The sequence below is a fragment of the Modestobacter sp. VKM Ac-2979 genome, assembly GCF_026967995.1.
Lineage (GTDB): Bacteria > Actinomycetota > Actinomycetes > Mycobacteriales > Geodermatophilaceae > Modestobacter.
The window spans coordinates 166,997-282,339 of record NZ_JAPVBO010000003.1 but is presented as its reverse complement, the minus strand read 5'-3'; the positions used below and the strand labels follow the sequence as shown (position 1 = coordinate 282,339).

99 protein-coding genes and 2 pseudogenes (1 of these 101 cut by a window edge) are annotated in these 115,343 nt (G+C 72.2%); 44 read left to right on the top strand and 57 right to left on the bottom strand.

Annotated features, from left to right (window positions below):
• Window positions 1–223 precede the first annotated feature (223 nt).
• The 4 genes from O2W15_RS10170 to O2W15_RS10155 all read right to left on the bottom strand — a co-directional run bounded on the left by O2W15_RS10170 (window position 224) and on the right by O2W15_RS10155 (window position 6,150).
• Complete coding sequence (locus O2W15_RS10170; protein WP_269179333.1) at window positions 224–937, bottom strand: hypothetical protein; 714 nt, start codon at window positions 935–937, stop codon at window positions 224–226.
• A 426-nt stretch (window positions 938–1,363) separates the two neighbouring features.
• Complete coding sequence (locus O2W15_RS10165; protein WP_269179332.1) at window positions 1,364–3,082, bottom strand: GTPase domain-containing protein; 1,719 nt, start codon at window positions 3,080–3,082, stop codon at window positions 1,364–1,366.
• Window positions 3,079–5,154 carry a GTPase gene (locus O2W15_RS10160; RefSeq protein WP_269179331.1) on the bottom strand — a complete coding sequence of 692 codons (2,076 nt, stop codon included), beginning with the start codon at window positions 5,152–5,154 and terminating at the stop codon, window positions 3,079–3,081. Before O2W15_RS10160 ends, O2W15_RS10165 begins: the two co-directional genes overlap by 4 nt.
• Window positions 5,155–5,472: 318 nt before the next feature.
• Complete coding sequence (locus O2W15_RS10155; RefSeq protein ID WP_269179330.1) at window positions 5,473–6,150, bottom strand: hypothetical protein; 678 nt, start codon at window positions 6,148–6,150, stop codon at window positions 5,473–5,475.
• A 79-nt stretch (window positions 6,151–6,229) separates the two neighbouring features.
• On the opposite strand from O2W15_RS10155, the gene O2W15_RS10150 reads away from it, so the two are divergent.
• Both O2W15_RS10150 and O2W15_RS10145 read left to right on the top strand, forming a co-directional pair.
• Window positions 6,230–7,393: a PGN_0703 family putative restriction endonuclease gene (locus O2W15_RS10150; RefSeq protein WP_269179329.1), complete on the top strand. Its 1,164-nt coding sequence runs from the start codon at window positions 6,230–6,232 to the stop codon at window positions 7,391–7,393.
• A gap of 86 nt (window positions 7,394–7,479) precedes the next feature.
• Window positions 7,480–8,721 (top strand): hypothetical protein, encoded by a 1,242-nt coding sequence (locus O2W15_RS10145; RefSeq protein WP_269179328.1) that lies wholly within the window; start codon window positions 7,480–7,482, stop codon window positions 8,719–8,721.
• Between the two features lie 84 nt (window positions 8,722–8,805).
• On the opposite strand, the gene O2W15_RS10140 is transcribed toward O2W15_RS10145, so the two are convergent.
• The gene (locus O2W15_RS10140) at window positions 8,806–9,801 is read right to left on the bottom strand and encodes a PIN domain-containing protein (RefSeq protein ID WP_269179327.1); all 996 of its coding nucleotides are present in this window, start codon (window positions 9,799–9,801) and stop codon (window positions 8,806–8,808) included.
• Between the two features lie 31 nt (window positions 9,802–9,832).
• Between O2W15_RS10140 and O2W15_RS10135 the strand changes: the two genes are divergently transcribed.
• The 3 genes from O2W15_RS10135 to O2W15_RS10125 all read left to right on the top strand — a co-directional run bounded on the left by O2W15_RS10135 (window position 9,833) and on the right by O2W15_RS10125 (window position 12,275).
• On the top strand, window positions 9,833–10,054 hold the full coding sequence (locus O2W15_RS10135; RefSeq protein WP_269179326.1) for a hypothetical protein: 222 nt from the start codon (window positions 9,833–9,835) through the stop codon (window positions 10,052–10,054).
• 1,600 nt (window positions 10,055–11,654) lie between these two features.
• Window positions 11,655–11,897, top strand: coding sequence for a hypothetical protein (locus O2W15_RS10130; protein ID WP_269179325.1), 243 nt, complete (start codon window positions 11,655–11,657; stop codon window positions 11,895–11,897).
• Window positions 11,898–12,098: 201 nt separating this feature from the next.
• Window positions 12,099–12,275, top strand: coding sequence for a hypothetical protein (locus O2W15_RS10125; protein WP_269179324.1), 177 nt, complete (start codon window positions 12,099–12,101; stop codon window positions 12,273–12,275).
• A gap of 41 nt (window positions 12,276–12,316) precedes the next feature.
• Here O2W15_RS10125 and O2W15_RS10120 read toward each other — a convergent pair whose 3' ends face one another.
• The 6 genes from O2W15_RS10120 to fabG all read right to left on the bottom strand — a co-directional run bounded on the left by O2W15_RS10120 (window position 12,317) and on the right by fabG (window position 23,862).
• The gene (locus tag O2W15_RS10120) at window positions 12,317–13,126 is read right to left on the bottom strand and encodes an alpha/beta fold hydrolase (RefSeq protein ID WP_269179323.1); all 810 of its coding nucleotides are present in this window, start codon (window positions 13,124–13,126) and stop codon (window positions 12,317–12,319) included.
• A gap of 143 nt (window positions 13,127–13,269) precedes the next feature.
• Window positions 13,270–14,139 (bottom strand): collagen-like protein, encoded by an 870-nt coding sequence (locus O2W15_RS10115; protein WP_269179322.1) that lies wholly within the window; start codon window positions 14,137–14,139, stop codon window positions 13,270–13,272.
• Between the two features lie 388 nt (window positions 14,140–14,527).
• Window positions 14,528–15,400: an alpha/beta fold hydrolase gene (locus tag O2W15_RS10110; protein WP_269179321.1), complete on the bottom strand. Its 873-nt coding sequence runs from the start codon at window positions 15,398–15,400 to the stop codon at window positions 14,528–14,530.
• A 52-nt stretch (window positions 15,401–15,452) separates the two neighbouring features.
• Window positions 15,453–17,411 carry a 3-oxoacyl-ACP synthase III family protein gene (locus tag O2W15_RS10105; RefSeq protein ID WP_269179320.1) on the bottom strand — a complete coding sequence of 653 codons (1,959 nt, stop codon included), beginning with the start codon at window positions 17,409–17,411 and terminating at the stop codon, window positions 15,453–15,455.
• Window positions 17,408–22,972 (bottom strand): ATP-binding protein, encoded by a 5,565-nt coding sequence (locus O2W15_RS10100; protein ID WP_269179319.1) that lies wholly within the window; start codon window positions 22,970–22,972, stop codon window positions 17,408–17,410. The genes O2W15_RS10105 and O2W15_RS10100 overlap by 4 nt, the downstream gene beginning before the upstream one ends.
• Window positions 22,973–23,046: 74 nt before the next feature.
• Entirely contained in the window at window positions 23,047–23,862 is an 816-nt protein-coding gene (gene fabG, locus O2W15_RS10095; RefSeq protein ID WP_269163098.1) for a 3-oxoacyl-ACP reductase FabG, read from the bottom strand.
• A gap of 228 nt (window positions 23,863–24,090) precedes the next feature.
• Here fabG and phaZ point away from each other — a divergent pair, with 228 nt between their 5' ends.
• The gene (phaZ, locus tag O2W15_RS10090) at window positions 24,091–25,332 is read left to right on the top strand and encodes a polyhydroxyalkanoate depolymerase (protein ID WP_269179318.1); all 1,242 of its coding nucleotides are present in this window, start codon (window positions 24,091–24,093) and stop codon (window positions 25,330–25,332) included.
• A 241-nt stretch (window positions 25,333–25,573) separates the two neighbouring features.
• On the opposite strand, the gene O2W15_RS10085 is transcribed toward phaZ, so the two are convergent.
• The 5 genes from O2W15_RS10085 to O2W15_RS10065 form a co-directional block, all read right to left on the bottom strand.
• The gene (locus O2W15_RS10085) at window positions 25,574–26,797 is read right to left on the bottom strand and encodes an alpha-hydroxy acid oxidase (RefSeq protein ID WP_269179317.1); all 1,224 of its coding nucleotides are present in this window, start codon (window positions 26,795–26,797) and stop codon (window positions 25,574–25,576) included.
• 112 nt (window positions 26,798–26,909) lie between these two features.
• Complete coding sequence (locus O2W15_RS10080; RefSeq protein ID WP_269163101.1) at window positions 26,910–27,632, bottom strand: ABC transporter ATP-binding protein; 723 nt, start codon at window positions 27,630–27,632, stop codon at window positions 26,910–26,912.
• Window positions 27,629–29,446, bottom strand: coding sequence for a branched-chain amino acid ABC transporter ATP-binding protein/permease (locus O2W15_RS10075; protein ID WP_269179316.1), 1,818 nt, complete (start codon window positions 29,444–29,446; stop codon window positions 27,629–27,631). The genes O2W15_RS10080 and O2W15_RS10075 overlap by 4 nt, the downstream gene beginning before the upstream one ends.
• On the bottom strand, window positions 29,446–30,321 hold the full coding sequence (locus O2W15_RS10070) for a branched-chain amino acid ABC transporter permease (protein ID WP_269163103.1): 876 nt from the start codon (window positions 30,319–30,321) through the stop codon (window positions 29,446–29,448). The genes O2W15_RS10075 and O2W15_RS10070 overlap by 1 nt, the downstream gene beginning before the upstream one ends.
• Window positions 30,322–30,457: 136 nt before the next feature.
• Window positions 30,458–31,633, bottom strand: coding sequence for an ABC transporter substrate-binding protein (locus O2W15_RS10065; protein WP_269163104.1), 1,176 nt, complete (start codon window positions 31,631–31,633; stop codon window positions 30,458–30,460).
• Window positions 31,634–31,838: 205 nt separating this feature from the next.
• Here O2W15_RS10065 and O2W15_RS10060 point away from each other — a divergent pair, with 205 nt between their 5' ends.
• Entirely contained in the window at window positions 31,839–31,970 is a 132-nt protein-coding gene (locus O2W15_RS10060; protein WP_269179315.1) for a type II toxin-antitoxin system RelE family toxin, read from the top strand.
• 178 nt (window positions 31,971–32,148) lie between these two features.
• Here the strand turns inward: O2W15_RS10060 and O2W15_RS10055 are convergent, their stop codons facing one another.
• From O2W15_RS10055 to O2W15_RS23990, 5 genes and pseudogenes are all read right to left on the bottom strand, one after another.
• Window positions 32,149–32,274: a hypothetical protein gene (locus tag O2W15_RS10055; RefSeq protein WP_269179314.1), complete on the bottom strand. Its 126-nt coding sequence runs from the start codon at window positions 32,272–32,274 to the stop codon at window positions 32,149–32,151.
• A gap of 9 nt (window positions 32,275–32,283) precedes the next feature.
• Window positions 32,284–34,125 (bottom strand): potassium channel family protein, encoded by a 1,842-nt coding sequence (locus tag O2W15_RS10050; protein WP_269179313.1) that lies wholly within the window; start codon window positions 34,123–34,125, stop codon window positions 32,284–32,286.
• A 12-nt stretch (window positions 34,126–34,137) separates the two neighbouring features.
• Complete coding sequence (locus O2W15_RS10045) at window positions 34,138–34,524, bottom strand: DUF6394 family protein (protein ID WP_269163108.1); 387 nt, start codon at window positions 34,522–34,524, stop codon at window positions 34,138–34,140.
• Between the two features lie 180 nt (window positions 34,525–34,704).
• Window positions 34,705–34,956 carry a nucleotide disphospho-sugar-binding domain-containing protein gene (locus O2W15_RS23995; protein ID WP_442928875.1) on the bottom strand — a complete coding sequence of 84 codons (252 nt, stop codon included), beginning with the start codon at window positions 34,954–34,956 and terminating at the stop codon, window positions 34,705–34,707.
• 262 nt (window positions 34,957–35,218) lie between these two features.
• Window positions 35,219–35,797 (bottom strand): annotated as a pseudogene (locus O2W15_RS23990) (hypothetical protein); the annotation flags it as partial.
• Between the two features lie 350 nt (window positions 35,798–36,147).
• Between O2W15_RS23990 and O2W15_RS10035 the strand changes: the two are divergent.
• The 3 genes from O2W15_RS10035 to O2W15_RS10025 all read left to right on the top strand — a co-directional run bounded on the left by O2W15_RS10035 (window position 36,148) and on the right by O2W15_RS10025 (window position 38,373).
• The gene (locus O2W15_RS10035; protein ID WP_269179311.1) at window positions 36,148–36,303 is read left to right on the top strand and encodes a hypothetical protein; all 156 of its coding nucleotides are present in this window, start codon (window positions 36,148–36,150) and stop codon (window positions 36,301–36,303) included.
• Between the two features lie 32 nt (window positions 36,304–36,335).
• Complete coding sequence (locus tag O2W15_RS10030) at window positions 36,336–37,190, top strand: hypothetical protein (RefSeq protein WP_269179310.1); 855 nt, start codon at window positions 36,336–36,338, stop codon at window positions 37,188–37,190.
• A 511-nt stretch (window positions 37,191–37,701) separates the two neighbouring features.
• Complete coding sequence (locus O2W15_RS10025) at window positions 37,702–38,373, top strand: NADPH-dependent F420 reductase (protein ID WP_269179309.1); 672 nt, start codon at window positions 37,702–37,704, stop codon at window positions 38,371–38,373.
• Window positions 38,374–38,653: 280 nt separating this feature from the next.
• Here O2W15_RS10025 and O2W15_RS10020 read toward each other — a convergent pair whose 3' ends face one another.
• Window positions 38,654–40,804, bottom strand: a complete 2,151-nt coding sequence (locus tag O2W15_RS10020) for an MMPL family transporter (protein WP_269179308.1) — start codon at window positions 40,802–40,804, stop codon at window positions 38,654–38,656.
• 316 nt (window positions 40,805–41,120) lie between these two features.
• Here O2W15_RS10020 and O2W15_RS10015 point away from each other — a divergent pair, with 316 nt between their 5' ends.
• The 5 genes from O2W15_RS10015 to O2W15_RS09995 all read left to right on the top strand — a co-directional run bounded on the left by O2W15_RS10015 (window position 41,121) and on the right by O2W15_RS09995 (window position 45,041).
• Complete coding sequence (locus O2W15_RS10015) at window positions 41,121–42,116, top strand: sensor histidine kinase (RefSeq protein ID WP_269179307.1); 996 nt, start codon at window positions 41,121–41,123, stop codon at window positions 42,114–42,116.
• Window positions 42,113–42,775 (top strand): response regulator, encoded by a 663-nt coding sequence (locus tag O2W15_RS10010; protein WP_269179306.1) that lies wholly within the window; start codon window positions 42,113–42,115, stop codon window positions 42,773–42,775. The genes O2W15_RS10015 and O2W15_RS10010 overlap by 4 nt, the downstream gene beginning before the upstream one ends.
• A gap of 199 nt (window positions 42,776–42,974) precedes the next feature.
• Window positions 42,975–43,961 (top strand): NAD(P)-dependent alcohol dehydrogenase, encoded by a 987-nt coding sequence (locus O2W15_RS10005; protein WP_269179305.1) that lies wholly within the window; start codon window positions 42,975–42,977, stop codon window positions 43,959–43,961.
• Between the two features lie 300 nt (window positions 43,962–44,261).
• Window positions 44,262–44,759, top strand: a complete 498-nt coding sequence (locus O2W15_RS10000) for a hypothetical protein (RefSeq protein ID WP_269163110.1) — start codon at window positions 44,262–44,264, stop codon at window positions 44,757–44,759.
• A gap of 105 nt (window positions 44,760–44,864) precedes the next feature.
• A complete protein-coding gene (locus O2W15_RS09995; protein ID WP_269163111.1) occupies window positions 44,865–45,041 on the top strand; it encodes a hypothetical protein in 177 nt (58 codons plus the stop codon).
• A 743-nt stretch (window positions 45,042–45,784) separates the two neighbouring features.
• On the opposite strand, the gene O2W15_RS09990 is transcribed toward O2W15_RS09995, so the two are convergent.
• Window positions 45,785–46,444, bottom strand: coding sequence for a CPBP family intramembrane glutamic endopeptidase (locus O2W15_RS09990; RefSeq protein WP_269179304.1), 660 nt, complete (start codon window positions 46,442–46,444; stop codon window positions 45,785–45,787).
• Window positions 46,445–46,503: 59 nt separating this feature from the next.
• Between O2W15_RS09990 and O2W15_RS09985 the strand changes: the two genes are divergently transcribed.
• Together O2W15_RS09985 and O2W15_RS09980 are read left to right on the top strand one after the other, a co-directional pair.
• Window positions 46,504–46,890: a hypothetical protein gene (locus tag O2W15_RS09985; protein WP_269179303.1), complete on the top strand. Its 387-nt coding sequence runs from the start codon at window positions 46,504–46,506 to the stop codon at window positions 46,888–46,890.
• Window positions 46,887–47,087, top strand: coding sequence for a DUF6186 family protein (locus O2W15_RS09980; RefSeq protein ID WP_269179302.1), 201 nt, complete (start codon window positions 46,887–46,889; stop codon window positions 47,085–47,087). Before O2W15_RS09985 ends, O2W15_RS09980 begins: the two co-directional genes overlap by 4 nt.
• 98 nt (window positions 47,088–47,185) lie before the next feature.
• Here O2W15_RS09980 and O2W15_RS09975 read toward each other — a convergent pair whose 3' ends face one another.
• Window positions 47,186–48,142 (bottom strand): GlxA family transcriptional regulator, encoded by a 957-nt coding sequence (locus tag O2W15_RS09975; RefSeq protein WP_269179301.1) that lies wholly within the window; start codon window positions 48,140–48,142, stop codon window positions 47,186–47,188.
• 107 nt (window positions 48,143–48,249) lie between these two features.
• Here O2W15_RS09975 and O2W15_RS09970 point away from each other — a divergent pair, with 107 nt between their 5' ends.
• Entirely contained in the window at window positions 48,250–48,891 is a 642-nt protein-coding gene (locus O2W15_RS09970) for an isochorismatase family protein (RefSeq protein ID WP_269179300.1), read from the top strand.
• A 60-nt stretch (window positions 48,892–48,951) separates the two neighbouring features.
• Here O2W15_RS09970 and O2W15_RS09965 read toward each other — a convergent pair whose 3' ends face one another.
• Window positions 48,952–49,824 (bottom strand): alpha/beta fold hydrolase, encoded by an 873-nt coding sequence (locus tag O2W15_RS09965; protein ID WP_269179299.1) that lies wholly within the window; start codon window positions 49,822–49,824, stop codon window positions 48,952–48,954.
• Window positions 49,825–50,013: 189 nt separating this feature from the next.
• Between O2W15_RS09965 and O2W15_RS09960 the strand changes: the two genes are divergently transcribed.
• Window positions 50,014–51,405, top strand: coding sequence for a WS/DGAT/MGAT family O-acyltransferase (locus tag O2W15_RS09960; RefSeq protein WP_269163118.1), 1,392 nt, complete (start codon window positions 50,014–50,016; stop codon window positions 51,403–51,405).
• Window positions 51,406–51,461: 56 nt separating this feature from the next.
• Entirely contained in the window at window positions 51,462–52,508 is a 1,047-nt protein-coding gene (locus O2W15_RS09955; protein ID WP_269179298.1) for an NAD-dependent epimerase/dehydratase family protein, read from the top strand.
• Window positions 52,509–52,533: 25 nt separating this feature from the next.
• Here the strand turns inward: O2W15_RS09955 and O2W15_RS09950 are convergent, their stop codons facing one another.
• Window positions 52,534–53,472: an alpha/beta fold hydrolase gene (locus O2W15_RS09950; protein ID WP_269179297.1), complete on the bottom strand. Its 939-nt coding sequence runs from the start codon at window positions 53,470–53,472 to the stop codon at window positions 52,534–52,536.
• A 176-nt stretch (window positions 53,473–53,648) separates the two neighbouring features.
• Here O2W15_RS09950 and O2W15_RS09945 point away from each other — a divergent pair, with 176 nt between their 5' ends.
• Together O2W15_RS09945 and O2W15_RS09940 are read left to right on the top strand one after the other, a co-directional pair.
• Window positions 53,649–54,455 carry an alpha/beta hydrolase gene (locus tag O2W15_RS09945; RefSeq protein WP_269179296.1) on the top strand — a complete coding sequence of 269 codons (807 nt, stop codon included), beginning with the start codon at window positions 53,649–53,651 and terminating at the stop codon, window positions 54,453–54,455.
• A gap of 64 nt (window positions 54,456–54,519) precedes the next feature.
• On the top strand, window positions 54,520–55,416 hold the full coding sequence (locus O2W15_RS09940) for an alpha/beta fold hydrolase (protein WP_269179295.1): 897 nt from the start codon (window positions 54,520–54,522) through the stop codon (window positions 55,414–55,416).
• A 3-nt stretch (window positions 55,417–55,419) separates the two neighbouring features.
• Here O2W15_RS09940 and O2W15_RS09935 read toward each other — a convergent pair whose 3' ends face one another.
• Complete coding sequence (locus tag O2W15_RS09935; protein ID WP_269179294.1) at window positions 55,420–56,190, bottom strand: SDR family NAD(P)-dependent oxidoreductase; 771 nt, start codon at window positions 56,188–56,190, stop codon at window positions 55,420–55,422.
• Window positions 56,191–56,334: 144 nt separating this feature from the next.
• On the opposite strand from O2W15_RS09935, the gene O2W15_RS09930 reads away from it, so the two are divergent.
• From O2W15_RS09930 to O2W15_RS09915, 4 genes are read left to right on the top strand one after another with little or no spacing between them, the layout of a single operon-like run.
• On the top strand, window positions 56,335–57,840 hold the full coding sequence (locus O2W15_RS09930) for a long-chain-fatty-acid--CoA ligase (RefSeq protein ID WP_269179293.1): 1,506 nt from the start codon (window positions 56,335–56,337) through the stop codon (window positions 57,838–57,840).
• On the top strand, window positions 57,837–58,265 hold the full coding sequence (locus tag O2W15_RS09925) for a hypothetical protein (protein ID WP_269179292.1): 429 nt from the start codon (window positions 57,837–57,839) through the stop codon (window positions 58,263–58,265). The genes O2W15_RS09930 and O2W15_RS09925 overlap by 4 nt, the downstream gene beginning before the upstream one ends.
• The gene (locus O2W15_RS09920) at window positions 58,186–59,310 is read left to right on the top strand and encodes an alpha/beta fold hydrolase (protein WP_269179291.1); all 1,125 of its coding nucleotides are present in this window, start codon (window positions 58,186–58,188) and stop codon (window positions 59,308–59,310) included. The genes O2W15_RS09925 and O2W15_RS09920 overlap by 80 nt, the downstream gene beginning before the upstream one ends.
• Window positions 59,307–59,891, top strand: coding sequence for a GNAT family N-acetyltransferase (locus O2W15_RS09915; RefSeq protein ID WP_269163127.1), 585 nt, complete (start codon window positions 59,307–59,309; stop codon window positions 59,889–59,891). Before O2W15_RS09920 ends, O2W15_RS09915 begins: the two co-directional genes overlap by 4 nt.
• Window positions 59,892–60,003: 112 nt before the next feature.
• On the opposite strand, the gene purU is transcribed toward O2W15_RS09915, so the two are convergent.
• Complete coding sequence (gene purU / locus O2W15_RS09910; RefSeq protein WP_269179290.1) at window positions 60,004–60,852, bottom strand: formyltetrahydrofolate deformylase; 849 nt, start codon at window positions 60,850–60,852, stop codon at window positions 60,004–60,006.
• A 10-nt stretch (window positions 60,853–60,862) separates the two neighbouring features.
• Window positions 60,863–62,236, bottom strand: a complete 1,374-nt coding sequence (locus O2W15_RS09905) for an L-serine ammonia-lyase (protein WP_269179289.1) — start codon at window positions 62,234–62,236, stop codon at window positions 60,863–60,865.
• 134 nt (window positions 62,237–62,370) lie between these two features.
• Here O2W15_RS09905 and O2W15_RS09900 point away from each other — a divergent pair, with 134 nt between their 5' ends.
• The gene (locus O2W15_RS09900) at window positions 62,371–63,039 is read left to right on the top strand and encodes a GntR family transcriptional regulator (RefSeq protein ID WP_269163130.1); all 669 of its coding nucleotides are present in this window, start codon (window positions 62,371–62,373) and stop codon (window positions 63,037–63,039) included.
• A 21-nt stretch (window positions 63,040–63,060) separates the two neighbouring features.
• On the opposite strand, the gene folP is transcribed toward O2W15_RS09900, so the two are convergent.
• The 7 genes from folP to glyA all read right to left on the bottom strand — a co-directional run bounded on the left by folP (window position 63,061) and on the right by glyA (window position 72,857).
• A complete protein-coding gene (gene folP, locus O2W15_RS09895) occupies window positions 63,061–63,843 on the bottom strand; it encodes a dihydropteroate synthase (protein WP_269179288.1) in 783 nt (260 codons plus the stop codon).
• Window positions 63,844–63,999: 156 nt separating this feature from the next.
• Entirely contained in the window at window positions 64,000–66,468 is a 2,469-nt protein-coding gene (locus O2W15_RS09890; RefSeq protein ID WP_269179287.1) for a GcvT family protein, read from the bottom strand.
• A 52-nt stretch (window positions 66,469–66,520) separates the two neighbouring features.
• A complete protein-coding gene (locus tag O2W15_RS09885; protein ID WP_269179286.1) occupies window positions 66,521–67,096 on the bottom strand; it encodes a sarcosine oxidase subunit gamma in 576 nt (191 codons plus the stop codon).
• Window positions 67,089–69,959, bottom strand: a complete 2,871-nt coding sequence (locus O2W15_RS09880) for a 2Fe-2S iron-sulfur cluster-binding protein (RefSeq protein WP_269179285.1) — start codon at window positions 69,957–69,959, stop codon at window positions 67,089–67,091. The genes O2W15_RS09885 and O2W15_RS09880 overlap by 8 nt, the downstream gene beginning before the upstream one ends.
• Window positions 69,956–70,267: a sarcosine oxidase subunit delta gene (locus O2W15_RS09875; protein ID WP_269179284.1), complete on the bottom strand. Its 312-nt coding sequence runs from the start codon at window positions 70,265–70,267 to the stop codon at window positions 69,956–69,958. Before O2W15_RS09875 ends, O2W15_RS09880 begins: the two co-directional genes overlap by 4 nt.
• Before the next feature lie 14 nt (window positions 70,268–70,281).
• Window positions 70,282–71,532 (bottom strand): sarcosine oxidase subunit beta family protein, encoded by a 1,251-nt coding sequence (locus O2W15_RS09870; protein ID WP_269163136.1) that lies wholly within the window; start codon window positions 71,530–71,532, stop codon window positions 70,282–70,284.
• The gene (gene glyA, locus O2W15_RS09865) at window positions 71,529–72,857 is read right to left on the bottom strand and encodes a serine hydroxymethyltransferase (RefSeq protein ID WP_269179283.1); all 1,329 of its coding nucleotides are present in this window, start codon (window positions 72,855–72,857) and stop codon (window positions 71,529–71,531) included. Before glyA ends, O2W15_RS09870 begins: the two co-directional genes overlap by 4 nt.
• Before the next feature lie 195 nt (window positions 72,858–73,052).
• On the opposite strand from glyA, the gene O2W15_RS09860 reads away from it, so the two are divergent.
• Window positions 73,053–74,144: an S-(hydroxymethyl)mycothiol dehydrogenase gene (locus tag O2W15_RS09860; protein WP_269179282.1), complete on the top strand. Its 1,092-nt coding sequence runs from the start codon at window positions 73,053–73,055 to the stop codon at window positions 74,142–74,144.
• Window positions 74,145–74,203: 59 nt separating this feature from the next.
• On the opposite strand, the gene O2W15_RS09855 is transcribed toward O2W15_RS09860, so the two are convergent.
• Window positions 74,204–75,325, bottom strand: coding sequence for an aromatic ring-hydroxylating oxygenase subunit alpha (locus tag O2W15_RS09855; RefSeq protein ID WP_269179281.1), 1,122 nt, complete (start codon window positions 75,323–75,325; stop codon window positions 74,204–74,206).
• 290 nt (window positions 75,326–75,615) lie between these two features.
• The gene (locus O2W15_RS09850; RefSeq protein ID WP_269179280.1) at window positions 75,616–76,416 is read right to left on the bottom strand and encodes an IclR family transcriptional regulator; all 801 of its coding nucleotides are present in this window, start codon (window positions 76,414–76,416) and stop codon (window positions 75,616–75,618) included.
• 130 nt (window positions 76,417–76,546) lie between these two features.
• Here O2W15_RS09850 and O2W15_RS09845 point away from each other — a divergent pair, with 130 nt between their 5' ends.
• The 4 genes from O2W15_RS09845 (at window position 76,547) to O2W15_RS23985 (ending at window position 80,388) form a co-directional block, all read left to right on the top strand.
• Entirely contained in the window at window positions 76,547–76,867 is a 321-nt protein-coding gene (locus O2W15_RS09845; RefSeq protein WP_269163141.1) for a bifunctional 3-phenylpropionate/cinnamic acid dioxygenase ferredoxin subunit, read from the top strand.
• Window positions 76,864–78,036, top strand: a complete 1,173-nt coding sequence (locus O2W15_RS09840) for an NAD(P)/FAD-dependent oxidoreductase (RefSeq protein WP_269179279.1) — start codon at window positions 76,864–76,866, stop codon at window positions 78,034–78,036. The genes O2W15_RS09845 and O2W15_RS09840 overlap by 4 nt, the downstream gene beginning before the upstream one ends.
• Before the next feature lie 197 nt (window positions 78,037–78,233).
• The gene (locus O2W15_RS09835) at window positions 78,234–79,967 is read left to right on the top strand and encodes a BCCT family transporter (protein WP_269179278.1); all 1,734 of its coding nucleotides are present in this window, start codon (window positions 78,234–78,236) and stop codon (window positions 79,965–79,967) included.
• Window positions 79,968–80,100: 133 nt separating this feature from the next.
• On the top strand, window positions 80,101–80,388 hold the full coding sequence (locus tag O2W15_RS23985) for a transposase (protein WP_442928874.1): 288 nt from the start codon (window positions 80,101–80,103) through the stop codon (window positions 80,386–80,388).
• A 438-nt stretch (window positions 80,389–80,826) separates the two neighbouring features.
• On the opposite strand, the gene O2W15_RS09825 is transcribed toward O2W15_RS23985, so the two are convergent.
• From O2W15_RS09825 to O2W15_RS09800, 6 genes are all read right to left on the bottom strand, one after another.
• The gene (locus tag O2W15_RS09825) at window positions 80,827–82,332 is read right to left on the bottom strand and encodes a hypothetical protein (RefSeq protein WP_269179277.1); all 1,506 of its coding nucleotides are present in this window, start codon (window positions 82,330–82,332) and stop codon (window positions 80,827–80,829) included.
• A gap of 425 nt (window positions 82,333–82,757) precedes the next feature.
• Window positions 82,758–84,149 carry a DUF2252 domain-containing protein gene (locus tag O2W15_RS09820; protein WP_269179276.1) on the bottom strand — a complete coding sequence of 464 codons (1,392 nt, stop codon included), beginning with the start codon at window positions 84,147–84,149 and terminating at the stop codon, window positions 82,758–82,760.
• Window positions 84,150–84,282: 133 nt separating this feature from the next.
• Complete coding sequence (locus O2W15_RS09815) at window positions 84,283–84,804, bottom strand: hypothetical protein (protein ID WP_269179275.1); 522 nt, start codon at window positions 84,802–84,804, stop codon at window positions 84,283–84,285.
• A 10-nt stretch (window positions 84,805–84,814) separates the two neighbouring features.
• Window positions 84,815–85,615 carry a tyrosinase family protein gene (locus tag O2W15_RS09810; RefSeq protein WP_269179274.1) on the bottom strand — a complete coding sequence of 267 codons (801 nt, stop codon included), beginning with the start codon at window positions 85,613–85,615 and terminating at the stop codon, window positions 84,815–84,817.
• Between the two features lie 173 nt (window positions 85,616–85,788).
• A complete protein-coding gene (locus tag O2W15_RS09805; protein WP_269179599.1) occupies window positions 85,789–86,079 on the bottom strand; it encodes a hypothetical protein in 291 nt (96 codons plus the stop codon).
• Between the two features lie 138 nt (window positions 86,080–86,217).
• Window positions 86,218–88,152 carry an acyl-CoA dehydrogenase family protein gene (locus tag O2W15_RS09800; protein WP_269179273.1) on the bottom strand — a complete coding sequence of 645 codons (1,935 nt, stop codon included), beginning with the start codon at window positions 88,150–88,152 and terminating at the stop codon, window positions 86,218–86,220.
• 123 nt (window positions 88,153–88,275) lie between these two features.
• Between O2W15_RS09800 and O2W15_RS09795 the strand changes: the two genes are divergently transcribed.
• The 5 genes from O2W15_RS09795 (at window position 88,276) to O2W15_RS09775 (ending at window position 92,996) form a co-directional block, all read left to right on the top strand.
• A complete protein-coding gene (locus O2W15_RS09795; protein WP_269179272.1) occupies window positions 88,276–89,556 on the top strand; it encodes a glycerophosphodiester phosphodiesterase in 1,281 nt (426 codons plus the stop codon).
• The gene (locus O2W15_RS09790) at window positions 89,553–89,726 is read left to right on the top strand and encodes a hypothetical protein (RefSeq protein WP_269179271.1); all 174 of its coding nucleotides are present in this window, start codon (window positions 89,553–89,555) and stop codon (window positions 89,724–89,726) included. Before O2W15_RS09795 ends, O2W15_RS09790 begins: the two co-directional genes overlap by 4 nt.
• Window positions 89,727–89,940: 214 nt before the next feature.
• Entirely contained in the window at window positions 89,941–90,939 is a 999-nt protein-coding gene (locus tag O2W15_RS09785) for a YihY/virulence factor BrkB family protein (RefSeq protein ID WP_442928873.1), read from the top strand.
• A gap of 149 nt (window positions 90,940–91,088) precedes the next feature.
• On the top strand, window positions 91,089–92,057 hold the full coding sequence (locus O2W15_RS09780) for an asparaginase (protein WP_269179269.1): 969 nt from the start codon (window positions 91,089–91,091) through the stop codon (window positions 92,055–92,057).
• A gap of 48 nt (window positions 92,058–92,105) precedes the next feature.
• Window positions 92,106–92,996, top strand: a complete 891-nt coding sequence (locus O2W15_RS09775; RefSeq protein ID WP_269163152.1) for a polysaccharide deacetylase family protein — start codon at window positions 92,106–92,108, stop codon at window positions 92,994–92,996.
• Between the two features lie 232 nt (window positions 92,997–93,228).
• On the opposite strand, the gene O2W15_RS09770 is transcribed toward O2W15_RS09775, so the two are convergent.
• Complete coding sequence (locus O2W15_RS09770; protein WP_269179268.1) at window positions 93,229–94,590, bottom strand: acyltransferase family protein; 1,362 nt, start codon at window positions 94,588–94,590, stop codon at window positions 93,229–93,231.
• Between the two features lie 431 nt (window positions 94,591–95,021).
• On the opposite strand from O2W15_RS09770, the gene O2W15_RS09765 reads away from it, so the two are divergent.
• Together O2W15_RS09765 and O2W15_RS09760 are read left to right on the top strand one after the other, a co-directional pair.
• The gene (locus tag O2W15_RS09765) at window positions 95,022–95,795 is read left to right on the top strand and encodes a TPM domain-containing protein (RefSeq protein ID WP_269179267.1); all 774 of its coding nucleotides are present in this window, start codon (window positions 95,022–95,024) and stop codon (window positions 95,793–95,795) included.
• A gap of 301 nt (window positions 95,796–96,096) precedes the next feature.
• Window positions 96,097–97,059: a helix-turn-helix domain-containing protein gene (locus O2W15_RS09760; protein WP_269179266.1), complete on the top strand. Its 963-nt coding sequence runs from the start codon at window positions 96,097–96,099 to the stop codon at window positions 97,057–97,059.
• 6 nt (window positions 97,060–97,065) lie between these two features.
• Here O2W15_RS09760 and O2W15_RS09755 read toward each other — a convergent pair whose 3' ends face one another.
• Entirely contained in the window at window positions 97,066–98,082 is a 1,017-nt protein-coding gene (locus O2W15_RS09755; RefSeq protein ID WP_269179265.1) for a helix-turn-helix domain-containing protein, read from the bottom strand.
• A gap of 369 nt (window positions 98,083–98,451) precedes the next feature.
• On the opposite strand from O2W15_RS09755, the gene O2W15_RS09750 reads away from it, so the two are divergent.
• Window positions 98,452–100,326 (top strand): amidohydrolase, encoded by a 1,875-nt coding sequence (locus O2W15_RS09750; protein WP_269179264.1) that lies wholly within the window; start codon window positions 98,452–98,454, stop codon window positions 100,324–100,326.
• A 66-nt stretch (window positions 100,327–100,392) separates the two neighbouring features.
• On the opposite strand, the gene O2W15_RS09745 is transcribed toward O2W15_RS09750, so the two are convergent.
• On the bottom strand, window positions 100,393–101,367 hold the full coding sequence (locus tag O2W15_RS09745; protein WP_269179263.1) for a helix-turn-helix transcriptional regulator: 975 nt from the start codon (window positions 101,365–101,367) through the stop codon (window positions 100,393–100,395).
• 189 nt (window positions 101,368–101,556) lie between these two features.
• Here O2W15_RS09745 and O2W15_RS09740 point away from each other — a divergent pair, with 189 nt between their 5' ends.
• Window positions 101,557–103,455 carry an amidohydrolase gene (locus O2W15_RS09740; RefSeq protein ID WP_269179262.1) on the top strand — a complete coding sequence of 633 codons (1,899 nt, stop codon included), beginning with the start codon at window positions 101,557–101,559 and terminating at the stop codon, window positions 103,453–103,455.
• A 61-nt stretch (window positions 103,456–103,516) separates the two neighbouring features.
• Here the strand turns inward: O2W15_RS09740 and O2W15_RS09735 are convergent, their stop codons facing one another.
• The 3 genes and pseudogenes from O2W15_RS09735 to O2W15_RS23980 form a co-directional block, all read right to left on the bottom strand.
• Window positions 103,517–104,995 carry an APC family permease gene (locus O2W15_RS09735; RefSeq protein WP_269179261.1) on the bottom strand — a complete coding sequence of 493 codons (1,479 nt, stop codon included), beginning with the start codon at window positions 104,993–104,995 and terminating at the stop codon, window positions 103,517–103,519.
• A 207-nt stretch (window positions 104,996–105,202) separates the two neighbouring features.
• Window positions 105,203–105,658 (bottom strand): class I SAM-dependent methyltransferase, encoded by a 456-nt coding sequence (locus O2W15_RS09730; RefSeq protein ID WP_269163161.1) that lies wholly within the window; start codon window positions 105,656–105,658, stop codon window positions 105,203–105,205.
• Between the two features lie 29 nt (window positions 105,659–105,687).
• Window positions 105,688–105,825: pseudogene (locus O2W15_RS23980) on the bottom strand (hypothetical protein); the annotation flags it as partial.
• A gap of 44 nt (window positions 105,826–105,869) precedes the next feature.
• Here O2W15_RS23980 and O2W15_RS09725 point away from each other — a divergent pair.
• Window positions 105,870–106,169, top strand: a complete 300-nt coding sequence (locus O2W15_RS09725) for a hypothetical protein (RefSeq protein ID WP_269179260.1) — start codon at window positions 105,870–105,872, stop codon at window positions 106,167–106,169.
• On the top strand, window positions 106,166–106,684 hold the full coding sequence (locus O2W15_RS09720; protein WP_269163163.1) for a DinB family protein: 519 nt from the start codon (window positions 106,166–106,168) through the stop codon (window positions 106,682–106,684). The genes O2W15_RS09725 and O2W15_RS09720 overlap by 4 nt, the downstream gene beginning before the upstream one ends.
• A gap of 332 nt (window positions 106,685–107,016) precedes the next feature.
• Here the strand turns inward: O2W15_RS09720 and O2W15_RS09715 are convergent, their stop codons facing one another.
• From O2W15_RS09715 to O2W15_RS09705, 3 genes are all read right to left on the bottom strand, one after another.
• Complete coding sequence (locus tag O2W15_RS09715; RefSeq protein ID WP_269179259.1) at window positions 107,017–108,354, bottom strand: PP2C family protein-serine/threonine phosphatase; 1,338 nt, start codon at window positions 108,352–108,354, stop codon at window positions 107,017–107,019.
• Window positions 108,355–108,512: 158 nt separating this feature from the next.
• Window positions 108,513–109,421, bottom strand: a complete 909-nt coding sequence (locus O2W15_RS09710) for an NAD-dependent epimerase/dehydratase family protein (RefSeq protein WP_269179258.1) — start codon at window positions 109,419–109,421, stop codon at window positions 108,513–108,515.
• 92 nt (window positions 109,422–109,513) lie between these two features.
• Window positions 109,514–110,110: a universal stress protein gene (locus O2W15_RS09705; RefSeq protein ID WP_269179257.1), complete on the bottom strand. Its 597-nt coding sequence runs from the start codon at window positions 110,108–110,110 to the stop codon at window positions 109,514–109,516.
• A gap of 349 nt (window positions 110,111–110,459) precedes the next feature.
• Between O2W15_RS09705 and heR the strand changes: the two genes are divergently transcribed.
• Window positions 110,460–111,251: a heliorhodopsin HeR gene (gene heR, locus O2W15_RS09700; protein ID WP_269179256.1), complete on the top strand. Its 792-nt coding sequence runs from the start codon at window positions 110,460–110,462 to the stop codon at window positions 111,249–111,251.
• 45 nt (window positions 111,252–111,296) lie between these two features.
• Here heR and O2W15_RS09695 read toward each other — a convergent pair whose 3' ends face one another.
• From O2W15_RS09695 to O2W15_RS09680, 4 genes are all read right to left on the bottom strand, one after another.
• Window positions 111,297–111,449: a hypothetical protein gene (locus O2W15_RS09695; protein WP_269179255.1), complete on the bottom strand. Its 153-nt coding sequence runs from the start codon at window positions 111,447–111,449 to the stop codon at window positions 111,297–111,299.
• Between the two features lie 35 nt (window positions 111,450–111,484).
• Window positions 111,485–113,344, bottom strand: coding sequence for a gamma-glutamyltransferase (gene ggt, locus O2W15_RS09690; protein ID WP_269179254.1), 1,860 nt, complete (start codon window positions 113,342–113,344; stop codon window positions 111,485–111,487).
• A gap of 141 nt (window positions 113,345–113,485) precedes the next feature.
• Entirely contained in the window at window positions 113,486–114,136 is a 651-nt protein-coding gene (locus tag O2W15_RS09685; RefSeq protein ID WP_269179253.1) for a response regulator, read from the bottom strand.
• Window positions 114,133–115,343, bottom strand: partial view of a sensor histidine kinase gene (locus O2W15_RS09680; protein WP_269179252.1) — the 3' portion only. The gene runs 70 nt beyond the window's last position; only the last 1,211 of its 1,281 coding nucleotides appear in the window; the start codon falls outside the window, past its right edge; its stop codon occupies window positions 114,133–114,135. Before O2W15_RS09680 ends, O2W15_RS09685 begins: the two co-directional genes overlap by 4 nt.

Sequence of the window (115,343 nt, the reverse complement as noted above, 5' to 3'; positions counted from 1 at the left end):
ACCTACGGGCCGCGCCAGGATGGATAGGGCCCGGACGACATGGCTGCGCACCCCTGCGAGGCCAGGGACGCGTCGCCTGAGGCCACCAGCACACCTCGCGGTGGTCCTCACCGGGACCGCAGGCGTACGCGGACGTACCGTGTCGCCCCTCGGGCACAGTTTGAAAGCCCCGGCGGTCACCGACCGCGGGGCCTCGGCCGGCTGGTCGCGATCTTCTCGACTGTCAATCTCGTCGGCGCGCCACAGACCCAACCCGGGCTGATCCTCCCGCCGAGGTCGCCGACGAGGACACGGACACCGACCAAGAGGCTTCCACCAGCCCGCTAGTAGCTGCCATGAGGTTGGCCAGGTACGTCTGGGTCTTCGTTTCGCCGAGCCTGGGCATGACCCAGCAGGACTGGCCGTCGCATATACCGACGTCGTACCAATAGCCGGTGCCGCGCGACGGGAACTGGCGCTCGAAGGCCGCCTGGACGGTCTCCCCGTCGGCCGGTTGCACGGCCAGCCAGCGCTTGGGCGCCGTGGCGGCCCGAATGGCGTCCGCCGGCACGCCCGCTGCCCACAGACCGGTCACCATCGACTTGATCGCGGTCTGCTTGCTGAGACCCTGTCCGGCGGTGCCGGCCACGACGATGTCGTACTTCGTGTAGTCGCGCTCGCCGAGAGCAGCCGCCTTCTCCTCCTCCTTGCGACGCTGCTGGATCTGGAAGTCGACCGCCTCAGGCAGCGGGATGATCTGTTGAACGTCGATCAGCTTCTCCGTGCCGAGCTGGTACGGGACGAGTCGCACGCAGGCGATCTCGAGCCGGTACTGCTGCGTCAGCCACAGAACGGTGCTGGTGATCTCGGTGCTGAAGTCCGCAGACGCCAGGATGATGCGCACCCGGTCAGAGAGCTGACGGTCCTCGTCGTGCTCACTGCCCGTCCACTGCTCCACCTCTCTCCCTAGCGACGTCCTCATCCACGTCGTTGTGGTGGGCGTAGACGCCCACCAACTGGTCCCAGGTCATCGTGGAGACCATGGCCGCGTATCGCAGGGCCTGGAGATCCATATGCCCCCGTCGGCCGTTCGCTTCAGCTCGATGACGACGAGCTGCCCCGTCCGGTCCACGGCCAACAGATCGATGCGACGCTGCGAGCCGTCGAACGCCCCGTACTCCTCGGCCACAAACATGAGGTCCTCGCCGAGGATGTCCAGGCGGCCGCGCAGTAGCCGCTAGAGATCCTGCCGCTCCTTCAACTCTGCAAGCGCGAACGTCGTCTTCGGAACCGGATGGAGGGCGTCATCGGTGACACGGAACAACACCATGCCCGAATGGTGCCCCACGTCCCACCAAGCTCGGGCTCACAGCAGCAGGACCCGCTACTCGCGGCGCGGAGAAAAGGCGGCAACTGCCTCGCTCGCCCCTTGCTGGACGGAGCTGAGCCGCTCGCGGAGCTCGCTCCGCGCCGCCCGAGCGCCGTGGATCGATCGCGCGACTACATCAATGCGTTGGAACTCTGGCTTGAATACGTCGTCCAAGTTTTTCCGAACTGCAGACAGTGCGCTGGCCACGATGCCGTCGGCCTGGGCCAAGACCTCCTGAGAGAGGTTCCGACGGCGCTCGGCACGCGCGCGCTCGGCCTGCACGGCAGCACGCTCGTCGGCGACGATTGTGTACGCCTCCACACCGATAGCGATGACGGCGCCTCCCACCTTGGCCGCCCTGCCGATGTTGTTCGCGGTCTTGACCGCTTCCCAGGGCTTGAACTTCTTGCCGAACGCATGCCCGACCTTGAGCACGACGGCGTGGCCGTTACTCCCTGATGCGGCCTTGATGCCGTTCCCGGCTCCCCAGAAGGTGTTGAACTTCTCCAAGTAGGTCGTGAGGTCGCCGGCCCAGCTTGGGGCCGGAGTCGACGGCGCCCTGCCCGGGACGACGGCGACCTCGCGTCCGTCGAAGCCGGTGGGCTCCACGGCGCCGATGTGGAGGGCGACGCGACCGTACGGCGAAGCTTCGATCTCGAGGACCTCAGAGGCCAGGTCGTCGAACTGGACCTCGAGCACCTGTCGCACTGCGCTCTCGAAGCGCTCGAACGCGGCGCCGAGGCCGGCGTTCAGGCTCCCCACGAGGACTTCGAGCGCAGAATCCGAGAGATCCCCGCCCTGTTCCTCGCGTTCAACACCGTCGGCGAAGACCGCGGCTGCTCGCACGGCGTCTGCCCGGAACTGCGCAGCCCGTGCCTCCAGCAGGCTGTCGAGATGGACGCGCTTCTTGGACAGTGCGGAGCGCTGACGGGCCAGGACGGCCAGCGCAGCCTGCTCGTCGGGGTCGTCCGTGAGGTACGCGGACGCCTCGAGTGCCAGAGCAAGCAACAGCTGCAGGGGCTGAGCCAAGCGGCCCATATGGCCCTGTTCGGCCGCAAAGCTGTTGATCGTGGCGGCGACCCTCGACAAACCCGAAGCCTCGATGAAGGCAGTGGCATCGGCCGGTGCGGTGTGTGCGAGGTCGAGGCCATCGAGGTAGTAATGAGCGTCGCACTCGACCCAAGGCACCGGGTCGAAGGGGCCCAAGGCTTGCTGGATCGCCGCCTCCCGGTGGCCAGGCGCAGCGTCCATCGTCCCTGCCTTGGTTATGACGATGATCGTCTGCCGAGACTTTCCGAGACGTCCCAGCACATCGCGCAGGTGAGCCACGAGCGTGTCGTCGAAAAGCTCGACCGGTACGGCAAACAGAACGAGGTCCGCTGCTTGGAGCGCCTGCTCTGCGCGCTCGTCGTGCTGGGGGCGTCCAGCGTGGACACCGGGCGTGTCGACGAGCCGAACATCCCCGTCCCAGTCGTATTCGGCAACCGCGTCGGTCGTGACTCCAGAACCTATGGGGATGTTGAACCTGCGGTCAGTCAGGGCTTCGATGAGCGTCGACTTGCCGCTGCTGTGGTACCCGGTGAACACCAGCAGCGGAGTTGAGTGCGCCTCGACGGACAACCGGTCGAGCAACGGCCGTGCCACCGCTGGGTCGAGATCGGCGAGCACACCGCGAAGGTCATGGCCCAACCTCCGTGCCGCCGCCGTGGACTCCTTGAACAGGTTGACGGTCATGGATGGTTCGCCCTCTGGGTCGTCTGGATGTGGATGCGCCTGTCGACGTGAGCAGTCAACCCGTCCGCCCACGCTTCGGTGATGGCTGTCGGCAGGTCTGCGTCGACGACCAGGATGGCGGACGCTTCGTCAGCCTTGCCGAGCCGCACGGGGGCGTCGACGAGGCCGAGCGCGTAAGGCAGCGCACTGACGGACTCGCCGCCGGGATCGCACATCCTGCCCCCGGCGAGCGTCTCGCCGAGATCGGGCGGGAAGAGCCACGCCTCCCCGAACGCGGCATCGTCGAATTCGGCCAGGAAGCAGACCCCTGGGACTCGCGTTGCCCGCACCACCGAGCGCGCGAGCCGTTCCCTGCGATCGATGCGCAGCAGCGCCGACGTCGTGACCCGATCCAAATCCTTCACCGCTGAGTGCAAGCGGGCGCTGCATGACACCCAGCGCGAGGCGAGCCGCTCGATGGATTCGCAGTGCCCGTCGCTGCGGACGCGCTCATGCAGCAGGTTGGCCCGCACCTCATCGAGTTGCGTCTTGATGGCCTTCTCGTATTCCTGCGTGAACTGGTCGAGGATTGGCCCCACCTGTTTCGCCACTTCCTCGCGCCGCTTTCGCAGGACGCCGTCCTTGCCGAGGAACATGAGGTCGGCGAAAGACTTGACGTGCTGTGCGGCCAATCCTGCGATGCCGCCAACGACGAGACCAATGCCGGAAGTGACGATCGCGCCTGGTCCGGTAGCCAGGCCAAGCGCGCCGCCGATCTGGGCACCCAGCCAAGCGCCGCCGGCGAGACCTAATGCGGAGCCGGCAACGCCCACGCCGGCCTTCGCGAGGCGGTTGCCCCACACGGCGTCGAAGCCGGCCAGGTCACGCAGTGCGAAGCGGTCCGGCGGGACCGCTGTCCACTCGGCCTCGGCGTCCTGAATCGCGGCGCTGACATCACGGGCAAGGGTCGTCAGGCGCTCCTCCAGGGACGTCGTCAACTCCTTCTGCAAGGCGGCGACCTCGTCGGCCCAGTGGGACTGGATCTCCTGGCCGAAGTCGGTCACGCTCAGGTGCCAATCTCGACGTCCCCCCACGGCCGAGTGAACGTCCGCCGCCATGGCCTCCCCGGTGGCACGCACGAGGCGGTTCAGCCGAGCATGGACGTCTCGCGTCATCTCCCGGTCGCGTGCCGCTCGAGAGCGGAGTCGAGCGGCGCCGAGATTCAGCGCCAGAGCCAGCCCTTCGGCCGAATGCCGCTGTCCGTCGACGACACGTAGAGCGCGGCGAGCCTCGCTGTGAACCTCGTGCTCACGGAGCAGGACTTCCGTGAGGTCTCCGATGCGACTGGCCGCGAAGAGCTCATGGTCAACATCGGAGGCTGCGGCCGCTGCAGCCGCGAGGGCATGAACATGAACGACGGCGAGGGGTTCAACCCCGGAGAAGGCCAGGTGACGCTTGATCTCGTCGAGAAGGCCCTCGCGACCGCCGAACACCCGCTGTGGGAACTTCAGGAGGTTCAAGCGCCCAACGCCTGCGAGCGACTGACGGCAGTTGACGACGACGATGATCGGCTTGCCGATCACTCCCAGAAGCTTGAGCGCCGAAGCGGATTCCTCCTGGATGGAGTCGCTGCTGTTGATCCAGACGACGACGTCAGCGGAAAGCGCCGCTTCAAGCGCGATCTCGGTGTCGTCGGCTCCACAGTGCGCACCAACGCCCGGTGTGTCGACGAGCTCGATGTTCTGGCATGCAGACGCGATGGCGCCGAAGGTGTCCCGGGAGAAGCGCTGACGACCATCGCCGATGCGCCCGGAGTGAGAACCGGTCAGGGCAGACAGGACGGAGGACTTGCCGGCCATCGTGCGCCCCATCAAGACGACACGCATCGGCGCGTTCAGGTCGTGGACGTGTTGAGACCGTCCAGTGCCCGAGGTGCGTACCGGGGACAGCCACTCATCGTCGAGCCACGACATGCCCCCGACGTCTGCGAGCGCGTCCCGACGCGTCTCGTCGATCAGCGTCTCGACCCCCGCTGCGCCGTCCACCAAGGCCGGCCAGGGATCGGGGGCTTCGGGTTCGTCGCCGAACAGCACCCGGAGCGCGAAAGGCCGCCACTGATGCCGAGGAGGGCCACCGCGCTCGGACACAGCTCAGATACTTACGCACTGCACCGACAGCAGCGCGCAACGGCGCCGTGAGGTTCTTGTAGACGCCGCGAAGCTGATCGCTGCCCGGCCCGGCCCGGTGGCACGGAGGCACGCCACTCCCCCACCAGGACAGCCGTCGGTGGGACGGTCTCAGACCGCGGCGCCAAGTCCGCCCTCGATCACCGCGAGAGGTACAACCGCCGACCGCGGTTCAGTGCCTGACGCACGGACGTCAGAATCGCCCTCAGCCTGGCGATTGCCGTACTAGGAACCGCCGGGTGCCCCCAGCGGCGGGCCACACGCGACAACCTCGATCGCCAGCCAACGGAAGGTCCCGTACGGCCCCTCAATGCTCTTGCTGTAGTCCTGCCACTCGACCGAGTAGGTGCCGCTCAGGGTGCGGGTGTTCGCGGGATACATGTCCTTGGCCCAGCGAAGGGTCCCCGAAAGCGTCCTTCCGTCGTTGATGTGGAACTCGCGGTCGTTGCTGGCGAGGCGCTTGGAAGGCAGCCAGAGGTTGGGATCGTTCGTCAGCATGACTGCGAAGCCGTTCTCGGCCAGCCCCGCCCGACAGAACTGCTCCAGCCTGGCAATGTCAAAGACGAAATTTCGCCGGGCCAAGTCAGTGGCCGCGTGGTGGCGCAAGACGAACTTTTCGCCGGTCACGGCATCCGTACCGGTCCAGCCCCGCGTGAAGTACTTGAGTTCGACGGCTGTCCGCGCGTCAGGACGTCGGCACATGAGGTCCAGGTACTGAGAACCCTTGATGCCTTCAACGTGCCGCAGCGGCAACTCCAACCGGATCTGTACGTCGGGATCGAGGTTTTGGACTGCTTGCGCGAAGGCGAGCTGAAAGTCCGCCTCGGAGTGGAAGACCGGCCTCGTGCGAGCCAGTTCTGCCATGACTGAAGCGACTGCGACGCTGCCGGCGATCTCGGTCATGCCGGGAGGATCGCATGGCCTCGGCTCACGCCCCTCGACAGCTCGAAACTGTCGGTGGCCACCCGTAGCGTTCTCGGCGATGACTTACACGCGACAGGAACGGGCCCGGGCGATCGCCTGGAAGAAGCGGACCGATAGTCTCCCGCCGGAGGCGAAGTTGTCGGCCCCTTATGTCGGGAAGAGTGGGGTCCCGAACGGCACGGCGCACGAATTCTGCCTGCCTCCCGGCCACGAGAAGCTGAATCTTCTCGCAGACGTCCGTACCCAGGCGCTGACGTTGTTCGCCGAGCTGGGTGTCCCATGGCATGCCGGGGTGGAAGGGGGGCCGAGCAACCACCTGCTGTCCTCACAGGTGCAGTGCGTCAACGCCCTGGCGCGGATGACGACGGATTCCGAGCGCATCGACCGAGCCTTCGGCGACCTACTCGACATCGGTGAGGTGCTCGAGATCGAGCCCGGCCGACACCTCACGTTCGAGTACATCGGCCCCACCGACTACTTCGGGGAGGCGCCGGGGCGGCAGCGGGTGCGCGGCTCGCAGTGCACCAGCGTCGATGCGGCCTTCCTGCACGTCGCGCGGGACGGCGTACGTGAGCTCGTCTTGGTGGAGTGGAAGTACACGGAGTCCTACAGCGCACGCTCTGAAGATCCGCGGAAGGACGCCGTGCGTGCCGCTCGCTATGGGCCAGCGCTGGCGGACACCGCCGGGCCCGTCCGGGGTGATCTGCTGCCGCTCGACCGCCTGTTCGACGAGCCGCTCTACCAGCTGATGCGGCAGCAGCTACTGGCCCAACAGCTCGAGGTGCACGGGGCGGAAGAAGCTGCGCGGGTTCGCGTGCTGCACGTCCTCCCGTCGGCGAACGACGCCTATCAGCGGTCCCTGCGGCGGCCGGAGCACCGAGAGCTCGGCGCGAACGCCTTTGACGTGTGGCGCGCATTGCTGCGCCGCCCGGACCGCTTCACGTCCGTGGACAGCTCGCTGTTCCTCGATGAGGCGATCACCTCGAACGAGTACGTCTCTCGGTACGGCGGAAAGGTCATCCAGGACCCGGCAGAGCTGCTCGCGGTCTTCGAGGTGCTGGACGCGGGCCACCTGGAGGACGTGCTCGAGTTCCACGGGGACGTCGTCCTCGACGACCGCGGGATCGAGCTACAGGCCGGCACCGAGGGTTTCGGGCTGGAGTTTCCGTTCACAGCGGACGACCTGACCGCGCTGGCTGACGAACTGATCGCAGAGGACTGACTGCCAAGCGGGACCATCCCCCTTCGGAAGTGCCCCCGGCCTCGCTTCCTAGGTCGCCGGCCCCCCATCCACTTACGGTTCGGATCGTGAGCGCATCCCAGGACGACGCCAGTCTGGCTCCGATGACCGCCGCACGTCGGCGCGAGGAGTTTGCGGAACGGCGCGCCGACGCTTTGGCCGAGCGGGTAGGCGCCGCCACCAGCTCGCGACTGCTCTCGGGACAGGGCCGCAGCCCGCGCTACGCGTGGTTCAGCGAGGAAGGCGTCCTCACGCTGGTCGTAGGAGACCAGGAGGGCGACGACGTCGACACGGCCTTGGCGGTCGGGCTCGCGGAGCGAGGGGATCGCGCGCTCCGCCTGGTACTCCCTCACGGTTGGCACGAACCCACGCTGCACCGGTGGCCTTGGTTACGAGACGACTTGCCGCTCGAGGTCTGGACGCACACCGAAGGCACGACGACGCGGCACGGCCGCCCCAGCCGGGTCGCCACGCTGCCGTTGGTCACCAGCGTTGAGGACCCCGCGCTGCATCTCGGCGACCGCACCGGCTGGGTCGAGGACCTCATGCGCTGGGCCGGCACCCAGGAGAACCTCGACCCGGCCCACCGCCGGGGCATCCGAGCGTGGCAGTGCCGCGGCCAGCGCGTGCTGCGCATCGAGCGATCGCGTCGAGGGCTGACCATCGTGGCGGGCATCGACTGGGGCGCGACGTCTCCTCACGAGACGCCGGAGCCACTAGCCATCACCGGACCGCTCACCCCCGCCGAGCTCTCCGCTGTCACCGAACGCGTACAGGCAGGCTGCGACCAGCGACTCGCCGGCGGGGCCCGTAAGCCCGACGAGCACTGGCTGCAGGCCGTGCTCCGTCGGCAGCCTGAGGCGCTCGGCCTGGAACAGCCCGTTCTGCGGGAGCTCCCCGCCTGGCGCCCGCGAGGCAGTTCGGGGTCACGGGGTGAGCAATCCCGCGGCCGCGGCTACGTCGACCTCGCCGGGCTCGACGCCACCGGCACGCTAGTCCTGGTCGAGACCAAGCTCGGGGGCGACGACATGCTCGTCCTCCAAGGGCTGGATTACCGAATCTGGGCCGAGGCGAACCGCTCGCGCCTCACAGCCCGACTCGACTGCCGCAGCGACGTACCGTTTGAGATCTCCTATTGCGTGGGCGGGAAGGACGGCGGGACGCCCACGTGGAGTCGGCACGCCGTCGCACAGCTACGAGCTCTGGCGCCTGACCTCCGCTGGCACGTTCAGGAGGTCACCGACTGGTTCGACGACCAGCCGTCGAGTCGCCGCGGCTCGCTCCACAACTTTCCGCTGCCCGAGGTCTGACTGCGCGGGGCGTGCGACTGCTGTGCCGGGCGGCACGCGGTGCGCAACGCCGTCGGCTGGGCGGTGGGGCTCCGGGGAACGCCGTCATGTGTCGAGGAAGTCCCATTCGCTGCCGAGGACCCAGCGCAGGGCCGAAAGCTTGCCGTTGAGCATCCCGAGCTCGAAATCCGTGTACGGGCCCAGCTGACCAGGCTCTGTGTGAAGCCCCTCAACACGCCGGCGCCCTGGCCCTGCAATCGTGAGTAGGCGCTCCAGCTCGGCGTCGTCCCCAGCGTCCTCGAGCCGGTACTCGTGCTGAAGGGAGCGGTGGTACCAGATGCGGTCGAACAGCTCCCGTTCTGCCTCCACGATCTCGTCCAGCCGTCGGGGCTCCTCCTCGAAGTAGGTCTCCGCGAACAGCTCCTCGATCTCGTCGCCGAAGTAGTCCAGGAGGACCTGGTTGAGGCCGTCGACTGCCAGCCCGTAGGTCGACCCCTCCGCTGCGAACAGACTGGCGAGGTCAGGATGCGGATGCCGCGCGTCTCCGCCGGGCAAGGAGAAGTCGTCGCTGTTGCTCGTGATGAACGCGTGCGGCTCCTGGTCCAGGTCGACCCCGCGGACAGTCGTTTCGTAGAGCTCGATGAGCAAGGCGTCGGCGACACTGTTGCGGGACCGGTGGAACGGTGCCTGCTTCAACAGGCCGCGCTCGACCACTCCGCGCTTCTCTTCGTCCGATGGCTCGAGGACACGGCCGGCCCGGAGCTGGCCCAGCACCTCGTCGAAGTTGCGGGTGGTCATCGCTCCAATGAGCGGGGCATGACGCGCAAGGTCCGTGATGACCTTGAGAGCTTGCTCCTGGTCCGAACCGCCATAGTCATCGAGATCTCGCTTGATGAGCTTGAACCGCTGCGCGATGCTCGCCGTCATCGACGCCTCAACCCGATCTCGGTTCCGCTCGAACTCGTCGATGACGAGTCGAGGGACGAGTAGCTCGACCTCCCCCTGCTGAGCGAGTACCCGGAGCGCGACAATCCAGCGCTGCCCGTCGCGGCGCTTGCACAGGTCCAGCCAGGTGGAGGTATCAACGAGCAGATGGAGCACGACCTCACCGTATGGCGTACCCGGAGGCGACATGGCCCAGGTGACCGAGGAGCAGAAGGCTCAGCGAGCGGCCGCACGTCGCCGCAGCTCTGCCTTAGCAGCCGAGGAGGACGACCTCCGTCATGAGCGCAAGCGTCGGGAGTGGGATGCCAACTGCACCCAGCTCACCCGCGACGCGATCGAGACCGGCGTTCCCTGTCGCGGCTGCGGCCATCCGATCATCGACGGGCTCGCGACTGGCCGCCGCTCATGAAGCTAGGCGAGCAGGAGAAGCGCGAGTACGACGCCGCCCAGGCGGACTTCGCCGCCCGCCACAAGGACTGCCGTGGCCATCGCTGGAGCTTGTCGGGCCCCCGCGCGCTGCACTGCGGTTACTGCTGCCCTCCGCCGCCCCTCACCGAGCGGCAGCTGGAGAAGCTCGGCACGCTGCTCCGCGCAAGCCGACCGCATCCGGCGGAGCTACGGACGTGGCGTCTGACCCTGACCTGCGACCACGTCATCGACGTCCAGCAGCACAAGTCGCACGGGCGATGGACGACCAACGTACGGCACTGCCCCACCTGCGATAAGACCCGCGCGGCCGTAGCCGCGGAAGCTCAGCAGTAGGCGCTCGTACTCACAAGGGCGGCTCCTCGCGGGACAACGGCAGACCGGCCGGCGTACGCATCGGCCCGGCGTCCAGGCCCCCGTTGAGCCACGGCCACCGTGTTCGGTGCACCTCGGACCGACGCCCTCGGTGCGGTGAGGCCCGACAGTGCCAGTCGGCCCGGTGCCGTGCCGGCACGTCCAGCTCGAAATGGGCATCGGGGCCCCGCCAGATCGAGTGGTCTTGGTGCCCCCCCCCCCCCGCTGGGCGTTGTCCCACTCGACGAGCAGCCGACGCCGCTGCAGCCGTCAGTGCGGCTCCCCTGGGGCGGCTACGCAGTGTCGGTAGTCGGCGTACAAGGATGCAGTCGAGGCACCGCATGAAGCGTGACGCCGCAAATGCCCAGGTCAGACGGCTAGCGCGCCAGAGTGTGGGCTAATCGGTGATCGAGAGCCAAGCGTGTGCGGAAGTACTGTGTCCCCCTCGGACACCACGGAGTGGGACGCGTCCTACCCTCCTCGGGCGGAACTGCACCCAGATGGGTCGAATCCCAGCCTCGCGGGCGGAATGCCCGGCACGGCTACGGCCATGCCACGGGCAGCACAACCCGCCTCCCTGCACGCCCGGCGTCGCGGCGGCCAGCACGCTCGCACGCGCAGCTCCTCGCTCCATGCGGCCACCATGCCCGCCGTTGCCACCCCGGCACTTGGCCTGTCCCCGGCCGGCGGCTGGGCGTTCGGCGGCAGCGCACCGTCCGGGGCGGAGCTCACCGAGCTGTGGCTGAGCACCGACGTGCTTCGGGAGCGTGACCAACGGCCGCCCGGCGCCGCCGACTTCGCCCCGATGCACGCCCGCGCAGCCGACCCGACATCCGCGCGCACCGATGCGCCGCAAGTTGTTCGCCATGCCCGGTCAGCTCGTCCACACCGGACGACGACGGCACCTACGCCCCACCCGCCAGTTGGCCCTGGACGACCCGATCCTGCTCGCGTTGACGCGGATCACCACGATCCCTCTGGGCTGCTGAACAGCCAGCCCGTCCTGACGGCCAAGAACTCGGAGAAGCCGGCAGACCGGCAGCTCATCCCTGCCCGAGGTCCATCTCGTCTGCCGAAACGACGACACCCGCGCGTTCCCGCCGCCAGAATCAACGGTGGCTCCGGCTCAGCTCCGTCGCCTTAGCCGTTTACGCTCCCAGGTCGACAGTCGTTGACTGACCCGTAGCGCGGTCACAGCCGACCCGACGGGGCTGACTGGAGGTCACAGCATGTCGGCTGATCGCGCAGCCCACGACGCCCGCCGGACGCGTTCCGTCCCTGCGACGATCGCGCTGGTCGCAATCGGGGTCTTCTTCATCGGCCACGGTGGGTACGTGCTCACCACCCCGCCCGAGGAGAGCGTCTGGCACCAGGCGACGTTGGTGGCGTTGATCGTTGCCGGGGTCAGTCTGCTCATCGGTGTCTCCATCGACATCATCCGAGGGTCGAAGACGACCTGGACCTTCAAGTAGTCGCGCACCACCCCGTGGATCTGTTGGACTCTGCGCCCGCCTTGGACTCGATCCGGCCACCGCGGGTCAAGCTCCGGCCACCGCGATACGGACGACTCCCGCCACCCGGCCGCAGCCGGATGACCACGAGGGGGTCAACCGCAGGCGTCGCCGGAGTCAGCCCTCGGCCATCGTTGACACCTCCTTCCGGAGGTCTTCCAGGTGGTCCCCGCCTCGAACACCCGGGCAAGAGCCACGACCTCGACGCCGGTGGGGGCCTCCTTCCTCCGCGCCCTCGGCGAATCCACCCGCAGGTACGCCGAGCAGACCGAGCAGGAACACCAGCGCCTCGCCGATGCCGTGGCGCGCGGCGCCGTCCCCGGTGAGCGGGGTGTGTGACGTGTCCGATGTGCCGGGCACTCGCCGACGACCGCCATCTGTCAGCTTGCGGACCGGTTCCTCTCCAGCCAGTCGACGAGCACCTTCGAGACGTGCCCGGGCTGATCGGTCATCAGCACGTGGTTCGCGTTCGGGATCATCACGAGCTCGGCGCCGGGGATGCGGCCGGCGAGGGTGCGGCCGTTCTCCGGCGGGACGAGCGCATCCCGCTCTCCGTGTACGACCAGCGTCGGCGCGGTGATGCCGTCCAAGCGGTCATGGCCGTCCCATCGTGACGACCCCATCACCTGCGCCAGGTAACCCGCGTTCGTGGCGGCGAGCGGGAACCGCACCGCCCAGTCCTCCTCGATGCGCTCGCGGGGTGTCTCGGGCGCGTAGTTGTAGGGGATGGAGGCTTCCGCCGCCTCCTGGGGTGTCGTCAGCCCGCGCTGCATCAGCATCGCCATCGCCTGGGGGTTCATGACGGCGTGCGCGATGCCCGGGTGAGTGGCGATCAGGCACAGCGAGCGGACCCGCTCCGGGGCGCTGTGCACGATCTCCTGGGCGATCAGGCCGCCCATCGAGATGCCGACGACGTGGGCGGTGTCCACGTCCGCCGCGTCCAGCACGGCCAGGCAGTCCGCCGCCATGGTCTCGACCGTGTACGGCGCTCCAGGGACGTCACCGGTGCGGCCGGCGCCTCGGTTGTCGACGCGGATGACCCGGTGACCCTCGGCCAGCGCGGGCACCAGCCGGAACCACATCGCGGCCGGGTAGGCGAGCCCCATGACCAGCAGGACGGCGGGAGCGTCCTCCGGCCCGTTGGACTCCCAGGCGATGCGGGCCGTGTCAGGACGTTCGATGACCGGCACGGGGCGCTCCGCTCTCGGGGATCGGGGACTCGGTCCATTCTGTATCAAGAGCCGGGCGCCCTGGGTCGTCCGGCCCGTGACAAGGCGAAGGGCGCCTCGTTCCGACTCTGCGGAACGAGGCGCCCTTCATCCGTCCAGCGCTGTCAGGCCGTGGAGCGCACGTTGGACCGATCGGCGACCGAGTGCTCGTTCGCCCGGCCCTCGGTGTCGACGATGGCGCGCAGGAACAACCCGCCCTGCAGCTTGACCAGCCGCGACGTCAACGTCGCGACGTACCGAGCGCCGACCCGCGGGTCGAGCAGGGTGCGCGGCGTGATGTCCAGCGCCGCGTGCTTGACCTTGGCCGCGAGCTCAGCGGGGCTGGGCTGGTGGAGCCAGGCGGGACCGGAGGCGCCCTGCGGACCCTGCACGCCGGGCAGACCGACCGGGCCGGCCGCGCCGGCCTGACCCTGCACGCCCTGCGGCCCCTGCAGGCCGCGAACGCCCGACTCGCCCCGCTCACCGAGCACGCCCGGCGCGCCCTGCAGACCGCGCGGGCCCTTCTCGCCCTGCTCGCCCGTCGCGCCGATCACGCCACGCTGCCCCTGGGCGCCCTGGAGACCCTTTGCGCCCGCCGGCCCCTGCTCACCGGGAAGACCCAGCACGCCGGCGGGACCCTGCTCGCCCTGCTTGCCAGGCAGGCCCTGCGCACCGACCTCGCCGGGCCGACCGGTCGAGCCGGGCAGGCCCTGCTCGCCCTGCGCGCCGGTCTCGCCCTCGAGTCCCTGCGGTCCCTTCTCGCCCTGCTGGCCGAGCGGCCCCTTCGGACCGCGCTCACCAACCGGGCCGACAGGACCGGTCGGGCCGTTGTCGCCCTGCTCGCCGACGGCGCCGACCGGGCCGCGGGCACCCCTCTCGCCGGGCTCGCCCGCCGCGCCGACCGGACCCCGAGGCCCCTTGTCGCCGGGCTCGCCCGGGGCGCCGACCGGGCCGGTCGGGCCCTTGACGCCACGGTCGCCCTCCTCGACGGTCACGTCGACGGGAACGGCGATGGTCTCAGTGCTTCGTCGTGGTCTTGGACTGTGCCATGTGGATCTGGCCTCTCATGGGTGTCAGGCAGCGTCGTTGGATCGGCTGCCTGTGGTGATGCTCGTGTCGGCCTCTGCCTGGACCGATCGACACCGCAGAGGCGGCGTCGAGAGTGCATCGGCCTCGAGGACCAACACAGTCGTGATGCCCACTGCTAGCCAGAGCAAGCACCCTGCTAGCAGTGAGCCTGGTCACAAGCCCCGCATCACGGACGAGCTGTGCCCGCTGCCCGGTCGCCGGCCACGGCCGCCTCCGGCGTCAGCGGCTCACACGACGTCCGCGGGACGGCGCAGTGCTGCCCCCGGTACGTCCCGCACCGCGCCGGCCTCGAGGTCAGCCGCGGCGGGGCGTACGGCCGGCGAGCCGCCGCAGCTCCTCGGCCATCACCTCCGGGTACTGCAGCGGCAGGAAGTGCGTGCCGGCCATCTCGCGGAGCCGGGCCCCGGGCACCGACCGAGCTGCCCTGCGCACGTCGACGACGTCGACCAGGGAGTCGTAGCGGCCCGCCACGAAGGTGACCGGGCAGGCCACCCGGGTGACGTCGAGTGGCGCATGCTGGGCGGTGGCGTCCGCGAGGTGTCGGAACCAGGACCAGTCGCTCCTGGCGAACTCGTGCAGCACCGCGCGCAGCAGGCCCGGGTGGGCCGCCTCCTGCACGGGTCCGCGCAGCGCCGCCAGGGACAGCAGCTCCTGCCAGGGCGGCAGACTGGCCGACACCAGCGGCAGCAGGGGCCCCATGACCGGCAACAGCCGGCTGCCCAGCCGGCCCATCGGCGACCGCAGCCGTCGGGGCACGCCGTAGGTGCCGAACAGGGCGGAGTAGCTGCCCCCGGGGACGCCGGCGACGGCGAGCACGGCGCTCACCCGGGCCGGGTCCTCCAGGGCCAGCTCGAACGCCACGTTGACCCCGAGCGACCAGCCCACCACCATCGCCGAGCGCATCCCGTAGGCGTCGAGCACGGCTCGTGCGTCGTCGGCGTGGTCCTCGACCCGCACCCGGCTCCGGTCGGCCGGGCGCTCCGACCCGCCGAGGCCGCGCTGGGACCAGCTGACCACCCGGTAGCCGCTGTCCCGGGCGACGATCCGCGGCCAGGCCGCGGGCGGCGCGCCCAGGCCGTTGCACAGCAGTACGGGGATGCCCGAGCCGTCGTTGCACCAGGCGCGGAGGGCGGTCCCGTCCGCGCCGCGCACCTCGCGGGTGCTCATGGCGGCCTGCTCACGCCGGCTGTTCACCGGCGTGGACTGCCGGCGACCGCCGTCACCCGAAAGCCACCCGCATGTCCTCCGAGGCCGGCGAGGCCCCGTCCGACGCCGGGAGGGCCGGCTCGGCGTGATCGCGCTCCGGGGCGGCCCCCTGCTGTACGGCGACGACCGCGGGGTCCAGCGTCAGGACGGTGTAGCCGGCCACGGCTCCGGCGCCGAAGCCCGGCGCGAAGATGCGCACCGGTGCGGTGATGACGCCGTCCCGCACCGCGTCGTGGATGGCCAGCGGGATGCTCGCGGACGAGGTGTTGCCGACCTCCTCGATGTTGAAGTAGAGCTGATCGGGCGTGAGCCCGGCCTGCTCGGCCAGCTGCAGCACCATGGTCTTGTTGGCCTGGTGCGGGACGATGAGGTCGATGCTCTCCAGCAGGGAGCCCGCCCGGCCGTCGGGGTCGGGCAGGGCCGTGATCTCCTCGATCATCTGCGCGAGGTAGCGGCCCGCCAGCGCCTTCACGTGCGGGCCGAAGACGGTGATGTTGTTGTCGAACACCGGGTTGGGCCAGATGATCGAGTTGACCTCGCTGGCCGGGCCGCTGGCGTAGGTCTGCAGGTAGTGGAAGTCGGGCGCCGCGCCGTCCGGCGCTGGTCCCACGACCATCGCCGCCGCGCCGTCCCCGAAGATCATCCGGGAGGTGCGGACGTTGCCGATCTTGTCCGAGAACTTCTCGACGCACACCACGAGGACCGGCCGGTCGACCTCCTGCAGCAGCCGGGTCGCCTCGGCCAGCCCGTACGGCATCCCCGCGCAGGCGGCGACGAGGTCGTAGGCGGCGTGGGTCTGGTGGATCCCGAGCTGACCGCAGATGTAGGTGGCCAGCGAGGGGATCAGCCGGGAGCTCGTGCAGGTGCACACCAGGACGCCGCCGATCTCCTCCGGCTCCCGCCCCGCCTTGGCCAGCGCCGCCTGCGCAGCCTGCAGGCCGAGCTCCTCCAGGCTCAGCGAGCTGTACTGGCGCTGCCGGATACCGGTCTTGGCGCCGATCTCGTCGGCGCCCATCGGCGACCAGTTGTAGGCGGAGTTGCGGATCAGGTCCTCGTTGCTGCACACCTGGTCGCCGTGCACGGCGGCCAGCGACTCCAGGCGGGGCAACACGGCGAACTGCCGGCGCACGTCGATCTCCGGGAACGGTCGCACCGGCGGCCGGCTCTCCCGCGCCGGCGCCGCGGGACGGCTCCGGACGCCGGCGTCCAGGCGCCGCAGGAAGGCCCGCACCTCGGCGTCCCGCGGGTGGAAGGTCACCACGTAGTCGTCGTCGGCCAGCTGGCCGGCCTCGACCAGCTCCACCTGCGACCGGTCCCACGGGTACTGGTTGTGCAGCACCATCGCCCACCGCAGCAGCGCCTCGAGCTCGGGCACCTCCTCGTCGCAGTCGAGGATGTCGGTGTAGTCGTAGACCGGGTAGTCCGGGTCGTAGTCCGGCAGCCGGAAGGTGAGGTTGGCCGGCGTCTCCAGGAACTGGGCGACCGTGGGCTTGACGGCCGGGAGCGTGGTCGCGTGGTTCCTGCGGTTGCCGAAGACGTCGAACAGGATCTCGAAGATCCGGTCCTCGACGGGCTCGTCCCACTGGGCCGGCAGCGTCGGGTAGGCGGCCTGGACGGCGGCGATCTTGGTGTCGCCGTCCTCCCACGGCTCCAGCACGGGCAGGAACACGTCGGTCCGGGTCCGCGGCACGTCGGCCCAGCGGGTCGGCCGCTTGTCGTACATGGTCATCGCGAAGCGGTTGGCCCAGAACAGGTTCAGCGCGAGGTCGCGCATCAGGGCGTACCGGCTCTCGTAGCCGCCGACCCGGACCTTGTCCAGGATGTCGGTGCCGCTGGGGGCCTTGGTCTCGAAGTCCCGGCGGATGACGCTGTCGAGCTGCTCCAAGGACTCCATGGTGGAGAAGTCCAGCTGCGGGAAGATGTTCGTGGGCAGTACCAGACGACCGTGCTTGTTGAGGGCGAACGCGTTCATGTCGACTCCTCCTGGAGTGCGTGCGACGGGTCCTGCGTGGCGCGCTGCATCCCTCGCTCCACGGCGTCGATGAGGCGGGGGCGCAGCTCGGCGGCGGGGATGATGGCGTGCACGGAACCCATCCGGCGGGCCCGCTCGATGTCGTGCACCGCCTCGAACTCGGCCCCGACCTCGCCCAGCTTCTCCGAACGGACCGTGCTGCGGAGGGTGGCGAGCTCCACCCGGAGCCGGGCCTGCTCCACCCCGTCGGCCGCGGCCACCGAGGCCTCCAGGTCGCGCACCCGGGGATCGGCGGCGGTGCGCTTGTCGACCTCGCCGGTGAACACGACGGCGGCCGCGGGCGCCCCGCCCAGGACCGAGGCGTAGGAGCCCTCGACGGCCAGCACCTCCATGTTGTCGTTCAGGGCGCCGGAGAAGACCACGAAGGCGCCGCCGTGGTACCGGGAGACGACGCAGAAGACGATCGGGCCGTCGAAGTTGACGATCGCCCGGCCGATCTCGGCCCCGTTCTCCAGCTGCACGTTGCGCAACGACTCCGGCGAGCCGTCGAAGCCCGACAGGTTCGCCAGCACCACCAGTGGCCGGTTGCCGCTGCACGCGTTGATCGCCCGCGCGGCCTTCTTCGACGACTTCGGGAACAGCGTGCCGGCGGTCCACTGGTCGGGGCCGTCCGCCGGAAAGCTGCCGCGCCGCGGGATCGGCCGCGACTCGATCCCCAGGATCGTGACGGGGTGGCCGCCGAGATGCGCGTCCTGGACGACGGTGGTGTCGGCCTCCGCCATGCCCGCCCAGCGCTCGAGCACCGGGTGGTCCTGGTCGGTGACGGCCCGCATGACCGTCCGGATGTCGAAGGCCTTCTTCCGGTCCGGGTTCGTCTCGGCCGAGAAGATGTCACCGACCGTGGTGAACTCGCTGGACGGGTGCTGGTGCGGGAACGAGCGCACGTCACGGTCCACCGGGTCGCCGGTGTCGGAGCGTCGGGCCCAGCGCTCGCCGGGGGCGACGTAGGCGTACTCGTAGTGCTGGAACAGCAGCTCGACGGCCGCGGTCAGGTTCGGCGCCCAGTACTGCGCCTGACCGTTGGGTCCCATCACCCGGTCGTAGCCGCCGATCCCGAAGTTGTCCTCGGCCGACACGCCCCCGGAGTAGTCCAGGGAGTGCTTTCCGGTGAGCACCATCGCGCTGTCCGGGGTCATGACCAGGATGCCCTTGGTGTGCAGCAGCATCGTGGCCTCGGCGTTCCAGTACGGCTGCGCACCTACGTTGATGCCGGCCACGACGACGTTGACCTCCCCGCCGGCCTGGGTGAACGTGATCAGCCGGCGCAGCGCCCGCGCCACCCCGTCCATGTTCTCGGTCCCGCTGTCCATCGAGATCTTGGCCCCGGACGACAGCGCGAACCACTCGACCGGGATGCCGCGCTCCTCGGCGAGGTCGATCGCGGCGACGACGAGGGCGCACTCGGGGACGGCGACGGTGCCCAGGGCCTTCGTGGGGTCGCCGAAGAGCACCACCCGGGTCATGCCCTCGGGGTGCCGCGTGGTCGGCGTGGTCACCACGCCGACCACGATGCCGGCGCGGTTGCGGCCGGGTGGGCGCTCGACCGGCACCAGCCGGCCGGCGTCGTCCAGGTCGTGCTCGACGAAGGTGCCGCCCGGACCGGCGAGCAGCGGCGCGAGCTCGTAGGGGTACACGGTGCCGCGGGCGCGCGAGCGCAGCACCTTCTGGGTGTAGTCGTCCAGCGGCCGCATCGGCTCGGTCGGCCGGTCGGTGACCCGCATGCTCACGCCGGTGCCGGGTGCGTAGGCGAAGCGCAGCGCCACCTCGCGGGGCGTCGCGGAACCCTCCTCCTGCAGCCGGGCCAGCAGGATGATCTCCTCCAGCCCCGCTCCCGCGGTGAGCGGCGCCGACGCCCGGGCGAGGCTCGCGAGTTCCGCCAGCGGGACCTCGATGGACGGCCAGGCGTAGAGGAACACCCGGTTGTGGTCCAGGGGACGGCGCGACCTGCGGTGGGACTGCGCCCGGCGCAGCCCGTCGAGACAGGCCGTGAGCTGCCGCTCGACCGTCGGGTACGCGACGACCTCGCCCGCGTCGTCCCGGACCGGGGTCAGGTCGCGGACCTCCGCCATCGCGATGAACCGTTCGTCGTTCGGGTTCTCCTTCGCGCCGATGTGGAACAGGTACGTGTCCTCGGCCGACGGCAGGCGCACACCGTCGAAGTTCTTCAGGCGCCACAGGTTGAGTCGCTGCGCGGTCAGCGGGTGGAGTCCACGGATGATCCGGTCCTCCACGAGCCCGCCCGCGTCCCGGCCGTCCGCTTCTGCGCCGTCCGCTCCTGGGCCGTCCGGCGCCGGTCGGAAGGTCACGGTCTCCGCGTCACCGTCGGGGGTGGAGACCGTCACCGTCACCCGGCGGGCCTTCCGCAGCGGCGCCACGGCGTCCAGCAGGTCGCGCAGTTCCGCCGCCATCGTGTCGGCGTCCGCCGGACGGTCCGGCCAGGACAGGTAGAGGTCCACCAGCAGGTGCGGGGGGTCGGCGACGTCCTCGGCCGCCCGCGCGAGCGCGGACAGTGCGGCGGGGAGGGCCTCCCGCTCGGCCATCAGTGCCACCAGGTGCAGCCGGGACCCGTTCAGCTCGTAGTCCGCCGAGACGCACGAGTGACCGCCGAGCAGGGAGGTCCGCACGTGCTGCAGGTCGCGGCTGCGGTAGTAGCGGCGGGTCAGCACCTCCAGCACGGGATCGGGCTCCGTCGTCGGCCGTCCGGCACGCTGGCCCAGCAGCCGGATCAGGGGCTCGGGGCTGGCCACCAGCGTCTCGATCCGGGCCATGCCGGCGCCGGTGTCGCCGCGCGCGCCGGCCTCGTCGAGCTCGGTCAGCAACCGGTCGGCCTCGTCGAGCACCTCCTGTCGGGCCCGCTGCAGCACCGGCTCCTCGAACCAGCTGAAGCGCACGGCGCGGGCCAGGTCACCGACGGTCGGGTAGCGCAACTGGGTCGCGGTGACGAGCCGGTCGAGCACCTCCCCCACCTCGGCCCGCGACGGCCCGGGAGAAGGGCTGCCGGCGTCGAGCCAGCGCTCCAGCAGCGCCTGGACCGCGGGGAGCTGGTCGGCGATGCGCTGCTGGGCGAGGAAGATGCGGTGCACCGCCTCCTCCAGCGCCGGGCCCGGTTCGAGGTCGCGGACGTCGTAGTGCAGCAGCGCCCGGGAGAGCCGGGCGCGGAAGCTCTCCGGCAGCGCCTCCCGCTCGACGTCCAGGGAGTGCAGGTAGGCGTGGAAGTACTCCCGCGGGCTGTGCACCTGCTGGTCGGCTTCCTCCTCCTCACTCGCCGGACGGTTGCGGGCCAGCTCGCAGAGGTCGGCGAACGTGGTGAGCACGGCGAGCTCGCCGCGGAGCAGTTCCGGGTCGTCCACCGGCAGCTCGCTGCGGCCCGTGCAGTACTCGGCGACCAACGCCCGGGCGTGGTCGGCGCTGACGTCCCAACCGGTGATCAGCGCCTCCAGCTCGGCCAGCAGCGGCGCCGCCGTCGCGTGCGGGTCGGGCTGCGCGTCCGCGGGTCCGGGGAGCGCGATCCGCTCGCCCGTGGCCTCCTCGACGTCCCCACCGGTCCGTTCCAGGTCGAGCAGCGCGACGCCGGCATCGACCTGCACGTTCGGCCCGACGAGCAGCTGGCGGACCCGGCCGGCGAACGGCGCCCGCACGGCGGTCTCCATCTTCATGCTCTCCAGCACGGCGACCGTCTGGCCGGCCTCGACCTCCTGCCCGGCCTGGACCCGGAGGGCGACGACGACCGACGGGGCGGGCGCGCGCACCAGTCCGCCGGCGTCGCGGGTGACCCGGTGGGACACGCCGTCGACCTCGACCAGGTGCGAGCCGGCGGCCGTCACCGCGACGACGGAGAAGCGCCGGCCGTCGACCGTGAGACGGCTCTCCAGCGGGCTCAGCCGGTCGACGTCCACGTCGACGGACCGGCCGCCGAGCTCGACGCGGTAACGGTCGCGGCTGACCTTGGCGGCGGTCAGGCGGTAGACCTGCCCCCGGTGGCCGAGCTCGACCGTGCGCCCCACCTCGTGCGGCGCGCGCGGTCGTCCGCCCCGGGCGGACGCCAGGAAGGCCGCGCGTTCCCGGGCCTCCTCGGAGTCGGAGGCGTCGACGGCCACCTGGAGGAGGGCGACGAAGCCGTTGGGCATGGTCTCCGCCTGCTCGTTGCCCGTGCGGTCCAACCAGCCGGTGTCGGCGGTGCCCGCCACGACCTCCGGCCGGTCCAGCAGGTCGAGCAGGAAGGACTTCGTGGTGGTGCCGCCCCGCAGCACGACGGTCGTCTCGCGCAGCGCGCACCGCAGGCGCGCGAGCGCCTCGGGGCGGTCCCGCCCCCAGGCGATGACCTTGGCGACCATCGAGTCGTAGAGCGGCGGGACGACGTCCCCGACGCCGATGCCGGTGTCCACGCGGACGCCCGGGCCGGTGGGGAGCCGCATCAGCTCGACCCGGCCGGGTGCCGGGGCGAACCCCTGCTCGGCGTCCTCGGCGTTGAGCCGCGCCTCGACGGCGTGCCCGGACTCCGCCGGCGGGTCCCCGACGAGCCGGCCGCCGGCGGCGACGTGCAGCTGGAGCTTCACGATGTCGAGCCCGGTCGTCACCTCGGTCACCGGGTGCTCGACCTGCAGCCGGGTGTTGACCTCGAGGAAGGTGAACAGCTGCTCGGTGGGCTGGTACAGGAACTCGACCGTGCCGGCACCGACGTAGCCCGCGGCCCGGACCAGCGCGATGGACGACTCGCGCAAGGCGGTGTCCTGCTCGCGGCTCAGGACCGGCGAGCTGGACTCCTCGAGCACCTTCTGGTTGCGCCGCTGCACCGAGCAGTCCCGTACCCCGGGTGCCCACACCGCCCCGTGCTGGTCGGCGATCACCTGCACCTCGACGTGCCGGCCGCCCTCGACCAGTCGCTCCATGAACACGATCGGGTCCCCGAAGGTCCGCGCCGCCTCGGCCTGCGTGCGGGTGAGGGCCTCCGCCAGCTCGTCCTCGGCGCGGACCACGCGGATCCCCCGGCCGCCACCGCCGCTCCTGGCCTTGACGATGAGCGGATAGCCGATGACGGCAGCGTGCCGGTGACCGTCCTCGACGGTCTCGACCGGGCCGCCGCTCCACGGCGCGACGGGGACGCCGGTCTGCTCGGCGAGGACCTTGGCTTCGATCTTGGCGCCCAGCAGCCGCATGGCCCCCGGCGGCGGCCCGATGAAGGTCACGCCGAGGTCGGCGCACAGCTCGGCGAACGCGGGGTCCTCCGCGACGAAACCCCAGCCGACCCACGCGGCGTCGGCTCGGCCGGCCCGCAGCGCCCGGCCGAGTTCTCCGTGGTCCAGGTACGGGGTCCCCCCACCGGTCTCGCGGAGGACGACGGCCTCGTCGGCAGCGCGGACGAAGGAGGCCCGGCGCTCGGCCTCGGTGTGCAGCGCGATCACGCGGATCGCGGTGCCGTGCTCGGCGTTGAGCTCGCGCACGGCCCGGATGAGCCGCAGAGCGGGCTCGCCCCGGTTGACCACTGCGATGCGGTGGAACACCCGCACACCCCTCCCCCGTCGACGGATCGGTCAGGTCATCGGCGCAGGGCCGAGGCCGCACCGCTGGAACGGGCTCACATGTCGAGCCCGCCGTTGACCCCCCACACCTGGCCGGTGATGTAGGACGAGGCGTCGGCGGCCAGGAAGTGCACGACGCGGGCGACCTCCTCCGGCTGTCCGAGCCGACCCAGCGGGATCTTCGCCCGGAGACCGGCGACCACCTTCTCCGGAACGGCGTCGAGCATCTCGGTCGCGGTGTACCCCGGCGTCACGGCGTTGACGGTGATGCCGATGCCGTCGGTGTGACCGGCGCGCTGCAGCTGCATCGCCGCCTCGCGGGCGAGGGTCTTCGTGAGCCCGAACAGCCCCGACTTGGCCGAGGCGTAGTTGACCTGCCCGATCCCACCCGTCTCGCCGATCACCGAGGAGATCATCACGATCCGCCCACTCCCCCGCTCGAGCATGTGCGCCAGCGCGGCCTGGGACAGGTAGAAGGCCCCGGACAGGTTGACGTCGATCACCCGTCGCCAGTCGTCGTCGACCATCTTCGCCACGGTCCGGTCGACGGTGATGCCGGCGTTGTTCACCAGGATGTCCAGCCGGCCGTGCTGCTCGACCACCTCGGCGACACACCGGCGGCAGTCGTCCGCGGAGCCGATGTCACCGCGGTGCATGGTGACCTGCCGGTCGGGGAAGGTGTCGCCGAAGCCCTGGGCGAACTTCTCCGCCGCCTCCTGGTTGCCGCTGTAGCCGGCGGCGACGTCGGCGCCCTGGGCGGCGAGACTGCGACAGATGGCCGCGCCGATCCCGCGGGTCCCACCGGTCACGAAGGCCACCTTGCCCAGGAGCTTGTCGCCCGTCCTGGTGCCGCTCTCCTGTGTCGCTGTCATCGCGTCCCCCTCGGTCGCGGCGCACCCGCGACTCCTCGGAGCTGGAGCCCCCATGGCTCCACCTGCGCAGCTCCGGGCACGGGCGAGCATGGCCCCGGCCTGGCAAGGCCGTCAACGCGAGACGGGCGAACGGGCGAGTCGACGCGACCCGCCTCGGGGCCACGGATACAGTGACCGATACGTGAGGTGCGTCACCCCGCACCCACTCCGTCGTGAGGACAGGACCGCATGCTCTACACCGCCTACGACCTCCAGCGCCGCATCGCCTCTCCGCTGGTGACCGCGTCGGAGCGGACCGCACGGGCGCTGAACGCGGTGCCGGCCCCGCTCGCCGGGTTGGGCGTCCGTCACGCCCGGGCAGCCTGCGACATCCTCGCCCATGCCCGCCCGACCCACGACCGTCCGCCGTTCGGGATCGACGCCGTCCCGGTAGGCAGCGAGATGGCCGTCGTGACGGAGCGCCCGACGCTCCAGACGCCGTTCGCCACGCTCATCCACTTCCAGAAGCCGTCGGTGACCGGGCAGCCACGCGTGCTCGTCGTCGGGCCGATGTCGGGACACTTCACGACGCTGATCCGGCCCACCATCCAGACCCTGCTGGGTGACCATGACGTGCACGTCCTGGACTGGCACAACGCCCGGGACATCCCCGTCGCGGACGGCACGTTCGGGCTCGACGAGTACATCGAGCACGTCATGCAGGCGCTCCGTCACCTCGGTCCGGACACCCACGTCGTCGCGGTGTGCCAGCCCGCCGTCCCCGTCCTGGCGGCTGTCGCACTGCTCGCCGCCGAGGGCGACGTGGCCCAGCCGAGCAGCCTGACGCTGATGGCCGGACCGGTCGACACCCGGGTGAACCCCAACCGGATCAACACGATGGCCGCGACCAAGCCGCTGGCCTCCTTCGAACGCAGACTCATCGACACCGTGCCGGCGCGGTACGCCGGCGCCGGCCGCCGCGTGTACCCGGGCGTCGTCCAACTGACGGCGTTCATGTCGATGAACCCCAAGCGGCACCTGGGGGCCCACCTCCGGCTCTACCTCGACCTGGTGACCGGCGAAGAGGAACGGGCGGCGACGACCCGCGCCTTCTACGACGAGTACGGCGCGGTGATGGACGTCCCTGCGGAGTTCTACCTCGAGACGGTCGGCCGCATCTTCCAGGAGAACCGGCTGGCCACCGGGCGGCTCACCTGGCGGGACGTCCCGGTCGATCCGGGGGCCATCACCAGCACCGACCTGCTCACCATCGAAGGTGCCCGGGACGACATCTGCTCGCCCGGTCAGACCCTGGCCGCGCACGGCCTCTGCACCGGGCTCCCGGACCACCGCAAGCACCAGCACCTGCAAGCCGGCGTCGGCCACTACGGCGTGTTCAGTGGCTCCCGTTGGGAGGCGGAGGTCTACCCCGTCCTCCGTGACTTCATCGCCGACGTCGAGTGCCGGGAGCCGCTGGCCCCCCCAGCCTGAGCTGCCCCGCGCACCGGCGGGAGCAGGCGGGCCCGAGGTCCCACACGCTCGCCCCCCGGCACAGGGAAGAGGTCAACTGGATCGGGGCAGTTCCCCATTTCGTACTGCTCGTGGTGCGCGGCCACGCCGAGCCGGCCGCCCGGTGTGCCGTGCAGGAAGAGAAGCGGGACGCCGTCCGGAGCGCCCTGCTCGGCTCAGCTGTAGCGGCGGCCGTCCCGGAGGGTGCAGGCCGACAGCTCGTTCACGAGCGCAAGCTCACGCGGGCGTCGGTCAGCTCGCCGGTCGTGGTCACTCCGAGCAGCTGCATGGTCCGCTCGTACTCGATGCGCAGGATCGTCAGTGCACGCTGCACGCCGGCCTCACCTCCGGCCATCAGGCCGTAGAGGTAGCCGCGGCCGATGAATGCGGCCGTGGCCCCGAGGCCGACCGCGGCGGCGATGTCGGCTCCGCTGCGGACGCCGCCGTCGAGGAACACCGCCATCTCCTCGCCCACCGCTTCGCGCACGTGCGGGAGCAGGTCGAGCGGGGCCGGTGCGCGGTCGAGTTGCCGGCCACCGTGGTTGGAGACGACGAGGCCATCGACCCCGATGCCGGCCAGGCTCTGCGCGTCGACGACGTCCTGCACGCCCTTGACGAGGAGCTTGCCGCCCCAGGCACTCCGGATCCACTCGATGTCGGCGAGCGTGACGCCCGGGTCGAACATCGTGTTGATGATCCCGGCCAGGTCGCCCGGAGCGCCGCCGACGGTGGCGAAGGCGAGGGGCTCGCTGGTGAGGAAGTCCGCCCACCAGGCGGGACGGCGCACGGCCTGCAGGGCACTGCGCCATCGCAGCGACGGGGGCATGGTCATGCCGTGCCGGACGTCGCGCAGCCGGGCGCCCGCGACCGGCACGTCCACGGTGAGCACGAGCACGTCCATGCCGGCATCCCGGGCCAGCTGGAGACTGTCCCGGCTGCGGCTGCGGTCCCGGACCACGTAGAGCTGGAACCAGTTCCACCCCTCCGGGGCGGCTGCGGCGACGTCGGTGGCGGTCGTGGTCCCCATCGTCGACAGCGTGTAGGGGATCCCGGCCGCTGCAGCGGCGCGGGCGACGGCCGACTCGCCGTCGCGGTGCATCATCCGGGTGAAGCCCGTCGGGCCCAGCACGAGCGGGAGAGCGATGCTGCGCCCGAGCACGTCCGTGCTGGTGGACACGGTGCCGACGTCGCGGAGGACACGCGGTCTGAAGGTGACCCGGTCGAACGCCTCGACGGACGCCCGGAGCGAGCGCTCGCTCTCGGCACCGCCATCGACGTAGTCGAAGACCATCCGGGGCGCGCGCCGGCGGGCGAGCACCCGCAGATCGCCGATGTCGGCGGCCTGCGCGAGCCTCGTGGTGGTCGTCGGCAGGGTGGGGACGGGCGGGAGCATCGGGCGCAGCTCGCGCCACCGGGGACGACGGCGCGGGCCGGCTGTGCTGGTCATGAGAGGTCCTCGTGGTCCGGGCGGGATGGGCACGGGCGGTCGAGCGGGGGCCGCCTGCTACCGGCGTCGCACCACAGAAGCTGCACGTGCTGGGACGACGGTTCGCCCGCCGTCAACCGCCGCTCTCGACTCCCAGGTACGCCTGCACGACGCGCTCGTCGGCGAGCAGCTCACCGGCCGGGCCCGAGTGCACGACCTCCCCGCTCTGCAGCACGTACCCGTGGTCGGCGGCGCGCAGCGCCCGGCGGGCGTTCTGCTCCACGAGCACGACCGTGGTCCCCGAGGCGCGGATGTCCTCGATGACACGGAACACCTCGGCGACGATCTTGGGCGCCAGCCCCATCGACGGCTCGTCCATGAGCATCACCTTCGGCCCGGCGATCAGGGCGCGGGCGATGGCCAGCATCTGCTGTTCGCCACCGGACAGGGCACCGGCCGGCAGCGCCCGCCTGTCGGCCAGCACCGGGAACCGGTCGTACATGGCGTCGACGGAGCGCGCGCCGTCGGTCCCCGAGTGCCAGCCGCCCATCTGGAGGTTCTCCTCGACGGTGAGCGTGGCGAGGATCTGCCGCCCCTCCGGCACCTGCACCAGCCCGCGGCCCACCAGTTTGTGGGCCGGCGTCCGGGTGATGTCCTGGCCCTCGAAGGTGATCCGCCCGCCGGCCGGCCGCAGCATGCCCGAAACGGCGTTGATGACCGAGGACTTGCCCGCCCCGTTCGCCCCGACCAGCGTCACCAGCGAGCCCTGCTGCGCCTGGAACGAGACGTCCCGAACCGCCTCCACCCGCCCGTAGGTCACCCGCAGGGCCTCCACGGTGAGGATGGGGTCGCTCATGTCGCCTCTCTCGGGCTGGTGTCCGGTGTGTTCAGGGTGCCGGCGTCACCGGTCCGCAGGTTCATGACCGCATCCGGTGGCGCGTCCTCGGCCGGGGTCGCGTCCGCGCGGGTTCCCTCGGCGAGCAGGCCGCCGTCCACGTCGTCGTCGTCCGAGCCCAGATAGGCCTCGATGACGGCGGGGTCGGCAGCGATAGCGTCCGGCGCGCCGCTGGCGATGACCTCGCCGAAGTTGAGGACGACGACCCGGCTGCAGGTCTGCAGGACCATGCCGACGTTGTGCTCGATGAACAGGATGGTCAGCCCGTCCTGCGCCAGGGACCTGATCAGCTGCGACAGCTGCGCCGCCTCGACGTGGTTCATCCCGGCGGCCGGCTCGTCCAGGATCAGCAGGGACGGGTCGGAGGCCAGCGCGCGGGCGATCTCGAGCCTGCGCTGGTCGCCGTAGGACAGCGCCTCGGCGCGGGTGGCGGCGAGCGAGGTCAGCCCGACCCGCTCCAGGCAGCGGGCCGCCTGCCGCAGCGCCGCCCGTTCGTCCCGGCGCGCCGACGGCAGCCAGAGCAGCCGCCGCAGGAAGCTCGGTCGGCTGACGAGGTGGGCGCCGACCAACACGTTCTCCAGCGCCGACAGCCGGTTGAACAGCTTCGAGTGCTGGAACGTGCGGCTCACCCCCGCCGCCGCGATGCGGTGCACCGGCGTGCTGCCGATCGTCGTGCCGAGCACCGTCGCGCTGCCCGTGCTGGGCGGGACCAGACCGCTGATCATGTTGACCAGCGTCGTCTTGCCGGCCCCGTTCGGGCCGATCAGGCCCACCACCTCGCCGGCCCGGATCTCCAGGTCCACGCCGCGGACGGCGTGCACCCCGCCGTACTCCTTGCCCAGCCCGGCGAGGGTGACCACCGGTTCGCCGGCCGCCGGGTGACGACGACCGGCCAGGCCGGCGGCGTCGTCGTCGTCGGCAGCCCCGGACGGCATGCGCGTCCGGCGTGGGATGAGGCTCGCCAGACCGCCGGGCAGGAACAGGATGACGACCAGCAGCAGCAGGCCGGCGAGGAACGGCCGGATCCAGCCGGCCTCCACCCCGACCGCCCGCTGGACCTCCGGGACGATCGTCTGGAACCCGCTGCCCAGCAGCGGCCCCAGGAACATCGTGGAACCACCGACCACCGCGGTGACCAGACCTTCGACGGCCGCGATGAAGTCGAAGTCGTTGGGGGCGATGAGCCGGACGTAGTAGGCGTAGAGGACGCCGTACAGCCCGGCGACCGCCCCTGCCGTGACGAAGGCGGCGAGCCGGTGGCGGCCCACGTCGATGCCCATGGAGCGGGCGGCCAGCTCGTCCTCGCGGATGGCCTCCAGGGCGCGGCCGTACCGGGAACCGCCCATCCGCCAGAACCAGTAGGCCACCAGCGCGAGCGCGGTCCACGCCATGCCGACGGTGAGGACCCTGGGCACCCCGAGGCCCTGGGCGCCGCCGGTCCACTCCTGGTTGAGCAGCACCACCCGCACCGCCTCGGCGAACCCGAGGGTGGCGATGGCCAGGAAGACCCCGCGCAGGTGCATGGTCGGCAAACCGAGGACGACGGCGGCGAGCGCGCCGACCGACATGCCGATCACCACGGCGATCAGCAGCGCGGGGATCTCGCCGACGTCAGCTCCGCTGGGTGCCAGGGAGGCCCCGGAGAACGCCGCCAGGGAGGCGAAGCCGGCCTGGCCGAGGCTGAGCTGCCCGGCGATCAGGACGGCGTAGAAGGAGTAGGCGAAGATCGCGCCCAGCGCGATGAAGGTCAGGGTGGTGGCGTACTGGTCCAGCATCAGACCTCCCGGACCTTCCGCGCGCCGAGCAGCCCCTGCGGGCGCAGCAACAGGATCACGAACAGCAGGCCGAAGGCGATGACGTCCCTCCAGGACGAGCCGATGTACTGGACGGCGAACACCTCGGCCAGGCCCAGCAGCAGCCCGCCGATGAGCGCGCCGGGCAGTGAGCCCATGCCGCCGACGATGATGACGGCCAGGCCCTTGAGCTCGATCGCCGAACCCATGCCCAGCTGGGCGGTGTTCACGTTGATGGCGAACAGCACGCCGGCGACCGCGCCGAGCGCCGAGGAGATCGCGAAGGTGATCGCGGTGACCCGGTCGACGTCCACGCCGAGCACCCGCGCCGCCGTCGGGTTCTCTGCGACCGCGCGCATCCCCCGACCCAGCCGCGTCCGGGTGACCATGTACGTGAGGCCCACCATGAGGGCGAGGGAGATCCCGAGGATCACCACCTGCACGAGGGTCACCTGAGCGCCGGCGAGCTCGAACCGGGTGTCGGGGAACGAGCCCGGCGGGAAGCGGCGGGTGTCCGGACCGTAGCGCCACTGCAGCAGCGCGACCAGCATGCCGGCGAGCGCGATGGAGGAGATCAGCCCGGCGAAGTGGGCGTCGGCCCGGCCCTTGAGCGGCCGGAACGCCACGCGCTCGATGACGAGGCCCAGGACGGCGCCGAAGACGAACACGATCGGCAGGGCGGCCCAGAGGGACAGCCCACCCCGCTCGACCAGCTCGATGCCGACGAAGGCGGAAGCGGCGAAGACCGCGGGGTGCGCCAGGTTCAGCCGGTCGAGGATGCCGAAGACGAGCGTGAAGCCGATGGCGAACAACGCGTAGATCGAACCGATGAAGATGCCGTTGAGGAGCTGCTGCACAGCGTTGCCTGTTCTCGTCGTGGGTGCCCGGGCACGGTAGCCGAGACGCGCGCCCGGGGCCCCGGTCCGAGGACCGGGGCCCCGGCGGGGTCGCAGCGCGGCGCCGGCCGGTCAGCCGGCGGCGCCGCGTGCCGGGTCATTCGAGGACGGCGAACTCGCCGTTCTGGACCACCTGCACGACGGCCGGGTGGTCGGCGTCCCGGTTCTCGTCGATGGAGAACTCACCGAGGACGGTGGGCAGGCCCTCGATCTGCCCCAGCGCCTCCTGGATGTCGTCCCGCTCCGCGGAGCAGTTGGCGCGCACGGCGTGGTCGACCAGCTTGAGCCCGGTGTAGGCCTGAGCGGCGAACTGGTCGGGCTGCGCGCCGTACTCGGCCTCGTAGGCCTCGAGGAACGCCTGGTTCTCGGGGTTGTCGGACGACGAGTTCCAGGCGGCGCCGACGACGACGCCCTCGGCCGCCTCGCCGGCGTCGGACATCAGCTGCGGGTTGTTGAACCCGTTGCCGCCGATGATCGGCACATCGATCCCGAGCTCACGGGCCTGGGTCACCAGCGGCACCGCGGCCTCGATCAGTGCGGAGACGACCAGCGCGTCCGGGTCGCTCTGCTGCGCCTGGGTGAGCAGGGCGCGGAAATCGGTGTCGGACTTGGAGAAGGTGATCGTCTCGCTGACGTTCACGCCCTCCTCCTCGAGCGCGGCGGTGAACGCCTCGTACCCGGACTCGGTGAACGCGTCGTCGTTGCTGTACATGACGACGACGTCCTGGAGCCCGAACTGTTCGGTCGCCTGGGCGATCGTCTGCGGGATCACCGCTTGCTCGGTGAGTGAGTCGCGGAAGATGTAGTCACCGATCTCGGTGACGCCCGCGGCGGTGTTGGAGATGCCCAGCACCGGGACGCCGGCCTCCTGGGCGATCGGGTCGGCCTGGACGGCGGCGTTGGACAGCGTCGGCCCGATGATGAGACTCGCGCCGTCGGAGACGAACTGGTCGAACAGGGTGATGCCCTGCCGGGGATCGGTCTGGTCGTCCTCGATCGTGAGGTCGTAGGTGACGCCGTCCTGCTCGGCGAGCTCCGCGGCGGCCAGCTCCAGGCCGCGCTGCTGGGACTCGCCGTAGCTGGCCGCTGCGCCGGTGAGGCTGAGCACCGCGCCGAGGGGCACCTCGCCCTCGATGGTGCACGATTCGCCGCTGCCCTCGCCGGTCAGCCCCCCGGAGGCGGTGGAGTCCCCACCGCCGTCGCTGGAGGAGCAGGACGCGAGGACGACGACCGCGGCGCCGGCCGCGGCAACGGTGTGGAGCTTGGTGCGCATGTCTCTCCCTTGTCGAGCACGACGACCACGTCGGCCCCGACGAGGCGACCGCGCGTCCCCGGGGGCGGACGGGCGTGCCCGTGCCGCCCGGACGTCGTGGGCCGACCGAGGCGGTCGGCCGGTTACCTGAGTCACAGTAGGCACTTGCTGTTCACGCCTCGGCAGCGGCGGGCGAAGCGTGTGCAGAACGTGATCCACCAGGACCGTGGGACGTGGGCGCATCGCCGACTGCTGGTCCGCCCGCAGAGGTCGGTACCGCGTCGTCTACTCCATCCATGACGACGCAGTGTTCGTACGGGTCTTGCGCATCTCGCACCGAGCTGATGCCCACGACTGACGGTCCGCCTGGCGAGGACCGGATGTCAGCCGACGTCGTCAAGGCGTGTGCGGACGTACCGTGTCGCCCCTCGGACACAGCTTCACCCCGGTGTCCCTGCAGGTCAGGGACTCGGCGTGTCTTGCTCTCGGGCCTGTTGAGGGCCTCGTGATACCGCCGTGATGCCTCGCGCCTGGGATCAGCCCTCGAGCAGCGCCGCGAAGCGGTCGGCCGCCTCGCGCCCCGTACCGGGGTGGTCGCGCGGGTACACGGTGAGCGTGATGGTGGCGCTGGCGTGGCCCAGACGCTGCGAGACCACCTTCACCGGACGAGCTCAGCCCGGTTGGCGCCCAGCGGTCGGCTCCGGCGCGCGGGTGTCCCGGCTCAGCCGGCGCCACACCCAGCCGGCCGGCACTCGGTTCCCGGAGACCACGTACTCCCGAACGGAATCCACCGTGAGCGTGGTCGCGAGCGCGCGGCGGGCGGCGGCCCACCCGGTCAGCAGCAGCTCGTCCCCCGGGGCCAGCAGGAAGTCCGCACCGGGGGTCGGGATCGCCTGCCCGTCGCGCACGACCAACAGCACCAGTGCGTGCAGGGGCCGGTCGCGGTCGTCGGGGTTGCGCAGCAGGTCACCCAGGCGCGCGTCACCGCCGGCGAGCCAGCTCCCGAGCGCCGGTGCCGCCCGAGGGGTCAGCGGGAGCGTCCACAGCCCCTCCAGGTGCCGGCCGCACAACGCGGTGAGGCGCTCCACCAGCTCTGCCGCCCAGGCGTCGCCCTGCCGGGGCATCTCCTGGATGAAACGCCACAGCAGGGGCGTGGCCAGCTGGGCGTACACATCCCGGGCGACCACCTCGGCGGGGACGAGCAGGGTGTCGATCCCCATCGCCGCGAACAGCGGGGCGCTGGCCGGCCGGTTCTGCCGGGCACCGATGAACAGGCCGGGGTTGGCCCGGCGGGCGGCGGCCACGAGGGAGAGATTGGTGATGTCGTTGTCCGTACCCGCGACGAACCCCACCGCGGTCGCCACTCCCGCACGGGCCAGCACGTCCGGGTCGACGCCGTCCCCCACCACGAGGTCGTCACCGGCGTCCTCATCGGCCCCGCCCGATCCCGGGTCGACGACGGTCACCGCGAGGCCCTCCGCGCGCAGGTCCGCGGCCAGCGACCGGCCGAGCCGGCCGTACCCGCAGACCACCCAGCGGCCCTCCCGCGGTGGGTGGCTGAGGGCGGGCAACTCCGCGCCCGGCCCGCGCTCGAGCCAGGTCAGCAGCCGGTAGGTGGCCGGTGCGCGCGCGGCCAGGCACAGGTGGTCGCCGTAGCGGTCGAAGGGGTTGACCACGGAGGGCGAGCCGAAGGCCTGCATCCGCTCGGCCATCGCCACGGACGTGGCCCGGGCGATGACCGGCAGCTCAGGACGGAGCAGGGCCGCGGCCATGACCACGGCGAGGTTGGCCTCGTCATCGTCGGTGAGGGCCACGACCGCCTCGCACGACGGGGAGCCCAGACCCATGACGGCGAGGTGGCCGGGGTCCCGGGCGTCACCGACCAGGGCGGGGATGTCGGCGTGGAAGGAGTCCAGTTCCAGGTCGTCGATCCGCTCGTTCGCGTGGTCGAGCACCACGAAGCGGCGGCCGAGCCCGTCGAGCGCGTGCCCGAGCAGCTCCCCGGCGCGCCCGTAGCCCGCCAGCAGCAGGAACGGCTCCCCCAACCGGCCGACCTTGCGGGTGACGTGCTGGAGGGCCAGCGCGGCGCGGAAGGCGCGGTCCTGCAGCAGGGCCAGCAGCGACCCGATGGCGTACGCCCAGCCGATCACGCTCAGGTAGATCGACACCATCGCCCACATCCGCTGGGCGGGGGTGAACGGGTACGGGATCTCGCCGAAGCCGATCGTCGTCGCGGTGTAGCTCATGAAGTAGAAGGCGTCGAAGAAGCCCATCCGCCACCGCCGGCCGGCCGCGTCCTCGCCGGGGACCAGCGTCAGCCCCAGCACGCTCACCGCGAAGACGACGATGAGCACGATCAGGGGGGCGCGCATCCGCCGCAGCACGAGGAACACCGGGGCCGACGCCTCGGCGTGCGGTACGGCGACCTCGGGCGGCGGGAGTCCGCCGGCTCGCCGGCCGTCGTCGTCCCACGCGAGCAGGCGCCACCACATCAGCAGCAGGGGGTTGCCCACAACGCCCTCCGATCACCCGCGGTGGAACGACGCCGTCTCCACGACCAGCAGCACGACCGAGACCAGGTTCGCCAACAAGGCGCCACCGGACAGCGACACGATGCTCGCCGTCGTGGCGGCGGTGAGACCGGCGGTGGAGACGTAGGCCGCGTAGCCGAGCACGAGGGCGGCGGCGATGAGCTGGAGGTCGGCGACGAGACTCGTGGCCAGGTGTACCGCACCGAGCTGCGTGCGGTCGCCGAACTTGAGCACGGTCGCGATGAGGTTGACGACGACCGCGGCGAACAGCTCGTACCGGTTGTGCACCGTCGGGTCGTCGATGTCGCCGAGGAAGAACCCGAAGTTCAGGGTGGCGGCGAGCACGACGAAGAACCCGAACACGACCTTCTCGAGGTTCACCCCGCCCCCCATCGCCGCCGACCGGGGCCGCCGCGCGCCGCTGCGGAACGTGTCCCGGCGGCATCGTGCACCCCCGGCGGGGTCCGGCGCAGCAGCAACCGCCCCGCCGCCGATCATCTGCACCGGTCGACACGGTGCCGCACGGTCCCGGCACATGCCGCCCAGTGGACTCATGCGCCATCACCGCACCAGAGCCTCCAGGTCACCGACGACCTCCGACGGATCAGGCATGGTGGCGATCTCGGCGGCCACCTCGCCGGCCGTCGCCCGCAGCACCGGGTCCGTCGCGAGCCGCTCCAGCGTGGCGGACGTCAGCTCGTCGAGCGGCACGGCCAGGCCCGCACCCCTTGCTGCGACGAGGCGGGCGTGCTTCGTACGGTCTCCGGCGCCCGGGACGACGATCTGCGGCACCCCAGCGGCCAGCGCGCTCATCAGGGTCCCCGCCACCGTGGTGCACGATGCCAGCGACGTGAGGCAGGACGTCTGCGAAGGGCAGCCAGTCCGTCGTCGTCACGTTCGGCGGCAGAGTCCGGCGGGCGACCGCCCGATCGGGCCGGACCAGGGCGACGTCGAGGTCCGCGTCCCTCGCGGCATCGACCACCCGCGTCATCAGCCGATCCGGTCGCGGGTCATCGACCGTCGAGCGTGACACCAGCAGGATCGGCCGGGTGCCACGTCGCGTGAACTGCTCCGGCACGTCCCCTCGTCCAGCAGCGACCACGTACCTCATCGGCCGCCCGATCCGGGCACGCTCGTGGAGGCTCGCGGGAATGGCGACCAGTGCGTCGACAGGTTCGGGGAGGGCGTCGTCGGCGTGACTCAGCGGGGTTCTACCCAGGCTCATCGCGACGGCATGGAAGAGATCACGGGCATCGAACAGCAGGGCGTCGACCAGGACGCTCGGCACCTCGCGCCGCCCTGCGACGATCGCGCCGGCGGCGGCCAGTCCTTCGTGCAGGACCAGATGCGGCTGCCACTCCTCGGCGAGCCGCAAGGCGCCGGGCGTCATGGCCTTGGTGACCGCGGCGAACAGCAACCCGACGCCGTCCGTCCCCTCGTCGCCCCGGACCATCCGGCCGACCCGGACGGGATGCCGGAGGAGCGAGCGGATCATGACCGGGCTCATGCTGAGCCCGGGTGCGACGTCATGGGCGGGCACCCCGGCCCTCCGAGCGGCCCCGACGCCATCGGCGGCGGTGGCCAGGAGCACGTCATGTCCAGCGACCTGCAGTGCGAGCGCCACAGGCACATGGGGAAGGACGTGCCCGATCATCGGCGAAGCCACCAGGAGGACACGCATGCGGACAGCGTGGCCCGCCCCCCCGTCCGGCAACAATCCCTCCCGGCTGCTACGAGGGTTGCGGCTTCCGGCTTCACCCCACCGCATGGTCACAGGTCGCCGCCCTGCGGGGTGATCCCTGACCGAGAGACAGCGGCCCCGGACCGAGATCATGTTCACCAGATGCTCCGACGTGACGGCATCGCCGCAGGTCAGGTCCGCGGCATGCATGAACGACGCTGACTGTGGGCCCGTCACGGCTTCGTCCTGGACCGCCAGGCGGACGGGCAGTCCCGAAGCTCCTGCCCTGCGCGTAGCGCCTGGTGCATGGCACGGTCGCGGTCATGACGTCGCCTGCCACCCGACCGTGCGCCACGCTCACCGCGCGCGCCCCTGCTCGACTCGCATCGCGCCCCGAGCTCGTGCAGGTCTCGACGGAGAGCCAGTTCGCCCGCACGATCCCGCCGCTGCTCGAGGACGTCCGGGCGGACGCACTGTGACGTCTCCACTCGGCCCGACCCTCGAGCACCGGGTGAGCCGCGCGATCCGCTACATCGAGCAGCAGCTCGACAGCGTGGGCACCGCCAACTGGGATGACACCCGGGGGCACCTCGCGAAGACCCTCGACATCGCGCCGTCGCTCACCATCGATCCCGTCCTGCGGGCAGTGATCGACCTCGAGTCGACCGGCGCACTCGCCCACGACCTTGAGACAGAGACGTACCGGCGGCCGCGACCGACCGACCCGCGGGAGGCCGACCTCGCTGAGGTCGCCGAGGCCGTGCTCGCCCTCGGCTGGCCGACCAAGGCCGACGGCGGGCACCGGACGATCCATCAGACCTTCAAAGCGCTCCGCGGCGAGTACCGGCACGCCGACGTCTACCGGGCGATGCACGAGCGGCTCAAGGGGCGCGAGCTCGAGCTGTACGCCATGAAGTCCTGGCGCGCCCGCGGCGAGCTGGCGCTCGCGGCCACACGGCTCGCGGACCCGACCACCACGGTCGCGCAGGCGCTCGCCGACGAGAGGAAGCTCGAGGCCCACCTCGTCGACGCCTACGTCGCGACGCTCGGCTACAAGCCGAGGCTCGAGCACCCGATCAGGAGGGACGGGGACTCCGGCCTCTTCGCGGACATCTACGACGAGCGTCGCCGCCTGATCATCGAGGCAAAGGCCACCGTCGACGGACTGTTCCCGGCAATCGGGCAGGTGCACCGGTACCGCTACCTCATGAACCTCGCCGCCGACCGGACTCTCGTCGACCGGGTGGCCGTGCTGCTACCCGGTGAACCGTCCCGAGATGATCTCTCATGCGCCGCGGCGATGGACCTGGGTCTCGACGTGATCTGGCAGGACGGCGAAGGCTTCGAGCACCGAGTGCTCAGGTGACGCACGGCGGCACGGTCATCGTGGCCACATGAACCCTCGAGGGGACTGTCCGTCGATGTGCCGCTCCGTGTGCTGACGGCGGTGACCGGAGTCTCGGGCTCCGGCGAGTCGACGCTGGTCGCGCAGGCGCTCGCCGAGGTCGTGAGCCGGCACCTCGGTCCGACACCGGAGGGCCCGTCGCGGACGTCCTCGCCGACGTCCCGGCCGCCTCGTGCAGCCGGTAGACGCTCCAGGACATCGGACCGGACCACCTAGCTACCTGCTCGACGAGCCGACGTCGGGCCTGCGCGGCGGTTCGCGGACTCCTGATGGCCCGGGGCGGTCACCCGGACCTGGCCGTCTGGAACACCGGGAGCGTCCAGCCGTTGCAAGCAGATGAACGCTCAACTTCATGGCGACAGGAGGGCTCATCCATGACCACGCAGCTCTACGGCACCCATCCCCTCCCCCGGGTGCGCGAGCTCCTCGCCGCCGGCGACGACGTGCCGGCCGCCACGCCAGAGGTGCAGGCATGACCACGCTGGGCATCCTCGGCGCCGGCAAGGTGGGCACCGTGCTGGCCCGACTCGCGATCGCGAACGGGTACGACGTGCTGGTCGCCGGCTCGGGCGACCCAGCGAAGATCGCGTTGACCGTCGAGGTGCTCGCCCCGGGGGCGACCACGACGACCGCGGCTGATGCCGCACTCAAGGCGGATGTCGTCGTCCTGGCCCTGCCGCTGGGCAAGTACCGCACTCTGCCGGTCGATGCACTGGCCGGGAAACTGGTCATCGACGCGATGAACTACTGGTGGGAGGTCGATGGCGTCCGCGACGACCTCACCGATCCGCGCACCTCCACCAGCGAGATCGTGCAGGTCTTCCTGCCGGAGTCCCGGGTGGTGAAGGCGTTCAACCACATGGGTTACCACGACCTGGAAGGCGAGACCCGCCCCGTCGGCGATCCCGGCCGGAAAGCCATCGCGATCGCCGGGGACGAGATCGCCGACCTCGACACCGTTGCCCGGATCGTCTCCGACCTGGGTTTCGACGCGGTCGTCGCCGGCCCTCTCGCGTACGGCGTGCGCCTCGAACCGCGAACCGAGCCCTTCGGCGCCGACGTCGACGCCGAACAGCTGCGCGCGATGATCGATCGGTTCCCCGCCTCCGACCGCGGCCGGGAGGTCATCGCCGCTCGCCGGTGACCTGCCTGCACTGCCGGTCGGCGGCTGGGCGTTCGGCGGGGTCGCGCCCTCGGCGGCCGAACTCGGTGAGCTCCACCTCGACACCGACCTGCTGGGGACGCCGCGAGACGCTGACCCCCGGCTGCGTCGGAGCGCTATGGCGTGAAGGTGCGGACGATCCTGCTCGAGGTGGGCCGGCGAAGCTGGTCGGCGGCCAGGAGGTCATGTTCGTCGACATCGCGCCGGACCACGTCGCGGCGGGTCCTCCGCCGGACGTGGCCCAGCGCGATGTCGAGCCGGCTCAGCCGACCGGCACCGGCACCGGCGCGGGAGTCGCCTCGGCCTCGCCTTCCACCCGCACCACGGGGAGCAGCCGGTCGAGCCACCCCGGCAGCCACCAGTTGGCCTTGCCCAGCAGCGCCATCGTCGCCGGCACGAGCACCATGCGCACCAGCGTCGCGTCGAGCGCGATGGCGACGGCGAGCCCCAGGCCGATCATCTTGACGAACGGTTCCGGGGTCGCGACGAAGGACAGGAACACCGCCGTCATGATGAGCGCTCCGCAGGTGATGACGCGGGCGCTGGACGCCAGGCCGCGCGCGACCGCCTCGACGTTGTCCCCGGTGGTGTCGTAGGCCTCGCGGATGCGCGAGACGAGGAAGACCTCGTAGTCCATCGACAGGCCGAACAGCACGGCGAAGAAGATGGCCGGCAGCGGCGAGGCGATGAGGTAGGTGTCCTCGAGCCCGATCAGGCCGCCGAGCCAACCCCACTGGAAGACCGCGACCACGACGCCGTAGGCCGCGCCGATCGACAGCAGGTTCATGACCACGGCCTTGAGGGCGACCGTGACGGACCGGAACACCACGACCAACAGCAGGAACGACGCGGCCAGGACCGCCCCCAAGAGCAGCGGCAGGGTCGAGCTGAGAGAGGTGTCCAGGTCGATCGCGAGGGCGGCCTGGCCGGTCACGTGCACGCCGTCGGACGCGCCGGACCGGATCCGCTCCAGCGTCTGCGCTGTGGCCGGGTCGGCCGGCGCGGTGGTCGGCAGCGCCCTCAGCACGGCGGTGTCGCCGTCCGTGGAGAGCCTCGCCTCGGCGACCGAGCCGATGCCGGGATCGGCCGCGATGCGCTCGGCGAGCAGCGGGACGTCGTCCACGCCCAGGCCGGAGCCCGAGAGGTCGGCGACGACGAGCAGCGGCGCGTTGATGCCGGGCCCGAAGCCCTCGGTGAGCAGGTCGTGCGCCTGCCGGTGCGTGGTGCCCACCGGCGCGTCGCCGGCGTCGGGGAAGCCGGTCTTCATCGACAGCGCGGGCGCAGCCAGCGTCAGGAGCAGCAGCGACGCCACGACCAGGTACGGCCAGGGCCGCGTGGAGATGCGGTGGGACAGCCGCCACCAGGCGGTCGCCTCGACGGGACGCGCGGGACGCCGCCGGCCGACCACCCGACCGGCGTCGATGCGGTCTCCGAGCAGCGACAGCAGCGCGGGGAGCAGGGTGAGCGCCGTCGCCACGGCGAACAGCACGACGAGCGACGTCGCGAGGCCGATCGACGCGAGCACGCCCATGCCGGTCAGCACGAGGGCGGCCATGGCGAGCACCACGGTGACGCCGGCGAAGAACACCGCGGTGCCGGAGGTGCCCATCGCGGCCGACAGGGCTGTCGCGTTGTCCTGGCCCGCGATCCGGTTCTCGCGGTAGCGGGACACCAGGAACAGCGCGTAGTCGATGCCGACGCCGAGCCCGACCATCGCGGCGATCACCGGCCCGGAGGTGGAGACGTCCATCGCTCCGGCGAGCAAGGTGATGCCGCTGAGCCCGGCGGCCACCGCGACCAGCGCCAGCGCGATCGGCACGAGCGCGGCCACCACCGTGCCGAACGCGACGACGAGGACGACCAGCGCGACGAGGACGCCGACCGCCTCGGCGCCGGACGGCTCGGGCTCTGTGTTGAGGAGCACCGCCTCACCGCCGACCTCAGCGGTGAGCCCGGCGTCGCGCGCCGGGGCGAGGGCCGCGGCGAGCGCCTCGGCCGGCTCCGGCCCGAGCTCTCCGGACGGCGCGTCCATGACGATGTCGGCGAAGCCGATCCGCCCGTCGGGCGAGACGGCGCCGCTCGCGAAGGGATCGGTCACCGCCGTGACGCGCTCCACCGCGCGCAGCTGGACGAGCGTCGCCTCGACGTCGTCCAGGTATGCGGTGAGGAGCTCGCCCTCGGGCGCCGCGAACACCGCGACGGCGGAGCCGACGGCCGCCTCGGGGAAGCCCTGCTCGAGCAGCTCGGTGGCGGCGGCGCTGTCGCTGCCACGCACGGTCAAGTCGTCGAGGTAGGCGCCGCCGAGCGTGCTCGAGAGCGCGACGACGAGCGCGGCGAGCACGGCCCAGGCGCCGATCGTCCGCCTCGGGTGGCGGGCGCTCGCGGTGCCGATCCGTCGGATCCAGCCGTTCATGGTCGCTCCAGGGAGTCGGGAGGAGGCGGTCACCTCGGACTCTCCGCGGGAACCGCGTTGTCGTCGCCCGGCGCGGGACGGGCTCGGAGCGGCGCCGTCTCCCCCTGGAGGAGGAGATCGGTGCCCGACTCAGGACCGGCGACAGCAGCGCCGGGCGCGCCTACGTTCAGCGCATGCGACCCGGCCCGTTCACGCGCTGGCCGCGGGCGGCCGACGCCGTCCTCGCCGCGGTGCTGTTCGTGCTCACGCTGCTCTTCACGACCGGGCCGGACGACTCGTGGGTGCTGCGCGATCTCGGCGACGTCCGCGCTGGGTCGTGCTGCTGTTCGCCGTCGGCAGCGGCGCGCTGTACTGGCGCCGCCACGCACCTGTCGTCGTCCTCGCCGTCGTCCTCGCCGCGTGGGCGCTGACCCTCGGCAGCGGCCACGCCGACCTCGGCGGCCATGCGCTCTTCGCCCTCTACGCCCTCGGGCGCTACGGGTCGGTCGAGCGGTGGGGACACCTCGGGGTGGACGTCGCGCTCGTCGTGCTCGTGCTCGACGGGGTCACCGGCGACGTCCCGTGGAGCGGGGTCGCGTTCGGCGTCGTCGTCTTCTTCGCCGTCTGGGAGGTCGGACGTCGGCTGCGGCTGCGCTCTGAGCGCGCCGTGCTGGAGGAGCGCGAGCTGCGGGAGCGGGAGCGTCGCATCGTGACCGAGGAGCGGTCCCGGATCGCGCGCGAGCTGCACGACGTCGTCGCGCACCGGGTGAGCCTGATGACGGTCCAGGCCGGCGCGGCGAAGACCGTCGCGTCGGCCGACCCCGAGGCGGCGGCGCGCGCCATGGGCGCGGTCGAGGAGGCCGGCCGGCAGGCGCTGGACGAGCTGCGTCACCTGCTCGGCGTGCTGCGTCCCTCGACCGGATCGGCGGACACCGAGCCGCAACCGGGTCTGGCCGACCTCCCCGCGCTGGTGGCGCGGATGCGCGAGGCGGGCCTGGACGTCGACCTGGACATCGACGGCGTGACCGGCGGGCTGCCCGCGCGGGTGGAGCTGTCGGCGTACCGCATCGTGCAGGAGTGCCTGACGAACGTGGTGAAGCACGCGGGTCCCGGCGCGCGCACCGGCGTCCGGCTCACGACCGAGGGACCGGATCTCGTCGTCGAGGTGCGCGACGACGGCAGCGGAGCGACGTCACTGCCCGGCGCCGGGCACGGCATCGTCGGCATGCGCGAGCGCGCGCAGCTGCTCGGTGGCAGCCTCGACGTCGGCCCGCGTCCGGACGGCGGGTTCGCCGCGCGGGCCCGCCTGCCGCTCGACGGCGGGGCGGCATGACGATCCGGGTGGCCGTCGTCGACGACCAGGCGCTCGTGCGTGGCGCGTTCGCGATGGTGCTGAACCACCAGCCGGACATTGAGGTCGTCGCGGAGGCCGGCACCGGCGTCGAGGCGATCGACGTCGCCCGCCGGCACCGGCCCGACGTCGTGCTGATGGACATCCGCATGCCGGAGATGGACGGCCTGGAGGCCACGGCGCGCATCGTCGCCGAGCTGGGCGACGCGGTGCGGGTGGTCATCCTCACGACGTTCGAGCCGGACGAGTACGTGTACCGGGCGCTGCGCGCGGGAGCGAGCGGCTTCGTCCTCAAGGACCTGCCGCCCGAGCAGCTCGTCGTCGCCGTCCGCACGGTCGCCGACGGCGGCGCGCTGCTGGCGCCGTCGATCACCCGGCGGCTGATCGAGCGGTTCGCGGCGCAGCGCGCGCCCGACACCGCCCTCGCCGGACGGCTGGAGAGCCTGACCGCCCGCGAGCGCGACGTCGTCACCGCCGTCGCGAGGGGGCGGAGCAACGCCGAGATCGCGCGCGAGCTGTACATCGGCGCGGCGACGGTGAAGTCGCACGTGTCGAGCGTGCTCACCAAGCTCGGCTTGCGCGACCGTGCCCAGGTGGTGGTGTTCGCCTACGAGGCGGGGCTCGTCGAGCCGGGCGCCTGAACGCCGGGCGACGTCAGTCGCGCCCGTCCGGGCGGGCCGGGGGCGGTCCCGGGATGCCTGGACTCTGTCGAGGTCGGTGCCCGGCCCGACGTGCCGGCACCGCGTGATCAGGTCGCCTTTCAGGGTCTTCCCTGATGATCTTCGCCCCCGCCCAGATCTAGCGTCCTGCGCAACGACCAGGACGCACCGAGGGGCAGCCATGAAGGCGATCGTCCAGCACCACTACGGATCCCCCGACACCCTGCGACTCGAGGACGTCGACCGCCCGGACGCCGCACCAGGCCACGTCCTCGTTCGCGTGCGGGCCACCTCGGTCAACGCGGCTGACTGGCACGTCATGCGCGGTGATCCGAAGCTGGCCCGGTTGCAGCTCGGCGTGCGCCGCCCCAAGGCGTCGATCCGAGGCCGCGACTTCGCTGGCGAGGTCGTCGAGGCCGGCGTAGGGGTGAGCCATGTGCAGACCGGCGACGAGGTGTACGGCGAGACGGGCATGACCGACGGCGCCTTCGCCGAGTACGTCTGCGCGCCGGCTGATCAGGTGGCGCGCAAGCCCGCCGGCCTGACCTTCGAGCAGGCCGCCGCCCTACCGCTCGCCGGCTGCACCGCCCTCCAGGGGCTCCGCGACGTCGCGCGCGTGCAGCCCGGCCACCGGCTGCTCGTCAACGGCGCCTCCGGTGGGGTCGGCACGTTCGCCGTCCAGATCGGCAAGGCCCTCGGCGCGCACGTCACCGCCCTCTGCAGCACCCGGAACGTGGAACTGGTGCGCTCCCTCGGTGCAGACGACGTCGTCGACTACACCACCGTGGACATCATCGCGGCCGCTCGCCGCTTCGACGTCGTCCTCGACCTCGTGGGCAACCGCCGCCTCGGTGAGCTGCGCCAGGTTCTCACCGAGCGCGGAGTCCTGGTGCTGGCCGGCGGCGGGGTGTTCGACGGCGGCAGCCTGGTCGGCCCGATACGACTGATCGTCGCCGGCGGGCTGGCCGGCCGGGTGGTCCGTCAGCGGATCCAGCCGTTCACCGCGACACCGACCACCGAGCGCCTGGACGCCCTGGCTCGGCTGGTCGAGTCCGAGCGGGTCCACCCGGTCATCGACCGCACGTACTCGCTGGCCCAGGTACCGGCCGCAATCCGCTACCTGGAGACCGAGCACGCCCGTGCGAAGGTCGTCGTCACCGTCCCCTGATCAGCAGGTCCACCTGCGGCGGGTCCCTCGGCGCCCTCCGACCGCCCCCGTGACCGCCGATGGTCGTTGCAGAGTCGGCGCAGCCCACGCTCGGGGTCGGTCCGCCGGGAACGGGCGGTGCGGTGCCACCGCCCGGGACGCGACCTCATGACACCCGCGACGCCATCGTCGACGTACACCGGAGTGCGGTGCCGCTGCGGCCCGTGATGACGCTGCGCGGGGGCCGGAGATGACATCGTCATGCGAAAGACGTGTGATCACGCACTGGGCTGGAACTCCCTGGCCCGGTGGCATGGGTGCATGAACTCCGACTTCGTCGAGGACCTCATCATCCAGCTCACCGAGTTCGCCGCCGGACTGGAGCAGTGGCAGCAGGTCGGCACACTGCTCCTCTTCGGCATGATCCCGTTCGTGGAGTCCTACCTGGGCAGCTTCATCGGCACCATCGTCGGTGTCGACCCGCTCCTGGCCGTGCCCGCCGCCGTCATCGGCAACATCGTGGCCACCTTCCTGACCATCGCCCTTGCCAGCGGCGTCCGAGATGCGGCCACCCGGGGCCGGTCGGGCAAGGCGCCGTCCAAGGGCAAGCGGAAGGTCGCCAAGTACTTCGAGCGTGTGGGTGTTCCTGGCGTCTCACTGCTCGGAGCGGTCCTCCTGCCCACGCAGATCACCGCGCCGACCCTGATCGCGCTCGGAGCACGCAGAGGTGCCGTCTACGTGTGGATGGCCATCGCGATCACCGTCTGGGGCATCGCCTTCGGGTTCTTCGGAGACCGCGTCGTCGCCTGGTACGGCTGAGCGGTCGCCTGGTACGGCTGAGCGGACACCACGCTCGATGTCCAGCGCCTCGACCGGTTCGATCCCTGGCGTCGATCCGGCCCCGACACCGAGGACCATAACCGCGTGGCCTCGAAGTGGCGGGCCACGACGTCCGGCATGCGGTTCGCCGCCCCGAGGATGAACTCGGCGACCTCCGCGATGCCTTCCTCGCTCCTCAGGTCGATGGCGACGTCGGCCGACTGGCTGACCTTGCTCTTCCGACGCCCGTTCGTCGTCGCCTCCTGGGCAACGGTCAGCTGAACCGGGGGCAGTCCTTGGACCGCGCCCGCGGCGCTGCTCATCACCGCGGCCGTCGACGGACCGTGTCGTGCCCCTCCGTGGGCGGTCACCGGTGACCGCGCGTTACCGATCGGGTGACCGAGCGTCCGCCTGGGGTCGATCAGTGTCGTGCCGAGTGGCCTGACGCAGCCAGCCGGCCCAGACCTCAACGGGGGTCGGGCGTTGCGGCAGACGGCCCATGGGACGGTGCGACGAAGGCGCAACTGCCGGCGTGATCCTGTGACTCCTGGCAGACGCGGCCGGTGTGCAGGTCTGTCATGCCGCAGTGGCCGGCAGCCGCGGCCGACTCGTCGATGCTCGCGTTGTGCAGGTCCAAGCGCTCGGCGTCGGCCGGTCGCGGTGCTGAGCTGGTCATGAGGTCCTCGAATCAGGTCGGGAAGAGGCGGTCGGGACCGACGAAGCGCGATTCGGGTCCGAGCGGAGCACGGGACTCCGACGAGAGTCCCCCCTGGCGGGGCCCGGCGACAGGGCCTTCGGTCCCTGTTCGCGACCGGGGAACTCTCCTGGCCGGGACTGCGGCGGCCACCCCGGGCAGCTCCGGACCGATCCGGATCAGGCGTAACCGCAGGCGTGTGCGGAGGTACCGAGTCGCCCCTCGAACACCAGATCGAACCCCTGACAACCCAGGGCCGTGGGAGTTCTGGCGTTCCTGGCTCCGGTACGTCCGGTCTCGGATGAGCCGTGGCGGACGCCCCCGCTGGGGCTCATCCGAGACGATGGGCAGCGGTTGCAGCCAGCGCACCCAGGCTGTTCGTCGCCAGATGGAGGAGGACGGGGGCCAGCAGGCTGCCGCTCCGGAGGCGCAGCCAGGCGAAGAGGACCCCCGCTGCCGCCGTGAACGTACATCCGAGCAGGACGGCGACGACGAGTCCCGCAGACCCGTCGATCAGGGTGTTGGCAGTGGCCGCGCTCAGCGTGGGACGGATGTGCCAGATCCCGAAGAGGACCGCCGAGACCGCGATGGCCGCACGCGGCGCCGCCACCCGCATCAGCGCCGCCAGCAGGACGCCACGGAAGGCCATCTCCTCCCACAGGACGGTGCCGAGCGGGATCCGGACCAGCACCTGGTAGGCGACCTCTGCGGAGCTGGCACCGGCGAGCCGTGCATCCGCCAGGAGGGGGCGGACCGGCGAGGCCATGAGGCCGGCCGCGTAGCCGGCGGCGACCACGGCGGAGCACGCCCCGCCCCATCGCAGCCCTGCTCGGGCTCCACGCGGATCGAGGCCCAGTTCCTTCCAGGTGAGGCCGACGAACCGAGCCCCCACGAGGAGCAGGCCCGTCGCCGCCAGATTGACCGGGACATAGGACTGCGGGTAGCCCGGCGTCCGGGTGATGACGACGTTGTTCCAGGCGGCGAGGAGCACGGCGACGGAGGCGGCGAACAGGAGCGCGCCCCGGCGGCCTGCTGGTCGAACATGCACGCGTGAGGTCTTCCCCGTTCGCGCGCCGGCTCACCTTCGCGGCCATGGCGCTGTCCTGCGTCGCTGCCGTGATGGCCTGGGGCGAACTGTCGGTGGGGGCGCTCGTCGTGATCGGCGCGGCCGGGACCGCCGTCGTCGTCGTGGCGTTGGTCCGGCAGTCGGGCGAGACCGCTCCACCAGTGGGGCGACGAGGGCTGCCGTGGCTCGCCCTCGTGACCGCCGCCGTGTCCTGGGAACTCGTGACGCTCGCCGACGACGAGCTGCCGACGGCGAGCGATCTCGCGGATCCCTTCCTCGCCGAACCGCTGCTGCGCGGCGCCGCCACCGTGTGCTGGCTGGCCGTCGGGGCCTGGCTGCTCGGTCGTCCGCGCCGCCGGCCACAGCGATGACCAACGGCGTCCTGCTGAGCGCTGCCGGCTTCCTGGGGCTGCTCGTCGTCGGTGTGGCGATCGAGGTCTGCGCCCGCCTCGGACTCGGTCCGGCCACCGCGGGCCGAGCTCTGGGCGCCGCCATGCGGACGACGCCCGGCCGCGCAGTCGTCCTGCTCACCTGGCTCTGGCTCGGCGTGCACTTCCTGGCGCGTTGATGCGGTCGTACGGTCCCTCGGGTTGCGGGTCGGCCGAGCAGTGAGCGAGTCAGCTGTACGGCGGACGGGAGAGGCCCGGGGCGCTGCGACGACGGGCGTCACGCACCGTCTGAGATGCGGAACCGCTGCCGGTAGGACGTGGGAGTGGTGGCGTAGGCCGCGGTGAAGTTCTGGCGGAGGGTCACGGCGCTGCGGAAGCCGCACGCGCGTGCTGTCCGCTCGATCGACCAGGTCGTGGTCTCCAACAGCCGCCGGACCTCCTCGAGTCGCTGGGTCAGGACCCAGCGGGCGGGGGTGGTCCCGACCGCTTCGGTGAACCGGCGGGTGAAGTTGCGCCCGCTCATCCGGGCGTGGCCGGCCAGCTGGTCGACCGCCAGGTCCCGGTCGAGGTTGGCCAGCGCCCAGTCCATGGTGGCGCCGATCGGGCCTCCCCCGCCCGGTTCGGGCACGGGCCTCTGGACGAACTGGGCCTGGTCTCCGTCGCGATGCGGCGCCACCACCAGGTGCCGGGCCAGCGTGTTGGCCGCAGCGCTCCCGAGGCGGGTGCGGACCACGTGCAGACAGGCGTCCAGGCCCGAGGCGGTGCCGGCTGACGTGAGGACGTCGCCGTGGTCGAGGTACAGGGCAGAGGCGTTCACCTGCACCGCGGTCCGCCGCTGCTGCAGCAACGGTGCCGCCGCCCAGTGCGTGACGGCGCCCCGGCCGTCGAGGAGCTCGCTGTCGGCCACCGGAAACGCGCCCAGACACAGTCCGACGACGGTCGAACCGTCGTCGTGCGCACGGTTGACCAGTTGGACCAGGTCGTCGCTGGCTGGCCGGAGATCAGCCGGCCAGGAAGGCAGCACCACGATGTCGGCGCCCGACACGACCTCAGGTCCCGCGACGTCCTCGACGCGCAGACCCTCAGCAGTGCGGATGCCATGCCCATCCTGCGTCCACACGGAGGTCTGCCAGCCGGACGCCAGGCCGAGCCGGGAGACCTCACCGAACACGAGCAGAGGCGTGGCCAGGTGGAACATCGTCATGCCGTCGAAGGCGTGCACCGCGATCTTCACTCTTGTCCTGATCTCATCGACTGTCGTCAGTTCAGCCACTCACGGTATGCCCAGCGCGGCGGGCACCCTGATGGGCGTCGACGCCGTCCAGCCAGGGAGTACGAGCCATGTCCGCCCCCCGCCGTGCCCTTGTCGTCATCGACGTGCAGAACGACTACTTCGATGGACCGCTGGAGATCCAGTACCCGCCGCGCGAGGACTCCCTCGCCCGCATCGTGAGCGCCATGGACGTCGCCGCTCAGCACGAGCTCCCGGTGGTCGTGGTCCGGCACGAGCTCCCCGCGGGGGCGCCGGTCTTCGCGGCCGGCTCGGCCGGGCAGGCGCTGCACCCGGACGTCGAGAAGCGCACGACGGACACGTCCAAGCTGGTGACCAAGAGCAACGCCAGCGTCTTCTCCGGCACCGACGTCGCGTCCTGGCTCGCGGACAACGGGCTCGACTGCATCACCTTGGTCGGGTACATGACCAACAACTGCGTCATCGGCACCGCAGCCGCCGCCGAGGACCTCGGGATCGCCGTCGAGGTCCTCTCCGACGCCACCGGCGCCATCAGCATCGTGAACGACGCCGGCAGCGCCTCCGCTCGGCAGGTCCACGAGACCCTCATGGCGCTGCTGAACTCCAACTTCGCCGCCGTCGCCACCACCGCGACGTGGACCAGTGCCGTCGAGCAGGGTGAGGCCTTGACCAGCAGCGACCTGGGGACGTCCGCCGTCCAGGGCCGTGCCGCCTACGGCGCCACGCCGTAGGCGCCTCCCGTCACGCCCGGGCGGGCGGTGCTCCCGCACCGGGCAGCCGCGGCCCGGTGGTCACTCCCGCAGGGCCGCGTGGACCTCCTCGGCGTGGTCGAAGACGAGGAAGTGCCCCTCACCGGCGAACCAGTGAGCCGAACAGTTCGGGAGCATCGCAGTGAGCACCTGCCCGAGCGCCACGGGCACCAGCCAGTCCTGCGTCCCGTGCCAGAGGTGCACGCGCTGACGCACGCTGGACAGCGGGAAGCCCCACGGCCGGAACAACAACGCCCGGTCCTGGGCCAGCGACGAGGACCCCTGGCGCAGCCCCTCGGTGAAGGTCTCGGACAGCACCTGTCGGACGTCGGGCCGACCGAGCAGTCGCCGGTCGGTCGCGTTGAGCCGCAGCTGCAGGTAGCACGGGATCAGCGCCGGCCGCAGCGCGATCGGCGCGAAGACCGGCTGCAGGAACGCCGCCGCCACGCCAGGCCGGTGGACGGCGTCCCGCACCCGTCCGGGCACCCACTGCGGCCAGGGCCACGGGACGTCGGGCGGCGGCGCCCCGCCGAGGACGCCGACGGCCCGCACCCGCTCTCCGAAGACGTGCGCACAGGCCAGGGCGTAGGCGGCGCCACCGGAGAGGCTGAGCACGGCGAACCGGTCGACGCCCAGGTGGCTGAGCAGCTCGTCGACGTCGTCGGGCCAGTCGAGCACGCGGCGGCCGGGTTGCGGGTCCGAGCGCCCGAAGCCGGGACGGTCGGGGACGACGAGGCGCACGCCCCACCGTCGGTAGGTCTCGCCGTCCGGGACGTGCCGCTCCAGCCGTGAGCTCGGTGAGCCGTGGCAGGCGAGCACCGGCCACCCGTCCGGGTCGCCCCACTCGGCGTACGCGAGCGCCCGGCCGTCACGCAACCGGATGCTGCCCTCCCGGTGCCCCGCTGCGCCGCTCACGCAGCCTGCTTACCCCGCCCGGACGCTCAGCCGCACCTCACAGGCAGGAGCGATGGTCACCGGCGCCGGCGGACCGCGCCTCACCTTGCCGGCCGGTGGCGGGGCTCCTAGCGTCGGCCCACCCGAGGACGTGCGCGCGCCTGCCGGCGAGCCCTCTCGAGGGGCAGCGAGGAGCTGATCGTGGACCGCATGAGCGCGACCGACGCCGGGTTCTTCTACGCGGAGAGCGAGAACACGCCCATGCACGTGGGCTCGGTCTCGGTGTTCGAGGGGCCGGCACCGTCCTACGGCGACGTGGTGCGGCTGCTGGTGAGCAAGCTGCCCCTCGTGCCCCGCTACCGGCAGCGGGTGCGTTCGGTGCCGTTGGAGCTGGGCCGCCCGCTGTGGGTCGACGACGAGCACTTCCAGGTGCTGTACCACGTGCGGCACACCGCGGTGCCCAGGCCGGGTGACCGCGAGCAACTGCGCAACCTCGCCGGGCGGGTGCTGGGTCAACGGCTCGACATGAGCAAGCCGCTGTGGGAGGTCTGGCTGGTGGAGGGCCTGGAGGAGGACCGGTGGGCACTGATCCTCAAGGTCCACCACTGCATGGTCGACGGCGTGGCCGGCGCCGACCTGATGCAGCTGCTCTTCGACTCGAGCCCCGACGCCGTGCACGGCGACCCGCGGGACTGGTCGCCGCAGCGCAGTCCCTCGACGCTGGCAGTGGTCGCCGGTGCGGTGCAGGACGCCGCGCTGCGGCCCACCCGGCAGCTGCTCGCCGCCCCGGGCGTGGTCGGGACGGTGAAGGGGCTGGTCAGCACCGGCCGGGGTCTCGCCGCGGAGATGCCCACCCTGGCCCGGCAGCTGACGACCCCCGTCGCCCGGGCGCTGAACGGGCCGATCGGACCGCACCGCCGGTGGGCGTGGGCGGAGACGCAGCTGGCGGAGGTCAAGCGAGCTCGCACGGCCCTGGGCGGCACGGTCAACGACCTGGTGCTCACCGCCATCACCCGCGGCTTCCGCGATCTCCTGCAGGGCCGGGGGGAGCTCGCCGACGGCCTCGTCGTGCGCACCATGGTGCCGGTGTCGGTGCGCACCGAGGGCGAGCGCGGCTCGCTGGACAACAGGATCTCCGCGGTCTTCGTCGACCTGCCGGTGGCCGAGCCGGACCCCCGCTCGCGGCTGGCCTCCGTCCGGGAGCAGATGGACCACCACAAGTCCGCGCTGCAGCGGCTGGACACCCGCTCGATCATCGGGCTGGCCGACGTCACCGCCCCCGGCCTGCTCGCCTTCGGCGTGAAGGCAGGCACCCGGGCCGGGCAGTGGTACGCGCAGGCGGTGACCACCAACATCCCCGGGCCGCGGGTGCCGCTGTTCGTACTGGGCTCCCGGATGCTCAACTCGCACGCCTACGTGCCGATCTCCAGCGGGATCCGACTCAGCATCGGCGTCTTCAGCTACGTCGACGAGATGACCTTCGGCGTCAACGCCGACTTCGACGCCTTCCCCGACGTGGACGTCCTCGCCGAGGGGATCAGCGCGGGCATGGACGAGCTGTGCGCCCTGAGTGCGGAGCCGGCCGCCGGCACGGCCGGCTGACCCGCGGCGGCGTCCCCGGCCGGGTTGGCATCCCGTCCCGGGGGTAGCCGCCGGAGGTGACCGACACCGATGACCGGACCACCACTGGCTCTCCGGGGAGCGCAGGGGACGGGGTCGGCCTGACGGTCGCCGTCACTGGGCCCACCGGGACCTTCGGAGCCGGCCTGGTCCCGCTCCTGCAGTCCGATCCCGGGGTCGCGCGCATCGTCGGGGTCGCCAGGCGTCCGTTCGACCCGGCCGACCGTGGCTGGACGAAGATGGAGTACCGCCGAGGCGACGTCCGGGATGCCAGCACCCTCGCCGACGCCTTCGCTGGCGCCGACGTGGTCGTGCACCTGGCGTTCCACATCACCGGCAACGCCCGGCCCGAGGAGATCCGGGCCATCAACGTCGACGGGACGCGGAACGCCTTCCGCGCCGCCTCGGCCGCCGGCGCGCGACGGTTCGTGCACGCCTCCTCGGTCGCCGCCTACGGCTTCTCCCGCGACAACCCGGTGGGGATGACCGAGGAGTGGCCGGTGCGCACGTCGTCCCGGCTGTTCTACGCCCGGGAGAAGGCAGAGGTGGAGGAGCTGCTGGTCACCGAGGCGGTTGCCGCCCCCGACGTGGCGCTCTACCTGCTCCGGCCGCCGTTGGTGCTCGGTCCGCACAGCCTCGGCGCCAAGGACCTGCTGCCCGGTTCCCTGGCGCCGCTGGCCCGGCGGTTCGCCGGGGCGGCCATCCGGCGCCTGCCGGTGCCCGTGCCGGTCGCCGTGCCCGCCGTCCCCGTGCAGTTCGTCCACGAGGACGACGTCGGCTCGGCCCTGCTCCTGTGCGTCCTCGGCGCCGGCCCGCCCGGGGCCTACAACATCGCCGGCGACGGCGTCCTCACCGCGGCCGACGTGGCCCGCGAGTGCGGCGCGCTGCCGCTGCCGCTGCCGGCCGGCCCGGCGCAGCTGGCCGCCCGGGCGGTCTCCCGGCTGCCCTTCCTGCCGCCGCCGGCCCAGTGGGTGGAGGCGCTGAGCCATCCGGCGATCATGGACACCACGAAGGCCCGGACCCAGCTGGGCTGGCGGCCGCGGTACACCGGCCTGCAGGCACTGCGCGACACCGTGTCCCGCTGAGGCCGGACCGCAGGCGGCCCTGCCCTCAGCCCGGCGGCAGCTGCTGCAGCCAGGGGACGACGTCGTCCGCCAGGCGCTCAGGAACCTGCAGCTGCGGCACGTGCCCGACGCCGGGGAGCTCGACGTACCGCCAGTCCGGGTGCCGGTGGGCCACGTCGCGGGCGTTCGCGACCGGCACCAGCCGGTCCCGCTCGCCGTGCACGAGCAGGACCGGCACCGAGATCGTCGCCATCGCCCGGCGGTAGCGACGCGGGTCCGCCTGCACCCGCAGCAGGGACCGGGCGGCGGTCAGGAACGCCCGGTCCATGCCCGCCACGTCCTGCCGCTGCTCCACCAGCGCCACCGACCGGTCCACCAGCGACGCCGGCACGCCGGCCGGGTCGACGCCGCAGAGCCGGAGCATGTCCAGCACCTGCGCCCGAGCCCCGGTCCGTCGGCGTCGCGCCCGCAGGGTCTGCTCCCCCACCCCGGGCAGGGCGTAGGCGGCGAAGGTCAGGGCGACCAACGGGTCCAGTGCCCGCCGCGGGCCGGGCACGGCCGGGTCGAGCAGCACCAGGCCGCGCACCAGCTCGGGCGCCGCCGCCGTCTCCAGGATCGAGATCATCCCGCCCATCGAGTTGCCGACGAGGACCGCCGGTCCGCCGGCGACGTCCCGCAGGAACCGGTCCAGCACGAGCACGTTGCCGTGCACGGTGGCCTGCCGCCGGCCGGGCTCGCTGCGGCCGAAGCCGGGGAGGTCGAGGGAGAGCACCCGGGCATGCGGGGTGAGCAACGGCGCGAACAGATCCCAGTTCAGGTGCGAGCCGCCCAGCCCGTGGACGAGGACGACGGTCGGCCCTTCCGAGCGACCTCCGTGGTCCACCATGTGGACCGGGCCACCCAGGTCGACCGTGCTGCTCTCCCCGACCGCCCCGTCCTCCTGCGGCCCGTCCGGATCTGGCCCGTCCTGCTGCGCTCCGGCCATGCCCACCTCCTCCTCGACGACCAGGCCCCGCCGCGGGCGGGCGCACCCGCCCAGTCTGCGGCTGCCCACCCGACCTGCGGCCGGGTGGGCAGCCGCCACGCGTCGCTCGACAGGTGACGGTCAGGGCGCCATGCTCGACCGACAGCGGGCCACCGGCGGTCGGCGAGGAGGCCCACGTGCGCAGCCACACCCCCGATCGACCGCCGCTCCCCCTCTACCTGACCGAGGCCTGGCGGGCGACCGCCGACTACGGCCTCTACCTGGCCACCCACCCTCTGCTGCGGGCGCTGCCCTCCGGCGACGGCCACCCGGTGCTCGTGCTGCCCGGCCTGCTGGCCGACGACGCCTCCACCCGCGTGCTGCGGCGCGAGCTGCGCAGGCTCGGCTACCGCGCGCACGGCTGGCAGCTGGGGCGCAACATCGGCCCCACCCCGCTCGCGGTCAACGGCCTGCGGGACCGGCTGGACCAGCTCGCCCACCGCCACGACCGGCCGGTGACACTCGTCGGTTGGAGCCTGGGCGGCATCTTCGCCCGCGACCTGGCCCGCCGGACGCCCGCCCACGTACGCCAGGTGATCACCCTGGGCAGCCCGTTCCGGATGGTGCACACGAACCAGAGCAGGGCCCACCGCGCCTTCGAGCGCTACTCGCACCTGCACGTCGAACGGCTCGCGCTGCCCTTGGAGGGCGACCGCGGCCCGCTGCCCATGCCGTCGACGTCCGTCTACTCCCGCTACGACGGGATCGTGCACTGGCAGGCGTGCCTGGAGGCCCCGGGTCCGCAGACGGAGAACATCGCCGTGCACGCCAGCCACCTGGGGCTGGGCCACCACCCCGCCGTCCTCTACGCGGTGGCCGATCGGCTCGCCCAGGCCGAGGGCACCTGGCGGCCGTTCCGGGCTCCCCTCCCGCTCGGACGGCTCTTCCCCGCCCCGGACCAGCCCGGTGCCGACGAACTCGCGGGCACCGGCACGGTGGCCTGACCCGGACGGCGCAAGGTCGCCGCGGTCGCGGCCCGGACCGTCGGCTGCACTACCGTCCCCGGGCATGGCGGACGTCGACATCCAGCGGGCACAGATCGGCGAGATCGAGATCGCCTACGAGACCTTCGGCGACGCGGGGAACCCGCCCGTGCTCCTGATCATGGGCCTGGCCACCCAGATGGTCGGCTGGCCGGACGAGTTCTGTGCCGGCCTGGCCGACCAGGGCCTGTTCGTGGTCCGGTTCGACAACCGCGACATCGGCCTGTCGACGCACCTGGACGCTGCCGGGCCGGCCGACGTCCTGGCCGTGATGGGCGGCGACCGGTCCGGCGTCCCGTACGCGCTGGCCGACCTCGCGGAGGACACCATCGGCCTGCTCGACGCCCTCGGCCTGGACAGCGTCCACCTGGTCGGCGCGTCGATGGGCGGCATGATCGCCCAACTGGCCGCCATCGAGCACCCCACCCGGGTGCGCAGCCTGACCTCGATCATGTCGACCACGGGGAGCCCGGCGGTGGGCGCACCGTCCGAGGCGGCCATGGGCGTGCTGCTGGCACCGCCCGCGGTCGACCGCGAGAGTGCGATGCGGCGGATGGTGGACACCTACCGCGTGATCGGCTCACCCGGCTTCGAGTTCGACGAGGCAGCGCTGCGGCAGCGCGCGGGGCTGTCGTTCGACCGGGCGTACGACCCCGACGGGGTGGCCCGTCAGCTCGCCGCGATCCTGAGCACGCCCGACCGGACCGCCCAGCTCGGCGGGATCGGAGTTCCCACGCTCGTCGTGCACGGCGACCAGGACGCGCTCGTGAACGTCGACGGCGGACGGGCCACCGCAGCCGCCGTCCCGGGTGCCGATCTGCTGGTCGTCGAGGGCATGGGCCACGACCTGCCGCGGGACACGTGGCCGCAGCTCATCGACCGGATCACCGACCTCGTGCGCGTGGCGGAGCGTGGGCGCTGAGCTTCAGCTGGTCAGCATCCCACCCTCGACCGGCAGCGTCGTGCCGCTGATGTAGCCTCCGGCGTCGCTGACCAGGAAGACCAGGGCGGCGGCGAGTTCATCGGGATCGCCCGGCCGGTTCATCAGGACGCGGGCCATCTGGGAGTCCAGGTAACCCTCGGCGTAGTTGTCCGTCATCTCCGACGCGAAGAACCCCGGTGCCAGGGCGTTGACCCGGATCCCTTTGCGGCCGGTCCACTGCTGGGCGAGGTCGCGGGTCAGGCCGATCAGCCCGGCCTTGCTGGCGGCGTAGGCAGCTTGCGGCAGACCCGCTGTGGTGAGTCCGAGGATGCTGGAGATGTTCACGATCGAGCTGCCCGGCTGCATGACCCGCCCGCAGGCCTGCGCCATCCAGTAGCAGCCGTTGAGGTTGACGTCGATCACCTGCCGGAACTGCTCGGGGGTCTCCCGGGTCGCCGGATGGGCGGTGCCGATGCCCGCGTTGTTGACCAGGACGTCGACCTTGCCGAACTCCGCCATGCAGGCGTCCACCAGCGCCTGGCAGTCCTCGGGGCGGGAGACGTCGGTGCGCACGGTGATCGCCCGCCGACCGGCCCGCTCCACCGCTTCCCGGGTGGCGGTGAGCCGGTCCTCCCGCCGGGCGGCGATCGCCACGTCGGCGCCGGCCTCAGCCAGGGCGCGGGCGAACACCGCCCCCAGCCCCGATGACGCGCCGGTCACGATCGCCACGCGGTCGTCCAGTCGGAACATGTCCAGGATCCTGCGGTCAGTCACCGGTGTCGGCTCCTCTCCCCCGCGACGTCCCCGGCCCCGTGCGGTACGGGACCCGTCGTTGCGAGCACCGTATCCGCGATGTGCGGTACATCACCCGACGAGCGGGTAGGGCCCGGGTCCGCTTCCCCGCAGGAGGGCTCGACGATGACCAACCTGGCGCAGAACCTGCTCGACACCGCTGACCGGGAGGGCACCCGTACCGCGCTGCGGATGGACGACGCGTCGTTGACCTACGCCGAGTTCCGGGACGCGGCCCTCCGGGTGGCTGCCGCCCTGCAGTCGCGCGGCGTCGAACCGGGCGACCGGGTGGGCATGGTGCTGCCCAACGTGGTGTCCTTCCCGGTGGTGTTCTACGGCGCCCTGCTGGCCGGAGCGGCGGTCGTGCCGATGAACCCCCTGCTCAAGGCGCGCGAGATCGAGTACTTCCTGGAGGACTCCGGAGCGCGGCTGGTCGTGGCAGTGGAGCAGTCGGCGGCGCCGGCACAGGAAGCGGCCACGCGCGTCGGTGTCGACGTCGTGACCGTCGGGGCGGCGCTGCCCGCCGAGCTCATGGACGCCGGAGGGGACCTGACCGCGCCGGTCGAGCGTGCCGACGAGGACACCGCCGTGATCCTGTACACGTCCGGGACGACCGGGCAGCCCAAGGGGGCCGAGCTCACCCACGCCAGCCTGGCCAGCAACGCCCGCACGACCCAGGACACGCTCCTGGAGGCCACCCCGGACGACGTCATCATGGGTTGCCTGCCGCTGTTCCACGTCTTCGGGCTGACCTGCGCGCTGAACGCCGGCGTCCTGGCCGGCTCCTGCCTGACGCTCATCCCGCGGTTCGACGGCGGCAAGGCACTGTCGGTCGTCCAGCGCGACGCGGTGACGGTGTTCCAGGGAGTGCCCACCATGTTCTCCGCGATGCTGAACCAGCCCGACCGGGACGACCACGACCTGTCCAGTCTGCGACTGTGCGTCTCCGGCGGATCAGCCATGCCGGTCGAGGTCATGCGCTCCTTCGAGGAGACGTTCGACTGCGTCATCCTCGAGGGGTACGGGCTCAGCGAGACGTCGCCGGTCGCGTCGTTCAACCACCCGCACGCCGAGCGCAAGCCGGGCTCCATCGGCACGCCGATCCGCGGCGTCCAGATGCGCCTGGTCGACGACGACGGGAAGGACGTCCCGGCCGGCGAGGTCGGGGAGGTGGCCATCCGCGGGGAGAACGTCATGAAGGGCTACTGGCAGCGGCCGGAGGACACCGCGAAGGCGATCCCGGACGGCTGGTTCCGGACCGGCGACCTCGCCCGGCAGGACGAGGACGGCTACTACTCCATCGTCGACCGCAAGAAGGAGATGATCATCCGCGGCGGCTTCAACGTGTACCCGCGGGAGATCGAGGAAGCGCTCTACGAGCACCCGGCCGTGGCCGAGGTCGCCTGCATCGGCATCAAGCACCCCGAGCTCGGCGAGGAGATCGCGGCGGCGGTGGCGCTCAAGCCGGGGGCGACCGCCGAGGTCGACGAGCTCCGGGAGTTCGCCAAGGCCCGGGTGGCCCCGTACAAGTACCCGCGGCACGTCTGGCTGGTCGAGGCGCTGCCCAAGGGCCCCACCGGGAAGATCCTGCGCCGCGCAGTGGACGTGCCCGGGGAGGTCGGGCAGCGATGACCGAGCCCCCGCTCTGGCGCGATGCCTTCGACGCCGCCGAACGCAGGGTGACGCCGCACGCGGAGCGGCTGGTGCGGACGCCGGGGTTCGCGATCGGGGCGGCACTGGTGCAACGGGCGCAGACGATGGCGCGCAGCTCCGTGCGCGGGGCCAGCGCCCGCGCCTGGCACCTGCTCAACCTGCCCGCCGGCAGCGACGTCAGCCGCCTGCGGTCCCAGATCGGCGCACTGGACCGCGAAGTGCGGCGGCTGGCGGTGCAGTTGGAACTCGAGCGCCGCCGACCGCCGTCCGAAGCCACCGCCCGCGACGTCCCGGCCGAGCCCCACTCCGACACCAAGGAGCCTCATGCCAACGGTGCCCAACCCGCAGACCGTGCTCGACCGCGTGCGGCGCGACGTCGAGCGGAACGCCCTGCGGAGTCGTAACGGGATCCGCCTGGTCGCCGGGATCGACCGGCCGGGCGTCGGGCAGACGCCGAAGGACGTCGTCTGGCAGCGCGGCCGCTCGCAGCTGTGGCACTACCGCAACGACGACGTCCGCCACTCGCCTCCCCTGCTGATCGTGTTCAGCATGATCAGCCGCAGCTACATCCTCGACCTGTCCCCCGGCAACAGCTTCGTCGAGCAGCTGCTCGAGGCCGGCTTCGACGTGTACCTGCTCGACTGGGGACAGCCCGACGAACGGGACGCGCACAACCGGCTCGAGGACTACGCCGACGACTACATCCCGGCCGCGGTGGCCCGCGTGCTCGAGCTCGCGGGCACCGACGAGCTGAACCTGTTCGGCTACTGCTTCGGCGGGAACCTCTCGCTCCTCTACGCCGCGCACCATCCCGATGCGCCGGTGCGCAGCCTCACGGTGCTGGCCACCCCGGTCGACTTCCGACACCTGGGGCCGCTCGCCGACGTCTTCACCATCGGCGGTCTGGACGTCGACTCGGTCGTGGACGACCAGGGCAACGTGCCGCCGCAGATCGTCGTTCAGGCGTTCCGTGCACTGACCCCCACGTCGCAGGTGACCCGGTACGTGACGCTGTGGGAGCGGCTCTGGAACGACGAGTACGTCGCCGCCTACCAGGCGATGACCGGGTGGTCCGACGACCACGTCCCCTTCCCCGGCGAAGCGGCCAGGCAGGCCGTGCAGATGCTGCTGCGCGACAACGGCATGCTGACCGACCGACTCAGCCTGGACGGCGACCAGGTCCACCTACGGGACATCACACTGCCGTTCCTCACCGTGCGGGCCAACCGCGACCACATCGTGCCCAACGACGCGTCTGCACCCCTCATCGACCTGGTGGGGTCGACGGACAAGCACGAACTGTGTCTCGACGCCGGGCACATGGGGCTCGTGGTCGGGCGCACGGCGGCGAAGACGACGGTGCCCACGATCATCGACTTCCTCCGCCGCCGCAGCGACGGCATCGGACCGGCCACCGACGGCTCGGGAACCGAGCAGGTGGACCGGTGAGCGTCGCCGCAGGTGGACCGATGGGCATCGTCCCGCTGGACGTTGCACTCGGCGACGCCCTGCTGCAGTTCTTCCGCTCGCTCCCGGAAGCCGACCGCACCTTCATCAAGGAGGACGTCACCGACCCGGCGACCGTCCGGTCCATGGCATCGGCGGCGACGTCCAGAACGGGCCGGCACCACCGATGGGTGGCCGTCGACGGGAACGGCGAGGACATCACCGGATACGTGGCGGTCCTCCCGCTGGCGGGCTGGTCGGACCACGTCGGCGAGATCCGGCTGGTGGTGGCCTCCTCCCGCCGCGGGAGCGGGCTCGGCCGCGCACTCGCCCGGCACGCCCTGGTACAGGCCGTCGAGGCGGGGCTGACCAAGCTGATCGTCGAGGTGGTGGCCGAACAGGGCCCGTCGCTGGCCCTGTTCACCGGCCTGGGCTTCAGCGGTGAGGCGCTGCTACGGGACCAGATCCGCGACCGGGACGGAGAGCTGCGCGACCTGATGGTGCTGGCCCACCACGTCGGCGAGACCTGGTCGAGGATGGACAGCGTGGGCGTCGCCGATGCGCTGGGGGAACCGGCCGACTGAGCGACCGGGAGTCCCCCCGGCTCCCCCCGGGCTGCCGACCACCTCGGTGGGCACGGAACAGGGCGTGCGTGGCGATGGCCTGCCCGTCCTCCGCAGGCCGTCGTCGTCCGGCTCAGCGGAAGACGACCGTGCTGTGGCCGTTGAGCAGCACCCGCCGCTCGCTGTGCCAGCGCACGGCCCGGGAGAGCGCGAGCGCCTCGGCGTCCTGACCCACGGTGGCCAGTGCGCGGGGGTCGTGGGTGTGGTCGATCCGGATGACCTCCTGCTCGATGATGGGGCCCTCGTCCAGCTCCGGGGTCACGTAGTGGGCGGTCGCCCCCACCAGCTTGACGCCGCGGTCGAATGCCTGGTGGTAGGGCTTGGCACCCTTGAAGCCCGGCAGGAACGAGTGGTGGATGTTGATCGCCCGTCCGTACAGCGCCGCGCACGTCTCGTCGGAGAGGACCTGCATGTACCGGGCCAGCACCACCAGGTCGACGCGGTGCTCGTCGACCAGCTCGAGCAGCCGGGCCTCGGCGTCGCGCTTCGTGGCCGGGGTCACGGGCACGTGCACGAAGGGCAGGCCGGCGGCCTCCGCCATGGGCCGCAGGTCCTCGTGGTTGGAGACCACTGCGACCAGCTCTCCGCCCAGGTTGCCCGCCCGCCACCGGAAGACCAGGTCGTTCAGGCAGTGCCCGAGCTTGGAGACCATCACGAGCACCCGCTCCGGCTGATCGCCGGCGACCCGGTAGGACATCCCGAACTCGTCGGCCACCGCGCCGAATGCCTGGGACAAGCGGTCGACGTCGGAGTCCTCGGCGCAGACGAACGCCGTGCGCAGGAACAACTGCCCGCGGAGCGGGTCGTCGAACTGCTGGTGCTCGACGATGTCGCAGCCGTGCTCGAACAGGAACGAGCTGACGGCGTGCACGATGCCCGGGCGCTCGGCGCAACGGAGCGTGAGGGTGAAGGGGTGGGACACGGGTGCCTCCTCAGCACTCGACGATGTTGAGCGCCAGCCCGCCACGGGCGGTCTCCTTGTACTTGTCCTTCATGTCCGCGCCGGTCTCGCGCATGGTCTTGATCGCCTTGTCCAGCGAGACGTGGTGCCGGCCGTCGCCCCGGACGGCCATGCGGGCCGCGGTGATGGCCTTGATCGCGCCGACGGCGTTGCGCTCGATGCACGGGATCTGCACGAGCCCACCGACGGGGTCGCAGGTGAGGCCGAGGTTGTGCTCGATGCCGATCTCGGCGGCGTTCTCCACCTGTTCCGGGGTCCCCCCGATGATCTCGGCGAGGCCCGCGGCGGCCATGGAGCAGGCGGAGCCGACCTCCCCCTGGCAGCCCACCTCCGCACCCGAGATGGACGCGTTCTCCTTGAACAGCAGCCCGACCGCCGCGGCGGTGAGCAGGAAGCGCACCACCCCGTCCTCGGAATAGGAGTCGACGAAGTCGCGGTAGTAGTGCAGGACGGCGGGCACGATGCCGGCGGCGCCGTTCGTGGGAGCGGTGACCACCTGTCCGCCGGCCGCGTTCTCCTCGTTGACCGAGAGGGCGTAGAGCGTCACCCACTCCATCGCCCGGAGCGGGTCGGACTCGTCCGGGTGCTCCTCCAGCTGGGTGCGGAGTGCGGCGGCGCGCCGACGCACCTTGAGCCCCCCGGGCAGGACGCCGGAGGCCCGGGTGCCGCGGTCCACGCACTCCTGCATCACCGACCAGATGTGCAGCAGTCCGGCGCGGACCTCCGCCTCGGTGCGCCAGGCCAGCTCGTTGGCCAGCATCACGTCGCTGACCCGCAGGCCCGTCTCGCGCGTGCGGGCCAGCAGCTCGTCACCGGTGTGGAACGGGTACCGCACCGGTGTCGGGTCCTCGACGATGGCCGGGTTGCCCGCGTCGTCCTCGTCCAGGACGAACCCGCCGCCCACCGAGTAGTACTCCCGTCGGCTGATCTCGTCACCGTGCGCGTCCAGCGCCCGGAAGAGCATGCCGTTGCTGTGGAAGTCCAGGCGCTTGCGCCGGTGGAGCACGACGTCGTCGTCGATGGAGAAGGAGATGAGGTGCTCGCCCGCCAGCCGGAGCGTGCCCTCGGTACGAACGGCGTCGACCCGGGGTTGGGCGGCCACCGGGTCGACGAGGTCGGGTCGCTCGCCCTCGAGGCCCAGGACGACCGCCTTGACGCTGCCGTGTCCGTGTCCGGTGGCGCCGAGGGAGCCGAAGAGCTCGCAGCGCACACCGGCGACACGTGGGAGCAGTGCCTCGTCGTGCAGTCGGGACGCGAAGGAGCAGGCCGCCCGCATGGGCCCGACGGTGTGCGAGCTGGACGGGCCGATCCCCACCTTGAACAGGTCGAAGGCGCTGATGGTCATGCGGGCTCCTCGCAGCACCGGCGGCCGGAGCGGCACGTCGCGATCACTGGCTGATATACCAGTTGTAGGATCAGCGTATGTCTTTCACCACATGGAGGCAAGCCTCGGTGATCGTCACCCCCTACGATCGGGGCGTGACCGCCGTACCGCTGGACCTGGACCCGTCCGCCGTCACGTCCTTGGCGGACAAGGCCTACGTGGCGATCAGGGACCGGCTGATCATGCTGGCCATCAGCCCGGGCGATCCCATCGACGACGACGCACTCGCCCAGGACCTCGGCGTGGGCCGGACCCCGGTCCGCGAGGCGCTGAAGCGGCTGGAGGTCGACCGTCTGGTCGTGTCGTACCCACGACGCGGCACGTTCGCGACCGGCATGGACATCTCCGATCTCGCCCACATCTCCGACATCCGCGCCCAGCTGGAGCCGCTGGCCGCCCGCCGCGCCGCGGACCGGGCCGCCCGCACCGGGCCGGCCGAGCTCGAGGAGCTGGCCACGAGCATCGAGCACCTCGACGTGGCCCAGCTCGACCGGACGGAGCTGATGCGCTGGGACCTGGCCGTGCACCGGGCCATCTACCGGGCCGCCGGCAACCCGCACCTCGAGGACGTGCTCATCCGCTACGACAACCTGGCGACGCGCATCTTCTGCCTGTTCCTGGACCGCCTGCCGAGGGTCGACGAGCACGTCGGCGAACACGTCGACCTGCTCCGGGCGATCGCGGCCGGTGACGCCGACCGGGCCGATGACCTCGCCCGTGAGCACGTGCTCGGCTTCGAACGGGCCATCCGCGCGGTGATCTGACCGACGAAGACCGCTGCCCCGTCACACCGTCTCGACGGCCGCCAGGACGGCGAGGACGTCCCGCGTGGCCGCCACGTCGTGCACGCGCAGCACCGCAGCACCCCGCTGGGCGGCGAGGACGGCCACCGCCAGGGAGGCGGGCAACCGCTCCCCCACGGCCCGACCGGTGAGCTGCCCGAGCATCGACTTGCGGGACAGCCCGACCATGATCGGCACACCCAGGCTGCTGAGACTGCCGAGGGACGCCAGGAGCGCGAGGTTGTGCGACAGCTCCTTCCCGAACCCGAAGCCCGGGTCGACCACCAGGTGCTCCGGCGGGACGCCGGCCTCGAGGCAGGCCCGCAGTCGCTCGGCGAGGAAGGCGCGCACCTCGGGTACGACGGCCTCGTAGCGGGGCTCGCGCTGCATGGTGTCCGGCGAGCCCTGCATGTGCATCAGGCACACCGGCACCCCCGACTCCGCGGCGGCCTGCAGAGCGCCCGGTGACCGGAGTGCTCGTACGTCGTTGATCATGCTCGCGCCGGCGGCGACGGCCTCCCGCATCACCTCGGGCCGCGAGGTGTCCACGGACAGCGGCACCGGGACCCGCCGCACCAGTGCCTCGACCACCGGGACGACGCGGTCCAGCTCCTCGGCGAGGGTCGGCGGGCGGGAACCGGGCCGCGTGGACTCCCCGCCGACGTCGATGAGGTCCGCCCCCTCGTCGGCGAGCGTGCACCCGTGCTCCACGGCTGCGGCGACGGTGGGACACCGCCCCACGTCGGAGAAGGAGTCGGGAGTGACGTTGAGGATGCCGCAGACCAACGGCCGCCTCGCCGCGAGAGCCCGACCGAGGGAGTGCGGCGAGCCCGCCCCGCCCGCGGGCAGACCGGGCACAGCGTGCGCCAGGGCCATGACGTCGTCCGATCTGGTCTGTCCCGGGCATGCCGTCCGGTGGCATGCCCGGGAAGGGGTCCCGGCTCAGCCGCGGATCCGGGTCATCTCCGGGTCCACCAGCGGTTCGGCGGCGACCGTCGCCCGGATGCGACTGCCGAAGTACTCGATCTCGACGGCCGTGCCGACGGTGGCCGAGGCCGGGAGCCAGGCGTAGGCGATCGGCCGGCCGACGGTGTGCCCGAAGGCCGCGCTGGTCACGTAGCCGGCCGGGCGGCCGTCGACGAGCACCGGCTCGTGGCCGAGGACGACGCTGCGTCCGTCGTCGATGGTCAGACAGGACAGCCGGCGGCTCACCGTGTCCGCGCTGAGCCCCTCGACGGCCTGGCGGCCCACGAAGTCGGTCTTCTTCTGCATGCGCACGGCGAAGCCGAGACCGGCCTCGTAGGGGTCGTGCTCCGTGGTCATGTCGTGGCCCCAGGCGCGGTAGCCCTTCTCCAGCCGGAGGCTGCTGAACGCGGCCCGTCCGGCGGCGACCACGCCCAGGTCCTGGCCGGCCCGCCACAGCACGTCCCACAACCGCTGACCGTTCTCGGCGCTGGCGTAGATCTCCCAGCCGAGCTCGCCGACGTAGGACAGCCGCATCGCCGTGACCGGCACTCCCCCGATCCAGGCCGGCTTGGCGCGGAAGTACTTCAGCCCGTCGTTGGTGAAGTCGTCGGCGCTGACCCGCTGGACCAGGTCCCGGGCCCGCGGCCCCCACAGGCCGATGCAGCACGTGCCGCCGGTGATGTCCCGGATCTGGACCGTGCCGTCGTCGGGTGCCTCGCGGAGCAGGTGGTCGTGGTCGAGGGGGCCGTTGGCCCCGATCTGGAACCGCTGCTCCCCCAGCCGGGCGACGGTCAGGTCGCTCCGGACGCCGCCGGCCTCGTCCAGGGCGAGGGTGTAGGTGACCGCCCCGACCGACTTGTCCATCTCCCCCGTCGTCAGCCGCTGCAGCAGGCCGAGGGCGCCGGGACCGCTGACCTCGAGCCGCTTGAGCGGCGTCATGTCGTACATCGCCACGGCCGTGCGCGTGCGCCACGCCTCGGCCGCCGCGATGGGCGAGTGGAACTGCGCGCTCCACGGGTCACGCGCCGGCGGGGTCCACTCCGGCGGCAGCTCCGCCACCAGCCCCGCATTGGCCTCGTACCAGTGCGGCCGTTCCCAGCCGGCCCCCTCGAGGAAGACGGCGCCGAGCTCGCGCTGCCGGGCGTGGAAGGGGCTGACCCGCAGGTCGCGCGGGGACAGCCGTGGCTGCAGCGGGTGCAGCACGTCGTAGATCTCCACGAAGTTCTGCTGCGACGTCTCGCTCACGTACTCCGGCGCGAGCTGGACCTCCTCGAACCGGTGGACGTCGCACCCGTGCAGGTCGACCTCCGACCGCCCGTCGACGAGCAGCTGGGCCACCGCCCTGGCCACCCCCGCCGAGTGGGTGACCCAGACCGCCTCCGCGATCCAGAAGCCCCGGACGTCGCGGGACTCGCCGACCAGCGGGCCGCCGTCCGGGGTGAAGGAGAAGACGCCGTTGAAACCGGAGTCGATCTTCGACGAGCGGAGGGAGGGCAGGAGGAGCTGGCTCTCCTCCCAGACCGGGGCGAAGTCCTCCTCGGTGAAGGGCAGCCTCGAGGGCATCGACGACTCCCGCACGTCGTCCCCCTGCGGCAGCTCCTCCAGGTCGACCGGCATCGGCCGGTGGGCGTAGGAGCCGATGCCGAGGCAGTCGACGCGCTCGCGGAAGTAGAGGTCCTGGTCCTGGTGGCGCAGGATAGGCAGGCTCGCCTCGCTGAGCTCGTCGTTGCGGCCGACCAGGTCCGCCACCTGCCCCGTCCAGGCGAACTGGTGGGCGAGCGGCAGCAGCGGCACGTCCATCCCGACCATGGCGCCGAGCTCCACCCCCCAGAAGCCGGCGCAGGACACCACGATGTCGGCCGGGATGACGCCGTCCGGGGTCCGGACGCCGGTCACCCGGCCGCCGGTCTGCTCGACACCGGTCACGCGGGTCGAGCCCTGGAAGCGGGCTCCCCGGGCCTCGGCGCGACGGGCCAGCGCGACGACCGCCCGCGACGCCTTCGCCAGGCCGTCGCTGGGGATGTGCAGGCCGCCGAGGATCCGGTCGCGGTCGACCAGCGGGTGCAGCCGCACGCACTCGTCCACGTCGACCACCTGCGCCTCGACACCCCAGGAGGTGGCCCAGCCCTGCTTGCGGTGCAGGTCCGCCAGCCGCTCCGGCGTGGTCGCCACCTCGAGCCCGCCGACCTGGTTGAAGCACCAGGCGCCGTCGACGTCGATGCCCGTGAACTTCTCCACGGTGTAGCTGGCCAGCGCCGTCATCGTCTTGGACGCGTTGGTCTGGAAGACCAGCCCGGGCGCGTGCGAGGTGGAGCCCCCGGTCAGCGGCAGGGGTCCCTGATCGACGACGGTGACGCGGTCCCAGCCACGGGCGGTCAGCTCGTCGGCCAGGTTGGCGCCGACGATCCCCGCTCCGATGATGACCACACGTGGGGTGGTGGACATTGCTTGCGCTCCTGACGTGCCGGTGGATCCGGGGACGGACGACGAGGGTCGGTCAGCTGTCGTGTGTGGGGGTGAACTCGAGGGCCGCGTCCAGCAGCCAGTCGGCGAGGTAGCCAGCGAAGGACGAACGGACCAGGACGACGAAGTCGTCACCGGCGCCGGAGAGGGCCAGCAGCACGACGCCGGCCTGACCCAGCAACGTCTGGGCGCTGCTCCCCCGGCCGAAGACCCGCGGGTGCAGGTCGATCGAACAGCCCTTGGCGAGCACGTCGCGCACCCGCGCGCCGGTCAGCCGCAGGCCGATCCGCTGGGCGGAGACGTCGGTCGCCGACCCGCCCAACGGGAGGACGGCGGCACGGACCCGGACCTCGAGCTCCTCCGGGGCCTCCGTGGTGCTGCTGAGCAGCCACTCGTCCGGACCGAGCCAGACCGCCCGCCCCGTGCCGTGCTGCGCCCAGGTGTTGGGCACCGTCGGCAGGCCGGCGCCCAGCGCCTCCGACGCCGCGGCGCCGAGCCGGACGACGGCCATCGCCACGAACGGTTCGACGGTGATGGCGACGGTGTCGGGCAGCCGCTCCAGGGCGGTGCTCCACGCCTGGAGCGGGTGGGTGCGCAGCAGCTCAGCCATCGCGACGGGCTCCTTCGGGGTCGACCAGCACCGAGCCGGTGACCTCGGCCGGGACGAGGGTGCCGTTGACGGGGACGTGGACGGTGTCGCCGATGCGCGACCGGCCGCCCTTGACCAGGGCGAGCGCGAAGGGACGCGCCAGCTCGGCGCTGCGGTAGCTGGAGGTGACGTGGCCGAGCATGGGCACCGGCGGTGGTGGCAGCTGGCCGTCGGGGTGGAGTTCCACGATCTGCGAGCCCTCCGGCAGCACCGTCCGCCGGTCCACCGGCAGCAGCCCGACCAGCTGCTTGCGCAGCGGGTCCTGGTTGGCCGCGCGGGCGAAGGAGCGCTTGCCGACGAAGTCGGGCTTCTTCTTCGACACCGCCCACGCCATGCCCAGGTCGTGCGGGGTGACGGTGCCGTCGGTGTCCTGCCCGATGATCGGGTAGCCCTTCTCCGCCCGCAGGACGTGCATGGTCTCGGTGCCGTACGGCGTGATGCCGTACGGGCGGCCGGCCTCGAGCAGCCGCTCCCACACCGCGACCCCGTACCAGGGGTTGACGTAGACCTCGAAGGCGAGCTCGCCGGAGAAGCTGATCCGGGCCAGCCGGACCGGCACCCCGTCGAGGGTGGTGTCCCGCCAGGTCATGAACGGGAACGCCTCGTTGGCGACGTCCACCTGCGGGAAGACGGCGCCGATGACGTCGCGGGAGCGGGGACCGACGACGGGGAAGGTGTTCCACTGCTCGGTGACCGAGGTGCAGTGCACCCGCAGGTCCGGCCACTCCGTCTGGGCCCACTCCTCCATCCAGTCGAGGACCTTCGCCGCACCGCCGGTGGTGGTGAGCAGCAGGAAGCGGTCCTCGGCCAGGCGCAGCACGGTGCCGTCGTCGATCACCATGCCGTCGACGCCGCACATGACGCCGTAGCGGACGGAGCCGACCTTCAGGCTGATCATCATGTTCGTGTACAGCCGGTCGAGCAGGACGGCGGCGTCGGGACCCTGCACGTCGATCTTGCCCAGCGTGGAGCCGTCGAGGATGCCGACGCCGGTGCGAGCCGCGGCGCACTCGCGGAGGACCGCCGTCTCCATGTCCTCGCCGGGGCGCGGGTAGTGGCGGGGACGCTTCCACTGACCGACGTCCTCGAAGACCGCGCCGGCCGCCCCGTGCCAGTCGTGCAGCGACGTGACCCGCTCGGGGTCGAAGAGCCGACCGCGGTCGCGGCCGGCGAGGGCAGCGAAGGCCACCGGGGTGTAGGGCGGGCGGAACGTGGTGGTCCCGGTGGCCTGCACCGGGATCCCGAGCAGCTCGGCGGTGATCCCCGAGGCCAGGACGCCGGAGGTCTTGCCCTGGTCGTGCGCGGTCCCGATCGTCGTGTAGCGCTTGATGTGCTCGATGGAGCGCAGTCCGGCGCCGACCGCGCGGGCGATGTCGGCCACCGTCGCGTCGCGCTGCAGGTCGACGAACGAGGTGTTCCCGTCGGCGCCGGAGGTGTCCGGCACCCGCCACAGCACCAGGGGCGCCGCCGGGACGACCGGCTCCGGCGCCGTGGGCAGCCGGTCCTCCCCCGGTGGCGCGACCGCCAGCGCGGCCAGGGCCGCGCGGGCCACGCGCTGCCCGTCGGCCAGGCACCCGGCCAGGTCGAGCACCCCGGCTGCCGCGCCGGTGACCGACAGGCGGTCGAGCTCCTCCGCGGGGAGGAACGCCCCGAGGGCCTCGTCGTAGCGGAGCCGGCCGCGGGCCTGGCTGAACAGGTGCACCGCCGGGTTCCAGCCACCGCTGACCAGCAGCAGGTCGCAGGCGATCGCGCTGCCGGCGCCGACCTCACCGTCCGCGAACGGGGCGACGAGGGCGTGCGTGACCCGCTCGACGCCCTGCGTGCCCGTCACGACGGCCCCGGACAGGACCCGGATCCCGGCACGCTCGCACTCCTCGCGGCGGGCCGGCGAGCCCTCCGGCCGGGCGTCGACCACTGCCTCGACGCGCACGCCCGCGCGGTGCAGGTCCAGGGCGGCGTCGTAGGCGCTGTCGTTCGTGGTGAACACGACGGCCTGGCGGCCGGGCAGCACGCCGTAGCGGTGCAGGAACGTGCGCGCGGCGCCGGCGAGCATGGTGCCCGGGCGGTCGTTGTCCGCGAACACGACCGGTCGCTCGTGGGCTCCGGTCGCGACGACGATGGAGCGGGCCCGGAGCCGCCACACCCGTTGGCGGGAGACGTGCTTGGGCGCCGCCGTCCCGAGGTGGTCGGTGCGCCGCTCCAGGGCCAGGACGAAGCCGTCGTCGTAGCTGCCGAAGGCGGTGGTGCGCTGCAGGTGCAGGACCTCCGGGTGGCCGGCGAGCTCGGCGACCGCCGCGGCGACCCACTCCAGCGCCGGGGCGTCGTCGAGGCGGTCGGTGCTCCCCAGCAGCGACCCGCCCGCCTCGGACTGCTCGTCGACCAGGGCGACGCGGGCACCGGAGCGGGCGGCGGTGAGCGCGGCGGTCAGCCCCGCCGGCCCGGCACCCACCACGAGCACGTCGACGTGGTGGTGGACGGCGTCGTACCGGGCGGAGTCGGAGATCTCGGCGAGGCGGCCCTGCCCCGGCAGGCCGTGGGCGACCAGCCCGTCGTGGAGTTCCACCGTGGTGGCCAGCAGCATGGGCTCGGGGAAGGGCTCCTCGATCTGCACCAGGCCACCCGGGTCCTCGGCCCAGGCCGCGGCGATGCCGCGGGGTCGGCCCAGCTTGACGCTCGTGGCGACCTGGTGTCGGCCGGAGGCGAGCAGGGCCGAGGCGAGCGTGTCACCGGGATGGCCGGTGTGGGGCTGCCCGTCGAAGGTGAACTCGAGGATCGTGCCGCGGTCGATGCGGCCACCCTCGGCGGTGCGGAAGGGGCTGGTCATGAGGCTGTGCTCCTGCGGGCCCGCGCGGGCTCGGTCGCGTGCGGCTCGGGGTCGGCGAGGCGGTGGACGCGCTCGAAGCGGTAGGTGGTGGTGTCGCGCACCGCGTTGAACCAGCGACGGCAGCCGGCGCTGTGGCACCAGCGCTCGGCGAAGCGGCCCTTGGTGTTGTCGCGGAAGAAGACGTAGTGCGCCCACTCCTCGTCGGAGACCTCGGCGGGGGCGTCCGGGTACGGGACGTGGGCCTGGCCGCCGTAGTGGAACTCGACCTCCTCGCGGGGGCCGCACCACGGGCATTCGATGAGCTGCACGGGGACTCCCTGGGTCAGTGGGCCACGGCGGCGGCGCCGTGCTCGTCGACCAGTGCGCCGGTGACGAAGCGGTCGAGGGTGAACGGCGCCACGTTCGCGTGGGGCTCGCCGTGGGCGATGGTGTGCGCCAGGGCCCAGCCGACGCCGGGCGTGGCCTTGAACCCGCCGGTGCCCCAGCCGCAGTTCAGGTAGACGTTGTCGTAGGGGGTCCGGCCCACGATCGGCGAGGCGTCCGGGCTGGTGTCGACGATCCCGGCCCAGGTGCGCAGCAGGTGGGCGCGGGCGAACACCGGGAAGAGCTCGACCGCGGCGGCCATCTGACGCTCGATGACGTGGAAGGCGCCGCGCTGCCCGTAACCGTTGTAGGAGTCGACGCCGGCGCCCATGACCAGCTCGCCCTTGTGCGCCTGGGAGACGTACACGTGCACGGCGTTGGACATGACCACCGTGGGGTGCACGGGCTCGAGCAGTTCGGAGACCAGCGCCTGCAGCGGGTGGCTCTGCACCGGCACCCTGATGCCCAGCATGTCGGTGAGCACCGAGGTGTGGCCGGCCGCGCAGAGGGCGACCGTACCGGCGGCGATGGTGCCGCGCGTGGTCTGCACACCGGTGACCCGGTTGCCGTCGGTGGCGAACCCGGTGACCTCGCAGTCCTGGATGAGGTCGATGCCGGCCTCGTGGGCGCGGCGGGCGAAGCCCCAGGCGACGTAGTCGTGCTTGGCGATGCCGGCCCGGGGCTGGTAGGTGGCCCCCAGGACGGGATAGCGGATGTCGGCGGAGGTGTTGACGATCGGGCAGACCTTGCGAACCTCGTCGGGCTCCAGCCACTCCGCGTCGACACCGTTGAGCTTGTTGGCCTCGACCCGCCGCACGCTGTCGCGGACGTCCTGCAGGGTGTGCGCGAGGTTGAGCACGCCGCGCTGGCTGAACAGGATCGGGTAGCCGAGGTCCTCCTCGAGCCCTTCCCACAGCTTGAGCGACGCCTCGTAGATGGCCGAGCTCTCGTCCCACAGGTAGTTGGAGCGGATGATCGTGGTGTTGCGGGCCATGTTGCCGCCGCCCAGCCAGCCCTTCTCCAGGACGGCGACGTTCGTGATCCCGTGGTTCTTCGCCAGGTAGTGCGCGGTGGCCAGGCCGTGCCCGCCGCCGCCCACGATCACCACGTCGTAGGAGCGCTTCGGCTCCGGGTCACGCCACAGGAAGTCGGGGTGCTCCGGCAGGTCCGCGCCGGGGGTGCGTGGGGTGTGGGAGGGACCGGGGTTCATCGGGGGACCTCCGTCAGGTCGGGGTAGAGCGGGTGCCGGCCGGCGAGCCGGGTGACCCGGGTGCGGAGCCCCGCGAGCTGCTCCTCGCCCACCGAGGGCCGCAGCGCGGTGGCGATCACGTCGGCGACCTCGGCGAAGTCGGCGAGGCCGAAGCCGCGCGCCGCCAGGGCAGGGGTGCCGATGCGGACGCCGGAGCTGACCATCGGCGGGCGGGGGTCGAAGGGCACCGCGTTGCGGTTGACGGTGATGCCGATCGCGTGCAGCCGGTCCTCGGCCTGCCGGCCGTCCAGCTCCGAGTCCCGCAGGTCCACCAGCACGAGGTGGACGTCGGTGCCGCCGCTGACCACGTCGATGCCGGCCAAGCGGGAGTCGGGGGCGAGCAGCCGCTCGGCCAGCAGCCGGGCGCCGGCCAGCGTGCGCTCCTGGCGCTCCCGGAAGGCCGGCTCGCCGGCGAGCTTGAAGGCGACGGCCTTGGCGGCGATCACGTGCTCGAGCGGGCCGCCCTGCTGACCGGGGAAGACGGCGGAGTTGAGCTTCTTGGCCAGCTCTCCCGCGGCGAGGATGACGCCGCCGCGCGGCCCGCCGAGCGTCTTGTGGGTGGTCGAGGTGACCACGTGCGCGTGCGGGACGGGCGAGGGGTGCAGCCCGGCGGCGACCAGCCCCGCGAAGTGCGCCATGTCGACCATCAGGTACGCCCCGACCTCGTCGGCGATCCGCCGGAACTCGGCGAAGTCGAGCTGCCTGGGGTAGGCCGACCAGCCCGCCACGATGAGCCTGGGCCGCCGCTCGTGGGCCAGCCGCTCGACCTCGGCCATGTCCACGAGGTGGTCGTCGGCTCGGACGTGGTACGCGGCGACGTCGTAGAGCTTGCCGGAGAAGTTGAGCCGCATGCCGTGGGTCAGGTGACCCCCGTGGGCGAGGTCCAGGCCCAGGATGGTGTCGCCCGGGTCCAGCAGGGCCGACATCGCCGCGGCGTTGGCCTGCGCACCCGAGTGCGGCTGCACGTTGGCGTACTCCGCGCCGAACAGCGCCTTCAGCCGGTCGATGGCCAGCTGCTCGATCACGTCGACGTGCTCGCACCCGCCGTAGTAGCGCCGTCCGGGGTACCCCTCGGCGTACTTGTTGGTCAGCACCGAGCCCTGGGCCTGCATGACGGCCACCGGCGCGAAGTTCTCGCTGGCGATCATCTCCAGCGTCTCCTGCTGCCGGGTCAGTTCGGCCGAGATCGCGCGGTGGACCTCCGGGTCGGTGTCCGCCAGGGAACGGTCGAGCACGGGGTCCGGGACGGCCACGGCCCGCAGAGCTCCTTCGACCTGCGCCACCATCCGGCTCCTCCTGTCAGAGAATGAAGAACTAGGACTGGTATATCAGTTGTGCACCACAGTAGGGTCGAGGGCGAGCGGGGTCAAGGGACCCGTGGCAGCGATGTCTGGCTCGACGGCACCACAGGCGGCTCCTCCGACCGAGGGAGCCGGACCACCGCCTCCCCCCACGCACGTCCCGAGAGAAGGAGACCCGCCATGGCCCACGAGGTGAAGGGCGTCGTCGCCCGCGGCAAGGGCGCACCAGTGACCGTCGAGACGATCGTGGTCCCCGATCCCGGCCCGGGTGAGGCCGTCGTCGACGTGCAGGCCTGCGGGGTCTGCGCCACCGACCTGCACTACCGCGAGGGCAACATCAACGACGAGTTCCCCTTCCTGCTGGGGCACGAGGCGGCCGGCCTGGTCTCCGCGATCGGCGCCGGCGTCACCAACGTGGCCGTCGGCGACTACGTGGTACTCAACTGGCGGGCCGTGTGCGGGCAGTGCCGGGCCTGCTCGAAGGGCAAGCCGCAGTACTGCTTCGACACCCACAACGCGGCGCAGCCGATGACGCTGGCCGACGGCACTGCACTGTCCCCGGCGCTGGGCATCGGCGCGTTCGCGGAGAAGACGCTGGTCCACTCCGTGCAGTGCACCAAGGTCGACCCGGCCGCTCCGGCCACCGCCGCCGGACTGCTGGGCTGCGGGGTGATGGCCGGCGCGGGGGCGGCGATGAACACCGGCGCCGTGCAGCGCGGCGAGTCGGTGGCCGTGTTCGGCTGCGGCGGTGTCGGCGACGCCGCCATCGCCGGGGCGAAGCTGGCCGGCGCGGGCACGATCATCGCCGTCGACGTGGACGACCGGAAGCTGGGATGGGCGCGGGGGTTCGGCGCCACCCACACCGTCAACTCGCGCGAGACGGACCCGGTCGAGGCGATCAAGGGCCTCACCGGCGGCTTCGGGGTGGACGTCGCGATCGACGCGGTCGGCCACCCGGAGGTGTTCCAGCAGGCCTTCTACGCGCGCGACCTGGCCGGGCGGGTGGTGATGGTCGGCGTCCCCTCCCCCGACATGACGATCGAACTGCCGGCGATCGAGGTGTTCGGCCGCGGCGGGGCGATCACGTCCTCGTGGTACGGCGACTGCCTGCCCAGCCGCGACTTCCCGCTCCTGATCGACCTGTACCTCCAGGGCCGCTTCCCGCTGGACGAGTTCGTCAGCGAGGCCATCGGTCTGGACGACGTCGAGGAGGCCCTGGACAACCTCCGCCGGGGCGAGGTCCTGCGCTCGGTCGTGGTCCTGGACAAGTGACGTGACGCGGGGCCGGGAGGACGTCGTCCTCCCGGCCCCGCTCTGCGGTCGGCGCCCGGTCAGCCCGACAGACGCTGCGTCAGCCACTCGTGGAAGGCGCCGATGTGGTGCTCGGAGGGCACGAGGACGCCGCCGTTGACGTAGGCCCGGGAGGACATGGCCGGCTGGGTCCGCTCGCACGCGGCGAAGTCCTGCTGGTTCACCCGGTGGAACAGCTCCACCGACCGCGACACGTCCCTGCCCGACTCGACCACGTCGCGGGTGTACAGCCAGTCGCACTGCACGATCGTCCGGTCGGCCGAGACCGGGAACATGCGGTGGAAGATGACGTGATCCGGCGCGAGGTTGACGAAGACCGTCGGCCGGACCGTGATGGCGTAGTAGCGGCGGTCCTGGTCCTGGTCGACCCCCGGGAGCCGGTCGAAGCCCTCGCTGCCGTCGACGGTGAAGCCCTTGACGTCGTCCCCGAACTCGGCGCCGTGCCCGACGAAGAACTGTGCCGCGTACCCGTCGGCGAACTCGGGGAGCACCTCGGTGAGCTCCGGGTGGATCGTCGCGCAGTGGTAGCACTCCATGAAGTTCTCGATGATGAGCTTCCAGTTCGCCGCGACGTCGTAGGTGATGCGGCGCCCCACGGACAGCGAGTCGACGTCGTAGCTGTCGATCACCTCCACGCTCCCGAGGCGCTCGACGACGGCGCCCACGACGTCGTCCTCGAAGGACGGGGGCTCCTTCGCCAGGCACACCCACGCGTAGCCCAGCCACTCGCGCAGCGCGACCGGGACCAGGCCGTACTCGACCCGGTCGATGTCGGGCATCTTGGTCAGGTTGGGGGCCGCGATCAGCTTGCCCTCGAGGTCGTAGGTCCAGGCGTGGTACGGGCACTGGAAGGCCCGCTTCACCGTGCCCGAGTCCTCCGTGCAGATCTGCGCACCGCGGTGCCGGCAGATGTTGAGGAAGGCGCGCAGCTGCCCGTCCCGGCTGCGGACCACGAGGACGCTCTCCTTGCCCACCTGGACCTTCTCGAAGGAACCGGGCGTCGGCAGGTCGCTCGATCGCACGGCGCAGAACCACATGTCCTCGAAGACGCGCGACTGCTCCAGCGCGAAGACGGCGGGGTCGGTGTAGTAGCGGCCCGGCAGCGTGGAGATGAGGCTCGCGGGCTGTTCGGTGATGGTCATGCGGCACCTCGGATGGCGTCGGCGACCCGGAGGTACGCCGGAAGTCGGACAACACAGGCCCTGCGACTGATCACGGACGTCACCCGTCAGCGAGCTCACGACGACCGGTGTGTCTCACATTACACACTCCGTCTCGCCAGCCGCAACAAGCCGAGGAGTGCGGACAGCACGCGAGAAGCCCCGACCGCCGCCCCGTTCGCGCGTCAGGTGCGCGCTTCGGGAGCGGAGGACGAGGCGGTGGCGAGGTCAGGACGGCGGGTCGACCCCTTACGCCGGGAGGACCGGCTGGGTCAGCGCGGCTGACCGAAGAAGCCCAACCTCCGGCTCAGCTCGTCCGCGCCCGCCATCACCCGCCGGGCGAGCCGGGGATGGTCCTCCTGGTGCATGCGGAAGGCCGGTCCCGAGACGCTGAGGGCCGCGATGATGTTGCCATCGGCGCCCCGGACGGGCGCGGCGACGGCGTTGAGCCCGACCTCGAACTCCTCGACGGTGCAGCCCCACCCCTGCTCGACGATCTGCTCCAGGTTCTGGCGGAGTGCTTCGGGATCGGTGAGCGTGGCCGGGGTGAAGCTCTGCATCCCGCGGGAGAGCAGGTCCTTGCGGAGGGCGTCGGGAGCGTGGGCCAGGAGCACCTTGCCGCTCGACGTGGCGTGCAGCGGCGTGCCCTGCCCCACCCAGTTGAGGGTGCTGAGCGCCGCCGGCCCGCGGGCCTGCGTCACGTTCACCGCTCGATCGCCGTCCAGGATGGCGACGTTGACCGTCTCCTCGAGGTCGGCGGCGAGCGCCTCGCAGATCGGCCGCCCCTCCCGGGCGATGTCCAGCTGCGCGACGGCCGCGCCGGCCAGGCGCACGACCCCGAAGCCCAACCGGTACTTGCCCCGATCGGCCAGTTGCTCGACGAAGCCTCGGCTCTCCAGCGTCGCCACCAGCCGGAAGGCCGTGGACTTGTGCACCCCGAGTTCGGCGGCCACCTCCGTGACGCCGGCCTCGCCCTCGGCCGCGAGGATCTCGAGGACGCTCAGCGCGCGGTCGACGGACTGGACGCCAGCGACTGGGCCGCGGTCTTCGCTCTCGCTCTGCGGCTCACTCATGGAGCCAGCCTAGGTGGACCACGGCGGAGCACCCTCCTCTTCCTCTTGACGATGGGATGAAGCCCGACGATGCTGTTGCGCTATCAGCGCAGCGTTGCGGTCTCCGCAACATGGTCCGCCTGGAGTGCCCATGATCCCGGTCTGCCCCACGACAGCGTTGCCACCCGGCGAGGCGATCCGCGTGGAGGCCACTGTGCCCATCGCGGTCTTCAACGTCGACGGCGACTTCTACGCGATCGACGACACGTGCACGCACCAGGACGCCTCGCTGGCCGACGGCTGGCTGGACGGCTGCGCGGTGGAGTGCCCCCTGCACGCCTCGTGCTTCGACCTGCGCACCGGGAAGGTGTCCGGCCCGCCGGCGAAGACCCCGGTCCGCACGCACCGGGTCGTGGTGCAGGACGGCACCGTCTACGTGCAGCCGGGGACCGCCGCGGACGGTGCCGCATGAGCCGTACGGTCGCCGTGGTCGGAGCCTCCCTGGCCGGCCTCTCGGCGGCCCGAGCGCTCCGCGAGCAGAGCTACGACGACCGCATCGTGGTCATCGGCGACGAGGCGCACGCCCCCTACGACCGCCCACCCCTGTCCAAGGAGTTCCTGGCGCGGAGGGCGTCGCTCGACGACATCGCACTGGGCACGCCGGACGACGCGGACCTCGGCCTCGAGTGGCGGCTGGGCACGACGGCGGTCGGGCTCGACCACCTGAGCCGCTCGGTGCTGCTGGCCGACGGCAGCGAGGTGCGGGCCGACGGCGTCGTCCTCGCCACCGGAGCCCGCGCCCGACGCCTGTCCGGCAGCGAGGGGCTGGGCGGGGTGCACGTGCTGCGCTCGCTGGACGACGCGGTCGCCCTGCGCGAGGACCTCGCGACGGCCGGACGTCTGGTGGTGATCGGCGCGGGGTTCATCGGCGCCGAGGTCGCCTCCACGGCCCGCACGCTGGGGCTGGAGGTCACCGTCATCGAGACCCAGCCCGTCCCGCTCGCCGGCCCGCTGGGTGCCGACATGGGTGCGGTGTGCGCCCAGCTGCACGCCGACCACGGCACCCGCCTGCTGGTCGGCACCGGTGTCGCCGGGCTGGTCGGGACCGGCAGGGTCGAGGCCGTCGAGCTGACCGACGGCACGCGCCTGCCCGCCGACGTGGTGGTCGTGGGGATCGGCGCCATCCCGAACATCGAGTGGCTCGCCGACTCCGGCGTGGCCCTCGGCAACGGCGTCCTCACCGACGCGCACTGCGGCACCAGCGTCCCGGGTGTGGTCGCCGTCGGCGACTGCGCTGCGGCCTGGTCGGCCTCCCGGGAGCGGCACGTCCGCGTCGAGCACTGGACCCACGCTCTCGAACAGCCGGCCACCGCGGTCGCCACCCTGCTGGGCACCGACAGGCCGGCGCCGACGCCCGTGCCGTACTTCTGGTCCGACCAGTACGGCGCGCGCATCCAGTTCGCGGGGTCGCGCCGCGAGGACGACGTGGTCCGCGTGCTGGAGGGCAGGTGTGCCGACCGCAGCTTCCTGGCTGTCTACGAGCGCCACGGGCACCCCGTCGCCGTCCTCGGGATGAACCAGCCCCGTCTGTTCACCCGGTGGCGCCGACAGCTGCGTGCCGCCGTCCTCACGCACTCCTGACTCTGGCCGGTCCGTCGAGTCGAGCCGCTGCGCGATGTCCCCGCGAGGGCCCTCAGCGGTTCGTCACCGCACCGACACGCTGGGTCGACGCGCGCAGCTTTTGTGTTCCAGGTCACTTTTCCCACTTGTTCCAGGGTGAGCCGTCTGGTTCCCTCATGCGCACCTGGTCGCGTACTACGCAACAGTAGGAGAGAGCCATGGAACACCCGGGTCCCGAGCCGGTCTCATCCTCCAGCTCCCCGAGTGCCGGGCCGACGGGTGACGCGCCGGCTGGCACCGCGTCGACCGCCACCCGTGAGCCCACTGCCCCGCCGCAGACCGACCGGGTCGTCTTCGGCGTCTCCCTGGCGCTGGTGGTGGCGTTCGCACTCTGGGGGGTGCTCGCCAGCGACAGCCTCTCGAACGCGGTGAGCGCCGCGTTCGGCACGGTCATCACCAACGCCGGCTGGGTCTTCGTCGTGACCAGCTCGGGGTTCGTCGCACTCGCGGGGTTCCTGGCGCTGTCCCGCTACGGACGCATCCGGCTGGGGAAGGACGACGAGCGTCCGGAGTTCAGCACGGGCTCGTGGATCTCCATGCTCTTCGCGGCCGGGATGGGCATCGGGCTGCTCTTCTGGGGCGTCGCCGAGCCGCTCTCCCACCTCGCCGCCGCCCCGCTCGGTCTGGAGGAGGGCGGGACCCCGGAGGCTGCCCGGCTGGGGCTGCAGTACACGATCTTCCACTGGGGCCTGCACCCCTGGGCGATGTACGCCGTCATGGCGATGGCCCTCGCCTACGGCGTCTTCCGCAAGGGCCGGCCGAGCCTGGTCAGCTCCGCGGTCGTCCCGCTGGTGAACGAGAAGCGCACGGGCATCCGCCGTGCCGTCGACATCCTCGCCATCTTCACCACGGTGTTCGGCGCGGCCACCTCGCTCGGTCTCGGCGCACTGCAGGTCAACAGCGGTCTGGCGGCCAACTACGGCATCCCGCGCAACAACGGCGTGGCCGTGGCCATCATCGCCGGCCTGGCGCTGCTCTACGTCCTGTCCGCGGTCAGCGGCGTGCACAAGGGCATCAAGCTGATCAGCAACACCAACGTGGTGCTGGCCGCCCTGCTCGTCGCCTTCATCTTCGTGCTGGGCCCGACCACGCACGTCTTCAACACCATCACCGACGCCACCGGGGACTACCTGACCGCCCTGCCCGCGATGAGCCTGGCCTCGGGGGCCTGGGGCGGCCAGGAGTGGCTCGCCGGGTGGACGTTGTTCTACTGGGCGTGGTGGATGTCCTGGACGCCGTTCGTGGGGACGTTCATCGCGCGCATCTCCCGCGGCCGCACGATCCGGCAGTTCGTCACCTTCGTGATGATCATCCCGACCATGGTCAGCATCGTGTGGTTCGGCGTGCTGGGCGGCACCGCCACCCACCTCGAGCTCACCGACCAGGCCGAGCTCAGCCAGGCCCTGCTCGACGACGGCACCGAGGGTGCCCTGTTCGCCCTGCTCGGTGAGTTCCCGGTGGTCACGCTCACCGTGCTGCTGGTGATGGTGCTGATCACGCTGTTCTTCGTCAGCAGCGCCGACTCCGCCTCCATGGTCCTCGGCATGCTCTCCCAGCGGGGCACGACCTCGCCCGCCCGCGCGGTGGTCATCCTCTGGGGCATGTGCATCGCGGCCGTCGCCGCCGCGCTCACCCTCGCCGGGGGGCTCGAGGTCATCCAGTCGGCCACCATCCTGGTGGCCACCCCCTTCGTGGTCGTGCTCATCGCCATCTGCGTCAACCTGGTCCGCGAGCTCCGCCAGGAGCCGTACACCTCGACGCTGGACCCGCAGGTCCGGCGAGCCGTCGTCGCCCACCTCCACGACATGCCGCACCCGAACGGAGCAGGGCCCACCTCCCCCGGGGTCCCGGTGGTCGCCGACCCCGACCGTGAGCCGGCCGGTCAGCAGTAGGGCAGCGGCGAACCGATCGTTCTCGGGGCGTCCGGGTCACCGGACGCCCCGAGTGCTGCGTCGGCGACCGGGACCGCTGCGACCTCACTGACACTCGTCCTGCGGTATCTCGTCTCGTGGAGGGGATGTCGCTGTGCCCAAGAAGTTCCCGCCCGTCTTCGAGCGTGACGTCGGCCGGGTAGTTCGCCGCAGTGACCTGAGCCAGGCCGAGGTCGCTGCCGACTTCGACATCTCGGTCGAGTCGGTGCGTGGCTGGGCGCGGCAGGCTGACACCGACGACGACGTCGTCGATGGGCAGACCAGCGCCGAGCAGAACGAGGTCGTGAAGCTGCGCCGAGAGAAGCGGCACGCGCTCCTGCAGAAGACCATCCTGGACCGCCGGCGCTGGCGCACCGCGAGAAGCGGTACGACGCGATCGTGATCCGGTTTGAGCACAGCTACAACCGCCGACAGCGTCAGCGCGCCCTCGGCAAGCCCACTCCGGTCATGTACGAACTCGCCTTCACTGATCAAGCCGCTGGCGCGGCCCGATCAGTCCCAACCGCCGTCAACTGAAGCTGCGCCAGTCCCGAACCGACTGCCACGGGAAGGCAGCGCAGTCGACGGGGAGCACCGCGTCTGAGGCTGCGCCGTCGGGGATGGTCGAGAGCGACCGACCGGCAGGCTGCGTGGCCGACCGGAAGCCCAGGCCCGGGCATCGCACTGCTCATAGCCCGCTTGCCCGCCATCGGTCGGGTCCGCCCCCGGAGGCTGGGGCGGAGGCATCTCCGGCGCTGTCAGTGTCTGCCGGCTGTACGGAGGCGGCCTCAGGGGCTTGTCGTCGATCGCGCTGCCGTCATCAGGCCGCCAGCCTGGGCAATCACCTCGTCTCGTGCACTGTCATGAACACAGGCGGGGAGGTAGTCACCGCCAGTTGCTCGGCCAGCCGCAACCGGGCGCGCAGCTCCTGTTCGGCAACCTGCCCCTTCAGTGCTCTGAGGGGATCATCGGGGGCAGGCACGAACCCGAGTTCTTGCGCTGCCTCCGCTTCTGCAGCGCGCTCCACCAGCGAGGGGGGCGAAAGAGCCGTCCGCAGTGCGCTGCCGGACTCGGCCGCCTCCTTCAGCGCCGGAATGAGCGCCGTGATGTCGTGGGCCCGCTGGAGCGCCGGATCGGTTCGCTCGGTGCCCACCTTCAGCAGCGCTCCGGACTCACCCAGGGTTAAAACCGCAGCGCTACTCGCCTTGCGGTCCGACCGAAGGGAGATCGTCGCCTCGTTGCCCGGGTAGGCGACCAACAGCCGCTGCACGTTCATACGGATCAGCTCATAAGTCCCCATGCCAGCCGGGCTTACCTTCCACGTCTCCAGAACGGCAGGACGCGGCTGCCGGTAGTGGACGACGTCATCACTCGCAATGGGTTCGTACTCCTGCTGGTGCAGGACGCCGTTGTCGCCGAGGACGCGTTCCAGACGGACGGTCACAGCCACCTGCAACCGGCGAGCCAGTTCGATCCAGGCACAGGTCCTGGTGCCTGGGGCCGCGGCCCATTCTGCGAGCTCCTCTGCGGTCGGCAGGACATCGATGCGCAGTCGTTCGTCGTGGTCCTCGCTTACGACCGTGATCTTGCCGACCTTCCAGTCGGCGTACGCGGCTTCTGCGTGAGCCGCGCCGACACTGGCCGAGGCGAGAAGGCGTTCCAGTGTTCTGACCCGGTGCTCCCAGAAGTGTGGTGCGCCGGTCGGGGAGAAGTCGATCGCCGCGCGGACCGCCTCCGCGTGAGCAGCCGTAGCGTCTGCCACGGCCGCCCGGTAGCCGGCAAGGACGTACGCCCGACTCTCGTCCTCCTTGACGTAGTCGGGGTGCACCTTCCACGCCGCGGGGTCCGCCTTCTCGGGTGGCTGCGGCCGCTGGTCGTCGATGCCCCCGAGGACGTCGATGCCGCGAAGGCCCTCACCTCCCATCACCCCAAGCAGGCCGCCACCGGCGATTCCCGCCCCGATCGCCGCCGCACCGGTGAGCCCGGCCAGCGCCACCCAACCTGGGGGTCCTGCCGCCAGCAGCGGCGGACCCGCGGCGCCCATCACGGCTGGGCCTGCTGACAGCGACGCCTTCCATCCGGCGAGCGGCTCGGCCGCGGTGGCGACATCGGCGCCGGTGAGCCGGCCGTCTGCCAGGAGAGTCCACGCGGCTGTCTGCTTCTCCGAGGTGCCGGATGCCTGCCGGACCACACACCTGGTCAGCAGATCAGCGCCGTCTTCTGTCGTAACGGCGGAGCCGGAGTCCACGGTCGTCGTTTGGCTCAGCCAATCTCTGGTCTCGGTACGCGTCCCGGTGATTCGGACGTAGCTCAGCGGCAGCCGGTAGGAGAAGGTCAGGCCCGCCATTGGTCCCCCTGCTTCCAGTCGTCGAGACCGCGAAACGGCGGCCAGCCTGCCGTTGCCTCACCGCCGTGTCGAGGGCCTATCGCAGTGCGGGCGGGGCCCACGCACTTCTTGCCAGTGCGTCCGGTGCGCCGTCACATTCCGCGGTCGGCATGGTGGTTCGAACGTCCGGGACTCACGGACCCGGGTGCCTCGTCGCACACGCGTCCGTGTCGGCGGGAAGCCGTTCGTGAGAGCGCCGCCCACGGGCCTCGGCCTCGGCGAACAGCACGTCGAGCGCTGAGACCAGTCCAAGACACCGCGTTCGAACACCGACGATCATCGGGCGACCGCCAGGCGTGTGCGCATGTCATGGACTCGTCTCGGACGCAAACCACGCGCACCGACCGGAAGCCGCGAGGGGTACGCCCTCAGCCAAGGCTGGCTGATCAGGCTCCCGGCTCGGCGGGCAGCGCACCGCGGGCGACGGCCTGCACGAGCGTGTGGTGGTCCCGCTCCGTCTGGTCGGCGTAGGCGCGGGCGAACCGGCACAGTGCCACGTCGACGTTGTCGGACTTGCCCAGGTAGCCGGCGATCATCGACGCGCCGCTGGTCCGGGCGTGCCCCTTGGCCAGCAGCCGGCCGCACACCCCCGCGTAGTCGCTCAGCGCCGCGGCGTCGAGGGAGTCGACCGCGATCGTGCCCTTCATGTTCCTGAACTGGCGGACGTAGTACTGCCGGGACCCGATCGTGGCCCAGCCCAGCAGCGGGTCGCTGACCGTCTGCAGCGCCTGCTGGTACTCCACGACCCGCTGCCCCTGGTGGGCGTGCCAGGCCGACTCGCCGTGGACGTGCTGGGCCACGACCGACCGGCGGGCCTGCTTCAGCTGCAGGAACACCACGTCGTCCGGGCTGCTGCCCTCGCACAGGGCCACGTAGGCACGCAGCCCCACGCTCCCCACCCCGACCACCTTGTGGGCGACGTCCACGACCGTGTAGCCGCTGAGGACCCGTCGCCAGTGGGACGGCAGCGTGTCGACGTAGCCGTCCAGTCCATCGACCACCTCGGCGGCCTCGTCCCGGTCGAGCCGGGTGATCAACGGCGGCTCCTCGATGATCCGCCGCCCGTCCTCCCGCTCCTCGGTGAACCGGGGCAGCGCCCGGTCGCTCACCCGCTTGCGGGCACGCCGGGACGCGCGCTCGATCTCCTTCCGCAGCGACCGGTCCTCCACCGTGGTGTGCAGCCGCGTGACGTCCAACCGCTCGAACGACCGTGCCAGCAGCGGCTCTCCGGCCAGCCAACGCACGTGCTCCCGGTAACGGCGCCCCATGGACGCGACGGCGTCCGCGCACTGGTCCTCGGTGGCCGAGTTCTGCCGCCCGGCGACCCAGACGCTCGCGGCCAGCCGGCGGAGGTCCCACTCCCAAGCACCCGGATGCGCCTCGTCGAAGTCGTTGAGGTCGATGACCAGGTCACGCTCTGGAGAGGCGTAGAAGCCGAAGTTGCCCAGGTGCGCATCCCCGCAGATCACCGGCCGGATCCCGGTGTCCGGGAGACCGGCGAGGTCGGCGGCCATCACCCCCGCGGTGCCCCGGAGGAAGCCGTAGGGCGAGGCGGCCATCCGGGCCACCCGCACCGGGACGAGGCGCTCCACGCGCCCGACGTGGGACTCCCGGACCTGGTCGACCACGTCGGGCCGGTCGACCGGCGCACTCCACCGCCCGAGCTCGGACCGGGGCACCTGCTTGCGCAGCGACCGCCCGAGGGCGTACCGCTCCGCGCGAGGTGTGGCGGGACGACGCAGCGAGCCGTAGCCCTCGCCGTCAGCTGCCGTGAGCACCACGTGCCCACCCTGTCGCGCACCGGCCACGGGACTCCCCAGACAGTCGACGGACGCTTCTCGGCCCTCGGTGCATCCTCCCCTGCCAGCCGCTCGACCGTCAGGGCGGGAACCGATGGGAGCCGCGAGCTGATCAGGTGAGGACCCGGTCGGCGTCGGTCGCCGTGAGGTAGGTCTGCAGGGTCACGTCGTCGAGGTGCAGGAGCTCCGGGGCAGGCCTGCGGTCGGCGCGGCGTGGGGTCAGGGACACCGGCACCAGGGTGATGGTCTGCAATGCATCGCCGGCGGCGAGGAGGCGCTGCAGGGCGTCCGTGATGGTCACGTAGGTGTCGAAGGACGTCAGCGGGGGCGCGAGGCGGAGGTCCTCACCAGGTGCCGGCGCGTCGCAGTGTCCTTCGCCGCCGTAGCACCCGCCGTGGCCGAAGACGGTGTAGCGGCCGGCGTAGCCGCGTTCGGCCGTGCGCGGTGTGGTGGCGGTGGCGTCGGGGTCGTTGAGGAAGACCCGGACCTCGTAGGACGTGCTCGAGTGGTCGACGCCGGTGATGACCAGATCGGCGCGACTGAAGGGCGCCGGGGGGACGTCCCCGGGGAAGGCGAGGTGGAGGACGCGGGTCTCGTCGTCCCGTCCCGCGCGTGCCTTGTCGAGCGTCGCCATCGCGGCCTCCTCAGCCGATGACCTGGGCGGCGTACTCGTATCCCAGGCTGGAGATGTCCAGGGTCTCGCGCACCGTCGTGGGGAACGGCGGCAGTGCTCGGTGGAGCACCCTGGCCGGTGGATCGCTGTTGCGCGGGGAGAGCTGCCACAGGTACCAGAGCCGGTCGATCATCGAGTGGTGCGCCCAGAAGACCGGGTCGAAGGCCGCGGTCGGCGCTGCGGACATGGCTCCGCCGACCCAGCCGTGGACGCCGTTGTGGATGCTCTCCAGGATGCGACTGAAGTCGGTGAAAGTCGTGGCACGCAGTGCGCGCTGCACGGTCGGGTCCCGGGGCAGTTCGGCGGGCTCCTCCGGGTCGCGCAACGTGAGGGGGTCGTCGCCCTCGCTGATGGCACCGGGGAGGTTCTCCCGCACCAGTTCCAGATCGTCGGGGGCGAGCACGACCGGACCAGCGCTCAGCGGGTTCGTCGAACCGTCCGTTGCTGATCGGAACGGGGCTGGCAGGCCCCGGTCGTGCGAGACCGCCGACGACCAGTCCCACCACGGGAGACCCACCTCGACCGTCTCGTCCCCACGCGCGCGGCGCAGGGCTGCCGTGAGCGCCCGTTCGAAGTGGAAGAGGTACGCCCGGTGCCACGGCAGGAAGAGCGCGGTCCCGTGTTCGCAGTAGACCGGGAGCGGCAGGCCGTGGATCCCGGCGAAGAAGCCGTAGCCGCGATCGTCGTCGATCTGGTAGAGCGCCTCGAACGCCTCGCGCAGGTCGACCAACTCCGACGGCGTCAGGTTCTCGGCGTTCTTCCGCAGCCCCACGGGCACTCCTCCGCCGCATCGCTCCCGACCTGTGGTCATCGTCGCGGCTGGCGGCCGAGGTGTCCATCACCTGCCGGGATCCTCTCCCGCAGCTGCTCCCCCGCGCAGTTGCGCCGAGGAGATCAGCCGCTCCGAGCCCGCAGGCCTGACTGCGCTGCGGCGCCTGCCGTCGGTCAGGCGGACCTGGGGACGGGGACCTCGCGGAGGGGGCTCCCGCCGTCGATGAAGAGCCGGGCGTGCGGACGGGTCGCCGCTACGATGCGTGCCAGGGCCGCTTCCCCGGCTCGGGGGTGACGGCCGTCGAGCGCACCGACTCGGAAGGCGACGACGAGGTCGAACGGCTCGTCGCCGTCGTCCAAGGTGAAGTCCTCGATCGCGACGTGGCGTGCGCTCAGCCGACCGGAGGCGATGTGCTCGGCAGAGCGGGCCTCCAGTTGCCTGATCGCCGTGGCGGACCTGTCGATCGCGAGGACGTGGCCGGTGGTGAGCCGGTCGGCGATGGCGCGCGCCGCGACACCGGGCCCCTCCTCTTGTGCGGTGCGTGACGTGAGTCCAGACGGCGCGGACCCGCACAGCTCATCGGTCTCCGCTCCCGCAGCGCGCTACGAGGCGGGCGCGGCCGGCACCGTGGGCGCAGGCTCGTCGAACTGCTCGGCTGCCGGTGGTTCGTGCGTCGGCATCATCGGGCCGTCACCGGCCGGGTCGAGCACGTCCTCCTCGAACCACGTGTACCGGCCGGAGAGCACCTGCTGGGCGGCCTGGTACTGGTCTCGGTCGTCGTTGTCCCACAGTTCCGCGAACAGCCGATCGGCGCGACGACGGGCCTGACGGCAGAAAAGGTCGGCCAGTTCCGCGGCCTCCTGCCGGCGGGCGGGCTGCTCGCTCCCGATGGTGTCCGCGTACACGCAGGCGCACGAGATCGCGTAGAGCTCGGCTCCGATGTCGACGATCCGGCCGAGCAGGTGGCCCTTCTGCTCGAGGCGGGCCTGGTGTCGGCCCATCGCGTAGAAGGTCGAGCGGGCGAGCTTGCGGGAGTGGCGTTCGACGTAGCGCAGGTGCCTGGCCAGCTCCCCGAACTCGGCGTAGGAGCCGGGGCGCTGCCCGGCGCCGGTGGCCAGCGTCGGGAGCCACCGGGCGTAGAAGGCCCCCGCCTTGGCGGCGGCCTTGGCCTTCTCGGCGGGGCGGGCCTTCCCGAGCACCAGGTCCCCCGCGACCCTCAGGTGCTCGTCCACGGCCTCGCGGGCGATCAGCAGGTGCATGATCTCCGTGGAGCCCTCGAAGATCCGGTTGATCCGCATGTCCCGCAGCAGCTGCTCGGCCGGCACCGGCTTCTCGCCGCGCCGAGCGAGCGACTCGGCGGTCTCGTAGGCGCGACCGCCGCGGATCTGGACCATCTCGTCGACGGCGGACCAGCCGAGCTCGGACGAGTAGAGCTTGGCCAGGGCTGCCTCGATGCGGATGTCGTTGCGCTTGTCGTCGGCCAGGCGACTGGACACGTCGAGCACCGCCTCGAGGCCGAACGCCGTCCCCGCCAGCCAGGCGAGCTTCTGCGCGACCGGGTCGTGCTCACCGATCGGCCGCCCCCACTGCCTCCGTTCGGCCGACCACTCGCGGGCGATCTTCAGCGAGTACGTCACCGCCGAGGAACAGAACGCCGGCAGCGACAGGCGGCCGGTGTTGAGCGTGGTGAGCGCGATCCGCAGGCCCTTGCCCTCGCCACCGATCACGTCCTCGGTGGGGACGACGACGTCGTCGAATCGGGTCACCGAGTTCTCGATGCCCCGGAGGCCCATGAACTCGTTGCGGTGCTCGACCGTGATGCCCGCGCGGTCGCACGGGCAGAGGAACGCGGTGATGCCGCCCCGATGGCCGTCCGACCTCGGGACGACGGCCATGACCACGACCACGTCGGCGATGGCGCCGTTGGTCGCCCACAGCTTGGTGCCGTTGATCCGGTAGCCGGTGCCGTCGTCGGTCGGGACGGCGGTCGTGCTCATCCGCGCCGGGTCCGAGCCGACGTCCGGCTCGGTGAGCAGGAACGCCGAGATGTGGTCCCTGGCCAGCCTGGGCAGCCAGTGGCGCTTCTGCTCCTCGGAGCCGAACAGCCGCAGCGGCTCGGGCAGGCCGATCGACTGGTGCGCGGAGAGCAGTGTCGAGATCGACGAGTGCCACGTGCCGGCCATGGCCAGCGCCCGGTTGTAGTACACCTGGCTCAGCCCGAGGCCCCCGTACTCCTCGGGGATCTTCATGCCGAGCGCACCCAGCTCCCCGAGGCCCCGGAGGACGTCGTCGGGGATCTTCGCCTCGCGCTCGATCCGCTGCCGGTCGACGTGCTCGGTGAGGAACGTGCGGAGGCGCTCGAGGAACGCCTCGCCCTTCTCCACCGCGGCCCCGTCGAGCCCCGGCTGCGGATGGACGAGGTCGAGCCGGAAGTCGCCGAGGAACAGCTGCTTGCCGAACGACGGCTGGGTCCACTCGGTCTCGCGGCTGGACTCGGCGACCTGCTTCGACTGCTCGTAGGACGGTTGCGACGCCATGCACCAGCATCACCCCTGCACGCCCGTGGGACAACGGTTCTCGGCGCCGTCGGTGCGAGCAGCAGGGCGGCGGTGATCGTGCCCGCCGGCGCGCGGGCCCGAGCGGCAGGCTTAAGGTCGCGCGTGGACTTCGCCGACCTGAGCCGGCCGTTCGTCATCGCCCACCGCGGCGGGTCCCTGCAGGTGCCCGAGCACACGATGGAGGGCTACCGGGTCGCGGTGGGCCAGGGCTCGGCGGTCATCGAGCAGGACGTGTCGAGGCTCGCCGACGGCGGTCTCGGCGTCATGCACGACGGCACCGTGGACCGGATGACCACCTCCAGCGGCAACGTCGCCGACCACACGTCGGTGACCTGGAAGCAGCTGGACATCGACGCCTCGGTCACCCTCGGCGGAGGCTGGCCCGACGGGCTGCGCCCTCCCCTGTTCGAGGAGGTGCTCACCGAGTTCGGCAACCGCGTCCTCCTCTGCGCCGAGGCCAAGAGCAGCGACGCGATGGGCCCGATGATCGACGAGCTCGAGCGGCACGGTGTCCGCCCGGCGTCCGTGCTGCTCCAGTCCTTCGCCCTCGCCGACTGCCGGCTGGCGCTGTCCCGGGGGTGGAGCGTCATCTGGCTCGGCAGCACCGACGTCGCCCGGGCCGCCGCCGAGGGCATCGGCTGGATCGGCCCGCCAGCGGGCCGTGTCACGCCGGAGATCTGCGACGCGGCCCATGCGGCGGGGATCCGGGTGGCCTGCTACACGGTGAACCGCCGGCACCAGCGGGACGCCGTCGTCGCCGCCGGCGTGGACGCATTCTTCTCCGACGACCCCCGCTACGTCGCCGGGGACGCGGACCGCCGCGCCTCGGACCTCTTCGCCCGACAGACCTGGCTGCCCGGGATGCTGCCGGACACCAGCCGCGGCCGGTTCCACCCGGACGACTCGTCCTGGGGCTCCGACGCCTCGGACACCGTCCACTCCACGCTCATGGGCTTCCTCGCACCGCCGGACCCGGCGGCGTTCACGCTGCACCTCGACGTGCGGGTGGACGGGACGTGCCGCAGGAGCGGTGGGTCCGTCCTGCTGAGCACCGACGACCACCCGTACCGACCGTCGTCCCGGTCATCGCCCGGCGTCAACGGCTACCTCTTCACCGTGCGGGGAGACGGCAGCCTGGACGTCCAGCGGGTCCTCGAGGGGGTCGCCACCACGCTGGCGTCCTCGTCGGGGGGAACGGCGCCGACGCCGGGCACGTACGCCCGGCTGCGGATCACCGTCACCGGCGCTGGGCTCTCCTTCACGCGCGCGGACACCGTCGCCGAGACCCTGACCGTGGCGGACACCACCTGCCGCCCCGTGCCCGTCGTCCACCTCGGCAGCGCGTTCGCCGGGGCCCGTTTCAGGAACGTGGTGTTCGCATGACCGACCCGTACGAGCGCCCGGGCCACGGCCCCGCCGACCCGGACGGCTACCTCGTCGAGCAGGCCCCGGACGGCTACCGGTGGACGCGCCGCGCGGACGGCCGCACCGCCGGGCCGTTCCCCAGCCGCGAGGAAGCCGTGGTCTCCGCCGAGGCCGACCAGACCGCCTGAGGCACCGGGAGGCAGGGGTCGTGAGTCCGCTGCCGAGCTCTCGCCGACCGTGGTCGTCGGGAGCGAGTACCTGACCAACCCGTCGTTGCGGCAGGTGCGCGAGGCGATGGCCCGCCGCTGACTCGCACCACGTCGGCGAGCGCCGTGGCGATCCGCCACAGCCGCACGGGCAGCGGGGTGTTGCGGCCTGCAGCGGCCGCAGGTGAGATGAGCCATGGTGTCGGCTCGGGGAGACGGGCGCGGGACGCGGACGGCAGCGCCTGGCCGTCGTCCCCCGGCCAGCGACGCCGACTCGCCCCGGAAGATCTCCGCCCTCGGCTGGCGCCGCATCCTCCGGCGTGTCCGGGTGCACGTGATCAGCGATCGGCTGATGGTGCAGAGCGCAGCGGTGGCGTTCTTCGCCATCCTGTCGATCGCCCCGGTGCTGGTGACGGCGATATCGGTCTACGGCGCGGTCAACACCCCGGAGGGGGCGCTCCAGCAACTGTCCCGCGTGACCGGGATGCTCCCCACCGAACTCCGGCCGATGGTGGCCGATCAGCTCACGACGATCACCGCCGCCTCGACGCACGTGCTCACCTGGCGCGGGCTCGCCGGGCTGGTGGTCGCGCTCTGGACGGCGACGACCGCCATGACCTACCTGATCGACGGGCTGACCCTCGCTTACCACGAGACCGAGACCCGGGGCTTCCTCCGTCGCGGCGGCCTCGCGGTCCTCCTCGTCCTCGGTGGTGCTCTCGTCCTGGGTGCCCTCGTCACTGCGGCCGGCGTCGTCTCGAGATCGCTCGCCGCGGCTCCGGACTTCGTCCGCACGCTCTCGCCCGTGCTCGCCTGGCTGTGCCTGGCCGCCCTCATGACCTCGGCGCTCGCCGTGCTGTACCGGGTGGCCCCTGATCGCAAGGAGGCCCGCTGGCGGTGGACCACGGGGGGCTCGACCGTCGCGACGCTCCTGTGGTTGGCCACCACGCTCGGGTTCTTCGCCTATGTCGAGCGCCTGGGCACGTACCACACGACCTACGGCGGCCTCGCCGGCGTGGCGATCAGCATGGTCTGGCTGTGGGTGACCGTGTTCCTGATCATCGTGGGCGCAGCGGTGAACGCCGAGACCGAACGCGAGACGACCCACGACTCGACGGTCGGACCGGAGCAGCCGCTTGGTGAGCGCGGGGCGGTCGTGGCCGACAGCGCACCGCCGTACCCGGGCGAACGATGAAGCCCTCACCCCCCTGCGGACGGCGGGAGCCGTCTCCCCCGACCGTCGTCTCGCACCCGGTGCGTCGCTCCGGTCGCCGACGAGCGACGAGCGGAGGACCGTGGGCACGTCGTCGCCCATGGTCGCGCCAGGTCCGGTGAGGAGGTCGCGTGGGACGGGTACACCTGCTCGCCACCGGCGGCACCATCGCCAGCCGGCAGGGACCGGACGGGCTCGCGGCGGTCATCCCCGCCGCGGAGCTGCTCGCCGCGGCCCGCTCCCCCGCCGGTGTGTCCGTGACGACCAGCGACCTCGGCACCGTGGCGAGCTTCGCCCTGACGACGTCGGACCTGCGGGACCTGGTGGCCGCGGCCCGGCGCTGCCTGGCGGACGGCGTGGACGGCGTCGTCGTCACCCATGGCACCGACACCATGGAGGAGTCCGCGTACCTCGCCGATCTCGTGCACGACGACCCGCGCCCGATCGTCTTCACCGGTGCGCAGCGCCCCTTCGACAGCCCGGCGCCCGACGGTCCGGCCAACCTCGCCGATGCGCTGCGGGTCGCCTCCGCCCCCGCCGCCCGGGACCTCGGTGTGCTTCTCTGCTTCGACGGCCTCACCTTCGCCGCCCGCGGAGTGCGCAAGATTGACACCTTGCGCGGCGGTGCGTTCGGGGCACCCGGGCGAGGGCCGGTGATCCGGCTGGCCGGCGAGTCGGTGCTGCCGCTGGCCAGGCCGCCGCGTCCGTCCCCCCTGCCGCTCGACCTGCGGGCGGAACTGCCACGCGTCGACGTCGTCACCTGCCACCTCGGCGCGGACGCGGCGCTGCTGCACGCCGCGGTCGCCGCCGGCGCCGCCGGGCTCGTCCTGCAGGCCCTCGGCGCCGGGAACGTCCCCCCGGCGATCGCCGAGGCCACCGAGGAGCTCGTCGCCGGCGGGGTCCCGGTGCTGGTCTGCTCGCGGGTGCCGTCGGGCCCGGTCGCCCCCCTCTACGCCGCCGGTGGTGCCCGGCTGGCCCGAGGCGGGGCCGTGTTCGCCGGTGACCTGAGCCCGTGGCAGGGGCGGCTGCTGCTGGCCGCAGCGCTCGCCCTCTCCCCCGACGACCCACGGCGGGTGCTGACCCAGCACCTCACCGGCTGACCCCACCGCCCCGGCCCGGGGCGACCTGATCGAAGGAGCGTGCCGACGATGAGCAAGGAGATCCTCGTGGCCTTCGGCGTCGACATCGACGCCGTGGGCGGCTGGCTGGGTTCCTACGGCGGGGAGGACTCCCCGGACGACATCTCCCGCGGCGTGTTCGCCGGCGAGGTCGGTGTCCCGCGCATCCTGGAGCTGTTCCGGCGGTACGGCCTGACGCAGACGTTCTTCTGGCCGGGGCACTCGATCGAGACGTTCCCGGAGCAGTTCGAGGCGTGCGTCGCAGCCGGGCACGAGATCGGCGTGCACGGCTACAGCCACGAGAACCCGATCGCGATGAGCCGGGAGCAGGAGCAGGCCGTCCTCGACCGCTGCATCCAGCTGATCGAGGAGCGGACCGGGCGCCGTCCCACCGGGTACGTGGCCCCCTGGTGGGAGTTCAGCGGCGTCACCAACGAGCTGCTGCTCGAGCGCGGCATCAAGTACGACCACTCCCTGATGCACCGGGACTTCGAGCCCTACTTCGTCCGGGTTGGTGACTCCTGGACGAAGATCGACTACTCGGCGTCGGCGGAGAGCTGGATGGAGCCGCTGGTCCGCGGGGAGGAGACCGACCTGGTCGAGATCCCGGCCAACTGGTACCTGGACGACCTGCCGCCGATGATGTTCATCAAGTCCAGTCCGAACAGCCACGGCTTCGTGAACCCGCGGGACATCGAGCAGATGTGGCGCGACCAGTTCGACTGGGTGCACCGCGAGATGGACCACGCGGCCTTCACCATGACCATCCACCCGGACGTCTCCGGGCGCCCGCAGGTGCTGCTCATGCTCGAACGGCTCATCGAGCACATCAACGGGCACGACGGCGTCCGGTGGGCGACCTTCGACCAGATCGCTGATGACTTCCTCAGCCGCTTCCCGCGGACCGGTGGCCGGCCGTAGACCTCGCTGCAACCTCCCTCCCGGAGGCGGGCTGGACCCACCTGGGCACCCCACCCTCGATCACTCAGAGGGCGTCGTACAGAGCTGTCTCCACGTCCACGTGGACCTGGTGCACCTCGGGCGCGACGAACGGCAGGGTCTGGGTGTACACCGCCGCCGTGATGCCCGCCGTCCGGTCGACCCAGAAGTGGGTGTTGCAGAGCCCGGCCCACGCCTGTCACCCCGCCCGGTCTCAGTGCTTGCGGTGGGCGCCGCGGTGCTCCGTCCTCGGTGCGGCCAGGACCTTCCTGCGGACGGCGCCGGCAGCCTCGGCGACGAGCTCTTCGAACGGGCCCCGGGCGTGGCCGCGGCTCCAGAGGAGTGCGAACGCCACCAGCACCGCGACCTGCAGCAGGAAGCCGGTCGGTCCACCGGGGACGGCGGGCGCGCTGAGCATCACCAGGTGCGTGCAGTAGAGGGTCAGCGTCATGCTCCCGGCTGCGGCCAGGGGCCGCAGCAGCGTGGTCGTCATGCGCCCGAGCAGGATGCACGCTCCGAGCACCACCAGCGCGACGCCGATCGTGTAGGCCAGGTCCAACGACGTGCTGGAGTGCGGCGCCCTCGTGGCCAGCCACCAGCCGGTGTCCGTCGGGGTCGTCCCGTTCCACCCGGACGTCGTGACGTCGGCGTACTCCTGCGGCGTCATCGACTGCAGGGCCACCTGGTCGAGCCGCGCGCGGCCGCCGAGGACGTCGAGCAGCAGCCAGGACACGGTCATCGAGACGACGACCAGTGCGCCACCGACCAGGACCACCGCCCCCACGACTGCCCGGCTGGAGAGCGCGGCGCGACCGACGGCGAGCCCGACGCACAGGTAGGCCAGCCACGCCAGCGCCGGGTACTGGCCGGTGACGGTGAGCTCGACCAGCACCTGCAGTGGGTGGTCGACCAGGTCGGTGACGGTCATGTTGGGGACGATCACCGGTGCGGTGCCGGCTCGGAGCAGATGGCTGAGGACGGGGACGGCGAGCACGATCACCGTCGCCAGCACCACCAGGGCACGGATGGACAGGGACAGCAGCGGGACGGCGAGCACGAACAGGACGGCGTAGTACGGGAGGATCACCCCGGCCGAGTCCGTCGGGACGAGGTGGCCGAGGGCCAGCCCCACCACGCCGATGATGAGGGCGCGGACCAGCAGCGACGCCGCCTGGGCCGTCCACGTCCGTCCCGTCGGCCGTCGCCGGCGGCCACCCGTGGTGAAGGCGATGCCCACCCCGGCCAGCAGGGCGAACAGCGCCGCTGACTTGCCTGCCGCCAGGGTCCAGGCCAGGGACGCGGTCCCGTCCGCGTCGGTCGCCTCGAACTGGTGCACCGCGATCATCCCGACCAGGGCGATGCCACGGGCAGCGTCGATGCCGACCAGCCGGGGCGTCGACCGCAGCGACTCCGCGGTGCTCGGCGGCGTCCCGGCGACGTCGCCCGACGGGACCGGGTCGCACGCGTGCGAGAGCCCCGAGACGCCGCCGACGGAGTCCCTCACAGCCGGCGCCGCGGTCACCGTCGATCCCGGCCCCTGCTGCGGGGACGGTGCGGTCTCCGATTCGGCGCTCATCGGCTGATCCCGCTGTCACGTGACGACATTCGCTCACTCTCCGCACATGGCTGGGCATCCCTGACCCGGTGCCATGACCGAGTCGTCGTCCCTCGCACGAAGGGCGTTCGCAGCGCGGCCACCCGCTGGATGGCGCATCCGGCGGATTAACGTTCCGTCACCGTCAGGCATCTCGACGTAGCGGGAGGGTGCGGTCAGCCGGCCCGAAGAGCCTGCACCCGGCCGCTCCCTGTGCGGGGGGCGGTCCGGGAAGGACGACGACCCATCCGGAAACGGCCTCCACGCCGAACCCTGCACGGGTCAACCGACCTGTGATCGGCTCGTACGCCCCCTGGACGCGGTGAGCCGGACGTGACCGCACACGGCCACGGCCGTGCACACTGTGCCGCCCCGACAGGAGCCCGGCCTCGATGGACCTTGGAGATGATGGGATGCGCAGGACATGGACGGTCCTCGGTGCACTGGTGCTCGTGCTCCTCGCCGCCGGGCCGGCATCGGCCGGCCCGCCGAGGCCGGTGTCGGGTCAGCTCACGGATGACAGCGTCGTGATCGGTGCTGCCGATCGACAGGTCGTCCAGCAGGCCGTGGACCGGCTGGAGGCCAAACGCGACATCGGTCTCCACACCGTCTTCGTCTCCGACTTCGACGCCGTGCCGGCCGGTGAATGGGCTCAACGCACCGCCGAACTGTCCGGACTCGGTGACTCGGACATCCTCCTCGCCGTGGCCGTCGGAGGGGGCACCTACGACTACGGGTGGTGGGTGGCCGAGGGGTTCCCGCTGCCCGTGGCGGACGTCGACGCCGTGCTGGCCAGTGAGGTGGTCCCGGACCTGGCGGCGCGCGACTGGACCCAGGCGGTCGTCACGCTGGCCGAGCAGCTCCGGTCCCTGGCCGAGACGCCGGCGGGCGCGGAGACGCCGGCGGCCGGTTCCGAGACGGCGGCCGGCTCGGAGGCAGTGGCCGGGTCCGGGACTGCACCTGACTCCGGAACTGCGACCGACTCCGGAACTGCACCTGACTCCGCCGCTGAGGCCGGCTCCGACACGGCGAGAGACAGCACCATGGCGCGCAGGGACAACGCGTCGGGGAACACGCTGCCGTGGTCGGGGACGACCACGCTGGTCGTGATCGGCCTCTTGGCGGTCGTGCTCGTGAGCGGTCACCTCCTCTCCCGTCGCAACGCCTCGAGCAGTTCACCGCGGTAGCCGCGCGCGCGGCTGGGCCGTTCGCCACCACGCCCGCGAGTCCTGACCCCCGCCTGTGGACAGGCGCAGCCCCTGGCGTGGCGGTGCAGGGCCAGGGCAACTGGGCCATCCGGGTCAACCGCAGGACCGCCACGGACAAGATCGACCACTGGTCGGTGTGCTGCCATCTGTGCACCGGAACGGGCCTGCCGGGAAGCCGGCCACCCCCGTGCCCCGGACGGCGCCGACACCCCGCAGGCGGACACATGACGGACCAGGACCCCCACCGGCGCCGAGGGGACGACCGGAGACGGAGGCGACCGTGGAGCAGGTGAGGGGACCGCGCGGCACCGTCGTCCAGGGCTACCTGGGCGAGGCGGCCGGGTCGGTGGCGCCGGACGCCGTCCTCCTGCACGGCCCGGCGCAGTGGGCGGGGCTGAGTGCACGCTCCTGGCACCTGGGCCGGATCCCGGCCTGCGACTTCCGTGACCGTGCCGACGTGGTGGTGACCCCGGTCCCGGCCACCCGCCGCCTCCCCGGCCACTGTCTGGGCGTGCTGTTCGAGGGCGAGGGGACGCTGCAGCAGTGCGGGCCCGGCGGCGAGGACCGAACGGTGCTGCTGGCCCCGGACCGGGTGGTGCTCTACTCCCGCAACCGGCCGTTCCGGCTGCAGGTCCGCGGTCCCTATCGCTACCTCCTCCTCGAGGTGACCCCCTCGGTCCTGGGCGTCGGCCAGGAGGTGCTGCGCACGGCCGCCGCCGACGACGCATTGGCCGCGTCCCCCTCGGCCCGGGTGCTGGCCGGCCTGCTGGCCCAGCTCCCCGACCAGTTCGCCGGGCTGTCGGCCCAGCAGCGGCTGCAGGCCGCAGACGCGGTGACCGGACTGCTGGCGGGGCACGTGCGGGCGGCCGCGGGAGGCGGCGGTCACCGTGATGAGCTGTTCGAGGCCGTCCTGCGGTGGATCGACGACCGGCTCGGCGACCCGTCCCTCTCCCCCGGCACGATCGCCGCCGCGCACCACGTCTCCACCCGTCACCTGCACAAGGTCTTCAGCCGGCACGCGCTCACCGTCGCCGGCCACGTCCGCGGCCGGCGGCTGGACCGGGTGCGCCGTGACCTCGAGGACCCCGTCCGGCGGGGAGAGCCGGTGGCCGCGATCGCCCGTCGCTGGGGGATCGTCGACCCGTCCCATCTCAGCAAGGCGTTCCGCAGTCGTCACGGCGTCAGTCCTCGTGAGCACCGCGAGCGGGCCGCCGCCGGCCTCCTCGCGACGTCGCCCGGCTGAACCGGCTCAGCCAGCGAGGTGGTGCGGACGGCGGTCAGCGCTGGCCGGCCGCGGACCGGGCGCGGCGTCGGGTCGGCCGGAGCGGTACGACCGCGGGGACTGGCCGTAGGTGGCCTTGAAGAGCCGGGAGAAGTGGGCGGGGTCGGTGAAGCACCACCGGGCAGCCACCGTGTGCAGTGGCTGGTCGAGCAGCTCCGGGCGCGTGAGGTCCTGCCGGCACTGCTCCAGCCGCCGCCTCCTGATCCACCGACCCACGCTCTCCCCCTCGGACTCGAACAGCTTCCGCAGGTAGCGCGGCGAGATGTGGTGCGCCACGGCGATCGTGGCCGGGTCCAGCTCCGGGTCGGCCAACCGCTCCTCGATGAAGGCCTTCACCCGGTGCAGGAGGGCCGCCTGGCGACTCCCGGGCACGGGCAGGGCAGCGCCCTCCAGCTCGTCCATCAGGGCGGCGACGAGCATGTCCAGCACGGCGTCGGCCAGGTTGGCGCCGGCACCGGGGGCGCACCGGCGGAGCTGCCCGGGCAACCCGGAGAGGAACGGCCCGACGAGCGTCCCGAGGCCGTGGTCACCGTCGATCCGCTGCCCGGCGAGGACCCGCACCGACGCCTCGGGGAGCCGCAGGAGCGGACGCCGGAACATCAGCACGACCATCCGGAAGGGCGCGTCGAACCGGAGGGTGTACGGCCGGGTGGTGTCGTAGAGGGCGAGGTCCCCGGGGCGGAGCACGGCGTCCCGGCCGTCCTGGGACAGGATGCCGCGCCCCTCGACCTGGAGGCTCAGCTTGTAGAAGTCGGGGTCCGGACGTCGGACGAGGCGGCTGGTCCGGCGGACGACGTGCTGACCGGCCGTGACCTCGGCGAGGTGCAGCGGCCCGACGTCCGCCTGCACGACGCGTCCCGCGAAGCCCGCCTCGGCACTGATCTGGGCCGACAGCGGGACGAACGTCGCGGAGACGGCCTCCTGGAAGGCCTCGAAGGACCAGGTCGGCGCCGTGCTCCGCCCCGTGCAGACCGCGTCGCTCATCGGGTCTCCCCACGCTCGTCCACCGGCCGGGACCCGGCAGAACGGCCCGCGGGTCATCCGCGCCTTGCGACGTAGGCTACGTCACATCCTGGCTCCCGGGACGGCCGCTGCGGCGGCGGCGCAGGTGCTCCGAGCACCGCCCGCCTGGACGCCGGACGACACAGCGGCGCCGACGCGCCGGGCTGTGCCGGTGCGGCCAAGTCCTGTGCCGCGACGTGCAAGGCCGCCATCGGGCTGCTTCCTACGCTCGGGGGATCCGGGCAGTGCACCGAGCGGGTGCGCTGCTGCACGAGCCGACCGCCGCCAGCGCTCGGCGTGGCCGCCGCCTCCCCAGGCGCCCGCCACTCGACCACGACCCCGAGGAATCCGATGAGCGCAGGTCCCCTCTCCCGACGCAGGTTCATCCAGGTCGCCGCCACCTCCGTGGCCGGCGTGGCAGCCGCCTCGGGCACTCAGCCCGCGTTCGCCGCGGGTGCGTCGACCCGCTCCGGCCGGGAGGCCGCTGACCTGGTCCTCACCGGAGGGCAGGTCCTGCTCATGGACTGCCGGTCCACGGTCGCCGAGGCGATCGCGATCCGCGGCGGCGTGGTGGTGGCCGCGGGCCGGTCGGCGGCGATGCGTCGATGGATCGGGCGCCGGACGACCGTCGTCGACCTCCGGGGCCGGACGGCGCTCCCGGGCATCAACGACGCCCACCTGCACGGCATCCGGACCGGCCTCGCGCTGCCCCCGTACAACATCGACGTGGGCCCCGCGGCGGTGTCCTCGATCGCCGAGATCGCGCAGGCGGTCGGCGCCGCCGCGGCCGCCGCCGCGCCCGGGAGCTGGGTGCGCGGCAAGGGCTGGAACCAGGAGGAGTTCGCCGAGGGCCGGCCCCCGACGCGCCAGGACCTCGATGCGGTCGCGCCGGACAACCCGGTCGCCCTGCTGGACTGGTCGAACCACCAGCTGTGGGCCAACAGCCGGGCCCTCGAGCTCGCGGGCATCACCGCGACGACGGAGCCACCGGTGGGCGGCGTCATCGTCAAGGACGCCGCGGGAGAGCCGACGGGACTGCTGTTCGAGACGGCGATGGGGCTGGTCACCCAGCGGATCCCGGCGTTCACCCGGGAAGAGCAGACCGGTGCCCTGGAGAAGAACATCGCCCTGGCGCTCAGCCAGGGCATCACCAGTTACACCGAGCCCGGCGTGGGCGCTCTGCAGCGCGGGATCTACGAGGACCTCGACGCAGCAGGGAGGCTGAAGCTCCGGGTCACGGCGCTGCTCAGCCGATCGGACGACACCTATCCCGTGAACGCGGAGCAGGTCCGGGAGATCCTCGCGGGCACGGGTACGACCGAGCCGATCGGAGACCGGTTCAGCATCTCCGGGGTCAAGCTCCGGGCCGACGGGGTGCCCATCGCGAGCCGGACGGCCTGGATGCGGGAGCCCTACGTCGGTGGCGGTCGCGGCGGCATGGTGACGGAGGGGGCGACCGACGAGGAGAAGGTCGCGGAACTCGGCCGCATGATCGCCCTGGTGCACGGAGCGGGCCTGCAGATCGGTACGCACGCCACCGGCGACGCCGCCATCGACGCCGTCTCGGCCGCCTACGCCGCCGTGCTGGGTGGGCACGACCCGCTCGGCCTACGGCACTACGTCATCCACGGGGACTTCGCCTGGCCCGAGACGCTGCGCGAGCTCGCGGCGAACGGGTGCGGCATCAGCTTCAACCCGAACATCAAGCACCTCATCGCCGACGGGCAGCCCGAGGTCGTCGGCGACGTCCGCGCGGCGTACCAGACGCCCTACGCGTCCGCCCTGCGGGCGGGGCTGAACGTGACCAGCTCCTCGGACTCCCCCAACGTCGCCCCGGACTGGCGCCAGGGACTGGAGACGGTGCTGCTGCGCGAAGGTGTGTCCGGCCGGGTCTCCGGTCCGGAGGAGCGCATCGACCTCACGGCGGCACTGCACACCTACACCACCGCCGGCGCATGGCAGGACCGGGCCGACGACTGGAAGGGTTCCCTGGCGGACGGCATGGCCGGGGACGTGTGCGTCCTGGACGGACGTCTGGTCGACGAGCACGGCCGGCTGGCCGTGCCGGCGGAGGAGATCTCGGGGTTGGGCGTCGACCTGACGGTGGTCGGCGGCAACGTCGTCTTCAGTTCCGAGGACGCCGCACAGCGCCACGAGGCGGCCGCAGCCTCAGGTGCGAGCTGGGCGACCCGTCCGCCCGCCGGGAGCATGTGCGCCCACTGCTGACGATCGGACGCCTCTGGCCGGCACCCGACGGGTGGCGGCCAGAGGCGCGCGGTACAGCGAGGCCGGTCAGGTGGGCCGGTCGCTCCGCGGCTGCTGCCCCAGGCCGTGCCGGATCGCCGTCCGGCGGAACGTCTGGGGAGCCTCCCCGAACTCGCGGGTGAACGCCCGCGAGAACACGCTCGGGTCCCGGAAGCCCCACCGCGCCGCGAGGGCCGACACGGGGACGTCGACGTTCCGCGGGTGCAGCAGCTCCTCGCGGATCCGTTCGAGCCGCTTGGTCCGGATGTACCCCGTGACCGTCGTCCCGTGGTCGGCGAAGAGCTTCCGGATGTAGCGCGTCGACAGGAAGTGGGCGGCGGCCAGGGCCTCGGTCGTCAGCAGGTGGTCGGCCAGCCGGAGGTCCAGCCAGTCCGTGAGCTCGCCGAACAGCATCGTGGAGCGCTCCCCGACCGCCGTTCCCCGGGACTCGGCGACGATCGCGGACAGGCACGCGAGCACGGCGTCGCCCAGGTGCTGTCCGGCCGCCGGCGGTGGCGGCCGGTCCGCGTCGACCATCGTCGCGAGCAGAGCGCCCAGTGCAGCAGCACCGGCGAAGGCGGACAGATCGCGGGCGACGAGTGCGTCCCGGTCGTCCCGGCGGATGCGCAGCGCCTGGTCGCGGACGTGCGCCACCAGGTACCGGTGCGGCGCCTCGGAGCGCAGGGCGAACGGGGTCACCCCGTCGTACAGGGCGACCTGCCCGCTCCCGAGGTCCACCGCCCGACGGTCCTGGGTGATCCGCATCGCCCCGGCGACGACGTAGCCGAAGACGAACCCGGGGCTCTCGGCGGCGACGTCCTCGACGGGCTCGTGCCGGTACGGCGCCACGTCGACGACGCTCCCCTCGAGCAGACAGCAGTCGACGTCCCGCATCCGCCACTGCCGCGCGACCCTGACGTCGGTGTCGCACTGCACGACGACGGCGTCGCGCGCTCGCTGGTCTCCGCGGCGGGTGTCGAGGTAGCCCTCGAGCACCCGCACCGGTCGTCGTCCTCGGTCCATGCTGTCGATGACCTCCAGCGACCTTGACCCCGGCGGCACTGCCCTCGTCCGGGGCGGCACGGTCTGACCCCGGGGACGGCTCTCCCCCGTATGAACTTGGACACCTCGCAAGCGCGAACCTAGCCGTTCGATCGGGATCGCAGTTGGCGCACGAGGCACATCGGCCAACTCGACGGATGAGAGCGATCCATGGACGAACACCAGATCACCCGCCGCAGCGCACTCAAGGTCGCCGCCAGCGTCGCCGCAGCGACGGGCTTCGCCGTCGCGAGCCCGACCGCGGCACACGCCGGTCCCCGGTCCCGTCGGGGAGCGGACACCGTGGTCATGAACGGCAAGGTGCTGACCATGCACCGCCGGCGCGACTGCGCCGAGGCGGTGGCGATGAAGGACGGGCTCATCGTCGCGGTCGGCAGCAACCGGGAGATGGCCAGGCTCGTGCACCGCGGCACGAACGTGGTCGACGCCGGCGGGGGCACGGTCCTGCCGGGCATCAACGACGGCCACCTGCACTTCAACGGGTTCGGCTTCGAGGCCAGCAACTTCGGTTTCGCAGGACCGAGGATCTACAGCTACGACGTCGCCAAGCCGACGGTCGCGGAGATCGCGGCGGTCATCGCCCAGGCCGTCGCCGAGGCACCGACCCCGGACTCGTGGATCCGGGCCAGCGGGTGGGACGGCACCCGGCTGGACCGGCTGCCGACCCGCGACGTCCTCGATGCCGTGTCCGGCGACCACCCGGTCTACATGTCCGACATCTCCCACCACGCGCTCGCCGCCAACTCCAAGGCGATGCAGCTCGCGGGCATCACGCGGGACACCCCCACTCCCTCCGGCGGCACCATCGAGAAGGACGCCGCCGGTGAGCCCACCGGCATCTTCCGCGAGTCCGCCAGCGGTCTCGTGGCCGCCGCCGTCCCCCCGTACACGCCGGCCGAGATCTCCGAGGCGATGGACTTCGCCGCCTCGGTCCTGCACTCGCTGGGCATCACCAGCCTCACGGACCCGGGCGTCAGCCTCGACCAGGTGGAGCTCTACCGCGGCAAGATCAGGGACGGCTCGCTGAAGCTCCGCTTCAACCTCATGCTCCGGGCGGGCCAGACGGCCGCCGCGCTCCAGGAGACCCTGAGCGGCCTCACGTCGACGCGGGACGACGACCCGCGCATGCTGCGCGTCGGCGAGGTCAAGGTGCTGGCGGACGGCGTGCCCACCGACGCCGCGACCTCGTGGCTGTACGAGCCGTTCCTCGACGGGCGCAACGGCCACCTGCTCAGCGCCGGGGAGGACGACGCCGAGCGGCTGGCGTCCCTGCGGGAGATCATCGCGGTCGCCGCGGCGAACGGCTTCCAGGTCGGCACCCACGCCACCGGGGACGCGGCCATCGACGCGGTCGTCGCGGGGTACCTCGCCACGAGGACCAACGCGCTGCGCCACTACGTCATCCACGGCGACCTCACGCCGCTGAAGACGTTGGAGCTGATGGCCGCGAACGACATCGGGGTCAGCTTCAACCCGACGATCAAGCAGGTCTACAGCCGCTTTTTCGACTCCACGATCGGCCCCGAGCGCGTCGACTACCAGTGGCCCTTCCGGTCGGCCCTCGACGCCGGCGTCAAGGCGTCGAGCGCGTCCGACGCCGCCGTCGTGACCCCCGACTGGCTCATCGGTGTCGCCGGCGCGGTCACCCGTCTCGGCTTCGACGGCAAGCTGGGCGGGATCGAGCAGGCCATCACGATCGAGGAGTCGCTGCGCTCCTACACCTGCACCCCGGCCTGGCAGGACCACGCCGAGGGCTGGAAGGGCCAGCTGCGGCCGGGCTTCGCCGGCGACGTGACGATCCTGGACGGCGACCTCCTCCAGGCGAGGACCGCGGAGGAGATCACCGGGCACCAGGTCATCGGCACGGTGTTCGGGGGCCAGGTGGTGTACGACGCCACCACGTCGACGGCGCCGGGCATGCGCGCCGGCGCCGCGAAGGTCGCCGCCTACCGGCACCAGTCGTCGGTGGCGTGCAGCACGAAGGGCGCCGGGTGCTGCTGCCGCGCCAACGAGGAGCTGATGTCCCGGCAGCACAGCGGCCGCGCGTGAGGTCCAGCGGCTCGTAGGGGCAGGCGGCGCCGCGCTCGGCACGGCGCCGCCTGCCCCGCTCTCACTCCCGGGCTGCCACGCCCTCCGCCGGCGGCACGGGCGAGGGGTCGAGGCGTTCGAGATCGGTCTCCAGCAGCTGGTAGACCTCCGGACGGCGGCTGCGCAGGACCGGCGCGTAGAGCAGGCCACCGACCAGGGCGAGGACCAGCAGCCAGGGCAGCAGCCGCACGTAGAGGGCGTCGGAGCCGGCCAGCAGCGGGAAGTTGCCGAGCGCCAGGACGCACATCGCCAGCAGCCCCAGCATCCCCAGCCCGGGGGCCACGAACGTCGTCCACCAGCGCGGGTCCCGACGGCGCCGGAAGTGCACGACGATGGAGAAGGCGGCCAGCAGCTGCAGCACCAGGACGCACAGCGTGCCGAAGCCGATCATGACGGGCACCAGGCTGGTGATCGGGTCGAGCCCCAGGACCGCGAAGAAGCCGGCCACCAGCAGGGCGAAGACCAGGTTGGTCACCAGCGCGGTCTGCGGCACGCCGTTGGTCCGTGTCCTGGCCAGCCCACCCGGGAGGATGCCCACCCTGCCCAGGGAGTACAGGTACCGAGCGGCCATGTTGTGGAAGGCCAGCAGGGCGGCGAACAGGCTCACGATCAGCAGCACCTGTGCCACCACGAGCAGCGTGGAGCCGAGGTACTCCTCGAAGAGCACGAAGAGGAGGTCGCCGGTCTCGAGCCGGTCGAGCGCGACCTGCTGGGCGTCGCTCACCCCGGCGGCGCTCACGATGGCCCAGACCGTCAGGGCGTGGATGAGACCGATGAGGGTGATCGCGGTGTAGGTCGCCCGCGGCACGGTGCGCTCCGGATCGCGTGACTCCTCGCTGAACAGCGAGGTCGCCTCGAAGCCCAGGAACGCCGTCGCGGCCAGCAACAGGGCGACACCGACGGACCCGCCGAACATCACGTCCACGGTGAACACCTCCACGCTCAACCCGGTCTGGACCAGCACCGAGACGCAGAAGGCCAGCAGGGTCAGGGTCTCCAGCACGAGCGCGACGCCGAGCACCTTGGCGCTGATGTCGATCCCGCCCCGGGCCAGGAGGAAGGAGAGGACCATCAGGACGGCGCCGGCCAGGAACCAGTTGAGCTCCACCCCGACCAGGTCGGCGACAATGATCGAGGTGAAGAACCCGGTGGTGCCCACGGCGCCGGCGACGAAGAAGTTGTAGCCCATGGTGGCGATGAAGCCCGCGACCAGACCACCGGGCCTGCCGATCCCCTTGACGACGAAGGCGTAGAAGCCGCCGGCGTTGACCAGCTCGCGGGACATCTGCGCGTACCCGACGGCGAAGAGCAGCAGGATCGCAGCGACGGCGAGCACGGCGAAGACCAGGCCGCTGCCGTTGCCGAGCGCGATCGCCAGCGCCATGACGACGATGGCCCCGGTGAGCGGCGCGACCGCGGCGAGCACGAGGAACACGACCCCGGGCACGCCGAGCTGGTCGGGAGCGAGCCGTGAGGTGGAGCCGGAGGTGGGCGTGGCCATTCCGCTTCCCTTCTCCCCGGAGCTCGACGTCGAGGTCCGGGACGGTGTGGAGTGAGCGCCGCGGTGTGGGGACCTGCTCCCCAGCACCCGGGCGGGGACATCGGTCGAGCGTGCTGGTCCGCACGGAGACGGACTTGGAGATGCGCGCACAGCTCTTGGCCGGCCGCGCCCGATCCAGGTCGCCACGCGGGAGACCAGGGCTCCCGGCTACTCCCGCCGGGCCGTGCCGATGACGTGCGGCGCCATGGGCAGGGGTACCCGGGTGTCGGGCATGCGGCAGCGCTCCATGCGCTCCTCGGTGAAGCCGGCCGCGGTGATCTCCGCGGCGGTGTCGCGTCCGACGTGGCACCCGCCGGCGAACAGCGGCCACACGGTGCGGTCCAGGGCGTCCTGCACGACCGTCAACGGCTGCCGCTCGGCCCGGACGTGTTCCCAGAAGACCAGCCGCCCGCCGGGGCGCAGCACTCGGTGCAGCTCCGACAGCGCGCGCGACTGGTCGGCCACGCTGCACAGGACCAGCGTGCTGACGGCGGTGTCGAACTCGCCGTCGTCGGCGGGCAGCGCCTCCGCCGTGCCGTCCACCACGCGGACCGGCACGGGTGCTCGTCCGACGGCCCGCTCTGCCAGTCCGCGCAGGTACCGCTCGGGCTCGACGGCGACCACCTCTGTGACCGCGGACGGTCCTGCTCCAGCCGGGTGACTCGTTTGCGGACGGCGGGACTGGACATCACCACATCGCGGGCGAGCCCCGCGGGACTCAGGCGCGGATCCTCGCCGAGCGTTGCCAGGCTGCGCTCGTTCCCCTCGTCCAACAGCTCGAGGTGACGCACCGCCTGCCACCTGTGGCGAGTGGTGCACGGAAGCAGAGGACGTTGTGACCACCGAGGCCAGTACGTCCAATCGGATGTCACAGGGGCAACTGGAGGCCACACTCTGGCGGGCGGCGAATCCCCTGCGCGGCCTCGTCGATCCGGGCGTCAAGCGGGCCGTCCGCCGGCAGGTCGACGGCTGGTGGCTGGAGCGTGACAACCGGGTGGTTGGCACCGACCCGTGGTCGTTCGGTGAGGTGGCCGACGTCGACGTGAGCGGGGTGGTCCGCTTGCGGCTGTGGCCCCAGCCCGGTCGGACCGGCGACGGCTCGTTCTGTGGCTGGGTCGACCGGAGGAACCCGTGACGACCCAAGGGGAGGCGATGGCCGCGCGGCCGGCTCGGCCCCGGGTGGGCGGCGAGCGGGAGCTGCTCGGCGCCTACTTGGACTTCCACCGTGCGACGGTGCTGGCCAAGCTCACCGGTCTCGACGACGACGTGCTCCGACGCCCGGTCGCGCCGACGACCATGTCGCCGCTCGGGCTGCTCCGGCACCTCACCTACGGCGAGCGGTACTGGTTCTCATACGTCTTCGCCGGCGACGAGGTCAGCGTCCCGCAGGCGGCCGGGGACCAGGACCGCGAGTGGCAGGTCGGCCCGGACGAGTCGGCCGCTGGGCTCAGGGCCGAGTACGAGGCGCAGTTGGTCCGCTCACGCGCGGTGCTGGCCGCGCACGGGCTGGACGACCTGGCCCGCCGCCCGCCCGACGGCGAGCCGCACTCGTTGCGGTTTGTGCTGGTGCACGTGCTGGAGGAGACCGCGAGGCACGTCGGTCACCTCGACGTGCTGCGCGAGGCGCTGGACGGAACGACCGGGGAGTGAGCGCGGCCTCCAGGTCCACGACCCCTTCGTTGTTGCGCCGGATGTCCGTGCAGGCGTAGGTCGTGAACAGCAGGGCGACGGTGTGGAGGAGGTCGCCCGCGCCGATCTGCTTGTCGTCGGCCTACAGCCGTGCCGTGGTCCCGGGCCGGGTTGCGACGGGGACTGGGAGCACGCTTCCGGTGTGTCCATCGACACGCGACAACCTCGGATGGAGTCCCGGCCCGTCGGGTGACTCGCGGGCCGGTCCTGGGCCTCGCTGCACCGCCCCTCCTGACGGCGGGGGGCCCACCCGCGAGGAGTCAGCCCGTGCCCCCACTCGTGGCCAGGGCCGGTCAGCTGTCGATGTCGCCGGCGGGCAGCCCGCCGATGATGCCGCGGACCAGCTCGTCGTCCCGCGGCGGACCACGCCACTCCACGAGCAGCAACGAGGCGTCGTCGCTGGTGCGACCGCCCCGGGCCGCCATGAGGGTGTGCGACAGCAGCCGGACCGTCTCGGCCACGCTCATCCGGTCGGCGCTGGTCTGCTCGACCAGCTCCCGCAGCCGGCCCTCGCCGAACTGCATCCCGTCCGCCAGCCGTTCCTCGACGACGCCGTCGGTGAAGAAGAGCACCCGGTCACCCGGCTCGAGCTGGGTCGTCTGCACCGACGGCGCGGCGCCCCCGAACCCCACGGGGCGGCTGATCGGGCCGGTCAGCTCGTCGACGGCGCCGCTCGGGCGGATCCGCAGGGCTGCCGGGTGGCCCGCGTTCACCCAGCTGAGCGTCCCGGTCTCGGTGTCCAGCCGGCCCACCTGGGCCGTCGCGAAGCGCCCCGGGTGGGTCGAGCCCAGGACGTCGTCCATGTGCACGTAGAGGTCCGGCAGCGACGCAGCGGACCGCCGGCCGTGCCGGTAGGCGGCGACCACGACGGTGGCCATGATGGCTGCCTCCAGCCCGTGGCCCATGGCGTCGAACACCGCCAGGTGCAGGACGTGCTCGTCCAGGGCGTAGTCGAAGCTGTCCCCGCCGACGTCGTACGCCGGTTCCAGGATGCCGGCGAGGGCCACGTCCGGAGTGGTCATGATCAGCGGCGGCAGCGTCTGCCACTGCAGATGGGCCGACAGGCTCAATGGTGCCGCGGCCCGCACCCGGGCGAACGTGCCGGTGTAGAGCGACTTGGTCACGATGAGGTCGGCCGTCAGCCCGGCCAGCCGCTGGGCGAGCCGACGGTCGTCGTCGTCCACCCCGGGGAGGGTGAACGCCAGGACGCCGACCCGGTCCGAGCCGTCGAGCATCGGCAGGTACAACCGCACGGAGCCGTCGGGCAGCCCCTGCTCGATGCGGGCGTCCTGGGTGAAGGCGCGGCCCGGCCAGCTCCCGTCGATCGGCGTCGTCACGCCGACGAGACCTGTGCCGGCCAGTGGCTGCAGGGTCCGCTGGTCGTAGTCCTGCAGCCAGATGCTGACGTCGGTACCGCCGACGGCGGCGATCTCCTGCGCCACCAACGGCCCCACCAGTCGGGCCGGCATGAGGTGGGCCCGGTCGAGCAGGGACCCCAGGACCCGCTCGCCGAGGCTCTCGGTGCGGGACCGGCCCGCTGCGTCCACGAAGCCCGAGCCCGAACCCGAGCCCGAACCGGGACCCGGCTCCTGCACGACGATGCCGAGGTGATCGTGCCCGTCGTCCCGCATCGGTTCTCCAACCAGGTCCCGCCCATGAGAGTGACCCGTCGGCGACCCAGGCGCACCGGCTGTGCGCCGGGTGGAACAGCATGGTCCCGACCGTGGGACCGCGTGTCGATCACCCTAGCCGCAGTGGTCGAGGACGCTCCCGGGAGAGCGCGGGGCGGTCACGCGCGGGTCGTCAGGCCCCGCCGCAGCTCGTCCATGGCCTGCGCGAGGCCCACCCGCGGCACCCAGCCCCACCTCCGCGCGCGGTCGGTGAGCAGCTGCCCGGTCCAGACCGGCTCGTCGGTCCACTCGGGCGCGACACCGAGCGCGTCGGTCACCGTGCCGAGGTAGTCCCGCCACGTCGCGGGTTCGCCGGCGACGACGACCGGGGTGGTGCCACCGGCCACAGGGCCCCGCTCCGCGTCCTCGGCGGTCGCGACGGCGCCCGTGGCGACGTCCGCGATCAGGGCCGCCAGGTCGTCGACGTGCACCCACGCGAAGGTCTTCGCCGGGTTCACCCGGCGCTCACCGTCCCCGATGGCCTGCGGTCGCAGCGTGTTCCAGACCGACGTGTCGCCGGCGCCCATGATCGCCGGCGGGCGGACCAGCACGGTGGTGAGCCCGCCGACCTGCGTCAGCGCGGCATCGGTGGCGTTCTTGGTGTCGGGGTAGTCGCCGCTGCCCTCGGGCAGCAGGGCGCCGTCCTCGGCCAGGTCCCCGACCCCGGCCGAGCGGTCGTAGACCCCGGCCGTCGACATGTGCACGAGCCGGCCGACGCCGGCGTCCCGCGCCGCCCGAGCGACGACCGACGTGCCCTCGACGCCCACCCGGTGCTGCACCTCCCGGGACGAACCCATCGGGTGGACCGTCGTGACGACCGCGTCGGCACCCTGGACCACCTCGCGGGCGAAGTCCTCGTCGGCGGGGTCGCCGACGTGCTCGGTGACCCCGTCGAGCACGGGCGCACTGCCGGCGCGGCGGACGACGGCGCGCACCCGCGCCGACCGCTCGACGAGCGCGCGGCACACCGCGGTGCCCACCAGTCCGTTCGCACCGGTCACCACGACGACGGGAGAGGACGCGACCATGCCGGCCACACTGCCAGCCGCCGCGCCACGGCGCTGCCCAGCTGCCTCCGGACGTCCAGGCGGCAGCCGCGCCGGGACCGGCCAGCCTCCACTCAGTCGGGCGCGTCGACCCTGCCCCGTCCCTCGCTGGGCCGCTGCTCCTGCCGCTCGCGATGCAGACGCAACCGGTGACTGTGGGCCTCGGGGGAATGGACCACGGTGACCGGGCAGGCGGCGTGCATCGCACACTGCATGCTCGTCGAACCGAGCAGCATGGTGTGGAAGCCGCCGTGCCCGCGACTGCCCACGACGAGCAGGTCCGCGCCGTCCGACTCACGGATGAGCGCTTCTGCTGGCGGGCCCAACGCGGCGCGGACCTCCACATCGGGCAGCGGGCCGTCGAAGTCACGGGCGGCCTCGTCGATCGCGGTGCGGACCTTCTCCTCGCTCTGGCTGCGCAGCGTGTCGTGCAGGCGTCGTTCCTCCGGCGAGCCGATCCCGTCGTAGTCCACCCACAACTCCGGCAACCGGTAGGCGATCACCGCCTCGACCGGCACGCCTCGCCGTGCTGCGTCCTCGAGTGCGAATCTCAGTGCGGCCTTCGAGCCCCCGGAGCCGTCGACGGCTGCCACCACCCGGCGACCATGCATGACCTCGGGTTCGGCCGGAGCCGCGCCGACGTAGAGGTCGGCCTCCTCGTCGTACACCACGCCACCTCCTCGATCCAGCAACACCGTTCGGCACCTGGCCCGGCGGCATCCTGCTCGGGGTCTCCGGGCCGGTCAGTCCCGCGGCGGGACCGCGACCGGGACGCCGGTCCTCTCGACCGTCCGGGGCACCGTCATGGCCTCATGGTCCTCCGCCGGAGCCCGCCTCACCAGGGCCCGTGGCTCGTGGTGACCCGGTCGTGACGGGTCGCGGATCGGTCGGTGTCGGGGCTCGCGCGGCCGGACCTCGCCCGCTGCGCCTGCGCCGGCGCGCTATCGTCGACTATCAGGAGACTGATGGTCGGGTGCCGGAAGGGCAGCGGCTCGGTCCTCCCTCGACCAGGAGGTCGTCGTGAGCGAGCTCGACAGTCCAGGACCCGTACCGGCCGCGACCGGGGTGGACGACGCGCGCCTGGCCGGCCTCCGGCGCTGGAACCTGGCGCTGACGGTGCTGCACGCGGCGCAGGCGGTCGCCGTCCTGCTGCTGGCGAGCAGCTTCGCCGTCACCGTGACGACGTCCTTCCCGGCCGGTCCGCCCGGCACGGCGGTGCCGGCGCCGGAGCCCCTGGTCGACATCGGGGTGGGGGCCGCCATCGCGGTCTTCCTCGGGCTCGCCGCGGTGGACCACCTGCTGACCGGCACGGTGCTCCGGCGGCGCTACGAGACCGACCTGCGCCGCGGCATCAACCGGTTCCGCTGGGTCGAGTACTCGGTCAGCTCCACCATCATGGTGCTGCTGATCTGCGGCTACACCGGCATCACCGGGCTGAGCGCACTCATCGGCATCGCCGGCGCCAACGTCGCGATGATCCTCTTCGGCTGGTTGCAGGAACGGATGAACCCGCCCGGCCGCACCCGGACGACGATGCTGCCGTTCTGGTTCGGGTGCGTCGCCGGAGCCGCGCCCTGGGTGGCGATCACCGCCAACGTCCTCGGGGCCGCGCAGATCCCCGGTTTCGTCCTCGGGATCTTCGGATCGCTGTTCGTCTTCTTCATGAGCTTCGCGGTCAACCAGTGGCTGCAGTACCGGGAGATCGGCCCGTGGCGCAGCTACGCCTACGGCGAGCGGGGCTACCTGGTGCTGAGCCTGGTCGCCAAGAGCGCGCTCGCCTGGCAGGTCTTCGCCGGCTCGCTCGCCACCTGACCCACCGCCCGACCGGTCCACGTCGGGTCTGGTCGAGCGCGGGGATCACGCGGACGGTGCGTCGTCCGGGTCCTCCTCGGGCTCGAACGTGCCGCCGGCGTCGTCGGACAGGCCGATCTCCGCGCCGCGGCCGTCCTGCTGTGGCGGATCGGCCTCCGACTCGCGGCCGTCAGGGTCTGGTGCATCGGGTGTGGTCACGGGGTTCTCCTGTCGTTCGGCCTGCCTGCGGACCGTCAGTCGTCGCCGAGCCCGGGGGCGAGGCCGGGCACGTCCGGTACGGCTGCCAGTGGGTTGTCGAGGAGGTCGCGCACGACACCCGCGCTGCCACCGCCGCGTCGGTCGGGCTCCGCGGCGGCCAGCAGCAGGCCGCCCGGGAGGTACTCGATGCCGGTGGCCGCACCGATCTCCTCCACGACGCTGAACTCGTGCCCGAGTGCCTCGAGGGGCGGCCCGTACGCGGCGACGAACGCCGGTTCCGCGGACACCGCGGGGGTGTTCCGCTGGCTGGCCCGGGGCGCGGCGATCGCCAGGGCGAGGTTCATGTCGCGGTCGATGCGGTTGACCAGGGTCTGCAGCACCGTCGTGATGATCGTGCTGCCGCCCGGGGAGCCGAGGGCGAGCACCGGCTCACCGTCGTGCAGCACGATCGTCGGCGCCATGCTGCTGCGCGGCCGCTTGCCCGGGGCGGGCAGGTTCGGCTCGGGCGTCATGGGGTCGGCGGCGGCGAAGGTGAAGTCGGTCAGCTCGTTGTTGAGCAGGAACCCGCGGCCGGGCACCGTGATCCCGCTGCCACCGGTCTGCTCGATCGTCAGCGTGTAGCTGGCGATGTTGCCCTCGGCATCGCCGACCGTGAGGTGCGTGGTGGAGGGGCCTTCCGTGCCCTCCCCCACCGTGAGCTCGCCCGCTGCCGGGCACGGGCCGTACTCGCCGTCCGGGTCGCCCGCCGGGGTCGGCTTCTCCAGCGCGGCGGCCGGGTCGATGGCGCAGGCCCGCTCCGCGGCGAAGTCGTCGGAGAGCAGCTCGGCCAGCGGCACCTGGGTGTACGCCGGGTCGCCGACGTAGGCGTTGCGGTCCGCGAAGGCCAGCGCACTGGCCTCCAGGTAGTGGTGCAGCACCGGCACGGCGGGCAGCTGACCGAGGTCGAACGGCTCCAGGATGTTGAGTGCCTCGCCGACGGTCGACCCACCGCTCGACGGCGGGGCCATCCCGTAGACCTCGAGCCCCCGGTACCCGACCATGGTCGGCTCCCGCAGCGGGGCGTCGTACAGCGCCAGGTCGACGTCCTCGAGCAGCCCCGCGCGGACGTCCTCGACGCCCGCCGCCTCGGGTGGGTCCTGGGCCGTCCGCACGATCTCCCCGGCCAGCTCCCCGGAGTAGAACGGCTCCACGCCCTCCCCCGCCAGCAGCCGGTAGGTCTCCGCGAGGTCGGGGTTGGCGAACACCGACCCCACCTCGGGCAGGGCCCCGCCCGGCAGGAACAGCTCGGCACTCGGCTCGAACGTGCGGAACTTCTGCTCGTTCTCCGCGGTCTGCTGCCGGAACGTCTCGTCGACGACGAAGCCCTCGTCGGCCAGCCGGATCCCGCCCTGCAGCGCGTCCGCGAGCGACCAGGTACCGAACTCCGCCAAGGCCGTCGCCCAGGTCTGCGGCGTGCCGGGCGTGCCCACCGACAGCCCGCTCGCCACCGCCTCGGCGAACGGCAGGGGTTCCCCTGCCTCGTCGAGGAAGGCGCCCGCGCCCATCGCCAGCGGCGCGGTCTCCCGGCCGTCGATCGAGGTGACCGCTCCGGTGTCGGCGTCGTAGTAGAGGAAGAAGCCCCCGCCCCCGACCCCCGCCGAGTAGGGCTCCGTCACGCCCAGCGCGGCGGCTGCGGCGACGGCGGCGTCCGCGGCGTTCCCGCCGGCGGCCAGGACCTCCAGGCCGACCCGGGTGGCGTCGGCATCGACCGTGGCGACCGCTCCCCCGGTGCCGACTGCCCACGGACGCTTCTCCGGCAACGGGTCGGCCGGCGCGGCGCTCGCGGGCCCGCCGGCCGCCAGGGCGCCGGCAGTCAGCGCGGTGAGGGCGACCAGGGTGGTACGCGGACGCAGCATGGAGACTCCTCGGGCGTCATCGATGCGCAGGCCCACATCGGACACCCTCCGAGCTCATCGCGCCACCCCTCCGGTGCACGACCGTCTGCCGCCCGGAGCCCGCCCGGAGCCCGCGCGCGCGCGGGGCCGCGGACCCGGCGGTCAGCCGGTCATGAAGCCGCTCTCGTACGCGGCGATGACCGCCTGGGTCCGGTCCCGCGCCCCCAGCTTGAGCAGCACGCTGCTGACGTGCGTCTTCACCGTCTCGCGGCTGAGGAACAGCTCGGTGGCGATCTCGGCGTTGGACAGCCCGCCCGCCACCAGCCGCAGCACGTCGGCCTCGCGGCCGGTCAGCTCCGGCAGTGCGGCCGGCCCGCGGGCGCGGGAGGGGGCGTGCGAGGCGATGAGCCGGCGGGTCAGGTCCGGGAGCACCAGGGACGTCCCCCGGGCGACGACCCGGATGGCGTCGACGAGCGAGTCCGGGTCCGACCGCTTCAACGCGAAGCCGCTCGCCCCGGCCTGCAGCGAACGGAACAGGTAGTCGTCGTCCTCGAACGTGGTCAGGACCAGCACGCGGGGACGCTGCGGGTCTCGAGCGACCAGCTCCGCGGTCGCCGCGATGCCGTCCATGTCGGGCATCCGGACGTCCATGAGGACGACGTCCGGATCGGTGTCGGCCGCGACGGCCAGCGCCTCCCGGCCGGTGCCGGCATCGCCCACCACGGTCAGGTCGGGCTCGCTCTCCAGGATCACCCGCAGCCCGGAGCGGACGAGCACGTCGTCGTCCACGAGCAGCAGCCGCAGGGCGGTCACGCCGCACCCGACAGCGGCAGGGTGACGCACAGGTCGAACCCGCCCGAGGGCGTCCGCTCGGCGGTGAGCGTGCCGCCGACGGCGGTCGCCCGCTCCCGGAGGCCGGCCAGCCCGCGGCCGCCGCCGGGGCCGGGGCGGCCGTCCTGCTGGGCGACCGGCTCGTTGCACACGCGGACGACGAGGGTGTCCCCGCTGTGGGCGACCTGGGCGACCGTCAGCGGGGTGCCGGCGTGCCGCAGCACGTTCGTCGTCCCCTCCTGGACCACCCGGTAGGCCAGCTCCTGGACGCCGGCGGGCACGTCGTCGACGTCGCCGTCCACCACGAGCTCGACGGGCAGGCCGCCGTCCCGGAGTCCGGCGAGCAGGTCCTCGAGGTCGTCCAGCGACGGTGCGGCGAACGGGACCGGGTCGCGGCCGCCGTTCTCGGCCCGGAGCACGGTGAGCACCCGGTCGAGCTCCGCGAGCGCCGTCCGGGTGTTGGTCTCGATGTGCCCGAGCGCCTGCCGGGCGAAGTCCGGCTGCAGCGGCCGGTCGTCCGCCGGCGTCAGCGTGCGGCGGGCGGCGGTGGCCTGCAGCAGGCTGGCGGTCAGCGCGTGGCCGATGGTGTCGTGCAGGTCGCGGGCCAGCTTGTTCCGGTCGGCCAGCCGCCGGGTGCTCTGCTGCAGCGCGGCGATCCGCTGCTCGGGCGCGGTGCCGAGCAACCGGGGCGCCACGGACGCGGACAGCCGCACCAGCAGGTCGACCACCGCCAGGGTGAGGACGACGTCGAGCGCCATGAGCGCCAGCAGCGGGAGCGCGTTGAGCGGGTTCCACCCGACGTCCCAGCCCAGCACCACGAAGAGGGCGGCACCGAAGAGGACGGCGGCGGACGTGGCGACGCCGAAGAGCAGGCGGGCGCCCAGCCAGCCCAGGGCACGCCAGGTGTCGGGCGCGAGGACCAGCCGCCGGAGCTTGCGGACGACGCTGCGCTGGTCGCGGACCCGCTCCCCCTCGGGGACGTCGACACCGAGCAGTCGGCGGGCCAGCCGGCGCTCCATGCCGGCCAGCCCGCGGGTCACCGCCAGCACCAGCAGGATCAGCAGGACGCCGACGCCGTAGACCAGGGCCACCACCGAACCGATCAGCCCCAGGTACAGCGCCAGGTACAGCGCACCCAGGGGCAGGCTCGCCAGCGCGTAGAGGGCCCGACCGCGCCACCCCGGGCGGG

Coding starts and splice junctions, on each gene's coding strand:
- O2W15_RS10165 (WP_269179332.1), bottom strand. CDS start 3,082: ATGACCGTCAACCTGTTCAAGGAGTCCACGGCGGCGGCACGGAGGTTG.
- O2W15_RS10155 (WP_269179330.1), bottom strand. CDS start 6,150: ATGACCGAGATCGCCGGCAGCGTCGCAGTCGCTTCAGTCATGGCAGAA.
- O2W15_RS10150 (WP_269179329.1), top strand. CDS start 6,230: ATGACTTACACGCGACAGGAACGGGCCCGGGCGATCGCCTGGAAGAAG.
- O2W15_RS10135 (WP_269179326.1), top strand. CDS start 9,833: ATGGCCCAGGTGACCGAGGAGCAGAAGGCTCAGCGAGCGGCCGCACGT.
- O2W15_RS10130 (WP_269179325.1), top strand. CDS start 11,655: ATGTCGGCTGATCGCGCAGCCCACGACGCCCGCCGGACGCGTTCCGTC.
- O2W15_RS10110 (WP_269179321.1), bottom strand. CDS start 15,400: ATGAGCACCCGCGAGGTGCGCGGCGCGGACGGGACCGCCCTCCGCGCC.
- O2W15_RS10105 (WP_269179320.1), bottom strand. CDS start 17,411: ATGAACGCGTTCGCCCTCAACAAGCACGGTCGTCTGGTACTGCCCACG.
- fabG (WP_269163098.1), bottom strand. CDS start 23,862: ATGACAGCGACACAGGAGAGCGGCACCAGGACGGGCGACAAGCTCCTG.
- phaZ (WP_269179318.1), top strand. CDS start 24,091: ATGCTCTACACCGCCTACGACCTCCAGCGCCGCATCGCCTCTCCGCTG.
- O2W15_RS10085 (WP_269179317.1), bottom strand. CDS start 26,797: ATGACCAGCACAGCCGGCCCGCGCCGTCGTCCCCGGTGGCGCGAGCTG.
- O2W15_RS10080 (WP_269163101.1), bottom strand. CDS start 27,632: ATGAGCGACCCCATCCTCACCGTGGAGGCCCTGCGGGTGACCTACGGG.
- O2W15_RS10075 (WP_269179316.1), bottom strand. CDS start 29,446: ATGCTGGACCAGTACGCCACCACCCTGACCTTCATCGCGCTGGGCGCG.
- O2W15_RS10065 (WP_269163104.1), bottom strand. CDS start 31,633: ATGCGCACCAAGCTCCACACCGTTGCCGCGGCCGGCGCCGCGGTCGTC.
- O2W15_RS23995 (WP_442928875.1), bottom strand. CDS start 34,956: ATGAGCGCGCTGGCCGCTGGGGTGCCGCAGATCGTCGTCCCGGGCGCC.
- O2W15_RS10035 (WP_269179311.1), top strand. CDS start 36,148: ATGACGTCGCCTGCCACCCGACCGTGCGCCACGCTCACCGCGCGCGCC.
- O2W15_RS10025 (WP_269179309.1), top strand. CDS start 37,702: ATGACCACGCTGGGCATCCTCGGCGCCGGCAAGGTGGGCACCGTGCTG.
- O2W15_RS10020 (WP_269179308.1), bottom strand. CDS start 40,804: ATGAACGGCTGGATCCGACGGATCGGCACCGCGAGCGCCCGCCACCCG.
- O2W15_RS10010 (WP_269179306.1), top strand. CDS start 42,113: ATGACGATCCGGGTGGCCGTCGTCGACGACCAGGCGCTCGTGCGTGGC.
- O2W15_RS10005 (WP_269179305.1), top strand. CDS start 42,975: ATGAAGGCGATCGTCCAGCACCACTACGGATCCCCCGACACCCTGCGA.
- O2W15_RS10000 (WP_269163110.1), top strand. CDS start 44,262: ATGAACTCCGACTTCGTCGAGGACCTCATCATCCAGCTCACCGAGTTC.
- O2W15_RS09980 (WP_269179302.1), top strand. CDS start 46,887: ATGACCAACGGCGTCCTGCTGAGCGCTGCCGGCTTCCTGGGGCTGCTC.
- O2W15_RS09970 (WP_269179300.1), top strand. CDS start 48,250: ATGTCCGCCCCCCGCCGTGCCCTTGTCGTCATCGACGTGCAGAACGAC.
- O2W15_RS09960 (WP_269163118.1), top strand. CDS start 50,014: ATGAGCGCGACCGACGCCGGGTTCTTCTACGCGGAGAGCGAGAACACG.
- O2W15_RS09950 (WP_269179297.1), bottom strand. CDS start 53,472: ATGGCCGGAGCGCAGCAGGACGGGCCAGATCCGGACGGGCCGCAGGAG.
- O2W15_RS09940 (WP_269179295.1), top strand. CDS start 54,520: ATGGCGGACGTCGACATCCAGCGGGCACAGATCGGCGAGATCGAGATC.
- O2W15_RS09930 (WP_269179293.1), top strand. CDS start 56,335: ATGACCAACCTGGCGCAGAACCTGCTCGACACCGCTGACCGGGAGGGC.
- O2W15_RS09925 (WP_269179292.1), top strand. CDS start 57,837: ATGACCGAGCCCCCGCTCTGGCGCGATGCCTTCGACGCCGCCGAACGC.
- O2W15_RS09920 (WP_269179291.1), top strand. CDS start 58,186: ATGCCAACGGTGCCCAACCCGCAGACCGTGCTCGACCGCGTGCGGCGC.
- O2W15_RS09905 (WP_269179289.1), bottom strand. CDS start 62,236: ATGACCATCAGCGCCTTCGACCTGTTCAAGGTGGGGATCGGCCCGTCC.
- O2W15_RS09890 (WP_269179287.1), bottom strand. CDS start 66,468: ATGTCCACCACCCCACGTGTGGTCATCATCGGAGCGGGGATCGTCGGC.
- O2W15_RS09885 (WP_269179286.1), bottom strand. CDS start 67,096: ATGGCTGAGCTGCTGCGCACCCACCCGCTCCAGGCGTGGAGCACCGCC.
- O2W15_RS09880 (WP_269179285.1), bottom strand. CDS start 69,959: ATGACCAGCCCCTTCCGCACCGCCGAGGGTGGCCGCATCGACCGCGGC.
- O2W15_RS09870 (WP_269163136.1), bottom strand. CDS start 71,532: ATGAACCCCGGTCCCTCCCACACCCCACGCACCCCCGGCGCGGACCTG.
- glyA (WP_269179283.1), bottom strand. CDS start 72,857: ATGGTGGCGCAGGTCGAAGGAGCTCTGCGGGCCGTGGCCGTCCCGGAC.
- O2W15_RS09860 (WP_269179282.1), top strand. CDS start 73,053: ATGGCCCACGAGGTGAAGGGCGTCGTCGCCCGCGGCAAGGGCGCACCA.
- O2W15_RS09855 (WP_269179281.1), bottom strand. CDS start 75,325: ATGACCATCACCGAACAGCCCGCGAGCCTCATCTCCACGCTGCCGGGC.
- O2W15_RS09850 (WP_269179280.1), bottom strand. CDS start 76,416: ATGAGTGAGCCGCAGAGCGAGAGCGAAGACCGCGGCCCAGTCGCTGGC.
- O2W15_RS09845 (WP_269163141.1), top strand. CDS start 76,547: ATGATCCCGGTCTGCCCCACGACAGCGTTGCCACCCGGCGAGGCGATC.
- O2W15_RS09840 (WP_269179279.1), top strand. CDS start 76,864: ATGAGCCGTACGGTCGCCGTGGTCGGAGCCTCCCTGGCCGGCCTCTCG.
- O2W15_RS09835 (WP_269179278.1), top strand. CDS start 78,234: ATGGAACACCCGGGTCCCGAGCCGGTCTCATCCTCCAGCTCCCCGAGT.
- O2W15_RS09825 (WP_269179277.1), bottom strand. CDS start 82,332: ATGGCGGGCCTGACCTTCTCCTACCGGCTGCCGCTGAGCTACGTCCGA.
- O2W15_RS09815 (WP_269179275.1), bottom strand. CDS start 84,804: ATGGCGACGCTCGACAAGGCACGCGCGGGACGGGACGACGAGACCCGC.
- O2W15_RS09800 (WP_269179273.1), bottom strand. CDS start 88,152: ATGGCGTCGCAACCGTCCTACGAGCAGTCGAAGCAGGTCGCCGAGTCC.
- O2W15_RS09790 (WP_269179271.1), top strand. CDS start 89,553: ATGACCGACCCGTACGAGCGCCCGGGCCACGGCCCCGCCGACCCGGAC.
- O2W15_RS09785 (WP_442928873.1), top strand. CDS start 89,941: ATGGTGTCGGCTCGGGGAGACGGGCGCGGGACGCGGACGGCAGCGCCT.
- O2W15_RS09775 (WP_269163152.1), top strand. CDS start 92,106: ATGAGCAAGGAGATCCTCGTGGCCTTCGGCGTCGACATCGACGCCGTG.
- O2W15_RS09770 (WP_269179268.1), bottom strand. CDS start 94,590: ATGAGCGCCGAATCGGAGACCGCACCGTCCCCGCAGCAGGGGCCGGGA.
- O2W15_RS09765 (WP_269179267.1), top strand. CDS start 95,022: ATGCGCAGGACATGGACGGTCCTCGGTGCACTGGTGCTCGTGCTCCTC.
- O2W15_RS09755 (WP_269179265.1), bottom strand. CDS start 98,082: ATGAGCGACGCGGTCTGCACGGGGCGGAGCACGGCGCCGACCTGGTCC.
- O2W15_RS09750 (WP_269179264.1), top strand. CDS start 98,452: ATGAGCGCAGGTCCCCTCTCCCGACGCAGGTTCATCCAGGTCGCCGCC.
- O2W15_RS09745 (WP_269179263.1), bottom strand. CDS start 101,367: ATGGACCGAGGACGACGACCGGTGCGGGTGCTCGAGGGCTACCTCGAC.
- O2W15_RS09740 (WP_269179262.1), top strand. CDS start 101,557: ATGGACGAACACCAGATCACCCGCCGCAGCGCACTCAAGGTCGCCGCC.
- O2W15_RS09735 (WP_269179261.1), bottom strand. CDS start 104,995: ATGGCCACGCCCACCTCCGGCTCCACCTCACGGCTCGCTCCCGACCAG.
- O2W15_RS09715 (WP_269179259.1), bottom strand. CDS start 108,354: ATGCGGGACGACGGGCACGATCACCTCGGCATCGTCGTGCAGGAGCCG.
- O2W15_RS09710 (WP_269179258.1), bottom strand. CDS start 109,421: ATGGTCGCGTCCTCTCCCGTCGTCGTGGTGACCGGTGCGAACGGACTG.
- ggt (WP_269179254.1), bottom strand. CDS start 113,344: ATGCTGCGTCCGCGTACCACCCTGGTCGCCCTCACCGCGCTGACTGCC.